This window comes from Enterobacter sp. E20 (assembly GCF_000801755.2).
GTDB classification, from domain to species: domain Bacteria; phylum Pseudomonadota; class Gammaproteobacteria; order Enterobacterales; family Enterobacteriaceae; genus Enterobacter; species Enterobacter asburiae_B.
The window spans coordinates 1,828,456-1,939,086 of record NZ_CP012999.1; the positions used below are offsets into that span (position 1 = coordinate 1,828,456).

Annotated in this window: 123 protein-coding genes and 1 pseudogene (1 of these 124 only partly in view); 79 read left to right on the top strand and 45 right to left on the bottom strand. The window is 53.6% G+C overall.

The genetic code is table 11. The features are described 5' to 3' along the window. Positions 1–21: 21 nt before the first annotated feature. The 9 genes from NI40_RS08610 to NI40_RS24265 all read right to left on the bottom strand — a co-directional run bounded on the left by NI40_RS08610 (position 22) and on the right by NI40_RS24265 (position 8,882). On the bottom strand, positions 22–1,143 hold the full coding sequence (locus tag NI40_RS08610) for a ribosomal protein uL16 3-hydroxylase (RefSeq protein ID WP_039261933.1): 1,122 nt from the start codon (positions 1,141–1,143) through the stop codon (positions 22–24). 91 nt (positions 1,144–1,234) lie between these two features. Then, complete coding sequence (phoQ, locus tag NI40_RS08615) at positions 1,235–2,698, bottom strand: two-component system sensor histidine kinase PhoQ (RefSeq protein ID WP_039261937.1); 1,464 nt, start codon at positions 2,696–2,698, stop codon at positions 1,235–1,237. Then, complete coding sequence (gene phoP, locus NI40_RS08620; RefSeq protein WP_028019015.1) at positions 2,699–3,370, bottom strand: two-component system response regulator PhoP; 672 nt, start codon at positions 3,368–3,370, stop codon at positions 2,699–2,701. A 73-nt stretch (positions 3,371–3,443) separates the two neighbouring features. Then, entirely contained in the window at positions 3,444–4,730 is a 1,287-nt protein-coding gene (locus NI40_RS08625; protein ID WP_039261939.1) for a site-specific integrase, read from the bottom strand. Further along, positions 4,730–4,945 (bottom strand): excisionase family protein, encoded by a 216-nt coding sequence (xisR, locus tag NI40_RS08630; RefSeq protein ID WP_010429804.1) that lies wholly within the window; start codon positions 4,943–4,945, stop codon positions 4,730–4,732. The genes NI40_RS08625 and xisR overlap by 1 nt, the downstream gene beginning before the upstream one ends. Before the next feature lie 61 nt (positions 4,946–5,006). Further along, positions 5,007–5,246: a DUF4060 family protein gene (locus tag NI40_RS08635; protein ID WP_039261940.1), complete on the bottom strand. Its 240-nt coding sequence runs from the start codon at positions 5,244–5,246 to the stop codon at positions 5,007–5,009. Next, positions 5,233–7,137, bottom strand: coding sequence for a hypothetical protein (locus NI40_RS08640; RefSeq protein WP_039261943.1), 1,905 nt, complete (start codon positions 7,135–7,137; stop codon positions 5,233–5,235). Before NI40_RS08640 ends, NI40_RS08635 begins: the two co-directional genes overlap by 14 nt. Before the next feature lie 222 nt (positions 7,138–7,359). Then, complete coding sequence (locus NI40_RS08645) at positions 7,360–7,632, bottom strand: hypothetical protein (RefSeq protein WP_039261944.1); 273 nt, start codon at positions 7,630–7,632, stop codon at positions 7,360–7,362. A gap of 854 nt (positions 7,633–8,486) precedes the next feature. Further along, entirely contained in the window at positions 8,487–8,882 is a 396-nt protein-coding gene (locus tag NI40_RS24265; protein WP_039261945.1) for a hypothetical protein, read from the bottom strand. Positions 8,883–8,976: 94 nt separating this feature from the next. On the opposite strand from NI40_RS24265, the gene NI40_RS08655 reads away from it, so the two are divergent. The 13 genes and pseudogenes from NI40_RS08655 (at position 8,977) to NI40_RS08720 (ending at position 15,824) form a co-directional block, all read left to right on the top strand. Then, positions 8,977–9,234: a transcriptional regulator gene (locus tag NI40_RS08655; RefSeq protein ID WP_047747799.1), complete on the top strand. Its 258-nt coding sequence runs from the start codon at positions 8,977–8,979 to the stop codon at positions 9,232–9,234. Continuing rightward, entirely contained in the window at positions 9,234–9,686 is a 453-nt protein-coding gene (locus NI40_RS08660; RefSeq protein WP_039261946.1) for a toxin YdaT family protein, read from the top strand. Before NI40_RS08655 ends, NI40_RS08660 begins: the two co-directional genes overlap by 1 nt. 22 nt (positions 9,687–9,708) lie before the next feature. Continuing rightward, on the top strand, positions 9,709–10,626 hold the full coding sequence (locus tag NI40_RS22685) for a helix-turn-helix domain-containing protein (protein ID WP_039261947.1): 918 nt from the start codon (positions 9,709–9,711) through the stop codon (positions 10,624–10,626). Positions 10,627–10,628: 2 nt separating this feature from the next. Beyond that, complete coding sequence (locus tag NI40_RS08675) at positions 10,629–11,369, top strand: ATP-binding protein (protein WP_039261948.1); 741 nt, start codon at positions 10,629–10,631, stop codon at positions 11,367–11,369. A 17-nt stretch (positions 11,370–11,386) separates the two neighbouring features. Then, complete coding sequence (locus tag NI40_RS08680) at positions 11,387–12,061, top strand: DUF1627 domain-containing protein (RefSeq protein ID WP_039261950.1); 675 nt, start codon at positions 11,387–11,389, stop codon at positions 12,059–12,061. A 201-nt stretch (positions 12,062–12,262) separates the two neighbouring features. Beyond that, positions 12,263–12,646, top strand: coding sequence for a hypothetical protein (locus NI40_RS24270; protein WP_039261952.1), 384 nt, complete (start codon positions 12,263–12,265; stop codon positions 12,644–12,646). 29 nt (positions 12,647–12,675) lie between these two features. Then, positions 12,676–13,050 carry a hypothetical protein gene (locus tag NI40_RS08690; RefSeq protein WP_139152908.1) on the top strand — a complete coding sequence of 125 codons (375 nt, stop codon included), beginning with the start codon at positions 12,676–12,678 and terminating at the stop codon, positions 13,048–13,050. Then, positions 13,046–13,274, top strand: a pseudogene (locus NI40_RS22695) (DNA polymerase III subunit theta). Before NI40_RS08690 ends, NI40_RS22695 begins: the two are co-directional and overlap by 5 nt. A gap of 20 nt (positions 13,275–13,294) precedes the next feature. Continuing rightward, positions 13,295–13,834: a hypothetical protein gene (locus tag NI40_RS24465; RefSeq protein ID WP_414146685.1), complete on the top strand. Its 540-nt coding sequence runs from the start codon at positions 13,295–13,297 to the stop codon at positions 13,832–13,834. 569 nt (positions 13,835–14,403) lie between these two features. Further along, positions 14,404–14,688 (top strand): hypothetical protein, encoded by a 285-nt coding sequence (locus NI40_RS08705; RefSeq protein WP_236918801.1) that lies wholly within the window; start codon positions 14,404–14,406, stop codon positions 14,686–14,688. A gap of 144 nt (positions 14,689–14,832) precedes the next feature. Next, complete coding sequence (locus NI40_RS08710; RefSeq protein WP_039261958.1) at positions 14,833–15,126, top strand: Ref family recombination enhancement nuclease; 294 nt, start codon at positions 14,833–14,835, stop codon at positions 15,124–15,126. Beyond that, on the top strand, positions 15,119–15,487 hold the full coding sequence (locus tag NI40_RS08715) for a RusA family crossover junction endodeoxyribonuclease (RefSeq protein WP_039261960.1): 369 nt from the start codon (positions 15,119–15,121) through the stop codon (positions 15,485–15,487). The genes NI40_RS08710 and NI40_RS08715 overlap by 8 nt, the downstream gene beginning before the upstream one ends. Then, the gene (locus tag NI40_RS08720) at positions 15,480–15,824 is read left to right on the top strand and encodes an antiterminator Q family protein (protein WP_039261961.1); all 345 of its coding nucleotides are present in this window, start codon (positions 15,480–15,482) and stop codon (positions 15,822–15,824) included. Before NI40_RS08715 ends, NI40_RS08720 begins: the two co-directional genes overlap by 8 nt. Before the next feature lie 12 nt (positions 15,825–15,836). Here the strand turns inward: NI40_RS08720 and NI40_RS08725 are convergent, their stop codons facing one another. Together NI40_RS08725 and NI40_RS24085 are read right to left on the bottom strand one after the other, a co-directional pair. Then, entirely contained in the window at positions 15,837–16,370 is a 534-nt protein-coding gene (locus NI40_RS08725; protein ID WP_039261963.1) for a hypothetical protein, read from the bottom strand. Continuing rightward, positions 16,357–17,283 (bottom strand): hypothetical protein, encoded by a 927-nt coding sequence (locus NI40_RS24085; RefSeq protein WP_039261964.1) that lies wholly within the window; start codon positions 17,281–17,283, stop codon positions 16,357–16,359. Before NI40_RS24085 ends, NI40_RS08725 begins: the two co-directional genes overlap by 14 nt. Before the next feature lie 230 nt (positions 17,284–17,513). On the opposite strand from NI40_RS24085, the gene NI40_RS08735 reads away from it, so the two are divergent. The 25 genes from NI40_RS08735 (at position 17,514) to NI40_RS08850 (ending at position 39,946) form a co-directional block, all read left to right on the top strand. Continuing rightward, positions 17,514–17,816 carry a hypothetical protein gene (locus tag NI40_RS08735; protein ID WP_052206728.1) on the top strand — a complete coding sequence of 101 codons (303 nt, stop codon included), beginning with the start codon at positions 17,514–17,516 and terminating at the stop codon, positions 17,814–17,816. Next, positions 17,816–18,352: a lysozyme gene (locus NI40_RS08740; protein ID WP_039261965.1), complete on the top strand. Its 537-nt coding sequence runs from the start codon at positions 17,816–17,818 to the stop codon at positions 18,350–18,352. The genes NI40_RS08735 and NI40_RS08740 overlap by 1 nt, the downstream gene beginning before the upstream one ends. Beyond that, positions 18,349–18,867, top strand: coding sequence for a hypothetical protein (locus NI40_RS08745; RefSeq protein WP_039261967.1), 519 nt, complete (start codon positions 18,349–18,351; stop codon positions 18,865–18,867). Before NI40_RS08740 ends, NI40_RS08745 begins: the two co-directional genes overlap by 4 nt. A 964-nt stretch (positions 18,868–19,831) precedes the next feature. Then, the gene (locus NI40_RS08750) at positions 19,832–20,056 is read left to right on the top strand and encodes a hypothetical protein (RefSeq protein WP_039261968.1); all 225 of its coding nucleotides are present in this window, start codon (positions 19,832–19,834) and stop codon (positions 20,054–20,056) included. 288 nt (positions 20,057–20,344) lie between these two features. Next, on the top strand, positions 20,345–20,833 hold the full coding sequence (locus tag NI40_RS08755; RefSeq protein ID WP_039261970.1) for a DUF1441 family protein: 489 nt from the start codon (positions 20,345–20,347) through the stop codon (positions 20,831–20,833). Continuing rightward, positions 20,833–22,935 (top strand): phage terminase large subunit family protein, encoded by a 2,103-nt coding sequence (locus NI40_RS08760; RefSeq protein WP_039261972.1) that lies wholly within the window; start codon positions 20,833–20,835, stop codon positions 22,933–22,935. The genes NI40_RS08755 and NI40_RS08760 overlap by 1 nt, the downstream gene beginning before the upstream one ends. Further along, on the top strand, positions 22,932–23,147 hold the full coding sequence (locus tag NI40_RS08765; RefSeq protein ID WP_001704123.1) for a hypothetical protein: 216 nt from the start codon (positions 22,932–22,934) through the stop codon (positions 23,145–23,147). The genes NI40_RS08760 and NI40_RS08765 overlap by 4 nt, the downstream gene beginning before the upstream one ends. Beyond that, positions 23,144–24,643 (top strand): phage portal protein, encoded by a 1,500-nt coding sequence (locus NI40_RS08770; protein WP_039261975.1) that lies wholly within the window; start codon positions 23,144–23,146, stop codon positions 24,641–24,643. Before NI40_RS08765 ends, NI40_RS08770 begins: the two co-directional genes overlap by 4 nt. Beyond that, on the top strand, positions 24,570–26,603 hold the full coding sequence (locus NI40_RS08775) for a ClpP-like prohead protease/major capsid protein fusion protein (protein ID WP_176686747.1): 2,034 nt from the start codon (positions 24,570–24,572) through the stop codon (positions 26,601–26,603). Before NI40_RS08770 ends, NI40_RS08775 begins: the two co-directional genes overlap by 74 nt. Before the next feature lie 82 nt (positions 26,604–26,685). Then, complete coding sequence (locus tag NI40_RS08780; protein WP_010429891.1) at positions 26,686–27,012, top strand: DUF2190 family protein; 327 nt, start codon at positions 26,686–26,688, stop codon at positions 27,010–27,012. 25 nt (positions 27,013–27,037) lie between these two features. Further along, positions 27,038–27,280 carry a DNA breaking-rejoining protein gene (locus tag NI40_RS08785; RefSeq protein ID WP_230852446.1) on the top strand — a complete coding sequence of 81 codons (243 nt, stop codon included), beginning with the start codon at positions 27,038–27,040 and terminating at the stop codon, positions 27,278–27,280. 9 nt (positions 27,281–27,289) lie between these two features. Beyond that, positions 27,290–27,868, top strand: a complete 579-nt coding sequence (locus NI40_RS08790; RefSeq protein ID WP_032623278.1) for a phage tail protein — start codon at positions 27,290–27,292, stop codon at positions 27,866–27,868. Further along, positions 27,865–28,266: a phage minor tail U family protein gene (locus NI40_RS08795; protein WP_001704117.1), complete on the top strand. Its 402-nt coding sequence runs from the start codon at positions 27,865–27,867 to the stop codon at positions 28,264–28,266. Before NI40_RS08790 ends, NI40_RS08795 begins: the two co-directional genes overlap by 4 nt. A gap of 9 nt (positions 28,267–28,275) precedes the next feature. Continuing rightward, positions 28,276–29,019, top strand: a complete 744-nt coding sequence (locus NI40_RS08800) for a phage tail protein (protein ID WP_039261977.1) — start codon at positions 28,276–28,278, stop codon at positions 29,017–29,019. 10 nt (positions 29,020–29,029) lie between these two features. Next, on the top strand, positions 29,030–29,461 hold the full coding sequence (gpG, locus tag NI40_RS08805; RefSeq protein ID WP_039261979.1) for a phage tail assembly chaperone G: 432 nt from the start codon (positions 29,030–29,032) through the stop codon (positions 29,459–29,461). Between the two features lie 50 nt (positions 29,462–29,511). Next, positions 29,512–29,784 (top strand): phage tail assembly protein T, encoded by a 273-nt coding sequence (locus tag NI40_RS08810; protein ID WP_010429901.1) that lies wholly within the window; start codon positions 29,512–29,514, stop codon positions 29,782–29,784. Further along, positions 29,768–32,911 carry a phage tail tape measure protein gene (locus NI40_RS08815; protein WP_039261980.1) on the top strand — a complete coding sequence of 1,048 codons (3,144 nt, stop codon included), beginning with the start codon at positions 29,768–29,770 and terminating at the stop codon, positions 32,909–32,911. The genes NI40_RS08810 and NI40_RS08815 overlap by 17 nt, the downstream gene beginning before the upstream one ends. A gap of 3 nt (positions 32,912–32,914) precedes the next feature. After that, positions 32,915–33,262, top strand: coding sequence for a phage tail protein (locus NI40_RS08820; RefSeq protein ID WP_039262174.1), 348 nt, complete (start codon positions 32,915–32,917; stop codon positions 33,260–33,262). Next, complete coding sequence (locus tag NI40_RS08825; protein WP_039261982.1) at positions 33,259–34,014, top strand: phage minor tail protein L; 756 nt, start codon at positions 33,259–33,261, stop codon at positions 34,012–34,014. Before NI40_RS08820 ends, NI40_RS08825 begins: the two co-directional genes overlap by 4 nt. 1 nt (position 34,015) lies before the next feature. Further along, positions 34,016–34,732: a C40 family peptidase gene (locus tag NI40_RS08830; RefSeq protein WP_039261984.1), complete on the top strand. Its 717-nt coding sequence runs from the start codon at positions 34,016–34,018 to the stop codon at positions 34,730–34,732. An 82-nt stretch (positions 34,733–34,814) separates the two neighbouring features. Next, on the top strand, positions 34,815–35,144 hold the full coding sequence (yecR, locus tag NI40_RS08835) for a YecR family lipoprotein (RefSeq protein WP_225828840.1): 330 nt from the start codon (positions 34,815–34,817) through the stop codon (positions 35,142–35,144). A 42-nt stretch (positions 35,145–35,186) separates the two neighbouring features. After that, the gene (locus NI40_RS08840) at positions 35,187–35,786 is read left to right on the top strand and encodes a tail assembly protein (RefSeq protein WP_039261986.1); all 600 of its coding nucleotides are present in this window, start codon (positions 35,187–35,189) and stop codon (positions 35,784–35,786) included. Positions 35,787–35,838: 52 nt separating this feature from the next. After that, entirely contained in the window at positions 35,839–39,012 is a 3,174-nt protein-coding gene (locus tag NI40_RS08845) for a host specificity protein J (protein ID WP_039261988.1), read from the top strand. Next, a complete protein-coding gene (locus tag NI40_RS22700; protein ID WP_039261990.1) occupies positions 39,006–39,308 on the top strand; it encodes a hypothetical protein in 303 nt (100 codons plus the stop codon). The genes NI40_RS08845 and NI40_RS22700 overlap by 7 nt, the downstream gene beginning before the upstream one ends. Further along, a complete protein-coding gene (locus NI40_RS08850; RefSeq protein ID WP_039261993.1) occupies positions 39,305–39,946 on the top strand; it encodes a hypothetical protein in 642 nt (213 codons plus the stop codon). The genes NI40_RS22700 and NI40_RS08850 overlap by 4 nt, the downstream gene beginning before the upstream one ends. Here NI40_RS08850 and NI40_RS23865 read toward each other — a convergent pair. Further along, a complete protein-coding gene (locus tag NI40_RS23865) occupies positions 39,911–40,279 on the bottom strand; it encodes a hypothetical protein (protein WP_139152909.1) in 369 nt (122 codons plus the stop codon). The genes NI40_RS08850 and NI40_RS23865 overlap by 36 nt on opposite strands. Before the next feature lie 131 nt (positions 40,280–40,410). Between NI40_RS23865 and NI40_RS24275 the strand changes: the two genes are divergently transcribed. Continuing rightward, positions 40,411–41,781: a phage tail fiber protein gene (locus NI40_RS24275; protein WP_052206729.1), complete on the top strand. Its 1,371-nt coding sequence runs from the start codon at positions 40,411–40,413 to the stop codon at positions 41,779–41,781. 4 nt (positions 41,782–41,785) lie between these two features. Here the strand turns inward: NI40_RS24275 and NI40_RS08860 are convergent, their stop codons facing one another. Continuing rightward, positions 41,786–42,343 carry a tail fiber domain-containing protein gene (locus NI40_RS08860; RefSeq protein WP_236918802.1) on the bottom strand — a complete coding sequence of 186 codons (558 nt, stop codon included), beginning with the start codon at positions 42,341–42,343 and terminating at the stop codon, positions 41,786–41,788. A 271-nt stretch (positions 42,344–42,614) separates the two neighbouring features. Between NI40_RS08860 and NI40_RS08865 the strand changes: the two genes are divergently transcribed. Continuing rightward, on the top strand, positions 42,615–43,172 hold the full coding sequence (locus NI40_RS08865; protein ID WP_039262179.1) for a recombinase family protein: 558 nt from the start codon (positions 42,615–42,617) through the stop codon (positions 43,170–43,172). A gap of 105 nt (positions 43,173–43,277) precedes the next feature. On the opposite strand, the gene NI40_RS08870 is transcribed toward NI40_RS08865, so the two are convergent. Both NI40_RS08870 and NI40_RS08875 read right to left on the bottom strand, forming a co-directional pair. Beyond that, positions 43,278–43,769, bottom strand: coding sequence for a hypothetical protein (locus NI40_RS08870; protein ID WP_039261995.1), 492 nt, complete (start codon positions 43,767–43,769; stop codon positions 43,278–43,280). After that, a complete protein-coding gene (locus NI40_RS08875) occupies positions 43,769–44,488 on the bottom strand; it encodes a winged helix-turn-helix domain-containing protein (RefSeq protein ID WP_052206730.1) in 720 nt (239 codons plus the stop codon). The genes NI40_RS08870 and NI40_RS08875 overlap by 1 nt, the downstream gene beginning before the upstream one ends. Before the next feature lie 249 nt (positions 44,489–44,737). Between NI40_RS08875 and NI40_RS08880 the strand changes: the two genes are divergently transcribed. From NI40_RS08880 to NI40_RS23870, 3 genes are all read left to right on the top strand, one after another. Continuing rightward, positions 44,738–45,415: an EAL domain-containing protein gene (locus NI40_RS08880; protein ID WP_039261996.1), complete on the top strand. Its 678-nt coding sequence runs from the start codon at positions 44,738–44,740 to the stop codon at positions 45,413–45,415. A 62-nt stretch (positions 45,416–45,477) separates the two neighbouring features. Further along, positions 45,478–48,000 (top strand): autotransporter outer membrane beta-barrel domain-containing protein, encoded by a 2,523-nt coding sequence (locus NI40_RS23625; protein WP_082454905.1) that lies wholly within the window; start codon positions 45,478–45,480, stop codon positions 47,998–48,000. 57 nt (positions 48,001–48,057) lie between these two features. Next, the gene (locus NI40_RS23870; protein ID WP_139152910.1) at positions 48,058–48,732 is read left to right on the top strand and encodes a hypothetical protein; all 675 of its coding nucleotides are present in this window, start codon (positions 48,058–48,060) and stop codon (positions 48,730–48,732) included. A 470-nt stretch (positions 48,733–49,202) separates the two neighbouring features. On the opposite strand, the gene purB is transcribed toward NI40_RS23870, so the two are convergent. From purB to rluE, 5 genes are read right to left on the bottom strand one after another with little or no spacing between them, the layout of a single operon-like run. Further along, on the bottom strand, positions 49,203–50,573 hold the full coding sequence (purB, locus tag NI40_RS08900; RefSeq protein ID WP_039262003.1) for an adenylosuccinate lyase: 1,371 nt from the start codon (positions 50,571–50,573) through the stop codon (positions 49,203–49,205). 19 nt (positions 50,574–50,592) lie between these two features. Continuing rightward, on the bottom strand, positions 50,593–51,222 hold the full coding sequence (gene hflD, locus NI40_RS08905; protein WP_032657965.1) for a high frequency lysogenization protein HflD: 630 nt from the start codon (positions 51,220–51,222) through the stop codon (positions 50,593–50,595). A 26-nt stretch (positions 51,223–51,248) separates the two neighbouring features. Beyond that, positions 51,249–52,361 carry a tRNA 2-thiouridine(34) synthase MnmA gene (mnmA, locus tag NI40_RS08910; protein ID WP_032657963.1) on the bottom strand — a complete coding sequence of 371 codons (1,113 nt, stop codon included), beginning with the start codon at positions 52,359–52,361 and terminating at the stop codon, positions 51,249–51,251. 40 nt (positions 52,362–52,401) lie between these two features. Continuing rightward, on the bottom strand, positions 52,402–52,875 hold the full coding sequence (locus NI40_RS08915) for an NUDIX hydrolase (protein WP_039262005.1): 474 nt from the start codon (positions 52,873–52,875) through the stop codon (positions 52,402–52,404). Positions 52,876–52,884: 9 nt separating this feature from the next. After that, a complete protein-coding gene (gene rluE, locus NI40_RS08920; RefSeq protein WP_029739848.1) occupies positions 52,885–53,538 on the bottom strand; it encodes a 23S rRNA pseudouridine(2457) synthase RluE in 654 nt (217 codons plus the stop codon). 117 nt (positions 53,539–53,655) lie between these two features. On the opposite strand from rluE, the gene icd reads away from it, so the two are divergent. The 3 genes from icd (at position 53,656) to NI40_RS08935 (ending at position 55,651) form a co-directional block, all read left to right on the top strand. Further along, positions 53,656–54,906 carry an NADP-dependent isocitrate dehydrogenase gene (icd, locus tag NI40_RS08925; RefSeq protein ID WP_032657958.1) on the top strand — a complete coding sequence of 417 codons (1,251 nt, stop codon included), beginning with the start codon at positions 53,656–53,658 and terminating at the stop codon, positions 54,904–54,906. A 77-nt stretch (positions 54,907–54,983) separates the two neighbouring features. Continuing rightward, entirely contained in the window at positions 54,984–55,331 is a 348-nt protein-coding gene (locus NI40_RS08930; protein WP_023311240.1) for a DUF1304 domain-containing protein, read from the top strand. Between the two features lie 74 nt (positions 55,332–55,405). Next, on the top strand, positions 55,406–55,651 hold the full coding sequence (locus NI40_RS08935; protein WP_039262006.1) for a YmjA family protein: 246 nt from the start codon (positions 55,406–55,408) through the stop codon (positions 55,649–55,651). 290 nt (positions 55,652–55,941) lie between these two features. On the opposite strand, the gene NI40_RS08940 is transcribed toward NI40_RS08935, so the two are convergent. Further along, positions 55,942–57,441 carry an EAL domain-containing protein gene (locus NI40_RS08940; RefSeq protein WP_039262007.1) on the bottom strand — a complete coding sequence of 500 codons (1,500 nt, stop codon included), beginning with the start codon at positions 57,439–57,441 and terminating at the stop codon, positions 55,942–55,944. A 205-nt stretch (positions 57,442–57,646) separates the two neighbouring features. On the opposite strand from NI40_RS08940, the gene NI40_RS08945 reads away from it, so the two are divergent. From NI40_RS08945 to NI40_RS08955, 3 genes are all read left to right on the top strand, one after another. Then, the gene (locus tag NI40_RS08945; RefSeq protein WP_236918803.1) at positions 57,647–59,197 is read left to right on the top strand and encodes an EAL domain-containing protein; all 1,551 of its coding nucleotides are present in this window, start codon (positions 57,647–57,649) and stop codon (positions 59,195–59,197) included. A 113-nt stretch (positions 59,198–59,310) separates the two neighbouring features. Then, positions 59,311–60,795 (top strand): sensor domain-containing diguanylate cyclase, encoded by a 1,485-nt coding sequence (locus NI40_RS08950; RefSeq protein WP_414453167.1) that lies wholly within the window; start codon positions 59,311–59,313, stop codon positions 60,793–60,795. Positions 60,796–61,081: 286 nt separating this feature from the next. Next, a complete protein-coding gene (locus NI40_RS08955) occupies positions 61,082–61,330 on the top strand; it encodes a GlsB/YeaQ/YmgE family stress response membrane protein (protein WP_006174788.1) in 249 nt (82 codons plus the stop codon). A gap of 130 nt (positions 61,331–61,460) precedes the next feature. Here NI40_RS08955 and NI40_RS23875 read toward each other — a convergent pair whose 3' ends face one another. Both NI40_RS23875 and NI40_RS08960 read right to left on the bottom strand, forming a co-directional pair. Further along, positions 61,461–61,559, bottom strand: a complete 99-nt coding sequence (locus NI40_RS23875; RefSeq protein WP_029739841.1) for a YoaK family small membrane protein — start codon at positions 61,557–61,559, stop codon at positions 61,461–61,463. 45 nt (positions 61,560–61,604) lie between these two features. After that, positions 61,605–62,633, bottom strand: a complete 1,029-nt coding sequence (locus NI40_RS08960; RefSeq protein WP_039262187.1) for a sensor domain-containing diguanylate cyclase — start codon at positions 62,631–62,633, stop codon at positions 61,605–61,607. A gap of 310 nt (positions 62,634–62,943) precedes the next feature. Here NI40_RS08960 and NI40_RS08965 point away from each other — a divergent pair, with 310 nt between their 5' ends. Further along, positions 62,944–63,198 carry a putative hemolysin gene (locus NI40_RS08965; RefSeq protein ID WP_039262011.1) on the top strand — a complete coding sequence of 85 codons (255 nt, stop codon included), beginning with the start codon at positions 62,944–62,946 and terminating at the stop codon, positions 63,196–63,198. A gap of 80 nt (positions 63,199–63,278) precedes the next feature. Then, positions 63,279–63,584: a periplasmic protein gene (locus tag NI40_RS08970; RefSeq protein ID WP_039262013.1), complete on the top strand. Its 306-nt coding sequence runs from the start codon at positions 63,279–63,281 to the stop codon at positions 63,582–63,584. Here the strand turns inward: NI40_RS08970 and NI40_RS08975 are convergent, their stop codons facing one another. Then, a complete protein-coding gene (locus NI40_RS08975) occupies positions 63,585–63,929 on the bottom strand; it encodes a DUF488 domain-containing protein (protein WP_039262014.1) in 345 nt (114 codons plus the stop codon). A 101-nt stretch (positions 63,930–64,030) separates the two neighbouring features. On the opposite strand from NI40_RS08975, the gene NI40_RS08980 reads away from it, so the two are divergent. Next, on the top strand, positions 64,031–64,738 hold the full coding sequence (locus tag NI40_RS08980; RefSeq protein ID WP_033145239.1) for a CTP synthase C-terminal region-related (seleno)protein: 708 nt from the start codon (positions 64,031–64,033) through the stop codon (positions 64,736–64,738). 32 nt (positions 64,739–64,770) lie between these two features. On the opposite strand, the gene NI40_RS08985 is transcribed toward NI40_RS08980, so the two are convergent. Beyond that, the gene (locus tag NI40_RS08985; RefSeq protein WP_039262016.1) at positions 64,771–65,958 is read right to left on the bottom strand and encodes a CynX/NimT family MFS transporter; all 1,188 of its coding nucleotides are present in this window, start codon (positions 65,956–65,958) and stop codon (positions 64,771–64,773) included. A 99-nt stretch (positions 65,959–66,057) separates the two neighbouring features. Between NI40_RS08985 and NI40_RS08990 the strand changes: the two genes are divergently transcribed. Next, entirely contained in the window at positions 66,058–66,849 is a 792-nt protein-coding gene (locus NI40_RS08990; protein WP_033145241.1) for an AraC family transcriptional regulator, read from the top strand. On the opposite strand, the gene NI40_RS08995 is transcribed toward NI40_RS08990, so the two are convergent. Next, a complete protein-coding gene (locus NI40_RS08995) occupies positions 66,833–67,279 on the bottom strand; it encodes a DUF441 domain-containing protein (protein WP_024908579.1) in 447 nt (148 codons plus the stop codon). The two genes, NI40_RS08990 and NI40_RS08995, sit on opposite strands and share 17 nt — an antisense overlap. 145 nt (positions 67,280–67,424) lie before the next feature. Here NI40_RS08995 and yoaI point away from each other — a divergent pair, with 145 nt between their 5' ends. After that, a complete protein-coding gene (yoaI, locus tag NI40_RS23880) occupies positions 67,425–67,529 on the top strand; it encodes a small membrane protein YoaI (protein ID WP_087822389.1) in 105 nt (34 codons plus the stop codon). A gap of 21 nt (positions 67,530–67,550) precedes the next feature. Here the strand turns inward: yoaI and NI40_RS09000 are convergent, their stop codons facing one another. The 3 genes from NI40_RS09000 to yeaG all read right to left on the bottom strand — a co-directional run bounded on the left by NI40_RS09000 (position 67,551) and on the right by yeaG (position 71,443). Continuing rightward, positions 67,551–68,051 (bottom strand): YbaK/prolyl-tRNA synthetase associated domain-containing protein, encoded by a 501-nt coding sequence (locus NI40_RS09000; RefSeq protein ID WP_039262019.1) that lies wholly within the window; start codon positions 68,049–68,051, stop codon positions 67,551–67,553. A gap of 98 nt (positions 68,052–68,149) precedes the next feature. Then, positions 68,150–69,433, bottom strand: coding sequence for a YeaH/YhbH family protein (locus NI40_RS09005; protein WP_032651499.1), 1,284 nt, complete (start codon positions 69,431–69,433; stop codon positions 68,150–68,152). 75 nt (positions 69,434–69,508) lie between these two features. Continuing rightward, the gene (gene yeaG / locus NI40_RS09010; protein ID WP_008500713.1) at positions 69,509–71,443 is read right to left on the bottom strand and encodes a protein kinase YeaG; all 1,935 of its coding nucleotides are present in this window, start codon (positions 71,441–71,443) and stop codon (positions 69,509–69,511) included. A gap of 431 nt (positions 71,444–71,874) precedes the next feature. Here yeaG and NI40_RS09015 point away from each other — a divergent pair, with 431 nt between their 5' ends. Further along, the gene (locus tag NI40_RS09015; protein WP_032657936.1) at positions 71,875–72,621 is read left to right on the top strand and encodes a MipA/OmpV family protein; all 747 of its coding nucleotides are present in this window, start codon (positions 71,875–71,877) and stop codon (positions 72,619–72,621) included. Between the two features lie 78 nt (positions 72,622–72,699). Here the strand turns inward: NI40_RS09015 and NI40_RS09020 are convergent, their stop codons facing one another. Further along, entirely contained in the window at positions 72,700–73,584 is an 885-nt protein-coding gene (locus NI40_RS09020; RefSeq protein ID WP_039262022.1) for a D-hexose-6-phosphate mutarotase, read from the bottom strand. Positions 73,585–73,658: 74 nt separating this feature from the next. Further along, positions 73,659–74,654 (bottom strand): glyceraldehyde-3-phosphate dehydrogenase, encoded by a 996-nt coding sequence (gene gapA / locus NI40_RS09025; protein ID WP_023311257.1) that lies wholly within the window; start codon positions 74,652–74,654, stop codon positions 73,659–73,661. Positions 74,655–74,993: 339 nt separating this feature from the next. Between gapA and msrB the strand changes: the two genes are divergently transcribed. Continuing rightward, positions 74,994–75,407: a peptide-methionine (R)-S-oxide reductase MsrB gene (msrB, locus tag NI40_RS09030; protein ID WP_029739831.1), complete on the top strand. Its 414-nt coding sequence runs from the start codon at positions 74,994–74,996 to the stop codon at positions 75,405–75,407. A gap of 56 nt (positions 75,408–75,463) precedes the next feature. Next, complete coding sequence (locus tag NI40_RS09035; RefSeq protein WP_249435399.1) at positions 75,464–75,727, top strand: YeaC family protein; 264 nt, start codon at positions 75,464–75,466, stop codon at positions 75,725–75,727. Between the two features lie 45 nt (positions 75,728–75,772). Here NI40_RS09035 and pncA read toward each other — a convergent pair whose 3' ends face one another. The 3 genes from pncA to sppA all read right to left on the bottom strand — a co-directional run bounded on the left by pncA (position 75,773) and on the right by sppA (position 79,360). After that, a complete protein-coding gene (pncA, locus tag NI40_RS09040) occupies positions 75,773–76,414 on the bottom strand; it encodes a bifunctional nicotinamidase/pyrazinamidase (protein ID WP_039262029.1) in 642 nt (213 codons plus the stop codon). A 9-nt stretch (positions 76,415–76,423) separates the two neighbouring features. Continuing rightward, complete coding sequence (gene ansA, locus NI40_RS09045; protein ID WP_008500705.1) at positions 76,424–77,440, bottom strand: asparaginase; 1,017 nt, start codon at positions 77,438–77,440, stop codon at positions 76,424–76,426. A 63-nt stretch (positions 77,441–77,503) separates the two neighbouring features. Next, complete coding sequence (gene sppA / locus NI40_RS09050) at positions 77,504–79,360, bottom strand: signal peptide peptidase SppA (protein WP_039262030.1); 1,857 nt, start codon at positions 79,358–79,360, stop codon at positions 77,504–77,506. A gap of 167 nt (positions 79,361–79,527) precedes the next feature. Between sppA and NI40_RS09055 the strand changes: the two genes are divergently transcribed. From NI40_RS09055 to NI40_RS09065, 3 genes are all read left to right on the top strand, one after another. Continuing rightward, positions 79,528–80,079 (top strand): NAD(P)H nitroreductase, encoded by a 552-nt coding sequence (locus tag NI40_RS09055; RefSeq protein WP_039262031.1) that lies wholly within the window; start codon positions 79,528–79,530, stop codon positions 80,077–80,079. Between the two features lie 115 nt (positions 80,080–80,194). Next, positions 80,195–81,238: a selenide, water dikinase SelD gene (gene selD, locus NI40_RS09060; protein WP_039262032.1), complete on the top strand. Its 1,044-nt coding sequence runs from the start codon at positions 80,195–80,197 to the stop codon at positions 81,236–81,238. Between the two features lie 4 nt (positions 81,239–81,242). Continuing rightward, entirely contained in the window at positions 81,243–83,156 is a 1,914-nt protein-coding gene (locus NI40_RS09065) for a DNA topoisomerase III (RefSeq protein ID WP_039262034.1), read from the top strand. A 128-nt stretch (positions 83,157–83,284) separates the two neighbouring features. Here NI40_RS09065 and gdhA read toward each other — a convergent pair whose 3' ends face one another. Beyond that, a complete protein-coding gene (gene gdhA, locus NI40_RS09070; RefSeq protein WP_039262035.1) occupies positions 83,285–84,628 on the bottom strand; it encodes an NADP-specific glutamate dehydrogenase in 1,344 nt (447 codons plus the stop codon). A gap of 227 nt (positions 84,629–84,855) precedes the next feature. Between gdhA and NI40_RS09075 the strand changes: the two genes are divergently transcribed. After that, positions 84,856–85,134 (top strand): DUF1496 domain-containing protein, encoded by a 279-nt coding sequence (locus NI40_RS09075; protein ID WP_029742006.1) that lies wholly within the window; start codon positions 84,856–84,858, stop codon positions 85,132–85,134. On the opposite strand, the gene NI40_RS09080 is transcribed toward NI40_RS09075, so the two are convergent. Further along, positions 85,094–85,510: a pyrimidine (deoxy)nucleoside triphosphate diphosphatase gene (locus NI40_RS09080; RefSeq protein ID WP_033145251.1), complete on the bottom strand. Its 417-nt coding sequence runs from the start codon at positions 85,508–85,510 to the stop codon at positions 85,094–85,096. The two genes, NI40_RS09075 and NI40_RS09080, sit on opposite strands and share 41 nt — an antisense overlap. Before the next feature lie 75 nt (positions 85,511–85,585). On the opposite strand from NI40_RS09080, the gene NI40_RS09085 reads away from it, so the two are divergent. Together NI40_RS09085 and NI40_RS09090 are read left to right on the top strand one after the other, a co-directional pair. Next, a complete protein-coding gene (locus tag NI40_RS09085) occupies positions 85,586–86,155 on the top strand; it encodes a carboxymuconolactone decarboxylase family protein (RefSeq protein WP_039262037.1) in 570 nt (189 codons plus the stop codon). Further along, positions 86,148–86,765: a CDP-alcohol phosphatidyltransferase family protein gene (locus NI40_RS09090; protein WP_039262038.1), complete on the top strand. Its 618-nt coding sequence runs from the start codon at positions 86,148–86,150 to the stop codon at positions 86,763–86,765. Before NI40_RS09085 ends, NI40_RS09090 begins: the two co-directional genes overlap by 8 nt. On the opposite strand, the gene NI40_RS09095 is transcribed toward NI40_RS09090, so the two are convergent. The 4 genes from NI40_RS09095 to NI40_RS09110 form a co-directional block, all read right to left on the bottom strand. Next, complete coding sequence (locus NI40_RS09095; protein WP_039262040.1) at positions 86,762–88,069, bottom strand: sulfurtransferase; 1,308 nt, start codon at positions 88,067–88,069, stop codon at positions 86,762–86,764. The genes NI40_RS09090 and NI40_RS09095 overlap by 4 nt on opposite strands. Before the next feature lie 73 nt (positions 88,070–88,142). After that, positions 88,143–88,763, bottom strand: coding sequence for an ATP-binding cassette domain-containing protein (locus NI40_RS09100; protein ID WP_039262041.1), 621 nt, complete (start codon positions 88,761–88,763; stop codon positions 88,143–88,145). Then, positions 88,763–90,292 carry a thiamine ABC transporter permease gene (locus tag NI40_RS09105; RefSeq protein WP_039262043.1) on the bottom strand — a complete coding sequence of 510 codons (1,530 nt, stop codon included), beginning with the start codon at positions 90,290–90,292 and terminating at the stop codon, positions 88,763–88,765. Before NI40_RS09105 ends, NI40_RS09100 begins: the two co-directional genes overlap by 1 nt. Next, positions 90,265–91,425 carry an ABC transporter substrate-binding protein gene (locus tag NI40_RS09110; protein ID WP_045143204.1) on the bottom strand — a complete coding sequence of 387 codons (1,161 nt, stop codon included), beginning with the start codon at positions 91,423–91,425 and terminating at the stop codon, positions 90,265–90,267. The genes NI40_RS09105 and NI40_RS09110 overlap by 28 nt, the downstream gene beginning before the upstream one ends. Before the next feature lie 333 nt (positions 91,426–91,758). Here NI40_RS09110 and NI40_RS09115 point away from each other — a divergent pair, with 333 nt between their 5' ends. Continuing rightward, on the top strand, positions 91,759–92,211 hold the full coding sequence (locus NI40_RS09115) for a hypothetical protein (protein WP_039262047.1): 453 nt from the start codon (positions 91,759–91,761) through the stop codon (positions 92,209–92,211). Next, positions 92,192–92,752 (top strand): hypothetical protein, encoded by a 561-nt coding sequence (locus NI40_RS09120; protein ID WP_039262049.1) that lies wholly within the window; start codon positions 92,192–92,194, stop codon positions 92,750–92,752. Before NI40_RS09115 ends, NI40_RS09120 begins: the two co-directional genes overlap by 20 nt. Positions 92,753–92,854: 102 nt before the next feature. Here the strand turns inward: NI40_RS09120 and NI40_RS09125 are convergent, their stop codons facing one another. Continuing rightward, the gene (locus NI40_RS09125) at positions 92,855–93,529 is read right to left on the bottom strand and encodes a TVP38/TMEM64 family protein (protein ID WP_039262051.1); all 675 of its coding nucleotides are present in this window, start codon (positions 93,527–93,529) and stop codon (positions 92,855–92,857) included. A 6-nt stretch (positions 93,530–93,535) separates the two neighbouring features. Next, positions 93,536–94,342, bottom strand: coding sequence for an exodeoxyribonuclease III (xthA, locus tag NI40_RS09130; RefSeq protein WP_023311273.1), 807 nt, complete (start codon positions 94,340–94,342; stop codon positions 93,536–93,538). Positions 94,343–94,775: 433 nt separating this feature from the next. Between xthA and astC the strand changes: the two genes are divergently transcribed. The 7 genes from astC to ves all read left to right on the top strand — a co-directional run bounded on the left by astC (position 94,776) and on the right by ves (position 102,487). Further along, positions 94,776–95,996, top strand: a complete 1,221-nt coding sequence (gene astC, locus NI40_RS09135; RefSeq protein WP_039262052.1) for a succinylornithine/acetylornithine transaminase — start codon at positions 94,776–94,778, stop codon at positions 95,994–95,996. Further along, positions 95,993–97,027 carry an arginine N-succinyltransferase gene (astA, locus tag NI40_RS09140; protein ID WP_032674582.1) on the top strand — a complete coding sequence of 345 codons (1,035 nt, stop codon included), beginning with the start codon at positions 95,993–95,995 and terminating at the stop codon, positions 97,025–97,027. The genes astC and astA overlap by 4 nt, the downstream gene beginning before the upstream one ends. Next, positions 97,024–98,511: a succinylglutamate-semialdehyde dehydrogenase gene (gene astD, locus NI40_RS09145; RefSeq protein WP_039262053.1), complete on the top strand. Its 1,488-nt coding sequence runs from the start codon at positions 97,024–97,026 to the stop codon at positions 98,509–98,511. Before astA ends, astD begins: the two co-directional genes overlap by 4 nt. Next, entirely contained in the window at positions 98,498–99,823 is a 1,326-nt protein-coding gene (gene astB, locus NI40_RS09150; RefSeq protein ID WP_039262054.1) for an N-succinylarginine dihydrolase, read from the top strand. The genes astD and astB overlap by 14 nt, the downstream gene beginning before the upstream one ends. A gap of 10 nt (positions 99,824–99,833) precedes the next feature. Continuing rightward, positions 99,834–100,799 carry a succinylglutamate desuccinylase gene (gene astE / locus NI40_RS09155; protein WP_039262056.1) on the top strand — a complete coding sequence of 322 codons (966 nt, stop codon included), beginning with the start codon at positions 99,834–99,836 and terminating at the stop codon, positions 100,797–100,799. A 338-nt stretch (positions 100,800–101,137) separates the two neighbouring features. After that, positions 101,138–101,632, top strand: a complete 495-nt coding sequence (gene spy, locus NI40_RS09160; protein WP_039262058.1) for an ATP-independent periplasmic protein-refolding chaperone Spy — start codon at positions 101,138–101,140, stop codon at positions 101,630–101,632. Between the two features lie 297 nt (positions 101,633–101,929). Then, a complete protein-coding gene (gene ves, locus NI40_RS09165; protein ID WP_023311280.1) occupies positions 101,930–102,487 on the top strand; it encodes an environmental stress-induced protein Ves in 558 nt (185 codons plus the stop codon). Here ves and cho read toward each other — a convergent pair. Then, positions 102,465–103,343 carry an excinuclease Cho gene (gene cho, locus NI40_RS09170; RefSeq protein WP_072196683.1) on the bottom strand — a complete coding sequence of 293 codons (879 nt, stop codon included), beginning with the start codon at positions 103,341–103,343 and terminating at the stop codon, positions 102,465–102,467. The genes ves and cho overlap by 23 nt on opposite strands. A gap of 178 nt (positions 103,344–103,521) precedes the next feature. Continuing rightward, on the bottom strand, positions 103,522–104,349 hold the full coding sequence (nadE, locus tag NI40_RS09175; protein ID WP_033145265.1) for an ammonia-dependent NAD(+) synthetase: 828 nt from the start codon (positions 104,347–104,349) through the stop codon (positions 103,522–103,524). 232 nt (positions 104,350–104,581) lie between these two features. On the opposite strand from nadE, the gene osmE reads away from it, so the two are divergent. From osmE to chbG, 7 genes are all read left to right on the top strand, one after another. Next, positions 104,582–104,926, top strand: coding sequence for an osmotically-inducible lipoprotein OsmE (gene osmE, locus NI40_RS09180; protein WP_010430142.1), 345 nt, complete (start codon positions 104,582–104,584; stop codon positions 104,924–104,926). A 281-nt stretch (positions 104,927–105,207) separates the two neighbouring features. Next, positions 105,208–105,525: a PTS N,N'-diacetylchitobiose transporter subunit IIB gene (gene chbB, locus NI40_RS09185; protein WP_008500676.1), complete on the top strand. Its 318-nt coding sequence runs from the start codon at positions 105,208–105,210 to the stop codon at positions 105,523–105,525. A 79-nt stretch (positions 105,526–105,604) separates the two neighbouring features. Then, positions 105,605–106,963: a PTS N,N'-diacetylchitobiose transporter subunit IIC gene (chbC, locus tag NI40_RS09190; RefSeq protein WP_023311283.1), complete on the top strand. Its 1,359-nt coding sequence runs from the start codon at positions 105,605–105,607 to the stop codon at positions 106,961–106,963. 47 nt (positions 106,964–107,010) lie between these two features. Continuing rightward, the gene (gene chbA, locus NI40_RS09195) at positions 107,011–107,358 is read left to right on the top strand and encodes a PTS N,N'-diacetylchitobiose transporter subunit IIA (protein ID WP_039262061.1); all 348 of its coding nucleotides are present in this window, start codon (positions 107,011–107,013) and stop codon (positions 107,356–107,358) included. Positions 107,359–107,363: 5 nt separating this feature from the next. After that, entirely contained in the window at positions 107,364–108,206 is an 843-nt protein-coding gene (gene chbR, locus NI40_RS09200; RefSeq protein WP_071884835.1) for a transcriptional regulator ChbR, read from the top strand. Positions 108,207–108,315: 109 nt separating this feature from the next. Further along, the gene (locus NI40_RS09205; protein ID WP_039262063.1) at positions 108,316–109,671 is read left to right on the top strand and encodes a 6-phospho-beta-glucosidase; all 1,356 of its coding nucleotides are present in this window, start codon (positions 108,316–108,318) and stop codon (positions 109,669–109,671) included. A gap of 11 nt (positions 109,672–109,682) precedes the next feature. Further along, positions 109,683–110,432: a chitin disaccharide deacetylase gene (chbG, locus tag NI40_RS09210; protein ID WP_039262064.1), complete on the top strand. Its 750-nt coding sequence runs from the start codon at positions 109,683–109,685 to the stop codon at positions 110,430–110,432. A 129-nt stretch (positions 110,433–110,561) separates the two neighbouring features. On the opposite strand, the gene katE is transcribed toward chbG, so the two are convergent. After that, positions 110,562–110,631: the 3' end of a catalase HPII gene (katE, locus tag NI40_RS09215; protein WP_039262065.1), read on the bottom strand. Its footprint extends 2,180 nt past the window's final position; 70 of the gene's 2,250 nt are visible here — the last part of the coding sequence; its start codon lies off the right edge, out of view — the gene reads right to left on this strand; its stop codon occupies positions 110,562–110,564.

A 110,631-nucleotide genomic window follows, 5' to 3' on the forward strand; every position in this document is an offset into this window, starting at 1 on the left:
GCCACCGGGAATTAAGGCGACTCAGTCCTCAAAGAACCAGTACCCGCTGTTGACCAGCGCGGCGAGCATCGCGAGGAAGGAAGGATCTTCCAGCGCATCGCCAAAGGTGTCGGCAGTCAGCACCAGATGGCTGGCAATGGCTTCCAGCGCCGGACGGTGCGGAGAGTCCAGCCTCTCGCCGTTGACGAACACCTCTTCACCAATGCGCAGCACGCGCAACCCGCCCAGACGCGTCAGCTTGTCGCCCTGCTGAAGCGCATCATAAATTTCGTCAGCCTGATAGGGCGGCTCCGGCGGCGCAACGTCCAGCTCATGACGAGACTGGCTGATAAACTCACCAAACCACTGTTTGAAATGTTCCGGCTCGTTGATCAGATCCAGCATCATGCCGCGCAGCTTATCGAGTTCTTCTGGCAGAATATCCGCCGGATGCTCGCGCGCAGGCACATCAGGGTCGCTGTAACGATAGCTGCCCAGCTCGCGTTGCAGAACGTAGTCGGCAAATCCGCTGATCATCTCGCGGCCGCTTGGCGCGCGGAACCCCACGGAGTAGTTGAGTGAGTTTTCCAGGGAGTACCCTTCGTGAGGGAATCCCGGCGGAATGTAGAGAATATCACCCGGCTCCAGCTCTTCGTCGATAATCCCTTCAAACGGGTCAACCTGCAGCAGGTCCGGATGCGGGCAGTGCTGCTTCATCGGCACTTTTTCGCCCACGCGCCAGCGGCGGCGGCCCGTACCCTGAATGATGAACACGTCGTACTGGTCAAGATGTGGACCTACGCCGCCGCCCGGCACGGAGAAGGAGATCATCAGATCGTCCATGCGCCAGTCGGGCAGGGCGCGGAACGGGCGCATTAATGCGGCAGTGGGCTCGTGCCAGTGGTTGACCGCCTGCACCAGCAGCGACCAGTTGTTTTCACCGAGGTGATCGTAGCTTTTGAAAGGACCGTGGCTAACCTGCCATTTCCCGTCCTGGTGGCTCACCAGACGGCTGTCGACTTCGTTTTCCATGGCCAGACCTGCCAGCTCGTCAGGCGAGATAGGGTCGACAAAATTGCTGAATCCGCGTTTCAGAACCACCGGGCGTTTTTGCCAGTAACGTTCAATAAACTCGGGCCAGTTAAGCGTTAAGTGATAATCCATATTTTTTTATTCCGCAGGCTCTTACTGACTCGGATTATAACGGAAGCTCAGCCCCCCGGCTGCGAGATCCTCGCATTTTTCACATAACGGGTTAACTATCGTTCAATGTGGGCTGCTGGCGACCAAAAATAACCTCCATTCTGGCGCCGCCCAGCAGGCTTTCACTGGTTTCTATTTTCCCGTCGTACTGGTCGACAATCTCACGGGCGACGGCTAACCCGACGCCCTGGCCAGGACGTAGCGTATCGGCGCGCTGACCGCGATCGAACACCACGTCACGCTTATTGCGCGGGATGCCCGGACCATCATCCTCAACGATAATATGCAGTTCGGTTTCCGTCTGACGCGCAGACACTTCCACGAACTCCAGGCAGTATTTGCAGGCGTTATCCAGCAGGTTACCCATCACTTCCATGAAGTCATTTTTTTCACCCACAAAGCTTATCTCTGGCGAGATATCGAGGCTGATGTTCACCCCTTTACGCTGATACACCTTGTTGAGGGCGGACGTGAGGTTATCCAGAAGCGGGGCTACCGGGTGCAGCTCTCGGCTCAGAAGCGCGCTGCCGGAACGCATGCTGGCGCGGTGCAGGTAATAGCCAATTTGCTGTGAAATACGGCTGATCTGTTCCAGCATCACCGGCTCGGCATCATCGACGCTCAGCTTCGAACTGCGCATTGAACGCAGGGTACTTTGCATGACGGCCAGCGGAGTTTTCAGGCTGTGGGTCAGATCGGTAAGGGTGGTACGGTATTTATCGTAGCGTTCGCGTTCACTTTTCAGCAGGCGGTTGAGGTTACGCACCAGGCTGGTGAGCTCACGGGTGGTTTCCGGGTTCAGCTTCTCGCGATGATGTTCTTCCAGCTCACGAACCTCTTTCGCCAGTGATTCAATAGGGCGCAAGCTCCACCACGCCGCCACCCACAGCAGCGGGATCACCAGCAGGAGATTCGCAGCCAGAACGTAGATGAACCAGCTCCAGACCATATAAGAACGCTTCAGCTCGACCGGAATGGTGTCGATCACCACGATGGTCAGCTGCGGCATGTTCAGCGTCGCCGGATAGAGGTTAATCGCGACGGAGTGCGTCATCTCCGTTTCGGCGTTGTCGGCGCGGATCTCGTTCAGCTTTTGCTGCAGGGAGCGATCTTCACGGATCAGCGAGCTGGTGGTGTTGAGATCGGCTTCAATTTCATGAAACCCGTTGGTTTTGAGCCAGTCCGGACGAATGCTTTTAACCAGCCAGGGGATATCACGCTGCGCCCACAGTAATTTCCCTTTTTCGTTATAAATCAGGGCCAGCGTCGGGCTCTGCTGGTTGAGGTTTTCCGGCATTTCGACGGTGATTCGGTTGTTTTCCCACTTCGCCAGGGTATAAAACAGATTGCTTTCGCCGCGCAACAGCCGAAAGGTGGTTTTATCAAAGCTGACGCTGTAGCCCACCAGGGCGACCATGCCGTAGGAGAGCGACAGCACCAGCACGACGGCGGCTGTTGCCAGTAAGAAACGAACCCGCAGCGAGAGGGGCATTATGTGGCGTAAAATCCCTCTCATTTAGCGTAATTCGAACAGGTAGCCCTGGCCACGGACGGTGGTAATCACATCCTGCGGATACTGCGCCTGAATTTTCTTACGTAAACGTCCCATCAGCACGTCAATGGTATGGCTCTCGCGCAGTTCAGCATCAGGATAAAGCTGGAGCATTAAGGAATCTTTGCTCACCACTTTGCCATTGTTACGGATCAGCGTTTCCATGATGGTGTATTCGAAGGCGGTGAGTTTGATCACTTCATCATTGATCGCTAATTCCCGGCGGGAGAGATCGACCTGGAATGGTGGGATGGAAATAACCTGTGAAGCCAGCCCGCTGTTGCGGCGTAACAGCGCCTGCATGCGCGCCGCCACCTCTTCGATATGAAACGGCTTGGTGACGTAATCGTCTGCACCCGCGCTGAGCACTTCGACCTTATCCTGCCAGCCTTCACGGGCGGTCAGAACCAGAACCGGCAGGGAGACATCGTGGCTGCGCCAGCGGCGAATTAACGACAGACCGTCTTCGTCAGGCAACCCTAAATCGACAATGGCGATATCCGGCAGGTGTTCATTGAGATAATAATCGGCTTCTTTTGCATCTTCAGCATCGTCCACCTGATGTCCCATCTCCTGAAGCTGAACCTTCAGGTGATGGCGTAGCAATGCGTTATCCTCAACAACCAGTACGCGCATCATCTCTTCTCCCTAAATAATTGGTATGAATAGTTTAACGCTGATTATGGAGTTTGGAACCAGCGTTATGAAATTAAATGACTTTTTTAATACTTCCAATCCCTTGGGGGCGTCTTGGGGGCAAAGCTGTTGGCATCTGATTGTTCAGCATGTTGACCTGATCCTGGTTCATATCGCCGATCCACTTCGAATAAACCTCATACACCATTCGCGCATCCTCATGGCCCATCTGGCTGGCGATAAAGGAAGGGTTAGCACCGGCCATAAGTGTCCAGCATGCGAATGTGTGTCGGGACTGATAAGGATTTCTCTCACGTATTCCCGAAAGTTTAGTGCCCCGTTTCCATCCATAAGAAATTGAGTTTTTGGAAAAAAAGCTCTCATTCACTTCCGATTTCTTTTCAGGAGAAAACACAAATCGCAGATTTTGTGGCTCGGTTTTGCCGATTTCCCGGTGATGGAAAATGATCTGCTGTCTTGGGTTATTGCCGGTGATTTCGAACTGCTCGAGCAGCGCATCATGAGCAGGCTTAAGCAGCGTGATCGTTCTGATGCCAGCATCTGTTTTTGGCGGCACAAACACCCGCTTGTTCGTCAGGCTCCTTGATACGTGAATCTCACCTTTTCTCAGATCGATATCCTCCCACGCCAGAGCACAAATCTCGCCGGGCCTCATTCCCGTGTGGACGGCTACAATGATGATCAAAGCCAGCTTTCGGGGAAGGGCGGCAATTAGTGCCTGGTACTCATGAAGTAGAAGCGGATCGGGGTCTGCCTTAGATAGCTTGAGCCGGGATACGCCCTCATAAGGAGCGTGTAATATAAACTGACTTCGATTCGCAAGCTTCAGCATTTCTGATAAAACCGCCATCTGTTTATTGACTGTTGAGGGCGCGCGTCCCTTTTTAACCAGGTTAGGCATTGAAGGGTTTAATACGCTGCCAGTCAGCAGCTCTTTGCGATAGTTCAGGATATCGGCGTGCTGAATATCAGCCAGGGGAGTATTTTCTCCCACAACACGTTTCAGTGTGTTAACTGCAGATGTGAGTGAATGCAGCGTAGCCCCCGACACCTCCAGTGCCTTTGTATCAATGAAAAAATCGCTCAGTTCTTTAAATGTCGTGATCCGCTTTGTTGATGAGAATTTTTTAAGAGCCTTCGATTCAGGGAAGCGCGCCGCGTAGTCGAACTGGCCGAACTGGATCTCACTCACGATGACGGCGCGAAGGTTTCCCGCTTTCTTGATATTGCTGCTGTTAACTACCCAGCCACGGAGAACTTCGCGGCAGCGAATGCCTCGATAGGTAAATGTGATCCTGATTTTTCCGTTATGAAGTTCAACGCCGGTTGGAAAGTTCATCATGCTTCCTGAATAAATCTATTAATCAGCGGAAAGTTGTACCAGACCAAAGCGCGTTTGCTTTCTCCACCGGGTACCGCGGGTACTCGCTTAAAATGAACTCCTTCAATCCAGCATCCGAGGCGATAAGCTTTTATTTGCCTGTCATCGAGCCCCGTTTTCTCAGTGAGCTTTCCCGCCACCATCCACTCTTCATCAAAAATGATTTGCGCCATGCTTAACTCCATGACGCCGCCACGATACCGCAGCGGCAGATAGTAATTTGATTGTCAAAAATCACCGACCAAGCCCGGGCAGACATTGGAGGCTCCTGGCGCGGGTCATTGCCGTGGCCACGTAACTACGTGGGCGGTTTACAACCTCAACCGTAATTTTTCTCCCCTGGATCCTGATGGTGTAAAACGTCTGTTTGTCGCTGCGACCATGCTCGCCAAATTTCTCAAAATGGCATTTGAGCGCGGCGGCGCATGCTGGCCCGCCGATGCTGTCTCCCTTGCTACGGTTAATCAGACGCACTGGGACCTTCCTGATGGTTGATCACGCTGCGGGCAAGCCCGGCGGCCATAGCCGGTAATTCCTCATACTGATTGCAATATGCCGGGTTGGAACATAAGCCCTGCAACGCTGCAATGGTCAGCTGTTGCTGGTAGGTAATCGATGAAAGCGGCGTGTTTATCTCAGCTATCGGTTCGGGCTCGGCATCCGGCTTTGCAGTAACTGCCAGCGGATCGAGCACGACAGATTTTGGTGGTTCCGGTCGTCGGTATTCCACGATCGCATCAAGAGCGATTTTCTGACGAACGCTAATTTCATCGGACCAGCTATCCAGCATGGTGGTGGCCACGTCGTGGATCTCCTCGTCGGTGAAATCAGGAGACAAGCAAAATTCTGTGGCGGTGATATCTTCCATCAGTAGCGGGATAACATCGGAAACGAGCTGGCCGGTGCATGCCACCACTCCCTCTGCCTCTTCTTTCCCCATGATGTCGGTGCGGCCAGAAATCAGGTCATTCAGTGCATGCAAAATTGAAATTTCGCGTTCGCCTGGTGCTGGTGGTACTTCCTGTTTTTTGACTTCATTTGAGGGGGTGGCATTTATCAGTGCATCGACAGAGAAGACACCTCCTCCCAGGTTCTCCACCTTCGGCTGGTCCGTGGGCTGATGCACTGGCGCTGAGCTCTGAGCGAATGCCTCAATGAGTTCTTTGTCGAGCTGCGCAGCTTTGGCAGGGCAAACTGCTGGTGGCTGAGTTTCGCCAGGAACAGGCGGTTTGGCTTCATCATTTTCGTTTACCTCAGGGGTGGCGTGGGATTTTGGGCGGCAAGCCGCATCAACCGTTTTCTGATCTGGGTGCGCGTGGTCAAATTCAACCAACTCGCGATTGATGTACTCGCGCAGCGCGACAGGATCTATCCAGAGTTCTTCCGGAGCCGATTTAATCAAGGCGATGATGGCTGCCCGGGAATAATCCAGAATACCGGGGGTGCCGCGCAGTTTTTTCCACCATGCAGTAAAGCGGGGGTCCTGTTCTGCTTCGGCCATGGCTTTCGCCGGAATAAATAATCTATTCGGGATCCCGTAAATATCGATCTCGTCGTACATGCCCAGAATCGCAACAGCAACCTCTATCTTGAGCGTAGACAGGTTGTGTGCCAGATCCGGGCTACGGTCTGTCTTGTTTCCTCCGCCCAGAGTGGAGTCAGTGTCCGTGCGGTTTTCTTCGGTGTTAGTGCTAACAGGCTGAGGTCGCTTATCATTCGGCGTATCGAGCCATTTAGCGATCTGCTTTTTAATGTCCGGCCACTGTGCAGATTCTTTTGTGTTCTCACGTACCCAGGCGAGTAATTGCTCCTGCCGTTCCGGTGCCAGGGCCAGCGATCGTGTTTCTTTGGATAGTGCTTCGGCCAGCTCGCGGGCAAAGCTGGGTTCATCATCATTCTTCAGATCGACGATCTGGCCGTACTGCGCTGAAGTGATTCCAGGGACCGGGCCGAACAATGCCAGACAAGCTGCCCGGGATGCCTGGTCGAGCTGCGCAACGATTTTAATTTCTTCCTGTGCCTTGATGTCGTCCCATTCCGTCTTTTCTTCAGAATGAGGCTGTGGCGCCGCGGCTGGTTCACCTGCGTTCACATTCCAGATAGCCACGGTATCGAAAAATTCAGGTGAGAAAACATCAAGCTCAGGGCACGGCAAACCATCACGGTGCTCCCAGATTTTCACTTTAAAATAATCATCAATATGTTCAGGGTGCTCAGCCGCCAGCTTGCCGAAAATAACGGCTTCAGCGATGGCTTTTGTTGCCGCATTAACTGCGGTTGCAAGCGGTTTTAAATCTGGATGTTTTTTTAATGCTTTATCTTTTGGGAAATAAGCACCACCAAATACTTTTAACTCAACAGACATAATGACCTCGCTTAATATTTGAAAAATGATGTTGAATGAAATGGCTTGCGGATGCCGCGTTTTACCTTTCTTAAAGCGTCACGTTTTTCTCTTTTTTCATTGCATTGCTCACATAAATAAATCGTGCGCTTAAAGGGGTATATGTCTGTTTTCCTTTCGTGCATTGCCGATTTTTTATATTCGCGGCAGCAAACAACGCAATGACAAATGATGTCATCCATATCAGTTAAGTAGTTGGCGTTTGTGATCGTAATAGGACATGCCGCAGACGTTCTGTGCTTCTGCGAACTTCACAGACAGCAAGCTAATGTGCTTAACAGCGCATACTGGACAATGAAACTCTCCCAGCACATAGCCACCATCAAGCACAACGGTAACAGGGCCAGACGATGGCAAATGAACCACGCCTGAAATAATCCCGTTAATGTTAAATGTCGCAATTTCTTTGTTTACTATTGCCAGACCCATTTCAATGGTTGTTACTACTAATTTCATTTCAGACACCTTGTTTAGGTTGAGAGAATTCCTGCCGTTTAAGGGATGGTTTTTAATCGTGTATAATTAAATGACAGTCAGGTTATTGCGTTTTATCGACGCTATTGACCTTCAGAGTTCAGGGTTGCCTTTTTGAGCAAGTAAATAACAAAGTTTTCGAATTTTTATTTCAAACCAATTAAGGCGGACTGCCTGTTGCCGTGATGGTTGACGATTAAAGTCTGTCATAATGAATCCCCTATAAGGTTATTAACAGCCATCTACAATTTCGATTGCCCACAACTGGAAGCACACTCCGCCAGCTAACAAACCAATCCCCATTAGTGAAAGAGTGGAATGCGCTTCCATGTTGTGGACGATTCATCTGCCCTGGTCTGGCGGCGCCACCTCGCCAGGGCAGATTTAAAGGGCAGTTTCGCTGCCAGTCGGCTTATTGGTCTGTGCAGGTATTTCAAGTCCTGCATCGCGGGGTTTGCTCTCCGCTCCAGGTTCTCCCCGCTATGCTTTAGCGCGCAACCTGAGAAAACCGCCTTCAAGCCTTTGGCTTACGCCACATTCAAGAAACTGCCTGGACGAACTCGGTAAAGCTCAGTGCTTCTTCACCCTCCGCCAGACTGTTGAAATACTCTTCGTATGCTTTTTCCATCTCGAACCCCTGTTTGCTGCTTTGCTTGGCTAATCACCCTTATCGCCGGGTAGGCGGAACGTTTACTGATTACTGCGTGTTTTGTTGGTCTAAGTTTATAAACAAATAAACCAAAATGTAAAGTTAATAGTAAACAAAAAGGCGTGAAAATTTGGATGTGGTTGTATTAGGAGGAAAAAAAGACCGCAAGAAGCGGCCTTTGGGGGAGTTAGTCTATCTCTAGGTCTTTCAGGATCTGAAGGATTTCCTGTTTGGACTTACCTTTCAGCCTTGCCTTGAGCTCATTGTCTATTGAGTTTACTTGGGCTCTGAGGTTTACCATGTGCTGCTCTTTTTCCCATTCAGCCAAGCTGTCGAACAGATCAAGCAATTCTTCATGGCGCGCGTCAAATGGTCGCGGAGATCGGGTCTCATCACCCTTAGGCTCTTCATCAAGATAACCAGGAGCCATGCCGTAATCTCTTTCGATGCGGCGCGCTGCTCTCTCGCCGAACGACGCTTTGCCGTTGATCAGCTGTGAAAGGTAGCTCTTCTCTTTCTCAGGCAAGGTTCTGCTAGAAAACCATGCCGCTAGGCGCTTGCGCCTGATTTCTTTTGTGTCCATGCAGCCATTTTGATTAGTAATTTCTAAACAAGCAAAAACTTGACATTAATGTTTAGTTGTTTATAAACTTACAACTCAACACACAGGAGCAATTATGCAACTCAATGACTTTTTGAAAGCCGGTGGGCCAAAGATCCGCAAGGCGCTGGAGCAACACCTTGGGATATCGAAATCTTACCTCTCCCAACTTGCAACGGGGCGGGCTGCTATTTCGCCAAGTCGATGCATCGTTATCGAAACCTTCACTGATGGGAAGGTTTCTCGAGCTGATATGCGCCCAAGCGATTGGGCTGAGATTTGGCCTGATTACAAGCAAAAAAATAACACAACAGCTCAGGAGGATACTGACTGATGGAAATCAAAAAGCTGGCATGCGAGCTGGAGTCCTGGGCGCAGGAAAAGGGCTGGAAGACGGTCACGCAGCTGATAACCCCGCATCACTTTGGCGATCTGCTTCAGTCACTGGATGACGTTTCGGATCCGGACGAGTACGCGCGCCGGCTGCACAACAACAAGCAGATTATTCAGCGTGCGTTCCGCAACGATACGCCTAACTACCTGAAACAGGCTGAAGCCCTGAGCTATGCCATCCGTACCGCCATTGATAACGAACTGGCGCAGAAGGACTGCATGCACTACCGGGCGGCAAGGGTTAACAAAGAGTGTATCGAAGCCACCAATGCGGTGTTCACCGGCAAACCGCAACCGGTAATCCGCCGCGAGACTCTGGAAGCTATCGACGCGCTGGCGCAGATGGTCGGCGTCAAAGTGAAGCTGGTTTCAACTTGTTCAAACGTAGCCTAGTTCAGCTGTATCGAGGTGTTCTATGAGCATGGAACTGATGGTTCAGGCGATGAAGGTCAAGGTAGGAAACCCGCTTCGTAAGCTGGTCCTGCTTAAGCTGGCCGATAACGCAAGTGACCAGGGCGAATGCTGGCCGAGCTATCAGCATATCGCTGATCAGTGTGAGATCAGCCGTCGTTCCGTCATGAATCATGTTGCCGCGCTTTGCGAGTCTGGACTGATGCAAAAAGAGACCAGATCGGGGCCGAAAGGCAATGGCAGCAATTTCTACCGACTAACCCTGAGCGGTGCAAATACCAGGGCGAGGGTAGTGCAGGAGATTCACCAGGATGGTGAACCAAATTCACCAGGGGCTGGTGCAGGAAATTCACCAGATGGTGCAGCACGTTCACCAGGGGATAGTGAAGGAGATTCACCCAGAATCAGTCACTCTTCTGAACCAGTCAAAGAACCAGAAAATAATTCTCGTCCGGATGCTTCGCAGTCCGACGGGAAGATTTCAAAAGCAGAATTTTTAAATCGTCACCCGGAAGCAGTGGTTTGTAGCCCTGCGAAACGCCAGTGGGGTAGCCAGGAAGATTTGACCTGTGCGCAATGGATTTGGAAGCGCGTGCTGAAACTCTACGAGGAGGCCGCAACCTTTGACGGCGAGATCGTTCGTCCGAAAGAGCCGAACTGGACGGTCTGGGCGAATGACGTTCGTCTGATGCGCACCCTTGATGGCCGTAGCCACAAGCAAATTTGTGAAATGTTCAAGCGCGTTCAGAGCGATACGTTTTGGGTTCGCCAGGTGAAATGCCCGGCCAAACTCCGCGAAAAATGGGATGACCTGATTATCCGCCTGTCGGCACCGGGCGCAGGACATCACCAGGCTGGTGGACGGGATATCAATCAGATCTCCCGTCCAGATAACACCGTTCCGCCAGGATTCAGGGGGTAAGCATGCAAAACGCAGGTTCCATTCTCGATCGCCTTCGCCGTGTGATTCCGGCAGGCATTGAACCCAAATTCAAAAGCGCAGCTGAGCTGATGACCTGGCAGCGCGAAGAAGGGCAAAAGCGCGCAGCAGAGATCGACAAGATCAACCAGCAGGCGCGGGCAGAGAAAATTTTCGGGCGATCCGGAATCCAGAACCTGCACCGCAGCTGCAGCTTCGCGAACTACACGGTGGAGGGCGACGGCCAGCGGCATGCTCTGAGTATGGCAAAGAGTTATGCGCAAAATTTTGGAACCGGCTTTGCGAGCTTCGTTTTCACCGGAAAGCCCGGCACGGGGAAAAACCACCTCTCAGCGGCGATTGGAAATTATCTGCTGAAAGAGGGGCGAACGGTTCTGATTGTGACCGTACCGGACCTGACCCTGCGCGCCAGGGCCTGTTATGACGAGGGGCGTTCTGAAGCCGCGCTGCTGGATGACCTCTGCAAAGTGGACCTGCTGGTGCTCGACGAAGTCGGCATTCAGCGGGATAGCCGCGGCGAGAAAGTTTTATTGAACCAGATTATCGATTGCCGCCTGGCCGCAATGCGCCCGGTTGGCGTTCTGACCAACCTGAATTACGACGCGCTGGTAGAAACCCTGGGTGAAAGGGTTGTTGACCGCCTGCGCATGGATAACGGCATTTGGGTGAATTTTGACTGGGAGAGCTATCGCGGAAACGTTAGCCACCTGAGACCTGTTAAGTGAATTTTGAGGAGAAAATTATGGAAACCGTACTGGATGCACTGAAAGCCATGAAAAAAGCGACATATCGCGAGGTTGCTGCCCGTCTGGATATTGAGCCCGTTGAAGCGCTGAACATGCTGCGCGAGCAGAAAGAACAGGGGTTATGTGATTTTTACAATGGCGCATGGTCAATCGGTACAGCTAAAGAGCAGGCCATGCAGCCGATCAAACCTCAGTCAGTGGGACCAGCGCATCAGGCTCCGCGCCTGAAAGGTGATGAACCAGCATCGGTTGATGCTGTGGCCATCCGCCAGCTGCTTGGAAAGAGCGGCGCTATGACCACCACGGCGCTGGCTGCAGCTGTAAATCGCAATGCCCGTGGCATGGTATCTGTCATGCTGTCTTTTGAGCGCCAGGGCGTGGTTATCAAAAATGGGAAGGGGAAGGGCGTGACATGGTCTCTGCCTAGAACCGATGAGGCCGCAGGCGTTACAGCCGAAGCTGCACAGCAAGGAAAAACAACGGCAGAAATCATTGAGACCATCCCGGCATTCGCTTCCCGCCCCGATGACCTGATTATTCCGTCATCCCGTTATATCTCCGGTGAAATTCGCCGCACAAAAGCGAAGCTGTCTAATCTGCAGCGTCTTCAGGGTGCTGTTCGCGAGCTGCGCCGCCACAAGCATCTGCTGCAGGGGCTGGGAAATGACTGATTTACCGAAATGTCCTGTATGCGGCATGGCTCCTTCCCTGAGGGTTCGCAGCCGGGGAATGAACTGGGGTTCGGCAGAGGTACGATGTTCGAACGGTTGTCCTGGCGTACGCGCGGGATTTTCATTCCCGCCTGATGGAGAGGCTGCGGCCCGGCAGTTGCTTCAAGAAAAATGGAAAGAGTTAGTAGAGGCAAGGTGAGCATGTTTGAGCCAACTATCCTGGATATGTGCTGCGGTTCCCGCATGTTCTGGTTCTACAAACGCGATACGCGCACGTTCTTTGCTGATATCCGCAGCGAAGAGCATGAATTATGCGACGGCCGCCTGGTAATCAGTCCTATGCCTGACTATGAATGCGGCGTTATGACGCAGCGTGAGTGCTTCCAGGCAGGGTGGGAAGCGCATCACGCCGCAATGCTTCGGGCGGGTGCTCCGGTGCAGTTTGGATGGTCCAAAGGTCATTTCGGCTACCACACACTTTTCAACGCAATCGGAAAGGCAGTGAACATTCAGGGTGGCGCGCTATCAATTTCGGTGAGTGCGTTCGAAGATGCAATGCTCGCAGCGGCACCTCAGCAGGAGTGATGTATAATCCTCTTCAATATGGAGGGGATATGAAATTAAAGATATGTATTTTGATATCAGCAGCGCTTGTCTCCGTGAGTGCGAGCGCTGCACGCAGTGGCTTGGAATTTACTGTAAACGGGAAAAATTACGCATTCAGGCCTGATTGCATAAAGGAAGTTAATTATACGGTAAAGAATGCTGGCGAAAGTTTATCCATCAACTTTTCCGATGATTGTGCGAAAAGGATGCGATCCATTTCCAAGGAAAATATGGGCGGTATGATGGATGTTTCCTATTCAGGAAACGTTTTATTTAGTGGTCCAATCTTAACCCAGATTAGTAATGGGTTTCGTTTCTCGACAGAGCGCACTTCTAGGGTTGTTTTGGGGCGCATTCTGAATGATTACGAGGTAGTCAATTAGTAATCATAACATTGCGGTAAAAACACAAGAAGACTGCGACCAGGTGAGCGTTGACCTTGTAGCTTCCGGAGTGGCGTACAAAGAGCGTCTGAACATGCTGGTTAGCGCTGAAGTAGTGTTGTGCGAGCAACCTGAGCATCTGCGGGATTACTTCCTGATCGCATGAAGTTGTATCGTGAGAGTTGATAACTTTACCTAAATGTAGCGTTCTGCGTTACATCTAAATAGCAGAGGCTAACCAGAAATGACAATTGTTTTCATCCCCGCATTGATAGCTATCCTGGTTGCAAAAGAACGAGAAACCGGTCGCGTACTTACCCAACAAGAAGTTGAGTCAATTCGTGATGAGGCGACGGCAATTAACCTTCCTGATGATGTAGCAGAAAGCATGGCGTTTGAGCGCGGTTATTCAGATATTGATCCTGAAAATGTTTGGCGAGAGTGGCAAAAATTCAAATCGAGTAATGCTGAGGAAATCATAATGGTAGTCTGCGAATTTTTACTGTTTGGTCATGGGCGAGATGGCGACATTCGTAGTTGGGAATATGATAATAGTGGAAAGCTTGAAATCACTAGCAGAACTCAATTGCTTGCTTCTGGACCAGATGGAGTTAGTAAGTCAAGCTATCAGGCATTAGACAAAACCGATACCTACATAGTAACAGCTTATAAATCCAAAAATGACGGCCTTACGTACTTGATCGGCACTACTGATGGCAATCTTCCACATAGAATTGATGACAGAATTCGCGCCGCTGGGAACCTAAAACCAAGCCCATTCTAATTTTCGATTTTCAAGAATTAGTGGGCCATAATCATGTCATCGGAGCCTGAACAACTCCGGTGACTTCTTCGCATTTAAGGGGACTTAAATGCGACAATACAAAAAAAGTCTTTTATTCAGGATTTTTGTTTCACAGCTATTATGTGTTTTTTGTTCATCCATATTGACATACTTGGTCCTTTTGATTTTTCTTGGGTTGGGTAAAGTTGAAATGAGTGACTTTGCTTTAGGCACATTAGGGAGTGTGGCAGTCGCCCTAATCAACCTTATGGCAGTTACGGTAAAACAGGTTGGGCGTAAAACACTTCGCGAAGACTAAACCTCCTCAGGGAGGTTTTTTTTTGGGCGTTTGGGATGTTTTGTTTTTTATAAATCATTTAAATTCAGACGGATAGCTTGAGCGTTAAACCTTTTCTAGTCATTGGAGATTGACATTTTGTGCTTTTAAAAGGTTGAACATTTCCCCATACGGCATTACTGTATGTATATACAGTCTAGTTTGGTGCGTTAGGGTTCTGTCTATCCGAGTACGACAGGCAGAGAGAACACTCATTTTTTCGGGTTCGTTGATGAACCAGTTAGTAGAGGGCAAAAGGATTTCTCCTCAGGGAAATCCATCAGTTAGGGAAATAACAATGAAATTGAATGAATTTGCCGCCAGTCTCGTGAAAGATGGAATGCTTGTCTTATGTCTGTCTGAGGGTGAGATTACCGATTATCTGGTAACCAGCAATGCGTTACGCACATTGATACGCCGGAATGGTGACAAACTTTCTGCCCAAGTTCTCAGTACTGATGAACGGATAATTAACCTAAACACCCTGCCAAACACACTGAAGGTTCTCAAGCCGTAAGTGTTGATTTATAATAATCAAACGGGCTGAACACCCACTGATTACTGCGCCAACCTGAGGAATCAAAATGGCGCAGAGTTTTACCCCAAATCATTCTCACCGCCCGTCTATGTGCGGTGTTTCTGCTTATGCTGGTGGTCCAGCATGAAGAAAGCAGATAGCCTCCATCTTTCGCGTGTGGCCGCACTGGGCTGCATCGTGTGCAGAAATCAGAACCTGGGCGAAACGCCTGCGGAAATCCACCACATCCGAACCGGGCAGGGCGCAAGCCAGCGCGCTGACCATCGGAAATCAATTCCTCTGTGCCATATGCACCATCGCAACGGCGGTTATGGTGTGGCCATTCATGCTGGCCGTAAGCAATGGGAGAGAAACTTCGGTACCGAGTTGCAGCTGCTGGAGCAGGTCCAGTTAGAGCTGGGAGTATTTTATGCCTAAATACCTCATCACTCCTGTCGGAAAACCACGCATGACCCGCGCTGATAAATGGAAGCAGCGCCCGCCGGTGATGCGCTATCGCATGTTTTGCGATGAGGCCCGCTTGCATGGAATTCGGGTGCCGGAGAACGGCGCACATATCACATTCGTTTTGCCGATGCCGACGAGCTGGACCAAGAAAAAACGCGCAGCTATGGACGGACAACCCCATCAGCAAAAGCCCGACCTGGACAACTTAACAAAATCTCTGTTGGACGCCTTGTTTGAGGATGATTCCCACATTTGGGACGCCCGGACATCAAAAGTATGGGGCGAAACCGGAATGATAATTATCGAAAACATTGGAGAGAAAAATGCGTGACATGTACGAGGTAATGGACCGTTGGGGGGCCTGGGCTGCTGCAGATAGCAGTGGAGTCGATTGGCAACCAATAGCTGCTGGTTTTAAAGGGTTGCTACCGCACGGTAAGAAGTCACGCCTGCAATGTGATGATGATGAAGGGATCATGATTGATGGTTGCGTCACGCGCCTGAGGACGTACAAGTACGAAGAGTATGAACTGATTATTGCTCACTTTGTTATTGGTATATCCTTAAGGGCTATTGCTAAGAAAAGAAAGTGTTCAGATGGTAAGATTAGAAGTGAACTTCAAAATGCACTTGGATTCGTTTCCGGAATATTGTCTATAATTACCTAAGATGCTGCTCCATCAAGATTGATGGAGCATATCCTTAATATTAATTCTTATAAGTACTAATGAGTTTAGCATAAACAAAATGGTGAGGAGCCCTAACCATATGCATGGAATTGCTACAAAGCTATAGGGCGCTAAACCCAAGGTAAACTGTATTATTGCCGTGGAAATTGAAAGCCATATTGATATATTAATAAAGGACGATAATCTATCTAAAGGTTTTAATATGTCTTTCTCTTTGATAGCATCCACTTCTATTTGATTTGCGGTGGCAAATCTTTCACGGTAGTGTGTAGAAGAAAACAGTTTGTCTTTAAGGTTTACAATCACAAAAGTATGAAGGGAAAGTAAAAATGAGCCTACTGAAATAAAACCAGAGAATAGATATCCACGCAGGCTCTTTGCATAAAAATCGTAAAAACCATATTCAAAAGTGCATAGGTTTTTCAAAACAAAAAATAATATAGCTGAAATGAAAATAGAAGCTATAACCAGCCATATAAGCTGGTTTCTAAATGAGGTAGATGTGAAGCGATCAGCTAAATTCATGATGTTTTGCTCCAGTTTCCATTTCAGCCTTAATTATATCAACTATAGGGTTTGTTGAAAAGTTATCATCAGTCAGACCATCAACATGCTCAGCCATATCGTCAAATTCATATTCTATGAAATATGCCGGGGAGTTAATAAGGTCAACAATCCTTTCGTTGCCAGCATGATCAATTGCTTCAATACGACCCTTTGTAATATGTTGAATATTCCTAAATAATTGTCCAATATGATCCGCTATTGGCCTTACCCTCGTTCTATCATTTTCATCAATATTAAAAGTCACTTCAGTACTTCTTGTGAATTGTTCTACCCCCCGTAGTTCAGGTGAGGTAAAATCGATATTCTCAAAGCGGAATCCTGCAGATTTTATAGAACTAAATGCTGAAAGAGTATCGACTATATCAGCACGATCAACTAGTATATTAAAATTCACTCGTTGTGAGTATTTTGTGTCAATCGCTTCTTTTTGATCTTCTGTAGCATTTCTTCCTAAAGCTTTTTTCTCTGTAGAAATGGTTTTTCTAATAAATCTGTTTGATTGCGATTGGAATTTGCTAAATAAGTTATTTAGCGAGCATGAGCCACGATAATAAAGGTACAGTCCTTTTAAGGATGTTTTATTGATGCAGAAAAAATTGAAGTTAACTATTTTATCTTCACCTTGAAGATCTTCAACTTTTATTGTAAATCTTCCGTTGTCGATTCTTGATAAACAGTTCTTTCTTTGATTTTTGAATGTAAGTACTAATCCAATAAAATAGTTTTGTTCTTCACTGATCAAAATTTTTCTTGAGTAGTCAGAATAATTAACAACTTGGGTGTTGTAAGTCATGAAGTTTCTGATTATATCAAGTAAATTGATGTTGCCATTGTCGGTACTAATGGAAAAGCCATTACCTTTGATTCGCATTCTAATTATTTCCCTTTGAGATTTTTTGCTGTGTGGAATTGATTCTATCAAACCAAAAAACTAACGCGTACGCAAAAACTATCGTAATCTGTTAAGAGTGGTTACTTTGTCATACCGCTTAATCATCGAAATCCTACCTAAATTGGTGGGGTTTATCTTTTTAAGGCTGCCTGCGGGCGGCCTTTTTTATTTCCCTCACACAGCACCCGCACACAGCGAGGTGAGAGACGATGAAAATGAACGATTCAGGGAACATCTTCACGCAGTTCTTCGCGTGGGTAGCAGCTCTGGCGTCAGCCATTGGATTTACCACTCAGGATCTGGTGTTCATGTTCTTTGGCGCTGCTGGTCTGCTTATCTCGCTAGCCTCGTACATTAACGGGCGGGTAGATGCAAACCGCAGGCGCAGAGAGGATGAGAAGCGAACAAAAATGGTCAATGACTACCTGAAAGGCGTTGGTGATAAACCCATTCACGAACGTCCCGCAGCAGCAAGCGTGGTCGTTGAGGCATTACAAAAGGAAGGTGACTGATGGGGACCAGAGCTAAACTGAGTGCTGCTATTCTGGGGCTGGTACTCGCTGGTGCGCCAGCATCCCTCATTCTCGATCAGTTCCTGAATGAGAAGGAGGGTAACAGCCTCACGGCGTACAAAGATGGCAGTGGTATCTGGACTATTTGCCGTGGCGCCACGATGGTTGATGGTAAACCGGTTGTGCAGGGCATGAAATTGACTCAGGCCAAATGCAATCAGGTGAATACTATCGAACGAAATAAGGCTCTGGCGTGGGTTGACCGCAATATTACGGTACCGCTTACCGAGCCGCAGAAAGCCGGGATCGCATCTTTCTGCCCTTACAACATCGGGCCGGGTAAATGCTTCCCGTCCACGTTCTATAAGCGCATCAATGCTGGTGACCGGAAGGGGGCCTGTGAAGCTATTCGCTGGTGGATTAAAGACGGTGGACGTGATTGCCGACTAACCAAAGGCCAGAAGAATGGCTGCTATGGGCAGGTCGAGCGGCGTGATCAAGAAAGTGCGCTGGCATGCTGGGGGCTGGACCAATGAAAATTAATCCGGGTCTAATCGGCGTTGTCGTTATTGCTGTTCTTTCGGTCGCCCTCGTTAAGAGTTGCTCGGACGTCAGTAACCTTCAGAGCGATAACGACGTTCTGCGAAGTGACAACTCTTTGCAGGGGCAGGTGATCGCCACCCAGGCATTAAACTTCAATCGGTTCAATCAGGTTGCAGAACATGCCAATAAGCTTAACTCCCTGATCGACACCAACACCGAAGAAACCGTAATCGAATACCGGGAGATTCTCCGCCGTGAAAAAACCTGTGATCTGCCTGTTCCTGCTGATGTCGCTGGTGGGCTGCTCAAATACGCGCACCGTTTACGTGCCAGCGCCATGCACACCGATACCAGCAGACCTGACGCAGCCTATGATAGTACCGCTGCCGCCGGCTCAATAACATACTGCCAGGCTGTGCTCTGGATTAAGCCGCTGTTGGCCGTGATTGAGAAGGGCAACAATAACCTGGCTGGCATAAGGCAGATCGAGTTGGAAAGAAAGCACTAGGGATGGCTCGTCCTTGAGCACACGGGTATTCCTGAACGACGGCTTTACCTGACATAGCAAAGCACTATTAAATTGTAGAAAAGACTCAATATTTAACAAGCGAAGCGCTGCATTGTAAAAAAAAGCCCCCGCATGGAGGGCTACCAGAGTCTCAGTTTCACTTGCTCTTTTTATAGATGCTTCCCTGGAGTGGCAAACTCCGCATCAGAGTCTTGTACAGCATGGCAGTCATTAAGTAATCAACAAGCGTAAGCGGTACTTATTGAGAATTTCTTTAGGGTGAGAAGCGGTAGGAACCTCGCATCCGATTGAACATGAACACTTGCTATATACTTGAACTGTACGATACTAACGTAACTACCAGATTTTAAAATGATAAAGTTCATGGATTGAATTCTGTGAGTGACTAAAGAGGCAATTTCCGTTAAAGTTAATATGGACGAAGACGATAATTGCAGTTAAAGCTATTCGAAGGTGTCAAGAATATGATTATTCAAAGTGAAGAAATTAATACATTCTTTCTTTTTTTCAGTCTCACACTTGCCACTTTGTTTCTGAGCTTAACATTAATTTCTTATGGTCTACAGATGAAAGGATTAACGATTTTATGTCTTTCACTGTTTATTGTTTCAGGTGTGTCTACGGTAGTGTTTTTTTGAGAAGGTTCGTTCCTTAAAAGGAAAGGTAAGTTGGTACAAGTTCTAAATCATTCGACATTAACAACTTTTTTTCTGGGGCTGTCTCCGATCCTATGCTTAATACTAGTTGCTGAGTCATTTTATATGTTTAAACTGGGCTATAGGAAATTGGCTATAGTTTTTATTGTATTCACTTTATTGCTAGGTATACCGGCTTTGATATTAACATATTTATTATATGTGTGAGTTTAAGACGGTTCAATTGTAGGTGTTCACCAAAAACCTGTGATAAGGTCATTGTCTATGAAAATAGCGGAGTGGTTTTTATGAGAAAACTCATCGTTTTTTTTAATGGCAATGATCCCTACCTCATCGAAGTTGGAGAACATCTTGATTCGCTTCGTCTTGAGTACCCAGACACTACCAACATAGACCTTCAAATAATGTCTTTTTTATATCCCGGTAGAGATATCATTGAGGAGTGTTTCTTTGCATCTGATCGTCAGCTAGATGAACGTGAAATTATTCAGGCCAGAGAGATGCTGTACTAACTCCCCACTTTGAGTAGTACTTCGGCCCTGCGATAGCGGGGTTGTTTTTATGTTCCTCTCATAAACTCCTTCAGCAACTAGCATGGGTAAACTGTCAACTTTCGAGGTTATTAATCCTGCATTTTCTCATGGGTCCTCCCAGTGAGGTGGCCTGCCACGGGGCGGCGCGCTCGCGGGAAACGGCTAGTTTTTCGGATCTAGGGTCATCATCATCATGTGCGCAGGTCTTTGATTTAATTAGAGGCCATTTTCGCAAGATGTCGAATCGTTCAAAAAGTGTTCACCATCATGGACCAGGAAATTGCCACTTTAAAACTCAATATCAACCAGCTGGCAGGGATAACCGGCGTACACCGTCAGACGGTTGCCGCGAGACTGAAAAATGTTGAACCTGCTCCAGGCAGCAACAGCAAGTTAAAGCTCTATCTGGTGACCGACATTCTGACCGAACTGATGATCCCTACCGTTTCGGCCAACATCGATGATATGCCCCCCTCTGACAGGCTGTCCCACTGGAAAGCAGAGAATGAGAGGCTGAAGTTCGAACAGGATACGGGGCAGTTAATACCCGCAGATGAAGTGGCGCGAGAATTCTCATTGATGGCGAAAGCCGTCGTCATGGTACTTGAAACCCTCCCGGATGTGCTCGAGCGCGACTGTGCTTTAACGCCTGCTGCGGTAGTTCGTGTGCAAAGCGTTATTGATGATCTGCGCGACCAGATGGCGGAGAGGGTGCAGGAAGCTGAAAAAGAGGAGGAAGAGCCTGAGGAGGACTGATGGCAAAGCGGGCATCCGCCAGGGACATCCGCCGCGATGTCTCCGGTATTTTACGAGCCCCGCGTCGTATGCCGGTGGCCGATGCGGTCAGTACTTATATGCGCGTGCCAATGGGGGCGGGAAACTCAGTTCCATGGGATCCGGATCTGGCACCCTATGTGATTGAGCCGATGAACTGCCTGGCATCGCGTGAATACGATGCGGTGGTGTTTGTGGGCCCGGCGCGAACGGGTAAAACCATCGGGCTGATTGACGGCTGGATTGTTTATAACATTGTCTGCGATCCGGCAGATATGCTTGTGATTCAGGTATCAGAGGAAAAAGCGCGCGAGCATTCCAAAAAACGCCTGGACCGTACTTTTCGCTGTAGCCCTGAAGTTAAAACCCGGCTAAGCCCAAGACGTAACGATAACAACGTCTACGACCGTACATTCCGCGCCGGTAACTATCTGAAGCTTGGCTGGCCATCCGTCAATATCATGTCGTCCTCGGACTATAAGAGTGTGGCGCTGACGGATTATGACCGCTTTCCGGAAGATATCGACGGGGAGGGGGATGCTTTTTCACTGGCATCGAAGCGTACCACGACATTCATGTCCTCCGGGATGACGCTGGTTGAAAGCTCGCCCGGGAGGGATATCAGAGACACAAAATGGCGGCGTTCCACGCCCCATGAAGCCCCTCCGACCACCGGAATTTTATCGCTCTATAACCGTGGTGACCGCCGTCGTCTTTACTGGCCATGCCCGCATTGCGGCGAATATTTCCAGCCGGAAATGGACAATATGACCGGGTACCGCGACAGCAGCGATCCTGTGCTTGCCAGCGAAGCGGCTTTTCTACAGTGCCCGGCCTGTAAAGGCAGGATCACACCGGACATGAAGCGTGCGCTGAACATGAAATGTGTCTGGCTCCGGGACGGGCAAACCATCGACAGGAAAGGCCAGGTTAGCGGTGATGGCCGTCGTTCCCGTATTGCCTCCTTCTGGATGGAAGGTCCGGCAGCTGCTTACCAGACCTGGGCGCAGCTTATTTATAAGTTCCTGACCGCCGAGCAGGAATATGAATCCACGCGCAGCGAAGAAACCCTGAAGACGGTGATCAACACCGATTTCGGCAGGCCCTATTTGCCGCGGGCCAGCATGGAGCAGCGTAAAAGTGAATTGCTCGAGCAGCGTGCAGAAGAAGTCCCAAAACGTTCGGTACCCGATGGCGTGCAGTTTCTCACTGCGACCGTGGACGTGCAGGCCGGGCGCAACCGGCGCTTTGTTGTGCAGATTACGGGTTATGGAAGTATGGGTGAGCGCTGGATAGTTGACCGTTACAACATCCGGCATTCGCTGCGCTGTGACGGCAACGGGGAAAGCATTCAGGTGGATCCGGCGAGCTATCCGGAGGACTGGGATCTTTTACTCACCGACGTCTTTGATAAAACGTGGCCACTCGCAGCTGACCCGTCAAAGGGCATGCGGCTGATGTCGATGGCCGTGGACTCAGGGGGCGAAGATGGCGTGACGGATAATGCCTACAAGTTCTGGCGCAGATGTCGCCGTGAGGGGCTGGGTAAGCGTATCTATCTCTTCAAGGGGGACAGCGTCAGGCGCAGCAAACTTATCCAGCGAACGTTTCCCGACAACACGGGCAGATCAACGCGCCGCGCACAGGCGACGGGTGATGTGCCTCTTTATCTTCTCCAGACCGATGCCCTTAAAGACCGGGTGAATAATGCGCTGTGGCGTGATTCACCCGGCCCTGGCTATGTGCATTTCCCCGCCTGGCTGGGCAGCTGGTTCTATGACGAACTGACGTATGAGGAACGCTCGAATGAAGGGAAATGGAGTAAGCCCGGCCGGGGCGCAAACGAAGCATTTGACCTGCTCGTTTATGCCGACGCGCTCGCCATCCTTAGTGGTTACGAAAAAATCAAATGGCCGTCTGCTCCTGAGTGGGCACGGCGGGAAACGTGGATCGAGGACACGCAGACGGAAGCTGGCGAAATGCCATCCCCGCCGCCTGCGCCGAAATCTAAATCAAAACCAAAACGTGAGAAGCCCGTAACCGAGCAGGCTAATCCGTGGTCTTCGTCAGGAGGTTGGGTGTGAATCCAGCAGATATTCAAAACATGATCGACCGCTACGCTGCAGCCGAGCTGTCTGTTCTGGAGGGGAAATCAATCACTTTCAACGGGCAGCAGATGACGCTCGAAAACCTGTCGGAAATCAGAAAAGGCCGTCAGGAATGGGAGCGACGACTGGCAACGCTCAATAACAAACGCCGCGGGCGACCCGGCTACAGGCTGGCGAGGTTTGGATGAGTTTTTTAGATGATGCGATTGGCCTGTTTTCACCAGGCTGGAAAGCCTCACGCCTGCGCGCCCGCGCGGTTATTAAGGCGTATGAGGCGGTAAAGCAAACGCGTACCCACAAAGCCCAGAAGGAAAATCGTTCAGCCGATCAGCTCAGCCAGATGGGGGCGGTTTCACTGAGGCAGCAGGCGCGCTGGCTGGACAACAACCACGATCTGGTGATTGGCGTTTTCGACAAGCTGGAAGAAAGGGTGGTGGGTGCGAAGGGCATCATAGTTGAACCGCATCCGATGCTGAGTAACGGGAAGATCGCTAAAAAGCTGGCCACTGATATCCGCAGAAAGTGGGGCGAATGGTCCGTAAGACCCGATGTTACAACCCAGTTTACCCGCCCCATGCTGGAGCGGCTGATGCTTCGAACGTGGCTCCGGGACGGTGAGGTATTTGCTCAGCTGGTTCGCGGTACCGGAAATGGTCTTCAGCCGGTTGCTGGCGTGCCGTTCTGGCTGGAAGCGCTGGAGCCGGACTTCGTGCCGATGAACAGCGATGCCGCCACCCAGCTCAATCAGGGCGTTTTTGTCGATAACTGGGGGCGCCCGAAAAAATATCAGGTCTATAAAAGCCTGCCAGTATCCGGGCGTCAGTTCGATACCAAAGAGATAGATGCAGAAAACATGCTTCATCTCAAATTCACACGACGCCTGCACCAGACCCGCGGAACGTCTCTTTTATCAGGTGTTCTGATGCGTCTGAGCGCGCTGAAAGAGTACGAGGACTCGGAGCTTACCGCTGCCAGAATTGCTGCGGCACTCGGCATGTATATCAAAAAAGGCGACGGACAGAGCTTCGATTCTGATTCCGGCAGCGATGACCGCGAGCTGATGATCCAGCCCGGTATGCTCTATGACGAACTGCAGGCCGGGGAAGAAATCGGGATGATTAAATCCGATCGCCCGAACCCTAACCTCGAGTCGTTTCGTAACGGACAGCTGCGTGCCGTGTCCGCCGGCAGTCGCCTTAGCTTTTCCAGCACATCCAGAAACTACAACGGAACGTACAGTGCCCAGCGGCAGGAGCTTGTCGAGTCAACCGACGGATATCTGATTCTTCAGGACTGGTTCATCGGTTCAGTGACCCGGCCCATGTACCGGGCCTGGCTGAAGATGGCTATTGCTGCCGGAGAAATCAAGCTGCCGAGAGGCATCGATATGGACTCGCTTTATAACGCGGTTTATTCGGGCCCCGTTATGCCGTGGATTGATCCCGTTAAAGAAGCGAATGCCTGGAAAACGCAGATCCGTGGCGGTGCTGCTACTGAATCCGACTGGATACGTGCCAGCGGTCGCAACCCGGATGATGTTAAGTCACGCCGTAAAGCGGAGGTTGACGAGAACCGTGAACAGGGCCTGGTGTTTGACACCGACCCCGCCAATGATAAAGGAGGCACCAGTGCCGAAGCCAAAGAACCGGGCGCGCCACCGTCCGAAAGCCAGCGCAAAAAGTAATTCGTGGTTCCGCATGCAGGCCAGCAATAACAGCGAGGCCGACATTTTTATTTATGACGAAATCGGGTACTGGGGCGTAACGGCGAAACAGTTCGTCAATGATCTCCGGGCACTTGGGGACGTCACCCACATCAATCTTTATATCAACTCGCCCGGTGGTGATGTCTTCGACGGTATTGCTATTTATAACGCGCTGAAGCACCACGGCGCGGCGATTACCGTGCATATCGACGGTCTGGCGGCCTCCATGGCCTCGGTGATTGCGATGGTAGGCAATCCGGTCATCATGCCTGAAAACACGATGATGATGATCCATAAGCCCTGGGGGTTTGCTGGTGGTGACGCGAGCGATATGCGCGACTATGCGGATCTGCTCGACAAAGTTGAATCCGTTCTTATCCCGGCTTATGCGCAGAAAACCGGAAAATCCACCGAAGAAATTGCGGCAATGCTGGAGGACGAAACCTGGATGAACGGCAGCGAGTGCCTTGAACTGGGTTTTGCCGACCAGGTGACACCATCCCTTCAGGCTATGGCCTGTATTCATTCAAAACGTATTGAGGAATTTGAAAAAATGCCAAAAAGCATTCGCAACATGATCACCCCGCCGCGCAACACTACCCAGCGTGACCCGGTTATTACCCAGCCTCAGGCACCGCAGGCAAAAACTGACCCGGCACCGGATGAAAATGCGATCCGCGCGCAGGTGTTGGCTGAGCAGAAAGCCCGTGTTAACGCTATCGGCGATCTCTTTGCCATGTTCGGCAATAAGCACATGGAACTGCAGAATCAGTGTGTGGCCGACCCTGATTGTTCCGTCGATAAGGCGAAAGATTTGCTGCTGGCAGAACTCGGTAAAACGGCCACGCCGTCCAATAAAACCACCCAGCCGCATATTCATGCGGGCAACGGTAACTTCGTCGCGGATGGTATTCGCCAGGCATTGATGGCGCGTGCCGGGTTCGAAGGTCAGGAGCGGGATAACGTTTTTAACGGTATGACGCTGCGCGAGTATGCGCGTATGGCCCTGACTGAAAAAGGTATCGGCGTGGCCAGCTACAACCCGATGCAGATGGTTGGCCTGGCGCTGACCCACAGCACCTCTGACTTTGGCAACATTCTGCTTGATGTTGCGAACAAAGCGCTGATTCAGGGCTGGGACGAGGCGCAGGAAACCTTCGAGCAGTGGACCAAAAAAGGCCAGCTGTCGGACTTCAAAACGGCGCATCGTGTCGGTATGGGTGGTTTCCCTTCTCTGCGAAAAGTTCGCGAAGGGGCTGAGTACAAGTACATCACTACCAGTGACAAAGGCGAAACCATCGCGCTTGCCACGTATGGTGAAATCTTCTCAGTAACCCGCCAGGCGATCATCAACGACGATCTGAACCAGCTTACCGACGTACCGATGAAGATGGGGCGCGCTGCGAAAGCAACGATTGGCGATCTGGTTTACGCCATTCTGACTAAAAACCCGAAACTCTCAGACGGAAAGGCGCTGTTCCATGCCGATCACAAGAACCTGAGCGCGGGCGCAATTTCTGTGGCCAGCCTGGACGAATCGCGCAAGCTGATGCGTCTGCAGAAGGAGGGGGAGCGAACCCTGAATATCCGTCCGGCCTACATGCTGGTGCCCGTCGCCCTGGAAACTCTGGCAAATCAGACCATCAAGTCGGCCAGTGTTAAAGGTGCAGACATCAATGCCGGGATCGTTAACCCTATCCAGAACTTTGCAGAGGTCATTGCCGAACCACGCCTGGATGAAGCTGATGCGAAAGCCTGGTATCTGGCTGCCGCGAAGGGCACCGACACTATTGAAGTCGCTTATCTCAACGGCGTCGACACGCCGTACATCGATCAGCAGGAAGGCTTCACCACTGATGGTATCGCCACGAAAGTGCGCATTGATGCCGGTGTTGCACCGCTGGACTATCGCGGCATGACCAAATCCACTGGTCAGTAAAAAACAGTCCTGACAAACAGACGCCCGTAAGGGCTTTTTTTATACCTGAAACCAGCCCCGCAAGGGGCTGAATGGAGAAATTATGGCTAAGAACTATGCGCAGGACGGGAAGACGATCCCTCTGGTAAACGGTGGTGCAACCGATGTTCACAGCGGCGACCCGGTTGTTGTTGGAAAACTTATCGCGGTGGCAATTACCGATATCCCGGCTGGCGATACCGGGGACGGTTTTACTGAGGGGGTTTTCCTCCTGCCAAAAGTTTCCGCAGATGCGGTTACTGCCGGGGCGCAGGTGTATCTGAAGGACGGCAAAATCACGATCGAAGAAACGGACGCCGTTGCCGCGGGCATCGCCTGGGAAGATGCAGGGGCAAACACCACCGTTGTTGAAGTTAAGATCAATGCCTAACCCCTTTGACCGGATGGCGGCGCGCATGGACGCGGCCACCATAAAAAAGATGGGAAAGACAGCGATCATCAATGGCAGCAGCTATGACGTTGTTCCCGCCGAGCAGCTCGAGGAAATGGGGCCATTGTCGGGAACGGGTACTTCGCTGGTGGTTTTCTCTGAGCTTTACCAGCCACGCCGAAACGACAGTGTCGATTACGACGGTAAGAACCTGACCGTTACCCGCTATGACATGTTCAACGGAAAACCCCGCATCCATCTAGAATGAGGAGGCGCTATGTCTGTGAAAGGACTGGAAAGGGCTATTCAGAACCTGAACAGCCTCAGCCGGTTAATCGTTCCTGAGGCAACCGCAAAAGCACTTAACCGGGTGGCCAGCAGAACGATAAGCCAGGGGAGCAAAGCTGTAGCGAAAGAAGCAACAGTTGATGATAACCGGAAAAAGGGGCTTCCGGTTCGTCTGGTCCGCCAGCGTTCCCGTCTGCGCAAGGCCCGTCACGATCGCCCGGTCGCGTCGATAAAAATCAACCGCGGTAATCTTCCTGCGATAAAGCTAGGCACGGCGCGCGTCCGGCTCTCGCGTAAAAAAGGGGCCAGAAACGGAGCGGGCAGCGTCCTAAAAATCGGGCCCTATACCTTTCGTAACGCTTTTATCCAACAGCTTTCGAACGGGCGCTGGCAGGTCATGCGGCGCGTAGGTCAGGCCCGTTATCCGATTGATGTGGTCAAAGTTCCTCTTGAGACACCGCTCACCGTGGCCTTCACCGCTATTTCAAAGCGCCTTATTGAAAGCGATATGCCTAAAGAACTTTCCGCAGCCCTGAAAAACCAACTGAGGATCCACCTGAAGCGATGAACAGACACAGCGCAATTCGTGCAGCCATTCTGGCAAAACTGAAAGCCGAGATCACCGACACGGTCACCTGGTTTGACGGTCGCCCTGTTTTTCTTGAAGAGCAGGATCTCCCTGCAGTGGCTGTATACCTTTCTGACGCGGAGTACACCGGCGATTCGCTTGACGAAGATTCGTGGCAGGCGGTTGTTCACATCGAGGTATTTCTTAAAGCCTCCAGCCCCGACAGCGCGCTTGATTCCTGGATGGAAGAGAAAGTGTATCCGGCAATGGCCTTCATCCCGGGTCTGACCGAACTGGTCGAGACGTTCACCCCGCAGGGTTATGACTATCAGCGGGATGATGAAATGGCCACCTGGGGTTCAGTCGATTTCACGTACTTAATCACCTATTCAATTTAAGAGGTACTTATGCCTACTCCAAACCCGCTGGCCCCCGTGAAAGGTGCCGGTACCACCCTCTGGCTTTACACCGGAACGGGCAACGCTTTCGCTAACCCGCTCTCGGATATCGACTGGAACCGCCTGGCGAAAATTAAAGAGCTGACGCCGGGCGAAATGACCGCCGAATCGTATGACGACACTTACCTCGACGACGAGGATGCCGACTGGAACGCGACGGCCCAGGGGGCAAAATCTGCTGGTGATACCTCGTTCACCCTCGCCTGGAAGCCGGGCGAAGAAGGGCAAAAAGACCTTGTCGCATGGTTTATTGATGGCTCAGTACGCTATTACAAAATCAAATACCCGAACGGTACCGTCGACGTTTTCCGCGGCTGGTGCAGCAGCCTGGGTAAAGCCATTCCGGCAAAAGAGGTCATTACCCGTACAGCGAAAATCACCAATACCGGGAAGCCGGAACTGGCAGAAGAAAGCGGGACCCCGAATATCCCCGTGACCGGCGTTACGCTCGATAAAGCCACGGCAAGTGTGGCCGTCGGCGCAACCACAACGCTCAGTGTGACGGTTAACCCTGCCAGTGCCTCAGATACCTCGTTCCGCGTGGCAACCTCCGACGGGGCAAAAGCAACGGTCACCGTTAGCGGCAACGCGATCACCGTCACCGGCGTGGCGGCAGGCTCCGCTGACGTTATTGTTATGACCAGCGACGGTAATTTCGTTGCGGTCTGCAAAGTCACCGTAACTGCAGCGTAAGGAAGGACGCATGTTTCTGAAAAAAGAGAAGTTCACCTGGCAAACAGAATCCCTGACCATCTTCGAGCTGTCGGCGCTGCAGCGTATTGAGTACATCACGTTTATGGCCGCAGAGGAAAAGGCCGTCAGCGCTGACAGCGATGGCATCAGCGATCAGGAAATGACGGCCAGGCTGATAGGCTCAAATATTCGCTGCGGTGCGCGTTTGATCGCGATGTCTTTGTGGCATAACGATCCGGCTGGCACGGATGTGGAAACGCTTTATCAGCAGGTGCTTAGCGGCTGGCCGCCGGAGGCGATCGGTAAAGCAGAAATGGAAATAAAGCTGCTCTCCGGCATGCTCGTTCCGGTTGAGGATGACAACGTTGCCGATCCGGATTCCTCAGCGGAGGCCGAAAGCGCTGAACCCGTTACGGCGGAAAAGCCCTTGCCAGCGAGCTGACGTTTGTCCTGAATCTGGCGCGCGAGTTCGGGCGACCCGACTGGCGCGCCATGCTGGCTGGAATGACTTCCAGTGAGCTGGGCGACTGGCACCAGTTCTACCGGGAGCATTATTTTCAGGACGCGCAGCTCGATGCGCATTTCTCAGAGCTGCTTTATTCCATCTCCACTCTTTTCTTCCGCGACCCGGAACTTACCCCCGCACATTTCAGCCTGCTTTCTCCTTCCGGTATCGTCATCAGCGATGACGAGCCGGATGATGATGCGCTGATGGCCGCAGCTGAGGGGATAACAGGAGGTATCCGATATGGCCCAGCAGATTAGCGATCTGGTCATCAACCTTGACGTCGACAGCGCCACGTTTAGTGAGCAGGTTGCCCGCATAAAGGGCCAGCTAACCGGGATGGCTGAGGACTCTGAAAAAGTCCAGACGCGAATGCAGCGCGCTTCCGAGCGGCAGGCGGCTGCGTTTAAAACCGTTGGCGACGCTGGCGCGGCGGCTGCCGCAGATATGAAATCCCGCCAGTCGGCCGCAACGGAAGGGCTGACCAAAGACTGGCAGAACGTTTCAAAGTCCGTTGATGAGACTCACCGCCGCGTGACCGAGCTTAATCAGCGCATGCGTGAGAATGACGGGCAGGCCGCAGCGCTTGCCCGTCGACAGGATGAACTGGCGGCATCATTTTTCCGCCAGATTGACGGCGTTCGCCAGCTCAATGGTGAGACACAGTCGCTTGCGAACGTGCAGGCGCGCTTTCGCGCAGCGAGGGCACAGGGCAACATAACCCAGCAGGATTATCTCGCCCTTATTTCCCGCACCACTGCCCGTCAAAAAGAACTGCAGATCGTGGAGGAAAAATCGGCCGCCGCGCGCACGCGATTCCTCAGCCAACTGAAGCAACAGGTTGCAGAGCAAAAGCTCTCCGGTACCGAGCTGCTGCGCATGAAGGCGGCGCAGGTCGGTGCCAGCGATGCTGCTGAGGTCTATATCCGCAAGCTTGAAGCTGCCAAAGTGGCCACGCACGGTCTGGGGCTGCAAAGTGCTGCTGCCCGGCAGGAGCTGGGGGTACTTATCGGCGAGGTCATGCGCGGTAACTTCGGTGCGCTGCGCGGCTCCGGGATCACGCTGGCGAACCGGGCAGGATGGATAGACCAGCTGCTGTCGCTGCGCGGCCTGGGGATCGCCGGCCTGGTTGGTGGGATTGCCGCGGCGGTATTCGGGCTGGGTAAGGCCTGGTATGACGGCAGCAAAGAGTCTGAGGAATTTAACAGGCAGCTGATCCTGACCGGGAACTACGCGGGGAAAACGTCAGGGCAGCTTCAGGCGCTGGCGCGCTCGCTGGCCGGTAATGGCATCACGCAGCATGCCGCTGCAGGCGTGCTGGCGCAGGTCGTTGGAAGCGGCACGTTCAGCGGGAATGACGTCAGCATGGTCAGCAATGTTGCCGCCAGGCTGCAGCAGGCTACCGGGCAGGCCGTTGACGAAACCATAAATCAGTTTAAACGCCTGAAGGATGATCCGGTTAACGCGGTCGCTACGCTCAACGATTCCCTTCACTTTCTGACTGCCACCCAGTATGAACAGATAGCTTCTGCTCAGGCGTTGGGGGATTCGCAGAAAGCTGCCGAGCTGGCCATGCGGGCATATTCCGACGCGGTCATTCAGCGCGCCGGGGCGGTCGAGGATAATCTTGGCTCCCTCGAAAAAGCCTGGAACTGGGTGAAGAATGCCGCCTCCGGCGCATGGGATGCGATGCTTGGCATAGGGCGTAATCCTGACTCCCCGATGAAGCGCCAGGACTCTTTTGCTGAATGGCAGGCAGCAGAGAAAGAGTACCGCGCGCTGTCCAGCAATCTTAAGGTCGACCCGGATTATGCCGGTAACAACGTTCTGCAGAAAGCAGATGCGGAAAGGCTGAGAAACGCGCGCCAGCAGGTGGAGCTGAAAAAGCAGGCTTACGATCTTGCCGATCAGCAATACGCCCAAGAAGGGCTGGCAGCCGCGCGGGAAAAAATGCGAACGGACCAGCAGGCTCAGGCAATCCGCAGCCAGCAGCAGTTTAACCAGCTGGTGGAGTCCGGCGCGACGGCGGCAGAAAAGCGGGCTTCAGCTGAGAAAAAGCTCAGTCAGCTTATTGAGAAAAACCGCCAGGATGCGAAAGACGGTGTCGCCACGCTGTGGACTGAAAAGGACATTGCCGCGGCCCGCGCCGGGATTGAAAAGCAGTGGAAGGATCCAAAAACGCCGAAAGGCAAAAGCTACTCAACGCCCGCCGGGGACAAAGCCGAGGAAAAGGCGCAGGCCGAACTTCTCACCCTTCAGGCCCAGCTTAAAACGCTTGAGCAGCATACCAGCGTGAACGACGTCATAAGTAAACAGCGTCAGGATCTCTGGCAGACTGAAAATCAGTTCACCGTTCTGCAGGAGGCCGCGGGGCGTCGTCAGCTTACGGCGCAGGAAAAATCCCTGCTGGCGCACAAGGAAGAAACGCTCGAGTACAAGCGGCAGCTGGCCGACCTGGGTGATAAGGTTGCCAGCCAGCAAAAGCTCAACCAGTTGGCCGATCAAGCCGTGAAGTTTGAGCAGCAGCAAAAAGCCGCCAGGGCGGGCCTGCAGGCTCAGTCTGAGGGGGTATCCACCCGGGAAGCCGGGCGACAAACTACGCTGCAGCGTCTCAGCGAAAGCTATTCGTACAACCCTCAGGCGCAGCAAAAGGTTCTGGAAGAGCAAAGGGCGACGTTCGAGGCTGAAGATGCTCTGCGCGCAAACTGGCTGGCCGGGGCTAAACAGGGCTGGGCCGAATATCAGGATTCTGCGACAAACGTTTTCAGCTCTGTTCAGCAGATTTCGCAGGCAACGTTCAGCGGGCTGGCGGGTCAGCTTACCAGCCTGACGACAACCGGGAAGGCGAGCTTCAGGGACTTCACCAGCTCGATCCTTAAAATGATTGTCTCCGTTATCAACCAGCTGCTGGTGGCCTACACCATCCAGAGCGCAATGGGCTGGGTGAGTGGCGGTACCAATACAGTATCTGCAGGTCAGTCATTTTCGGTACCGTCTTTCCGCCCTGCGGGCTTTGACGCAGGCGGCTTTACCGGGCACGGCGGCAAGTACGAGCCAGCCGGTATCGTTCACCGCGGGGAGTTCGTCTTCACCAAAGAGTCAACCAGCCGCATCGGCGTGGCCAATCTTTATCGGCTGATGCGAGGGTATGCCTCCGGTGGTCTGGTCGGCGGGGGGAGCGCAGCAGCTTCTGGTATCGGTGGGATTAACGTTTACGCACCCGTTTCAGTGACTACAGCGCAGTCTAACGATACGAAGCAGCAACAGAGTGGCGATGGTGCACTTGCTCAGGCTTATCAGAAAGTGGTTGATCGTTCGGTCCGCGAGGGCATCGCGCGCGAAACAAGGCCTGGGGGAATCATCTGGAATGCCACTAAACAGAGGTAAATGATGGCCATAGAGCATTTTGCATGGAAGATTCAGGCAGCAAGCCAGCCCACTCTGAGCAGCAAAGATACAGTCAGAACGGCGCAGTTCGGTGATGGGTACAAGCAGGTAAGTGGTTCTGGCCTGAACGATGAGGTTCTAAATTATGCCTTTTCTTTTACTGGCGATCCGGTAATAGCCAGAGAGATTCATTCATTTCTGCGGAGGCATAAAACCAAGTCTTTCACATTCACTCCACCTGGTGGTGATTTAGCCCTCTGGCGTGTTGAGGCTGACAGCCTTCAGCGAGTCACCCTGAATAAAAAAGTGGAAACCGTAACCGCAACGTTTGAACAGGCATTTACACCATGAGCCTTAATGCTGATTATCAAAAACTCGAGCCGGGCAATGAAGTCCGGCTTTTTTCTGTCGATGGTACGGCCTTCGGAATGTCAGATGTGCTTTTCTTCCATGCGCATAATATCGCGCATACACCAGAAGAGATTGATGCTGCTGGTGGGGATGAAAGTAAACTGCCTGCGAAATCCATCTGGTGGCAGGGGCAGGAATATAAAGCGTGGCCCTGTCAGATTGAGGGGATTGAGGTTTCCACCAGTGGGAGCAGCGCGCAGCCTAAATTATCGGTTGCTAACCTCGACAGCTCTATCACTGCGCTCTGTCTAGCCTATGATGATCTGCTGCAGGCGAAGGTCACGATCCATGATACGTTGGCCAGCTACCTTGATGCCCGAAATTTTCCAGGCGGGAACCCCACGGCAGACCCTACGCAGGAAAAGGTGAAAGTATTTTACATCGATGCCAAAAGCGCAGAGACAAACGAGGCCGTGGAATTCACACTTTCAAGTCCGATGGACCTGCAGGGACTGATGATTCCGACGCGTCAGCTGCATTCGCTCTGTACCTGGTGCATCCGGAACAAGTATCGCACCGGCGACGGCTGCGACTATGCCGGGACCAACTATTTCGACAAAAACAATAACCCGGTCAGCGATCCGTCCCAGGATGAATGCAGCGGCACTCTGACGGCCTGCAAACTTCGGTTCGGCGAAAATAACGAACTCTCGTTTGGTGGCTTCCCGGGGACGTCTTTGATCAGGAGCTGATATGCGTCAGAAAACCATTGATGCCATTATGGCGCATGCTGCAGCTGAATATCCTCGTGAGTGCTGTGGCGTCGTGGCGCAGAAAAGCCGCGTTGAACGTTATTTTCCGTGCCGTAATCTTGCAGCGGCGCCAGAGGACAATTTTGTCCTTTGTCCGGAAGATTACGCAGCAGCTGAAGACTGGGGAACTGTGATCGCCATCGCTCACAGTCACCCTGATGCCACGACGCAACCAAGCGAACTGGATAAAGCGCAATGCGATGCATCACTTTTACCCTGGCACATCGTGAGCTGGCCGGAGGGGGATTTACGTACCATCCAGCCGCGCGGAGAACTGCCGCTGCTGGAGCGTCCGTTTGTGCTTGGACACTATGACTGCTGGGGGCTGGTCATGAGTTATTTCCGGCAAACCCACGGTATCGAGCTACACGACTATCGGGTGGACTATCCCTGGTGGGAAAAGGGCTATCCGTACAACTTCTATCAGGATTGTTGGTACGAGTGCGGTTTCAGAGAGTTCGACGGACCACCGAGGCCAGGCGATATGGTGATCATGCAGGTCCAGGCCGATAAGTGGAATCACGCGGGAATTTTGCTGGAGGGCAATATGCTGTTGCATCACCTGTACGGACACATAAGCCAGCGTGTGCCGTACGGCGGCTACTGGCAGGAACGAACAGTTAAGTTATTGCGCTATAAGGATTTATTTGTCTATTAAATTATGTCATCAAAAATAATTCTTATATTGCAGCCAGATTGAATGGTGTTAAGATATTTCCGATTGTAATTAAGGGAAATAAATGATGAAGAAAATAGTCCTGATAGTTTTAACTACCATGATTTTATCTGGTTGTGCGGTTCGAAAGGAAATGGTCCCTATGGGGGGAAGCAAGGCCGATGGTACTGTGAGAATGGGTTATACAGTCGGTCAATTTGAAAAGCCTGTTGTTGACCTTAATCAAGCCGCATCTTTAGCCGCCCAAAAATGTAAAACCTGGGGATATGAAGGTGCAGAACCTTTTGGCGGACAAACTAGCCAGTGTGGACAGATGGATGGTTTTGGGAGTTGTATTATGTCCAACGTATCTGTCGAATATCAGTGTACCGGCGGTAAAGCTGCACAAAATTGATATTTAAACCGCTTCGGCGGTTTTTTTATGTGTGGAAATTGTATGAAAGAGGTTATGAGTCGAATTGAACTTGGCGGAGTTCTTGGTAAAACGTTTGGAAAAGTTCACCATCGCCTGATTTCACGTGTGAGCGAGGCCGGTGTCGCACTCGCGAAGACCATTCCTGGATTTGAGAAGTTTATGATTTCCAGCCAGCGTCGCGGGCTCACATACTCTGTGTTTAAGGGTAAAAGAAACATTGGTGAGGATGATCTTGGCTTTCCGGTTACCGGTGACGTTATCCGTATTGTTCCAGTTATTATAGGCAGTAAAAAAGCAGGGATATTACAAACAATCCTTGGTGCAGTGCTGGTTGTTGTCGGGGTGGCTGTTGGCTATTTTTCAGCAGGTACGTTATCTGCAGCCGGGTATGGTGTCGCACAATTTGGTGCGGCGATGATGGTCGGCGGGGTTGTGCAAATGCTTTCTCCTCAGCCAACGGGATTGGCCAGCAAACAAAGCTCGGATAATCGCGCCTCATACGCATTCGGTGGAGTGACAAACACTGCAGCTCAGGGCTACCCGGTACCGCTACTTTATGGTCGCCGGCGAATCGGCGGAGCGATTATTTCAGCCGGAATTTATGTCGAAGATCAGCAGTAGATAACAAACCTTTTTTCAGGCCACCTTCGGGTGGCTTTTTTATGGGCGCAATATGGCTACAGAAAAAGTGTTAAAGGGCCGCAAGGGCGGCAGCTCCAGTTCCCGAACTCCTACCGAACAGCCAGATGATCTGCAGTCAGTAGCCAAGGCGAAAATCCTTCTCGCGCTGGGAGAGGGGGAGTTTGCTGGTGGCCTCACTGCGCGTGATATTTATCTCGATGGCACCGCACTTGAGAACGCAGATGGTTCACAGAACTTCAGCGGTGTGGCGTGGGAGTTTCGCGCGGGAACTCAGGCACAAAATTACATTCAGGGCATTCCCGGTACCGAAAACGAAATCAGCGTGGGTACTGAAGTTTCCAGTGTTACCGCATGGACACGCACTTTCACTAACACCCAGCTATCGGCAGTACGCCTGCGTCTGAAATGGCCGTCTCTGTTTAAACAGGAAGATGACGGGGATTTGGTCGGCTATTCGATCAACTATGCGATTGACCTGCAGACTGACGGCGGAACATGGCAGACGGTACTCAATACCAGCGTGACCGGGAAAACAACCTCTGGTTACGAGCGTAGCCACCGAATTGATTTACCTCAGGCTGGCAGTACCTGGACCATCAGACTGCGTAAAATTACAGCCGATGCTAACAGCGCGAAGACTGGCGACACGATGACACTGCAGAGCTTCACTGAGGTGATCGACGCCAAGTTGCGCTATCCGAACACCGCGCTGCTGTACATTGAATTCGACTCCAGCCAGTTTAACGGCTCAATCCCGCAGATCTCCTGTGAGCCCCGCGGACGTGTTATCCGCGTTCCTGATACTTATGACCCTGAAACCCGAACCTATAGCGGTACATGGACCGGGGCGTTTAAATGGGCATGGACGGATAACCCGGCGTGGATTTTTTACGATCTGGTGGTTACCGATCGTTTCGGTCTTGGTAACCGGCTTACTGCGGCTAACATCGATAAATGGACGTTGTACCAGGTGGCTCAGTATTGCGATCAGCAGGTACCGGACGGCAAAGGCGGAAGCGGTACCGAACCACGGTATACCTGCAACGTCTATATCCAGGACCGTAACGACGCTTACACTGTGTTGCGTGATTTTGCCGCTATCTTCCGCGGCATGACTTACTGGGGCGGGGATCAGATCGTTGCCCTGGCTGACATGCCACGTGATGTTGATTACAGCTATACGCGCGCGAACGTTATTGACGGTCGCTTCACCTATTCGAGCAGCACCGCGAAAACCCGATACACCACAGCGCTGGTATCCTGGTCCGATCCGGATAACGCCTACGCTGACGCGATGGAGCCCGTATTTGAGCAGGCGCTGGTGGCACGTTACGGCTTTAATCAACTGGAGATGACGGCTATCGGATGCACCCGGCAATCAGAAGCAAACCGAAAAGGCCGCTGGGGCATCCTCACCAACAATAAAGACCGTGTTGTTTCGTTCGATGTCGGCCTGGATGGAAACATACCACAGCCGGGCTACATCATCGCCGTTGCAGACGAACTGCTTTCCGGAAAGGTTATGGGCGGCCGCATCAGCGCCGTTAACGGTCGCGTTATCAAACTTGACCGTGTGGCAGATGCGGCAGCAGGTGATCGCCTAATTCTCAACCTACCTTCCGGAGCGTCGCAGAGCAGGACCATTCAGGCCGTGAACGGTGAATCAGTCACAGTCACCACGGCATACAGTGAGACGCCACAGGCCGAAGCTGTTTGGGTGGTGGAATCTGACGAGCTTTACGCTCAGCAGTACCGCGTTGTCAGCGTAAGCGATAACGATAATGGCACCTTCTCGATCACCGCTGCATGGCATGATCCGGATAAATATGCCCGTATCGATACTGGCGCAATTATCGACCAGCGGCCAATAAGTGTAATACCTCCTGGTAATCAGTCACCGCCAGCTAACATCGTGATCAGCTCGTTTTCTGTGGTTCAGCAGAATATCAGCGTCGAAACGATGCGCGTCAGCTGGGACCAGGCGCAGAACGCTATCGCCTATGAGGGGCAGTGGCGCCGCAATGACGGAAACTGGGTGAACATACCGCGCAGCTCCACCACGTCATTTGACGTCCCGGGGATTTATTCCGGGCGCTACCTGGTGCGCGTGCGCGCAATTAATGCCGCTGAAATTTCCTCAGGATGGGGATATTCAGAAGAGAAGACCCTGACCGGCAAAGTAGGTAATCCGCCTAAGCCAGTAGGATTCACGGCCACGGGCATTAACTGGGGGATCCGTCTGAACTGGGGTTTTCCGGCAAACACCGGCGATACGCTAAAAACGGAAATTCAGTACACTGCCAACAGTGACTTTTCAGATCCACTCTTGCTCTCAGATGTGCCTTATCCATCTGCGGAATACACCCAGCTCGGCCTTAAAGCAGGTCAGGAGTTCTGGTACCGCGCGCAACTGGTAGACAGAACGGGTAACGAGTCCGGTTATACCGACTGGATCAGGGGGATGTCTAACGATAACGCCGATGATTATCTGGGTGATATTGCAGACGATTTCCTTACCTCTGCTGATGGGGAGCGCCTCACTGGTGACATCGATACCAACATTGAAGGAATTCTTCAGAACGCCCTGGCTAACCACGGAACAGTCGAGCATCAGTGGGCACAATACGGGGAAGTGCGTGCCGATATCCTTGTTGTTAAAACGACGATTGCTGAGGTGGATAAGGCAATGGCCGAACTATCAACGCAGGTACAGGCGCAGATAGAGGACGTAACTGCAGCGCTGGAGGATAAGCTTACCGCCGTCGTCGATGCCTCCGGCGCTTCGGCGATCTATACCCTCAAAGCAGGCGTCAGGATAAACGGCATCATGTATAACGCCGGGATGTCGATTGCCGTTCTGGCGCAGGCAGGGCAGCCGATCGTTACCCGCGTTGGTTTCAACGCTAACCAGTTCGTGCTGATGAGTGGCAGTGGTGATACCCAGTATTCACCGTTCGCGGTGATAAATGGCCAGGTATTTATCAGCTCAGCGTTTATTCAGGATGGCACGATCACCAATGCCAAAATCGGCAATTTCATCCAGTCAAATAATTATGTTGCAGGGTCGCAGGGATGGCGAATTGATAAAAACGGGACGTTCGAAATTAACGGCGTAGCTGGAGGGGGGAGAATGCTGATAACCAGCACTCTTATTCAGATTTACGACAGCAACAACGTGCTGCGCGTCAGAATGGGGTTATGGTAATGCCGCAGGGTTTACAATGCTGGGATAGTGCAGGGCGTATTGCTGTAGATCTAACTGATTATGCAATCAGATATATAGGGAGCACATCTGTAACTTTTGCTGCTGGAGAAACGGTAAAAGATGTTTATTTTTCGGGTATAACTCAGGATGGCTCATTTATAACGATTGTAACATCGGGGGTAACTGCGAATGAATATTACTGCCGCGCTTTTAATGGCGGCTTTACTGCATTCTATTTACCGATCACTGGCAGTCCTGCATTCACTTTCACAGTTGAGGTTTATAACTTTCAATGAGCGGTTTCGAAGTTTACAACAGTGACGGAAAGTTGCTTGTTGACTCTCAAAACAGGTCCACCCTTTTTTATGATCAACGCTCGCTGGGTGCTGTTATCGATAAAGGGTTTTACCGCGTGGATAGCCCGTTCGGTGACGGAAGTACGCTGGGTTTCACCCAGCAACAATTCTGGAATGACGGAACCTTGCGGTGGCTTAAACTGGACGTAAACAAGTACGGTTTACCCGGAGCTGAGCTTCTTGAAGACAATGCAGGCAGCATGATCCGCACGACGAGAAACATCGGAATGCAGAGCGGTTACCTGGATGTTTTCGATAGTGCCGGAAACCTTATCTGGAGTGCTACATCAGCATCGAAAATGCCAAGGGTTGTTGGCTTCTTTGACGTGCCGGCGAACTATGACCTGCAGAACAATACCTTTGTGTTAAACCTCAGCTTTACCCCGTGGATTCTGGTGAATAACTGCCCCGGAAACCTCAGTGATGATGGAGGGGTAACGGGTTACTCAGGCATTGCTCTGAAGTGGACTGGCTCGCAGCTGCAGGGCCGATACATCTCAAAAAATCAGCGTAGCTGGAGCCAGACACTCCAGGGGCGTGGGTTACGAATCCCCATCGCTCAGTTTGTCGGCATTTGATGCAGGTGGAACGCGGGGATAATGCGTAGCGATCATGTTTTGCCTAACCCCCTTTGCTGGCTCGAACCTGTACACAACATCAAAATTATCTTCTTTCTTATAGCAAATATTACTCAGTCGCTTATTAACATGACGGCTAAAAATACCATTGCTGCTATCTGAAATAACGTTAACTTTCCTTTTTACACAGTCGATGTTGACGTGAATATCACCACCAAGTGATAAGCGCGCTGCATCTACTGGGTAATCCATTTTGAAACTATATTCTTTTTCATGGTCGGAGCAGCCAAACATAAAAAATGTAATGGCTGTGAGTAAAAAACGAGTTTTCATGTAATTCCCTTTTGTTGTTATGGGTGAATTTTAATCTAATGATGTGTATTTTCTCAAACACAAAAGGGTTTTTATCCTCAAAAATTTCACCTCGCTCCGGCGGGGTTTTTTATTGCCCGAAAGGAGCGCATATGTCTGCAGGAACTATCACCCTGACAAACGGGTCCGCTATTGTTGGCGGTTCAGGAACCTCATTCGCAACCGAACTTGCCGCAGGTGACTTTATTGTCTCAACTGTGGGTGGTGTACCTTATACGCTGCCGGTGAAATCGGTCGAGAGCAATACCCAGCTGACGCTGGTCAGCAACTTTACCGGGCCAACGCAATCCGGTGCGGCCTGGTCAGCAGTTCCCCGCGTGGCGCTGAACATGGTAACTGCCGCGCTGGTGGCGCAAAGTGCTGAAGCGCTGCGTGGACTGAACTACGACAAACAGAACTGGCAGCAGGTTTACAGCGCCGCCGGAAACATCACAGTGAAGCTGCCAGACGGCACTACCTTCACCGGCCCGTCATGGAAATATCTGTCTGACAATATGGCGACTAAGAGCGGCGGGGCCGTACCTGTTAATCAGGGCGGTACCGGATCGACAACCGCATCAGGCGCTCGCACAAACCTCGGTTTAGGCACATTCGTTACCCAGGAAGATCAGAGCATCGTCTATGGCCCGTCGCAGGATCATGCGCTTGTCGTACGAAAAGACGAATGGGGCGTCGTTGTTTCGGATAATGGTAATCCGGTACCACTCGGAACCCGTTATGGTGGAACGGGTGCAACCACCGGAGATTACTGGGGAGCCTGTACTAACATTGGAGCCATAAGACAAAAGACAGCACGGTTTGCGCCTGGTGATACACCGACGAACATTTACTGGAAAAACAGTACCGGTTTCATTACTGGCCAGGTTGAAGGTGGAGCCGTAGGGGCATGGATTGATATTACCTCTGCCGATGAAGCCGCCCGAATGCAGCTAATAGGTTTTTATGGCGACAATAATGGTAAACGTGGGTTCGGTTATAAGGTTTATAACCCCAACTCTCAGTCCTGGTACAATCTCGCCGTAGTGCGTGATACAAGCAACACAACCGTAGATAGCAACGGGTTTATCAAAATCGCGTCACCAATCGTGAAGATTTACGGTGACGGACGATATGAAACTAACGATGAATCAGAAGGCGTTACGGTCACTCGTCTAGATGTAGGCCAATATCTCATTGATGGGTGTGAAGCGCTCAATTCAGACGCTGCCTGGGGCGGTATCGATGGAGGTTTTGAGATTCCCACCGACAGGAACAAGCAACCTCTTATATGGCTGGATTATAAGGTTAATTCTGACGGTTCCGTGCTGGTTAAAACCTACCACCGTTCCTACCCGTCGGCACCTGAATTTGCCAGAAATGAGCGGGCGGGGTTAGCTGATGGAGATCCGGTTGATATACCGTCTGACCAGTTTGTAAGCGTTCGAGTGGAAATGCCTGCTGATTCTTTGCAGGCCGATAGCTAAATAATTACTTGGCCAGTAAAAAATTATCTACCTGTGTTTTAAGGCTATCAATCTTGACCATGAGAGCAAGGATCGCTTCATGGTGAAGAGCTGCCGCCACGCCGAACGTATCAACAGATTTTACACCCTCGATTTCTGAGCCATCTCTTAAGGTTGTTTTTCCATATGATTTCACTGCGTCAGGGAAAACCTTCTCAACTTCCTGGGCTATGAACCCATACCCGTGCGCAGGGGTATCGAGGCGGTCCCATTCGACGCCTCGAAGTTGCTGCATTTTCATTAGCGGATCAGCGATTACCGTAACATTTTCTTTGATACGTTCATCAGATGCTGTTACCCAATTGCCTGTGGCAGCGCCATTGGAATGGAAAACCCAAGTGACCATCCCTTCCTGATTCGACCCTTTCAGGTTTAGTGTGACATTATCAAAATTAGCCCCGCCACCACGGGCTCCCCCGAAAGACCATTCTCCTGTATACCAGGTGCCTTTGATGAGGTTGACGTAATTACCTGTATTTGGGTTATAGCCACTGGCCACCACCAGGCTGATGCCGTTATTCATCAATCCACCGCCACCATTATCCCCGGAATTGATGGCAAATCCGGGGTTACCGTTAATCCCTGGCTGGACTGTAATTGGGCTCGTAATTTTCCCACCCACTTTCTGATCGACAGAATTAAGCCGTGAATCATCGCCGGCGGCGACCGTTCCCGCCGCTGCGCCAACGTCTCTCGTAGCGCTGTTTCCTAAACCGACGTTTTATAGATTGCACTCGAGCGGCCTGGCCGATAACGTCACCTGATTTTTTTGCAGAAATAACTGGGTGAAAAACATGCAAATTGGCTATGTAAGGGTGTCAACAAATGACCAAAATACAGCTCTTCAGCGACAAGCGCTTGAACGCGCAGGATGTGAGCAGATTTTCGAAGAAAAAATGAGCGGAACAGTGGCAAACCGGCCAGCACTCAAGAAACTTCTCAAGGCATTAAATGAGGGGGATACGCTGGTAGTCTGGAAGCTGGATCGCCTTGGGCGCAGCATGCGTAATCTTGTGCTGCTGGTTGACGAACTCCGCCAACGCGGTATCGACTTTAAGAGCCTCACTGACAGTATCGATACCTCCAGCCCGATGGGGCGCTTCATCTTTCATATCATGTCAGCCCTGGCGGAAATGGAAAGGGAGTTGATTGTGGAACGCACCCGGGCAGGTCTGGCTGCAGCTCGTGAGAAAGGGCGAATCGGCGGCAGGCGTCCGAAGCTTACCCAGGAACAATGGGACCAGGCGGGCCGACTGGTTGCGAACGGTCTGGACAGGAAGCAGGTAGCGATAATTTATGACGTAGCCGTCTGCACACTTTATAAAAAATTCCCTGCTTCAAAACAGGTTTAAATCTGTTCACATAGAGTTACGGGCATGAAATTTACAAAGCCCATAATGCGAAGCGACATAGAAACTTAGAAACGAAACGGCGAAGCCAATCTCAGCCTCTTAAATTTAATGCACCGCGCAGATCAGAAAAGGGCCTACGTTATTAGCGACAACCATGTCCCCACTCGGCAACTGACGTATGCCGACGATCCTGCTTGCCCCCTGCTGCAGCGGCGCAAGCTCCGTTTTCGCCAGACTAACCGGCACATCGTCATTACCGGCTAAAATCGAATCGGTTACCTGCAGGTAATAATTGCTGCCGCCGAGATGTACATAGTCGTAAAAGACACTGCGGTTCATCCTGTAGGTTACTCCCTCTGGAGTGTGGAGTTCACCAGCGATGAAGACGGTGGCTTTTCCCAGGTAGTTGAAGTTCAGCGTCTGAGTGAAATTCAGAGAAGCCGCATTACTGTTATTACCGTTATTACCGTAAAAGGATACGGTTGAAGACGAACAGGTAAAACTGAGATTATGCCGGGAAAACCAGTATCCGGTCGTGATAAATATCACCAGGAGTACAGCGGCGGCAGTATAGATAAAACGGTGTCTTTTATTCATCAGCGTATCCAGTCGTAATAATAAATATTCTGGCAGGTATCCCGGGAATCATCCCATTCAATACAGCGACTGAACATCACTCTCGCCGGTTTATGTAAGTGCAGAGCTTCTTGGGCAAACATATAAAACGCGGTAGTTTGAGTGCAGATTTGATTATTTTTTTCGAGTACTTCTTTCGCCACCGCAAAACTGGAGGCATCGGCAACGTCGCTTTTCACTCCGGAAATATCATAAACCGGACAGCCTTTTATCTCACCAATCTTCCGGGGGGCAATTTTCTCCGGTTGTGTGGTAAATAAAAAAGAACCCGTAACAATAGCCCCCAAGGCAAATATTGTTGCAATATATTTTGGCAGATGCGAAAACCGCTGATGCCGATGAGTATGCACTGAAATACTTATTTCTTTACTCAGGTAATATCCGGCTCGCGGGACCGTGACGATAATATCCTGACGCTCAAGATATCCGGCAAGAGTTTTCCGCAACAGGCTGATGTACTGATTGAGGGTATTGGACGAAGAGGCAATCCCCGCCTTTTCCCACACCTCATCAAACAGCGTTTCCCGTGTTACCAGTTCACCATGATGCATCACCAGATGGTGAAGAATTTTATTGGCAATAGCCGTCAGGTGCGTGGCGTCAACCACCTTTTCATCGTGACGACGCAGATTGGCGTTCACAGGATCGTAGATTACCTTGCCATCAAGGGTATACAGCATTGCTCATCTCCTTATGCCGAGCATTGCTACATGATAGACCTTTCCATCCACAACTGTACGGCAAGGTGATCCTAATACCTTTATTTAGAATATAGTTCTGTATTTTAGTTATAATTCGGTATTGATTGCTATAAAAAAGCATGTCAGTAAATTATAATATTGTTAAGGCATGGAATTATCTGAATACTGAGCCCATCAAAACGGGCGGCGTTCTGTCGCACCGGACCGTTAAAGGAAAAGGGCACAGATATGAATAACATCATCAGTAACACCGGGGCGAAGCCGTACCCCGATATTAAACACTACCGGCTCGAGCCATTAATTGATTTAGCGGCCAGTCACATTATTGGCTATGAGGTCCTTAGCCAGTTGCGCGAAGGTTTGAATTCGGAACAGTGGTTTTCCCGGCTGTCAGGCCGTCAGCAGATTACGTTGTTACGCCAGCAAATAAATCGCGTCAGTGCAAAAGTCAACGCCGCCTGTTTTTATAATCTGACTGTGGCGGGTTTTATCGCACTTAATCATTTTGATATTGAAGACATCGCGGCGTATTCGCATGTGTCTCTTGAAGTGGCCGATGCTTCAGCGCTGAAATATCTAAATGATAAAGAACAATATTTCTTTTTTAAAAATATTGACCGCCTGCGTTTTTCTGGCGTGAACGTGTGGATAGATGATTTTTCCGCGAACGATTTAATCACGCTGCCGGACTATAAAGACCATGTTGATGGTGTCAAAATCGATAAAAAAGAAATCCACACCCGTCATCTGAAAGACCTTGTTTGGTTCATTAAAAAGGTGATGGGCGATGTCCCGGTATTGATCGAGGGTGTCGAATCCGAACGAGAGTTCAATAATGGAATAGCCTCTGGCGCAGATATTGCTCAGGGTTATTATTGGCGTCATAAATCAATGATTGCGGCCTGATCCTCCATTAACTTAATTTGAATTTGTCATCTAGAAATAGCTTTGTATATAAGGTTACTGTCATGCATTACTTTAAATTTAGTCCTGTTTATATTTTGGTTGCATCCTCGATTGCTTTTTCAACTGTATCTAATGCCATCGAGATCCAAGCTGGCGAAACTGTAGATATTAAGTCTGGTGCACTAACAGGAGAGATCATTGTTCACGAAGGAGGGGTGCTAACTGTATATGATGGAGCCTCTACTGAAGGCACGGTAATTAAAGGCACGGAGAATATTAATAAAGGTGCAGTTTCTTATAATGCCGATATTCAGAGCCGCGGAATTCAGCATGTATTCGGTTCAGCCATTAATGCCACTGTCGGTAACGGAGGCAGGCAACTTGTGGGTAACGGGGGTGAGGCTACCGGAACCGTTCTGCAGAGTAATTCAATGCAGGATGTGTATGACGGCGGCTATGCTGAAGGAACAGTTATTTATGAAGGTGGCGATCAATATGTTTTTTCGGGAGGCGTGGCAAATAACACGACTGTTGAAGGCGGTGGAATGGGACTTTTTGGAGGCAGTGCTGATAATACGACAGTGAATGCAGGGGGGGTATATGTATATGAGGAGGGTAAAGCAAGTAATACAACCGTAAACGGAATCGGGAGGATCGAAACTTCAGGCACTAGTGATAATACCGTATTAAATGATAAGAGTTATTTTCTAGTAAATGAGTACGGCATCGCTACCAATACGGTCATCAATGATTCTGCAACAATGTTGGTATATGACGGGGCCACTGTCAGTGGAACCACCATAAATGGAGGTAAACAGGAAATAATCGGCTCTACGGTTATTGACACAATTATTAATGGCGGGACGCAGGTTATCGGAAGCAAAGGGGCTGCTGTCAATACCACTCAGGAAAGTGGTCAGCAGACAGTCTACGGCACCATCACCGATACTACCCTGAACGGTGGTCAGTCACTGCTATTCAGCGGCGCGAGGGCTGAGGGCTATACAGCGATAAATAACGACGCAAAAATGGTTATTTATACCAGTGCATTGGCAGAGGACGTCACTATCAGAGGCGGAACACTGCAGGTGGCGGCATTATCCGACAGTTCGGTGGAGCAGGCACCTGCCCGCGTTGAAAAACTTACTATGGATGGAGGGGATGTGCTGTTCAGTACCGGCTACACCTACGGTTATGCGCAGCTGAATATTGGAGAGCTCAACGGCAGCGGTAACATCAGCTTCAACACGTCGCTGGCCGATAAAGCCGGTAACTTCGTCACCATCGGCCAAGGAAGCGGAACCTTCGGAGTCCTCGTGCAGGACTCTGGTAAAGAGATTGCCGACCACACCGACCTTACCGTAAACCTCATCAACGATCAGGGCGGAGACATTGATTTTACCCTGCAGTCAATTCGTGGTGCCAATATCCGTGCTGTTGATGGCGGAACCTACATGTACGTACTGAAGCAGGAAACCGGCAAGGACGGCATGGATGGCAACGTGTGGTACCTCGGAGCCGACACAGAGGACGGCGGCGACGGTGGAGATAACGGAAATGGTGGTGACGGCGGAGATAATGGCAACGGCGGCGATAACGGAAATGGTGGTGACGGCGGAGATAATGGCAATGGTGGTAACGGTGGTAATGTCGGCGGCTCGCTGGCAGTGACGCCTTCAACGGATGCTGTCCTAAGCATGGCCAATGCTGGTCTCAACATTATGCGCGGCGAAATGGAGGGCCTGCGTGTATATCGTCAGGGACGCAGCGGCGAAGTCAAGCACGGTGAAGGCAGTGTCTGGGGTCACTATCTGGGCAAGAAAAGCGCAGCAGAAACCAGCAACGGGGCTGCCTATAAGATGTACCAGAACGGCATGGAACTCGGAGGTGACATCGTAACCGGGTTTGACCGCGGCATCCTGGTCACCGGCGGCTTCATCTCCCTGACCGGTAACAACGTCAGGCATGCTCGCGGTGGTACCAGCACCGTGGACAGCTATGGCCTCGGTGCGTACTTGACCTGGTATGACAATAGCGGCTTCTACCTTGATGGCACGTTGAAGGCCAATCGTCTGGAGAGCAAGCTCAGTGCCAGCATGACCAACGGCGATATGACCAGCGGCAAATGGCATCAGTACGCCCTAAGTACAGCGCTGGAAGCTGGATACACCTTTATGCCGATGGACAGCCTGAGCGTGGAACCATTTGCACGCATGACCGGGACCACCATCAATGACGCGAGTGTGAAGCTCAGTAACGGCATGACTGCCAAAACCGGGAAAGCCCGCTCCCTGACCGCTGAAGCCGGAACCCGCGTGGCCACCGATTTCTTGATGGGCAGCACCACGTTCCGCCCGTACCTGAGTGTCGGCATCGAGCAGGAGCTGGTGCGGTCGAATGAAGTGGTGATTAACGAAGTGAACCGCTTCAGGAATAACCAGAACGGCACTGCCGGTAAGTACGGTGCGGGTATCACCGTGAGCCCTGCTAAAGATGTGACGCTATACGGCGAACTGAACTACCGCCAGAGCGGTTATGTGGATGAACCGATGCAAGGCATGGCCGGTATTCGCTTCAGCTTCTAATCCCCCGTGAACAGGAAGAGGACTGCGTGCCTCTTCCTGGTGTGATGGAACATAAACGTGACCTATCGTATTGAAACCCGTAATCATTATCTGCGTGTTGCCGTTAAGGTATTGTTTGCTCATATCCAGCTAGCGCAGCATACCTGCATCATTGATCTAAGTTCCTATCATTCACTGCAGGAGATTCTGCAGTGCATCAGGCGAAACAATGATGTGGACCGGTTTATTTTTATTGGCGACCGCGGGATGCATTCCCGGATCCTGCGTTCCCTGATTTCGATTGATAGCCATGCCCCTCTGCTGCATTACTATGAGACGCTCCGTCACTGTCCTGGCGTCAGTTACCATAGTGCAACGGAAGTGCTACAGAAACACCGTAGCATGAGCGATTACTCCCATCAGGACAAAACGACCGTGTACAGTCTGCTGATGCGGGATTCAATGCAGGGCGCTGCGCGACTTATTGGGATCTCTTGTAAACTGTTGTACCAGCGTGTGGACAGGCTGACCAAAAAGCTCTTTCTGCGGAGTGGCCTGCAAGCACACCAGTTCTTTCGCCAGGAATTTCATCCCGATTATGTCCGTGCCAGAATTGATGATCAGCTTCGTGCATCGCTGCGCCGTGAACGTAGTACAGGAATGGAACCCGATGATTTGGCGATACATCATCTTAAAGAACCATGGGGTGTAAGCAGATCCATACCAGGGCGTATTCAGAAAATGGATATTTAAAAGAGGGACCGACAAGGCCAGATACTCTTCACGGGTTTGGGCTTTTGCAAAACGTCCGCACATAGAAACCTTCAGTCAGACTGAAAGTATAGGGTAGAGAGAAAAGTAGCGCGTGCCGGTTAAGTCTTACAAACGGATTCGTGTCGATTATGTATGGTGATCGAGAAGAAACGCGTAAAGCGCTAAGGTTTGAAACTGGAAGGAGCTACGCAAAATAGGTTTTTTTGGGGCAAATTTGGGGGCAAAATCGTGCTGGGGGCATGATTTGGGGTGATAAAATGACCATTATTGTCTGATAATGTCCGCACTGCAAATATCATAAATCACTGATTAGTAAATAAGTTATTGTTTTGGTGTTGGTTGTGTTTTTTGCTAAGCAGTCTAACGCTGATTATGTTGTTGTGGGGATAAACATTGAGTAAACCGGGGAAAAGCATCCCCCTTTTCGGGCGAAAAGGGGGAGAGGGGCGTTACTTCAGCTCGTCGACCATGGTGATGGCGCGGCCAATGTAGTTCGCCGGGGTCATCGCCTTCAGGCGCGTTTTCTCTTCTTCCGGCAGCGCCAGACCGTCGATAAACTGCTTCATGCCTTCGGCGTCAACGCGTTTGCCGCGGGTCAGCTCTTTCAGCTTCTCGTACGGTTTTTCGATACCGTAACGGCGCATCACGGTCTGGATTGGCTCCGCCAGCACTTCCCAGTTGTGGTCCAGCTCGTCCAGCAGACGGTCACGGTTCACTTCCAGCTTGCTCACGCCTTTCAGGGTGGACTGGTACGCGATCAGCGCGTAGCCAATGCCCACGCCCAGGTTACGCAGTACGGTGGAGTCGGTCAGGTCGCGCTGCCAGCGGGATACCGGCAGTTTGCTTGCCATATGCTGCAGCACGGCGTTCGCCAGGCCCAGGTTGCCTTCGGAGTTTTCGAAGTCGATTGGGTTCACTTTGTGCGGCATGGTGGAAGAGCCGATTTCACCGGCGATGGTTTTCTGCTTGAAGTGGTTCAGGGCGATGTAGCCCCACACGTCGCGATCGAAGTCGATCAGGATGGTGTTGAAGCGCGCGATGCAGTCAAACAGTTCGGCGATATAGTCGTGCGGCTCAATCTGCGTGGTGTACGGGTTCCACTGAATGCCCAGAGAGGTCACGAACTCTTCGCTGAACTGGTGCCAGTCCACTTCCGGGTAAGCGGCGATGTGGGCGTTATAGTTACCGACCGCGCCGTTGATTTTGCCGAGGATCTCAACCTGCTCCAGCTGACGGTACTGGCGCTCCATGCGGTACGCGACGTTCGCCATCTCTTTCCCCATCGTGGATGGGGTGGCCGGCTGGCCGTGGGTACGGGAGAGCAGCGGAATGTCGCGGTATTCCACGGACAGCGCTTTAACCGCGTCGATGATTTTACGCCAGTAAGGCAGCACCACCTCTTTACGCGCGGTGGAGAGCATCAGCGCGTGAGAGAGGTTGTTGATGTCTTCAGAGGTACAGGCGAAGTGAATGAACTCAGACACGGCATGCAGCGCAGGGACGCTTTCCACTTTCTCTTTCAGGAAGTACTCAACCGCTTTCACGTCGTGGTTGGTGGTGCGTTCAATGGTTTTAATGCGCGCGGCGTCTTGTTCGCTAAACGCGGCAACGATTTTATCAAGGTAATCGTTTGCCTTTTCGTCAAAAGCAGGAACTTCCTTGATTGCTGCCTGGGCGGCCAGCTTTTGCAGCCAGCGTACTTCAACCTGAACACGGAACTTCAGCAAACCATATTCGCTGAAGATCCCGCGCAGCGCGCTGACTTTATCGCCGTAGCGTCCATCGACAGGGGATACGGCGGTCAGTGAGGATAATTCCATAATTCGCAACTCCGGGAGGTTAACAATGAGCAAGAATTTGTTTTGCCTGAGTGGTCAGGCGATTACGAGAAAACATTAACTGCAGGCGGCCACCGCCCACCTGGTGCCACAGCACGGCGGCGCGGATACCTGCCAGCAGGGACGCGCGCACTTTTGCCTGTACCTGCGGACTTTGCAGCACGGCAGGGGATCCGGTGACCTGAATACGCGGGCCCAGCGGGCTGATGACGTCAACATAAATGCCAGCCATAGCGCTCAGCAGCGTTTCGGACTGCAGATCAAAATGATCGAGCTGACGCTGCAGCCCGGCAATGCGATCGCCCAGCGTATTCATTGCGCCTTTTGCGGCGCTCAGCTTACGCTCCAGCACCATCAGGCTCAGCGTGTAGCGGGTCAGCTCCGCGTTTAATCCCTGACGGCTGCTGGCGTTAAGCACGCCGAGCAGGGTTTCAAGACCGAGACGAAGATTAGTTTCACTGCCGCCGAACACGCCCAGGGTCGAGCCGGGGTTGAGATCGATAACGCTGTTCAGTGAAACGTGCAGGGCATCTGCGTCGCAATGACCCTGATGCGCCAGCTGTTGCACCAGACGGGCTGACTGGCAAATTCCCGCCAGCGCCAGGGTGATGTCATAGTAGTTCTTCGCCACACGCTCTCCTTTATGTGTGAATCGTATTAAACAGCAGGCAGCGGCAGGCGCTGTTCGATGATCCCGCCGCCCAGACAGATTTCGCCGCTGTAGAAGACAGCAGACTGACCCGGGGTGACGGCGGCGACCGGCTCGTCGAAACGCACGTCAATGCGATCGTCATCGAGCGCGGTAATGGTGCAGGGAATATCGGTCTGACGGTAGCGTGTTTTCACCGTGCAGCGCAGGGTGCCTTTCAGCGGCTCACGATCGACCCAGTGCAGCTGCTGTGCAATAAGGCCAACGGACATCAGACGCGGATGATCGTGGCCCTGGGCAACAACCAGAATATTGTTTTCGACGTCTTTGTCGACAACATACCACGGATCTTCGCTACCTTCTTTGGTCCCGCCAATACCCAGGCCTTTACGCTGGCCGAGCGTGTGGTACATCAGCCCCTGATGCTGGCCAATCTCTTCCCCGTCGACGGTCACAATTTTACCCGGCTGAGCAGGCAGGTAACGTCCCAGGAAATCGCGGAATTTGCGCTCGCCGATGAAGCAAATGCCGGTAGAGTCTTTTTTCTTCGCGGTGATGAGGTCCAGCTCTTCGGCGATTTTACGCACCTGCGGCTTTTCCAGCTCGCCGACCGGGAACAGGCTCTGGGCGATTTGCTCGTGGCTCAGCGTATAGAGGAAGTAGCTTTGATCTTTGTTGCCGTCCAGACCGCGCAGCAGCTGGCTTTTGCCATTGACGTCTGCGCGACGCACGTAGTGACCGGTCGCGATGTAGTCAGCGCCCAGATCTTCCGCGGCGAATTCCAGGAAGGCCTTAAATTTGATCTCTTTGTTGCACAGAATATCCGGGTTCGGCGTGCGGCCCGCTTTGTACTCTTCCAGGAACAGTTCAAAAACGTTGTCCCAGTATTCTGCGGCAAAGTTAACGGTGTGCAGTTCAATGCCGAGCTTATCGCATACGGCCTGCGCGTCGGCGAGATCCGCAGCGGCGGTGCAGTATTCCTCGCCATCATCTTCCTCCCAGTTCTTCATGAACAGGCCCTCCACCTTATAGCCCTGTTGCTGTAACAGGTAGGCGGAAACGGAGGAATCGACACCGCCGGACATGCCGACGATCACTTTTTTCTGGCTGTTATCTGACATGGAATACTCACGACATTGAACTTCAAGGCGGCGTATTCTATCACGCCCCCCCACCATTGACACCCTCTGTAAACGGCCAGTTAAATGCGCCGATGACATCCAGCGGTAAGCGGCCAGCAGACTGCCAGCAGCGAATGCTTTCCGCAACCAGCGGCGAGCGCAGGTTTGGCGCGTTCAGGATCTCGTCGGCGGTAACCCACAGACAGCGATCGATATCGTCATCCTGCGGCTCTGTGGGGCACGTTTCGCTAAGCTCAACGGCGAATAAAAAGCGCAGAAACGGGGTGTGATCCGGCGCGATCCACTGGTGCATACGGATGAAGTGCTGCGGCTCAGCGTGAATGCCGGTCTCTTCCCACAGCTCGCGTTTCGCTGCCTGCAGCAGGGTTTCATTGGCTTCAAGGTGTCCGGCAGGCTGGTTCCACAGCGCTTTGCCGTTAATGCTCTCTTCGACAACAAGGAATTTACCCCTGGCGTGGACCACGCAGGCAACCGTGACATGAGGTTTAAACATAGTGACTCCTTAAGGGGTGATGTCGCGCCATTCGCCGTTTGCCAGCGTTTCCAGGGTGTAGCTGCCCATGGCGTAGCGAATCAGACGCAGGGTAGGGAAGCCGACGTGTGCGGTCATGCGCCGAACCTGGCGGTTGCGGCCTTCATAAAGGGTGATTTTGAGCCAGCTTGTTGGGATGGATTTGCGTTCGCGAATCGGCGGGTTGCGCGGCCACAGCCACTCTGGTTCATTTACGCGTTCAATACCCGCGGGCAGGGTTGGGCCATCGTTCAACGTCACGCCGCTGCGTAGTGCTGCCAGCGTCGCGTCATCCGGCTCGCCTTCCACCTGGACGAAGTAAATTTTGCCGGTGCGTTTGCCCGGCTGCGTGAGCTTCGCCTGCAACGCGCCGTCGTTGGTTAAGACCAGAAGGCCTTCGCTGTCGCGGTCCAGGCGCCCGGCCGCGTAGACGCCCTGAACAGGAATGTAGTCCTTCAGCGTGCTGCGCCCGGCTTCATCGGTAAACTGCGGCAAAACATCGTAGGGTTTATTGAACAAAATCACCCGCTTCGGCTGGGTTTCCTGCGGTCTTCTGGCGGCTTGTCGCGAGCTGAATCGCTCAACCCGGTGTTTTGTAAAAGAAGTTTTCTTCATGGTATTTTCAGGCGTTATCAATTGCCGCATTATAGCCTAATAACGAAGACCTTTCATGGCGCAGGACAATCAGGTACTATCGAAGGGCTCATTACAATTTATTAACATAAGATCAGTAACAACCAGAAGCGCTCGAAGGAGAGGTTAATGGAAAGCAAAGTAGTTGTTCCGGCGGAAGGTAAAAAGATCACCCTGCAAAACGGCAAGATTAACGTTCCTCACAATCCGATTATCCCGTTCATCGAAGGTGACGGTATCGGTGTAGACGTTACCCCGGCGATGCTGAAAGTGGTTGATGCCGCTGTTGAGAAAGCCTACAAAGGCGAGCGTAAAATTTCCTGGATGGAAATTTACACCGGTGAGAAATCTACTCAAGTTTATGGCCAGGACGTCTGGCTGCCAGCAGAAACGCTGGACCTGATCCGCGACTACCGCGTTGCTATTAAAGGCCCACTGACGACGCCAGTTGGCGGCGGTATCCGTTCCCTGAACGTGGCACTGCGTCAGGAGCTGGACCTGTACGTGTGTCTGCGTCCGGTTCGTTACTATCAGGGCACCCCAAGCCCGGTTAAGCACCCTGAACTGACCGATATGGTTATCTTCCGCGAAAACTCAGAAGACATCTACGCGGGTATCGAATGGAAAGCGGACTCTGCTGATGCAGAAAAAGTGATTAAATTCCTGCGCGAAGAGATGGGCGTGAAGAAAATTCGCTTCCCTGAGCATTGCGGTATCGGCATCAAGCCATGCTCTGAAGACGGTACTAAACGTCTGGTGCGTGCGGCCATCGAATACGCGATCACCAACGACCGTGACTCTGTGACCCTGGTTCACAAAGGCAACATCATGAAGTTCACCGAAGGCGCGTTCAAAGACTGGGGTTACCAGTTGGCGAAAGAAGAGTTCGGCGGTGAGCTGATCGACGGTGGCCCATGGCAGAAGATTAAGAACCCGAACACCGGCAAAGAGATCATCATTAAAGATGTGATCGCCGATGCGTTCCTGCAGCAGATCCTGCTGCGTCCTGCAGAATACGACGTGATTGCCTGTATGAACCTGAACGGTGACTACATCTCTGACGCCCTGGCTGCTCAGGTTGGCGGTATCGGTATCGCCCCTGGCGCGAACATCGGTGACGAGTGCGCCCTGTTCGAAGCGACCCACGGTACTGCACCTAAATACGCGGGCCAGGACAAAGTGAACCCGGGCTCTATCATCCTGTCCGCAGAGATGATGCTGCGTCATATGGAATGGTTCGAAGCCGCAGACCTGATCGTTAAAGGTATGGAAGGCGCGATCAACGCGAAAACCGTAACTTACGATTTCGAACGTCTGATGGAAGGCGCTAAGCTGCTGAAATGCTCAGAGTTTGGCGACGCGATTATCGCGAACATGTAATCCAGATTCTGGGTTAAACAAGAGCGGGGGCCTGAGGGTTCCCGTTTTTTTTGCCTCTGCCTGCGGGAGACAACACGATGTTAGCCACCGTCCTTATCGCTGTCGTTGCTTTCATTCATCTCTACATTCTTGTGCTGGAAATGTTCCTGTGGAATACCAAAACAGGGCATAAGGCCTTTAATCTGCGTCCTGATTTTGCGCGCGAGACCCGCGTGCTGGCCGCGAATCAGGGGCTGTATAACGGTTTTCTGGCGGCCGGTCTGCTCTGGAGCCTCTGGCTCGGGGAAAAGGGGATTCAGGTGGCCATCTTCTTCCTGACCTGCGTGCTGATCGCCGGGCTCTTTGGCGCAGCCACCGCCAGCCGAAAAATTTTGTATGTACAGGCCGCGCCCGCTCTCGCAGCGCTGCTTGCGTTACTCATCTGAAGCAATGCTTTGGTTGAGATAAGGCGTCCGATATACTGATGGCTTTACCCGTAAAGATTAGCGACGAGACTGTTATGAACAACGATATCCCACTGAAATATTATGACATTGCCGATGAGTACGCGACGGAAGCCGCTGAGCCGGTCGCTGAGTCAGAGCGTGACGCGCTGGCACATTACTTCCAGCTGCTGCTCACCCGTTTATCGAATAATGAGGAGATTAGCGAGGAAGCCCAGCAGGAGATGGCCACTGAGGCCGGGATCCGTGCGGGTCGCGTTGATGATATTGCGAACTTCCTCAATCAGTGGGGAAATGAATAGTCTGCTTCAAAAACCGTTATGCTGATGCTTTGCGATACAGCTCAGCATCACGCTATCGGACCACATGCATTTTTTCCGCAGAATATGCGAAGCGGGGGCGTCGATAAACAGCGCGAAAATAACGGTCAGACAAAAGAGTACTACTGGGAATAGTAAGGATAATTTCACGTTTTTAACCAAAATATGAGTGTGCTTCAGGGTAATCTACCGTCTGAATGTGACGACTATATGTTTTTGCGTAAAAAATAGAAATGCCCGACTGGAAAAAAACGGACGCGCAAGGCTTCGGGTTACGGTGCGACCCCGGTGAGTCGCTTCGCCAGCTCGCTTCGGGTGAGTGCTTTTGAAAAATACCATCCCTGAATCAGCGCATCGGGATATCTGCTTGCAATAAAGCGATATTGAATTTCATTTTCCACGCCCTCGAAAACAAGCGTTTTATTCAATCTTGCAAGGGCATCGCTGAAGATAGCAAAGATGTTTTGCTTATAATGCTCGCTGATGCCGTCCACCAGCGACTTATCAATTTTGATTTCATCATATTCAAGCAGCGAAAGGCGGGCGAGGTTCGAGTTCTGCACGCCAAAATCATCTATTGATATTTTAACGCCGAGCGATTTCAGCTCCTGACAGAATCCCTCGAGGATATCTGCCGTGGAAACGGCTTTCTCGGAGAGTTCGACCTTCATCAGGGAAAGGGGAAGGTGATTGGCAAAACACGCACGACGCAAAATGGTAATGAACTGTCCATCTTCAATTTCCTTGTGCCCAACGTTTATTGAGACTATCAGCTGGTGTTTTATCGCCAGAGGGGCAATTTCGGAAAGGGATTTTTCGATAATATTACTGTAATATTTTTTATACAGACCGATCTTCTTAATTAATGGGATAAACAGCTCCGGAGAGACGTCCCCGTGCTTTTGGTCGCGCCATCTCGACAGAACTTCTACACCCACGATTTTTTGATCGTGAATGCGAATAATAGGCTGATAGTTAACGCTGATGGTATTCGTGAGGACGGCTTTTATCAGCGTACGTTCCAGCGAAAAACGGTCTTCATAGATACGGAAGATAAATAACGTTATCGCAATCCAGATAAAACAGAGAATGACCGCAAGAAGCGCAAAGATAAACGGAGGTAACGAGGCCAGCCCGGCGTCGTGATGCTTCACGATGACGCACAGGTCCCAGAAGGCGCTGCACTGTGTCAGGGTCAGGGTAAACAACGTCGAATGCAGCCAGCTCTGCTGATTTAGCACCGTGGCGGCCGAAAAAAAGACTCTGCCGAAGTCTTTGGTGGTAGCACTGAGCGAATAGCTTGCGGTAACCGGGGTGAATTTATCGTAAGCATAGCGGGAGGTGAAGATAATAATATTATTATAAATTGCCGCATTACCCGTGAAAAAGTCTTTTCTCGAAAACTGGGCCAGGAGAAAGCCCCTCGGCGTTTTATGCAGTTCTGCAGGAAGTGCAACGGGCGTCGCGAGTTTCCCCCAAAAAGCGGTACAGACTATTTTTCCCTTCTCAATAAAGCCGATATCGGCAAAATAAAGATTATTAAGCTTAATTTGTCTGTAGCGATCGAGGCTGGTTTTATCGCATCCCTGCGTCGTGATGCTTTTGAGACCCAGCGCCACGCTTTGGGACACGTCTTCTGAATAATGTAAAAGGGTACGGGATATTTCACGCTGTTTGCTCTTCTGCTGACCAATGATTACAGCATTGACCGCATAAAGAGACAGGAAGACCAGAAGCGATGAAACAATAGCAACGGCAATGAGCTTTTTCATTTTCCAGTTATCCAGTCCGCTCCCTGATTTCACAAATCTTAACACAGCCAGGGCAAGGAACAAGCCTGATAGTCACGTCATGTGAGTAAATGCCGGCAGATGAACTCATACGAAAGTATCAGTTTTTTAAGACAATTCTCAGCTAAGCTATTTTCATTGTTATAAGCAATACCGGGTTAGCACAGGCTCTTCAACCAGAACATCCATGCTTGATTTTTCTATTAAGGAAAACATCGTGCGCAACGTGATGATCCCTATTCTTAGCGCTCTGTTTCTTTTTCTGAGCGGCATTTTGATTATTAACTGGCAGCTAAGGCAGATGGCGAAGCTGAGTAATAGTCATACCGCCACGGCCAGCACCCAAAAAATAGAAAACATTCTGGCTGAAGCCGTCAGTGCGGCCAGCACGGCAAAGCGCGTTGCGGCCGAAGGGTGTACCAGTAGCGGACAGCTGGCGCTGGGGACAGAGGCAGCGCTAAAACCGCATCTGCGCGCCATCATGATCGAGCTGCAGGGTAAAATCATCTGTACTTCCCTTCCCGGGAATGGCGTGTTGATTATTCATCCTGAGACGTTACCTGCCGAAAAATTGATGCTGTTACCCGGCAATCGACTGGTGAACGGCGTTCCGGTGCTTGTCTTTCAGATGCCCATCGCGGGAGGGCGCGTCATTGTCAGCATCAGTGACGCGCATTTGCAGGACGTCATTGCAAGCGCATCGAACAGCCTGGATCTGGGGCTGGTTGTCGGCGAAAGCATGCTTGTTCGCAACGGCGATGTGAGGGGCTGGAAAGCGGCCTCCTGGACGGGGTCGCTTACGGCATCAACGCAATTTCCCTTTAGCCTGGCCTGGCAACCTCCTGCCTTTTTCAGCCTGACGCGGCTTTTGCAGCAGGGATGGAGCCTGATACTGCTTATTCTCGCGCTATCGGTGGCGGTGGGCATTTTGATCCGCCGATACAAGGGGAAAAGCACCTCATTTGAAGACGACTTGCGTAAGGCCATTTTGCAGGGGGAGATCGAGCCTTATTACCAGCCGATCGTGAACGGCGATACCGGCGGGCTGTACGGCGTTGAGGTCCTGGCAAGATGGAAGCATCCAAAGTCAGGCTTTATCCCGCCGGATGTCTTTATTCCGATTGCCGAACGTAGCGGGTTGATTATACCGCTGACCAAAGGATTGATGGCGAAAGTGGTGACCCAGCTTAAGCCGCTTTTGCCTAAGCTACCGGACGGGTTTCATATCGGGGTGAACATCAGCGCCAGGCATATTAATGCGCCTTCATTCATCGGTCACTGTCGCGTTTTCGGGAAAGGGTTTCAGGGTAAAGAGGTTAAACTGGTTCTCGAAGTCACCGAGCGTGAACCGCTGGTCGATAATCCTCACCTCGTGGAAAACCTTAACATGCTGCATAACGCCGGCTTTGTTATTGCCCTGGATGATTTTGGTACGGGTTATTCCGGGCTGTCATGCCTTAATGCGCTGGCCATTGATTATATTAAAATTGATAAAAGCTTTGTGAACCGGGTTTCAGAGGAAAAGGACTCAACGATCCTGCTGGACTGCGTCATTGACCTGGCGAAAAAACTCTCTTTGCGCATTGTCGCTGAAGGCGTAGAAACAAAAGAGCAACTGGAGTATCTCAACCGTAATGATATAACCCTGTTACAGGGATATTATTTTGGTAAGCCCGTCTCCTATATCGATTTTATTAAGGTCATTTTATCTAAACCCAGGGAGGCCGTTAGTTTGTAAAACGAAATAAAGACGAGCTTCTGTTGTATGCTTAAGTGCAATTCATTTTCCTCTTATCCCGAGCTTTGTTACAGTGACAAGAGTTGTCAGCCAGGGATGTCAGGCGTGATAAGGTGGAAAAGCTCGTGCATGTGAAAAATACTTTTTACACAACAACCATTACCGTCATCATTGTCTCATTGATCATCTCGCTGTCGCTTGCCGTCCAAATTGCCACGTCCAGACAGCAGTCAATTAAGCAAATTAATACCAGCGTTGCTAACCTGAGCCATACCCTTGATGTCTACACCGAGGGGATCATGCGGCAAAGCGAAATGTTAATTACTACCGTTTCCGACATAATCGAAATTTATGGCATGACGCCGCAACAGGCGACCAATATTCAGCGGATGATAAATAATCAGGATAATCTTCTTACCCAGATTAATAATGTGGTTGTTTACGACGCTCAGGGCGATATCTTTACCGCGCTGCACGAAACTTTTACAGGCCCACGCAAAGGATCGGACAGGTCATTCTTTATCTATCACAAGGAAAATAAAAATCAGCAGATTTTTATTGGTGAGCCCGTGGTAAGCAGAACCAATGGTAAATGGGTCATTACCATTAGTCGTCGCCTTGAAACCCACACCGGGGCATTTAACGGTGTCGTGGTGGTGACGCTGGGTATCGAGAATTTTCTCGCGCTTTACGGGCAGATTAATATTGGTCACCTGGGCGTCATTGGCTTAACGACGCAATCCGGCGTGCTGCTGGTCCGTCACCCCTTTAAAAATACCTACGTCGGCACGATTTTTTCTGATTCACCCCTCTTCAGGAAATACCTAAAGGTACAAAATACCGGGATAGCCAGTTCCGTTTCGCGGTTTGATAAAATCGAACGCATTTACGCCTATGAGAAAAACCGACGCTACGGGCTGGTGACCACCGTGGCCGTCAGCATTGATGAAGCCCTCGCTCCGTGGCGCAAGCAGGCTATTCAGCTGGCGCTGCTCATTTTCGTTTTCACTGCGATACTTATCGTCGCGTCATACTTCCTGTATTCCGACTTATCCAGAAAAACCAGAGATAATAAGGCGCTGAAGATTATCGCTTCCGAGGATGCGTTGACCGGGCTGTACAACCGTCGCATTTTTGATGAAAGAATCCTCTCGGAAATCGCGACGTGTGCCGCGCATGACGCAGCAATTTCGATACTGATTGTGGACGTGGACTACTTCAAAAAATACAACGATAACTACGGCCATCCGGAAGGAGACCGGTGTCTGACGCTGTTGGGAAACAGTCTCAGGGAGAGCCTTACCCGTGATAATCAGATTGTAGCGCGCTACGGTGGAGAGGAGTTTGCGCTGATATTGCCTGATACGGATATTCAGGAGGCGCTTCGACTGGCGCAGACGATTATTCGCAACGTGTTCTCCCTGCAAATCGCGCATGATTTTAGCCCCTTCGGACGGGTGACGGTAAGCGTCGGGATTTCCACCGCGCGTGCGGTCGACATCGCGGGCAGCCAGCAGAATATCATTATTGCCGCTGACCAGGCGCTCTATCAGGCAAAGCGCGCAGGACGTAACCGGTACGCGTTTGTTGGGGTATGAACAGAAAAAAAAAGCCCACTCAGGAGTGGGCAAGAAATACTGGAAGCAATGTGAGCAATGTCGTACTGAATACCTGAGTGTTACGCTCAACTATTCAGTGTTGAGAAAGATAATCTTTCTCAACAAAAGATGCAACCCCACAGTTTATGCGGCTGGACCTTTTTGTTGATGAATAATTGCGCACTCTCTCATTGTGATGCCTATCACAAATTTCCTTTCTGAAATCCTGTGCTATTCTTTTTTGTGTCGTTGATTTAATGACAAAAACCATACAGAGAGGAAAGTTATGGGAATTTTATCCTGGATTATCTTTGGGCTTATTGCGGGTATTCTGGCGAAGTGGATCATGCCGGGCAAAGATGGCGGTGGGTTTATCGTCACCGTAATACTGGGTATTATCGGCGCGGTAGTCGGCGGCTGGATCAGTACGCTGTTCGGTTTTGGCAAAGTCGATGGCTTTAACTTCGGCAGTTTCGCCGTCGCGGTGATTGGTGCGCTGGTTGTTCTGTTTATCTACAGAAAAATCAAAAGCTAAGGCTTACAAGCGTGAAAAAAGGCTGCCAGATGGCGGCCTTTTTACGTAGTGGCGTTTACCACCAGCCAAGCTGCGTGCCGGCAAATGCCGCGATGGCAACGATCAGCATAACGAGGGTCGTTTTTCTCATTTATGCCCCAGGCGCCGCGTAACCACCGACAAAAAACCATGCTAAAAAAATCACCGCCGTTATAAAAATAACGACCGGGAAGAGGATCCCTATTCTCATATCATCACCTGTTTCGGTTTTTGTAACGCCGTAGAGTGTACGGGGTTAATCCATAGTGAGAAAGCGTGTTTTGCTTTTTCCTTTCTTATCCTGATACATCGCGACATCTGCGTCGCGTAATGCGCTGTCCGGATCGGTTATCTGAGGGTCCACTTCGATAACGCCAACGCTGGCTCCGGGGTAAATGAGGTTGACGCTACCCAGCCAGTATTCACCGGCAATAGAGGCGCTGAGACGCGTTTTGAGCAGCGTGACCTGCGCGTTATCTCCTTCGCTGTGGGATGTGCTCAACGACGCCACCAGAAACTCATCGCCGCCCAGCCGGCCAATGATATCGTCCTGCTGTTTTTCTTCCGTCAGACGCTTGCCCACTTCAATCAGGAACTGGTCGCCAGCCTCGTGGCCGTAGCGATCGTTAATCAGCTTGAAATCATCCAGATCGATGAACGCGATGACGGTGTTACGCTTAAGGTGCCGCGCCAGGGAAAACAGCGTGGTCAGATCTTCAAAAATGGCGCGACGGTTGGGTAAACCGGTAAGGGCATCCGTGTAAGAGTGCGCGATGAGGGCCGCATTGGCTTCGCGAAGCTGGGTTACCAGCGACTCTTTCTGAATGGACTGGGCAATCAGCCCGGCGAATAACTTCAGAACCTGTTCACCGCGCTCGCTAAGCGGCTTTCTGGCCGTGCTGGTGGCACAAAGCGTTCCGTAGAGTGAACCATCCGCAAGATGGACAGGAATACTCATGTAGGTCGTAATGCCGAGCGCTTTCGCCGCCTCGCACTCCGGCCAGCGTTCGGGAACGTCGTTGCTGAATACGGTGTCGCTATCCAGCGCGCGCTTGCACAGTGTTTCATCCCATGGGACGCTCAGCCCCTCAGGAATTGTCATCTGCTTGCTGTTGCGGGCGTAGAGGATATGCTGCAGTCGGGCTTCGATATCTACCTTGGTGAGGTAAGTCGACTCCATGTCAGTCACAATCTCCAGCATCTCCAGCAGCTGGCGAACGAGACCTTCAAGGGATTGTTCAGTGGCGAGGGTTTCTGAAACACGGGCAAGGATAATATCCGACATGACGTAGAATGACTCCCAGGCAGAAGACGTCTGCATCTGCATGTTATGCTGAATTTTTAGACTTCAGGCATAGTAAAACATGAATATAAAAAATTTAATATATGCAGGGAGAGGGCAGCAGCAGAGAAAAAAAGGCCCCGTTGTTGAGACCGGGGCAAAGACATCTTGATTACGGAATGATGTTCTCTGGTCATATCGAGAACATGCCACACTATAGTGTTGAAAAGTGCAGTTAAAATGGAGAAATCATGGAGAAAGGGGCGATGACCCGTTAACCTTAGATTGTCATGATGTCACAAGGATCAATGAGATGAGATTTCTGCTTCTGGCGCTGGCGCTTCCCCTGGCTGCCTGCACCGCGAAAACAACCCCACCCGATGCCCCGAAACCACCGCACGCTATCGGTATGGCGAACCCGGCCTCCGTGTACTGCCTGGAGAAAGGCGGGGAACAGATCCCGGTTCAAAGCCCGCAGGGCGTACGCACGGAGTGCAAACTACCGGGGGGCGAAGTGATTGATGAATGGACGCTCTACCGTCGCGATCGTCCGCAACCCGCCAGGTGACAGACGTATATTGCCTGCGATACACTTCTCTTTAGGATTATTCTTAGCCAGTTCCTGGCTACCGTTACCGTGAGAGAAGTATGTTTCAGCTTAAACCGGGCAGCATGGCGATGATCATCGGTGCCCGCACGGCGTCAGGCCGTCGCAATATTGGTAAATCTGTTGAGCTGTTTGGCCTGTGTCAGCCCGGCCTGCGTTTCGTTAACCCGGTCAACGGCGTGATGACGCAATTACCCGCTACCGCCGATCGCGCCCTTTGGCTGGTGACTGGCGATGTTTACGCCTTTGACAATCAGCACGGCTTTGCCTTTGTCCGCGCCGAACATCTGATGCCGCTCACTCCCGATGAAGCGCCGCAAATCCTCGATGAGCTGGCGATCGGCTGATCAGAGATGGCGCAGCCAGTCGGCTAATACCAGGGCGTGATTTTGCTTCGTGTCTTTGGCAGCAAAGAGCAGGGTGACGGTCTGCCTGTTCGCCAGCGTCGCCAGACGCATTCCCTCGTCAGCATGCTGCGCCAGCTCTTCCCGATAGGCTTTGCTGAAGGCGGCGAAATCAATGGTTTCGCTATGAAAGGCCTTGCGTAATTCATTCGAGGGCGTGAGCGTTTTACACCATTCATCATACGCGAGGTCCGTCTTTTTAACCCCGCGCGGCCACAGTTTGTCCACCAGCACCCGATAGCCGTCGTCCGGGCCAGCCTGCTCGTATACGCGTTTGCATTGAATCATAATTCCACCCTCCCAATTTAAGGTATTGTGATAATTGCAGAAGATCGGTAGTCTGAGGTTCCTTATGTTATCTGATAATACTCTGGCATAAGGAACCTTTCATGGAACACCTCCCGGTTAAAACGACGCTGCGCATTGCGCTGGTTGGCGATTACAATCCCAGTGTTATTGCGCATCAGGCGATCCCGCTGGCGATTGACGACGCCGCCGCAGTCCTTGACCTCACCGCCGATTACGACTGGCTTGCCACCACGGAGCTGACGAGCCCTGAAGATCTGGTGGGCTACGATGCCATCTGGCTGGTGCCTGCCAGCCCCTATAAAAACACTGAGGCCGCCTTTATCGCCGCGCGCTACGCGCGTGAAAACGGCGTACCGTTCCTTGGCACCTGCGGCGGATTCCAGCACGCGCTGATTGAGTATGCTCGTAATGTGTTGGGCTGGGCCGATGCGGCACATGCCGAGACGGATACCGAAGGCACCATGGTGATTGCGCCGCTGACCTGCTCGCTGGTGGAAAAAACCGATGCCATTGAGCTGCGCAAAAATACGCTGATCGCGAAAGCGTACGGCAAGCCGGAAATTGAAGAGGGCTATCACTGTAACTATGGCGTGTCGCCGGCGTTTGCACAGGCGCTGGAAAGCGGTGACATGCATGTTACGGGCTGGGACGAACAGGGGGAAATTCGCGCCGCAGAACTGGTCACGCACCCGTTCTTCGTGATCACCTTATTCCAGCATGAGCGTGCCGCGCTGGAAGGCCGTCCGGTCGTGCTGGTGCAGGCGATGCTGCGCGCGGCTCGCGGGTAGGAAAAGGCAGACCCGATGGTCTGCCACAGTCTTTAACGGGGCGAGATCTCGCGGTCTCGCCCGGCAAGCACGCCGCAGAGTGCCATTATCACGGCGGCCAGAGCGCAGCCCAGAAGCGGGATTTGCCAGTCTCCCGCGCTATCGTGAATTTTCCCCATCAGCGGAGGGCCGCAGGCGGCGAGCAGATAGCCAATCGACTGCGCCATGCCGGACAGAGCCGCAGCCTGGTGCGCGGAGCTGGCGCGCAGACCGATGAACGTCAGGCCGAGGATCATCGTTGCTCCAGAGCCAAAGCCAAACACCAGCGTCCACATCACCGCCATGTCAGGCATAAACCATAGCCCCGCCGCGCTTACCGCGCACATCAGCGCCACCGCGCCGGCGATCCCCCGCTGGTCTTTCAGACGGTGGAGGATCAGCGGAACGGCAAGCCCCGGCACGGCCGTGGCCAGCTGCAACAGTCCGTGCACCGAGCCGGCCTGCGCTTCGCTGTAGCCGTGGCTGAGCAATATCGCCGGCAGCCAGCCGATGATGACGTAGTAAATCAGCGAGTTAATCCCCAAAAAGAGCGTGACCTGCCAGGCGAGGGCCGAGCGCCAGATGGCGCGGTTATGCAGAGCGCCAGCGCCCGTTACCGTCGCAACGTGTTTCAGGCGCCACTGCGGCAGCCAGAGCAGCAGCGCGACCAGCGGAAACGCCATTAGCATCAGCAGCGCGCCATGCCAGCCTGCGCTACCCTGCGCCAGGGGAACAATCATCGCTGAGCCAAACGCCGCCGAGACGCCCATCGTCAGGGAATAGGCCCCGGTGAGTCGGGCTACCTGGCCCGGGAAGTCACGCTTAATTAATCCGGGTAACAGCACGTTCCCGAGCGCAATTCCGCAGCCGATGACCGCGGTTCCGATGAAAAGCAGCGCGGCGGAAGGCAGCGAGCGAAGTGCAATTCCGGCGCAAATCAGCAGCAGGGCGACAAACAGGCTGCGCTCCATGCCAATACGTCGGGCAACGCCTGCGGCAAGCGGTGAGACAAGGGCGAAAGCCAGCAGGGGCAGGGTGGTCAGCAGACCGGTTTGCGCCGTGCTTAAGCCATAATCAAGACGAATAGTGTCGAGCAGCGGGGCTGCGCCGGTAAAGGTGACGCGAAGCGTAGTGGCAATCATCAGGATGCCTGCAATCAACAGCGCGCCGTGTTTTCCTGAGGTGCGAATAGCAGTAGTCATTATGTTCTCATACGTTCAAGCGAGCGCACACAATACCGATTTTCCCGGCGGTTTAAATCAGGCTAAAATGACAGTTTATCGCTAAAATCGGACAAACTGATGATTGGTCTGGGACTGGACGGCTATGATCCCGATAGCCAGCACGATGCGGCCGTCGCATTTCGCATCCGCGTGGTGGCGGAGGAACAGTATATTCCCCGGCATCATCACCGTAAGGGGCAGCTGATTCTGGCCCTCGGCGGCGCGATCACCTGCGAAGTGGAAAATGCCATGCTGATGGTTCCGCCCCAGTACGCCGTCTGGATCCCCGGCCAGATGCCGCACAGCAACAGGGCCACCCCGGGCGCGCAGCTCTGCTTTTTGTTCATTGAGCCGGGGGCGGCAAGCTTGCCCGACCGCTGCTGCACCCTGAAAATCTCCCCTCTGGTGCGGGAGCTGATTTTATCCCTGGCGGAAAAATCGCGTGAACAACTCTCTCTTGCGGCCACGTCGCGCCTGGTAGACGTTCTGTTTGACGAGCTGCCGCTCCAGCGTCAGGAGCATCTGCAGCTGCCCGTCTCGCCCCATCCTAAAATTCGGCTGATGAGCGAGAAAATGGCGGAAGAGCCCGCCGCCTGGCAGACGCTGACGCAGTGGGCGAGCCACTTTGCCATGAGCGAACGCAACCTGGCGCGGCTGGTGGTGAAAGAGACCGGTTTAAGCTTTCGCCGCTGGCGTCACCAGCTGCAGCTGATCGTGGCGTTACAGCATTTGATCGGTGGGAAATCGGTACAGCAGGTGGCACAGACACTCGGCTATGACTCTACCACCGCGTTTATCACCATGTTCAGAAAGGGACTGGGCCAGACGCCGGCGCGTTATATGGCCAGCCTGACTACGACTTCCCAATAAACAGAGAGACAAGGCCTGCCGCAATCAGCGGCCCCACCGGAACGCCGCGAAAGAGCGCCACGCCCAGCACGGTGCCCACCAGCAGACCCGCCACCAGCGAGGGCTGGCTGCTCATCAGCGTAACGCCGCGCCCGCCCAGCCACGAAACAAAAATCCCCACCGCGATCGCCACCAGCGATTTCCAGTTTACAAACGAGTGCAGCAGGGTTGAAGCGGGAAGCGTGCCGCTGGCGATGGGCGCCATTACTCCGATGGTTAAAATGATGATCCCGATGGTGAGGCCTTGTTTTTCTATCCACGGGAAGAAGGTATTTAACGGGGTCACGCGAACAATAATCAGCACCAGAATCGAGATGGCGACGGTGGTGTTATGGCTGACAAAGCCGAGCGCGGCGAGTGCCAGAAGAATGAGCAGAGTAGGGTCAAACATAGGGAATCCTTGCCAAAATAATCAACTTGCTTACTGTACGCGCAAACGCGTCGGAGGACAGTTTTAAAAAGATTATATTGCTGTCATAACCTTGTCATTTACGCGGATTAAAACGAAGGCAGATATCGCAAAAGGGGTCGCCATCATGAACGATCACATGTTTGTTGAAACGCTGATTATCTCCTCATCGTTTTTCGCTATTGCCATTATTCTCGTCGCCTCCGTGCTGTTTCTGGAAAGAAAAGGCTGACAGGGGCGTCAGCCATCGCGGTTACGCTTTGTGGAAGGTCACCAGCTCAGGACGGGCGATGCGCAGGTAATCCTGGGTATCCATAATCACGGATTTCTCCAGTAAACCGGCGTTAAAGGCGATTTCGTCAAAGCGCTCGAACAGCAGCGGGTCGGCAACCAGCGCCAAATCAGGATGGAAGCTAAAGGGCGGGATAGCGCCGAAAACGCAGGCGGTCAGGGTATCGACCTCAGCCGGGCTGGCGAGGGAGGCCTTCAGCCCGCCAAAATGGCTGGCAAGCTGGCTCAGGTCGGCCTGCAGATCGGCGGCGAGGATCGCCAGAACGTGTTTTTTTACGCCGTTTCCCTTCACCTTGCAGACCAGGGCTTTGGCGCCTTGCCGCAGATCGGTCCCGCGAATTTCACTTACCGCTTCACATTTCCCGACCGCCGCATGCTCCATAACGCGAAACCGCGCGCCCTGTTCGGTGAGTAAGGTAATCAGCTGCTGGTGGGTTCCTGCCCCAATAACGTCGTCAGTCATAACGATTTCCCGGTGATAATCCATTTTGCAGGGTTCTACATTAGCACGGGATGAACGAGGTCGAAAGAAAACAGCCAGCGGGTTCGCTGGCTGTTGGATTATGCGTTGCTGGTAGCAGATTGCTTGTGGAACAGCTCCCTGAACACCGGATAAATATCATCCTGGTCACGGATATGCTGCATGGCAAAATTATCGAACATTGCTTGCAGATGTTCATACTCCCGCCACAGGGTCTGGTGCGCGCGACGGGTAATTTCGATATAGCTGTAGTAACGCACCACCGGCAGAATTTTCTTCGCCAGAATCTCGTGACACAGCGGTGAGTCATCGGCCCAGTTGTCGCCATCGGACGCCTGCGCGGCATAAATGTTCCACTGCGCCGGGTCGTAACGCTCTTTCACCACTTCATCCATCAGCTTCAGGGCGCTTGATACGATGGTCCCGCCGGTCTCCTGCGAGTAGAAGAACTCATGTTCATCCACCTCTTTCGCCTGAGTGTGGTGACGAATATAAACCACCTCCACGTTCTTATAGGTTCTGCTCAGGAACAGGTAGAGCAGAATATAAAAACGCTTCGCCATATCCTTCGTGGCCTGGTCCATCGAGCCGGAAACGTCCATCAGACAGAACATTACCGCCTGGCTGGAGGGCTCAGGGCGTTTTTCGTAATTCTTGTAGCGCAGGTCGAAGGTGTCTATAAACGGTACCCGTTCGATCTTCGCTCTTAGTTCCGCAATCTCTTTACGCAGACGCTCCTCTTCCAGCAGTTGCGCCGGTTCCGTGTTTTCCACGACCTTCAGGCTGCTCTCCAGCTCGCGCAGTTCGCGCCGTTTGCCCGCCGTCATGGCCGTTCGTCGCGCCAGCGAATTCTGCAACGAACGCACGACGCTGATATTGGCGGGCACGCCGTTGGCGGTATAGCCCGCGCGATGGGTTTTGTATTCATTAAGCTGACGATGCTGATTCTTTTTCAGATTCGGCAGCGCCAGGTCTTCAAACAGCAGGTCGAGATATTCGTCTTTCGAAATCTGGAAGACAAATTCGTCCTGACCTTCACCGTCCTGGCTGGCCTGTCCCTGACCGCTTCCTGAACCACCGCCGCCGCCCTGAGGACGCTCAATTCTGTCGTTCTGAACGAAGTGGTCATTACCTGGGTGTACGCGATGGCGCAGGCCGCCTCGCCCCTGATGAAACATCGGTTCGCTGATGTCATCGGTGGGGATGGAGACAGACTCGCCGCTGTCGACGTCGGTCACCGAGCGTTTGTTGATGGCCTCGGAGATAGACTGTTTAATTTGCGCTTTATAACGACGCAAGAAGCGCTGGCGGTTCACCGTGCTCTTGTTTTTGCCGTTAAGACGCCGGTCAATAAACCAGGTCATATACCCCCCGTACTGCATTTGCCAACTTGCATTTTGTAGGCCCGGTCAGCGCTAACCGCCACCGGGCACTTGTTTTTAAGACGATTTACGCACGCGCAGATACCATTCACAGAGCAGGCGGACCTGCTTGCGGGTGTAGCCTTTTTCCATCATACGGTCGACAAAGTCGTCGTGTTTTTTCTGCTCATCGGTTGAGGTTTTGGCGTTAAACGAGATCACCGGCAGCAGCTCTTCGGTATTGGAGAACATTTTCTTCTCAATGACCGTGCGCAGCTTCTCGTAGCTGGTCCAGTTCGGATTGCGCCCGTTGTTATGCGCTCTGGCGCGCAGGACAAAGTTGACAATCTCGTTACGGAAGTCTTTCGGGTTGCTGATCCCGGCAGGCTTCTCGATTTTTTCCAGCTCCGCGTTCAGGGATTCACGGTCAAACAGCTGGCCGGTATCCGGGTCGCGGTACTCCTGATCCTGGATCCAGAAGTCAGCATAGGTGACATAACGGTCGAAAATGTTCTGCCCGTATTCTGAATAGGATTCCAGGTAGGCCGTCTGGATCTCTTTGCCAATGAACTCGGCGTATTTCGGGATCAGGTAACCTTTGAGGAACTCAAGGTAGCGTTCAGCCTGCTCCTGCGGGAACTGCTCGCGTTCGATTTGCTGCTCCAGCACGTAGAACAGATGAACCGGGTTGGCCGCCACTTCCGCATGGTCGAAGTTAAAGACGCGGGAGAGGATCTTAAACGCGAAGCGCGTGGACAGACCGTTCATCCCCTCATCAACCCCGGCATAGTCGCGGTATTCCTGATACGACTTCGCTTTCGGGTCGGTATCTTTCAGGCTTTCACCGTCATAGACGCGCATTTTCGAATAGATGCTGGAGTTTTCCGGCTCTTTCAGACGCGAAAGGATGGAGAAGCGCGACAGCGTTTCCAGCGTGCCGGGCGCGCAGGGGGCATGCACCAGCTCGCTGTGGTTAAGCAGTTTCTCGTAAATTTTGATCTCTTCGGAGATCCGCAGGCAATAAGGCACCTTGACGATGTACACGCGGTCAAGGAAGGCCTCATTGTTTTTGTTATTACGGAAGGTCACCCATTCAGATTCGTTCGAGTGGGCGAGGATAATCCCGTTAAACGGCAGGGCGGAGATACCTTCCGTCCCGTTGTAGTTGCCTTCCTGGGTAGCCGTCAGCAGAGGATGCAGCACTTTAATCGGTGCTTTAAACATCTCGACGAATTCCATAATCCCCTGGTTCGCACGGCACAGCGCGCCTGAGTAACCGTAGGCATCCGGATCGTTTTGCGCGAAGTTTTCCAGCTTACGGATATCGACTTTACCCACCAGCGCCGAGATATCCTGGTTGTTCTCATCACCGGGTTCTGTTTTGGCGATGGCGATCTGCTCAAGGATAGACGGCCAGACCTTCACCACGCGGAATTTGGTGATGTCGCCACCAAACTCGTGCAGGCGTTTTGCCGCCCACGGCGACATGATGGTGCCGAGGTAGCGACGCGGGATGCCATACTCTTTATCCAGAATCTGCGCGTCTTCCTGCGGATTGAACAGGCACAGCGGATGGTCGTTCACCGGGCTGCGTTCACCGTTGGCGCTCAGCACATAAATAGGAACGCGCTGCATCAGCGACTTCAGGCGTTCAGCCAGCGAGGATTTACCGCCCCCCACCGGGCCGAGTAAATAGAGGATCTGTTTCTTCTCTTCCAGACCCTGGGCGGCATGCTTCAGATAGGAGACAATCTGTTCGATGGCATCTTCCATACCATAGAACTCTTCAAACGCCGGGTATCGGGCGACCACCCGATTCGAAAAGAGACGGGAAAGCCGAGGCTCCAGGGCAGTGTCAACCATGTTTGGCTCACCAATAGCCATCAATAGCCGTTCTGCCGCATTGGCATAGGCACTGCGATCTTGCCGACAGATGGTAAGAAACTCCTGCAGTGTGAACTCTTCGTCCTTGGCAGCTTCATAGCGCTGGCGATAGTGATCGAATATATTCATGGCATGCCGTCCTTTCGTTTTTTAGCACAGGATAAGAGCCGTTCGTATGAGTAGTGGAGGCTCCCGGAAGAGAATCTCTCGCACCTTACTGCCAGAGCAGCAACCTGTGTGCCAGGTCAGACGCTAAGAACCGCAGGGTGTTCAGGAAAACTCTTCTTAAATTAAAGCGTAGATGGCATTTGCAAAACTTGCATGCCCAGAAAATCTACTTTCAATGACATATCAATAACTCATCCAAAAATTTCCACTGTCGTTATAAGACAAATGCACGTTTTTCATTCAGTGGTCATATAAATGAAAGCGTGTTGTCATCTGAAAAGTTAAAAATAACGGGTTAATCAGACTGATTAGCAGGCAAAAAATTTTGGGATGTACGGGAATGGCGGTTACACTTCATCCGCTGATTATTTGACTACAGGAAAGAATGGATTGTGACCAAACTCAAACTTCTGGCATTAGGCATCCTTGCCGCGACCGCAGTGAACACCGCGCAGGCGGAAAGTCAGTGGACGGTTGGCGCGGGTGTTGGCGTCATTAACAGCCCGTATAAACAGTATGACCGTGATGTTTATCCTGTTCCCGTTATCACCTATGAAGGCGACAACGTCTGGTTCCGCGGGCTCGGCGGCGGCTACTATCTCTGGAACGATAAGGCCGATAAGCTCTCCATCATGGCCTACTACGACCCAACGCACTTCAAGCCGGGTGACAGCGACAGCCATGCGCTTCGCCAGCTCGACAAGCGTAAAAGCACCATGATGGCCGGGCTCTCGTATGTACATAACACCGAGTATGGCTTCCTGCGTACGGCCCTGGCGGGTGACACGCTGGATAACAGCAACGGCTTTATCTGGGATCTGGCGTGGTTGTACCGCTACACCAACGGTGGGCTCACCCTGACGCCGGGTATCGGTGTGCAGTACAACAGCGAGAACTACAACGATTACTACTACGGCGTCTCTAAAAACGAGTCCCGCCGCAGTGGTCTGAAAAGCTACAGTGCAGATGACGGCTGGGATCCTTACCTGGAGCTGACCGCGAGCTACAACTTCCTTGGCGACTGGAGCGTGTACGGTACCGGCCGCTATGAGCGTCTGAGCGACGAAGTGAAGGATAGCCCGATGGTCGATAAGTCCTGGGCAGGCATCTTCTCTGTGGGTGTGAGCTACAAGTTCTGATTGCGCATTAATTCAGTGCAATCTTTGCATCAAAACGGGGCGCTTGCGCCCCGTTTGCTTTAGCGTGGTGCAGTGAATTTATCGCTTAACAATGCGAATCGTCTGCCCTAAACGGGACGGTTTTTCCTCACTCGCTTTTTGCGGGTTGCTCACGCAAGCGGTTTCCACGCAGACAAACGTTTTGTAGCCTTCATCCGTCATATCGGCCATGCTGACGGACAGCGCAGGGCCCGGGTTCCAGCCCACCACGTCGCTGTGATGATGATGGACCACTTCAATGCCGCGGTTCAGGGCGCCGTCGTGGATCACGCTGCACGCTTCCGGGTGCAGGTAAACGCGGTCGGTACGGTCAGGGAATGCCTGAACGCCGTCGCTCAGTTTGCCTTCTTTCGCGTTATCCACTTTGTCGATATAGGTATCGCCCAGGCCGCTCACCTTCACGGCGCTGATATCACCCACGTTGAAATAGGTGTGCAGGGCAGAGGTGGTTTCGAACTCGCCGTGAGCTTCCAGTTCGATTTCACAGGTTTTACCCAGCTTGAAGCGGGCATACAGGGTGAAATCGTGCGGCCAGAGGGCGCGGGTTTCATCATTAGCCTGCAGCTCAAAGGTCAGCACTGCGCCGTTGTCATCTTCGTTATGCGCTTTCAGCGTCCATTGCTGGTTGCGGGCAAAACCGTGAGACGGCAAACCCGGCTGTGCGGACGGGCCGAACCACGGCCAGCAGATCGGTACGCCACCGCGGATTGCGGCCCCTTTTTTGAAGGAGGTCGCATCGCTCAGCCATAAGCCTTCTGCTTCGCCTTCCGGTTTCCAGGAGAGCAGGTGGGCGCCGTTGAGCGCTACGGAGGCTTTAACGCGTGGGTGGTCAACGACGATGATATCAGCACCGTCAATCTGACGGCGGGAGAGCACAGGGGTAAGTTGTTCGACTACCGGAAGTGCAAAAATTTTATGAGTCATTAAGCAATCCTCTGTCTAAAAACAATAAAAAAGGCGACCGAAGTCGCCTTTTTGGATCAAACACTCATCTCAACTTATTTGGAGATGTGAGCGATCAGGTCCAGTACTTTGTTAGAGTAGCCGGTTTCGTTGTCGTACCAGGAAACCAGTTTCACGAAGTTGTCGTTCAGTGCGATACCTGCTTTAGCATCGAATACTGAAGTGCAGATTTCGCCGTTGAAATCGGTAGATACAACGTCGTCTTCGGTATAGCCCAGAACGCCTTTCATTGCGCCTTCGGAAGCAGCTTTGATTGCTTTCTTAATTTCTTCATAAGAAGCAGCTTTTTCCAGACGAACGGTCAGGTCAACAACGGATACGTTAGGAGTTGGAACGCGGAACGCCATACCAGTCAGTTTGCCATTCAGTTCTGGCAGTACTTTACCTACAGCTTTAGCAGCACCGGTAGAGGATGGGATGATGTTCTGAGCCGCGCCACGACCGCCGCGCCAGTCTTTGTGAGACGGGCCATCAACGGTTTTCTGAGTAGCGGTAGTCGCGTGAACGGTAGTCATCAGACCTTCGATGATGCCGAAGTTGTCGTTAATAACTTTAGCCAGTGGTGCCAGGCAGTTGGTGGTGCAGGATGCGTTAGACACGATATCCTGGCCAGCGTAAGTTTCGAAGTTTGCACCACGAACGAACATTGGGGTGTTGTCTTTGGAAGGACCAGTCAGAACAACTTTCTTCGCACCAGCGGTGATGTGTTTACGCGCAGTTTCGTCGGTCAGGAAGATGCCGGTTGCTTCAGCAACAACGTCAACACCGATTTCGTTCCATTTCAGGTTAGCTGGGTCTTTTTCAGCAGTAACGCGGATGGTTTTGCCATTAACAACCAGGTGGCCGTCTTTCACTTCAACGGTGCCGTCGAAACGACCGTGAGTTGAGTCGTACTTCAGCATGTACGCCATGTATTCAGCGTCCAGGAGATCGTTGATACCAACGATTTCGATGTCAGAACGTTTCTGAGCAGCACGGAAAACAATACGGCCGATACGGCCAAAACCGTTGATACCTACTTTGATAGTCATATATTCCACCAGCTATTTGTTAGTGAATAAAAGGTTGCCTGTAAAATTACAAAAACCTTACGCAGCGTCAAGCGGAATCGTGTCAATCATTGCGACAAATCAATCCTGTGACTAACGTTTGTGCGACTGACTCGCCTCACTTTCCCTTTGAGCTTGCACCCATATGGGGGCTGAGCCGGGATTTTAAAGTCCTCGCAGGATAAAAATGTGAACGTGATCACAATTGCCTGACCGCTTATTCGCGACACATAAGTTTAGATCAAAAGTGCACGCAAGGGTGTTAATGTTTTGTTAGAATCCGGGTTAAAGATGTCTGTTTCTACAGCGAGATGTAAGCATATGTCGAACCAACGTAACCCTGACGATTTGAAAAAAAACCTCACAGAAATGCAGTTTTACGTGACGCAGAATCACGGAACGGAACCGCCGTTCACCGGGCGTTTACTGCACAATAAGCGAGACGGCGTCTACCACTGCCTGGTCTGTGATGCGCCCCTGTTCAATTCACAAACGAAATTTGATTCTGGCTGCGGCTGGCCGAGTTTCTACGAGCCGGTGAGCGATGAGGCCATCCGCTACCTGACCGACTCGTCGCACGGCATGGTGCGTACGGAAATTCGCTGCGGCAACTGCGATGCGCACCTTGGGCACGTCTTCCCGGATGGCCCCCAGCCTACGGGCGAGCGTTTCTGCGTAAATTCGGCCTCAATGAGCTTCACTGACGACGAAAACGGCGACCAGGTGAAGGGTTGAAAAAACGATTCAGCAAATTATTCCTTTGAAAGGGCGCGAGAGTGAATATTGATGACATGATTAGCGGCATGACGCCGGAGATTTATCAGCGTCTGGTGACCGCCGTAGAACTGGGAAAATGGCCCGACGGCGTTGCGCTGACGCCGGAGCAAAAAGAGAACAGTCTTCAGCTGGTGATGCTGTGGCAGGCGCGCAATAACACCGACGCGCAGCACATGACGATCGACATCAAAGGCCAGATGGTCATGAAGAGCAAGCGCGAGCTGAAAGAAGACTTTGGCATCACGCCGAAGCCGATTGCGACGATGAAAATGCAATAACGGTGCAGGTTGATACCCTCTCCCACAGGGAGAGGGCGTAAAAGACTACGCCTGCGTTTCCAGCCAGTCTTCGAGCGTATACAGCGTTGCGCCTTCCGCAGCCATATCCATAAACGCCTGAGCGCTGTCCTGCGGGTGAATGTTCACCCCGCGGCAGCCGTCGGTGATGACGTTGACGGTATACCCCAACTGGAGCGCGTCCAGCACGGTAAACTTCACGCAGTAATCCGTCGCCAGGCCCAGCACGATCAGCTCCGTGATTTCATGGTGGCGTAACCACGCGTCCAGCGCCGTTTTCTGGCGATGCCCGTTATCAAAAAACGCGCTATAGCTGTCGATAGCCGGGTTTTCACCTTTATGGAACACCGCGTCGATGGCTTTCTGGTTCAGGAGCGGATGCAGCTCCGCGCCTTCCGTCTGCTGTACGCAGTGATCCGGCCAGAAGGTTTGCGCCAGCCCGTCGAGTTCCCCCTGAGTGAAAGGCTCGACGTCGTGCTGGCTGGCAAAGCTGCCGTGGTTCGCCGGATGCCAGTCCTGGCTTGCGACAACCGCTTCACCGCGGGCTTTGCACCAGTCAATCAGCGTGTTTGCCACGTCAACGGTACTGTCACCTTCGGCGACGGCCAGCGCACCGCCCGCGCAGAAATCATTTTGCAAATCGACCAGTAGCAGGGCGCGTTGCTTCATGAGCACTCCTTATTCGTCCGGGGTCAGCTCGCCGCGCAGGTTTTGCATCATCGCGCTGCGAATAGACTGAATGTCCAGATCCTGACTCAGTAAATAGTGAAGTTTAGTCAGCGTTGCCTCAACGGTCATATCGAACCCGCTGATAACTCCGGCGTGCGCCAGCGCGTTGCCGGTGGCATAGCCGCCCATGTTGACCTTTCCGGACATACACTGGGTCAGGTTCACGACCACAATTCCGCGCTCGCTGGCTTCCTGAAGCTCTTTCAGGAATTCGCCGTTCTGCGGTGCGTTGCCGACGCCATAGGAGCGCAGAATCAGCGCTTTCACCGGCTGGCGCAGGAAGTTACGCACCACGTCGGCGGAGATACCCGGGTAGATAGTGACCACGCCAATCGGTTGCGGAGTGATCGGATGCACGATCAGCTCGCCGGCGGTGTTCGGTGCAGGCGGCGTGCCCAGACGACGGATATGAATCCCGGCCTCCAGCAGCGGCTGTAGGTTAGGGGAGGCGAAGGCGTCAAAACCGTCGGCATGGGCTTTGGTGGTACGGTTGCCGCGATACAGACGGTTATTGAAGAACAGCGACACTTCGTTAATCGGGTAATTCGCCGCCACATACAGGGAGTTAAGCAGGTTGATCTGCCCGTCCGAGCGCAGCTCCGCCAGGGGGATTTGCGACCCGGTGACGATAACCGGCTTGCTCAGGTTCTCCAGCATGAAGGAGAGCGCCGAGGCGGTAAACGCCATGGTGTCGGTGCCGTGCAGGATCACGAAGCCGTCGTACTGGTCGTAATGGGCTTTAATGTCATCCGCGATATGCTGCCAGTCTTCCGGCGTCATGTCGGAGGAGTCCATCAGCGGCTCGTATTCGTGGATGGTGAAGTCAGGCATCTCCGGACGGTGGAATTCTGGCATCAGCGCAAGCTGACGCTGAAGGTGGCCGGAGACAGGGATATAGCCGTTTTCAGAGCGCTGCATACCGATGGTACCGCCAGTGTAGGCTACATAAATCGATTTCTTCTGCATGGTAGTGAGTTCTTGTTCTTCAAAAGAAAAAAATCCCCTCTTCGCGGGAAGAGGGGACGGTTTTTAACGGACGTTAGCGCAGGTCAGGCAAAACGCGTAACGACTCTGTGGATCGTTAAAGGCCGCGAGCTTATCGCTTTCCGCCTTCATCGCTTTCGCCGCCGTGGCGACCGGCGCAGGCAGGTAAGCCTGCATCGCCTCCGGCAGCATGGCGCGTACCGAGCCGGACATGCTGTCCATGACCATATCGAAGAACGACGGCTCGTCCTGGTAATACTCGATATGCCACTGCTTGAGCTTCGCCAGCTCGGCGGCTTTCTTCACCGCGTCATCGAAGTCGCCCAGACTGTCCACCAGACCGTTGCTCTTCGCATCCTGGCCGGTCCAGACGTGGCCTTGCGCAATCTGGTCGATCTGCTCTGGCGTCTTTTTACGCGAGTCCGCCACCAGGGTGATAAAGCGCTTATAGCCGTTCTCAATGCTGAGCTGCATCATCTCAGAGACTTCCGGCGGCAGGGATTTGGTCACCGACACATCCGCCAGCGGAGAGGTGGCCACGCCATCGGTATGCACGCCCAGAGAATCCAGGCTGTTCTCCACGGTGTTGATCACCCCGAAGATGCCAATCGAACCGGTCAGCGTGCTTGGGTTGGCCACGATGTAGTTGGCTGGGGTTGAGATCCAGTAACCCCCGGAGGCGGCCATTCCGCCCATGGATACGACGACCGGCTTGCCGGCGGCACGCGCCGCGGCCAGTTCAGCGCGGATCACCTCGGAGGCGCTGACGCTGCCGCCAGGGCTGTTCACCCGCAGGACAATTGCTTTCACTTTTGGATCCAGGCGAGCATCGCGGATTTGTGACGCGGTAGTATCGCCGCCCACGTTCCCCGGCGTCTCCTGGCCGTCCATGATGGCGCCGTTGGCAAACACCACCGCGACGCTGTCACCGCTGTCATCCGGCTTTTTCGCCGAGTAATCATACATGCTGATGGCGCTGTAATTTTTGTCCTCTTTGCTCCAGCCAAACTGCTTGCTCAGGGATTTTTCAATCTCGGCGCTGGTGCCCAGGGCATCCACCAGTTTGTTATCCAGCGCATATTTCGCGGTATCACCGTCAACCTTACGCAGGCCATCCAGCACGCCCTGCGCGCCGGGGAACGCCTGCTCAGGCGTAATCTGGCGGTTAGCAGCAACGGTGCCGAGATAGTTCTGCCACAGCTCGCCAATCCAGCGGCTGTCCGCTTCACGGGCGGCAGGAGACATGTCGTCGCGGATAAACGGCTCGACGGCTGATTTATACGTGCCGACGCGGAAGACGTGGGTGGTAACCTTCAGCTTGTCGAGCAGGGATTTGTAGTACAGGCCGTTGGTGGCAAAACCGTGCAGATCCACCGTCCCCTGCGGGGAGAGCCAGATTTTATTGGCGAAGCTCGCCAGATAATATTGCCCCTGGCTGTAGCTGTCGCCCACGGCAATCACCGGCTTGCCGCTGTCGCGGAATTCGCGCAGCGCTTTACCGATGTACTGCATTGAAGGCTGATCGCCTCCGGCGAAATCTTTCAGATCCAGCACGATCCCGGTGATGTTACGGTCGTCTTTGGCCTGGCGGATGGTGTCGACGATATCGAACAGGGAATTTTCCTGCAGACGGTCTGATGTCGCGCCAAACAGCTGGCGGCTGATTGCCCCCAGACGGTTGCTGGCGGACGGTTTATCAACGATAACGCCGGTGATATCGAGTAACAGGGCCCCGCGAGTCGAATGCTGCGCCTGATTCGCGTTGCTGATATGCATCCAGATGCCCGCGCAAACCAGAACCAGCAGGATGAAGAAGATGTTCATCACCAGGTTGCGGACGAAGTTGAGCAGTCGCCACGTCCATTTAAAGAAACCGGCAATGATTCGCCAAAGGGTTCGCATGTATTCTCCCTAACCAGAAAATGACTGTTTCCGTCGCCACTGGACGGTAATGTTGGGTTATCGTAATGACCCAACCGCCACTTGTCAGCAGGAATCGCCTGCCAGGCTGTAACAAAATCTGCCGTCGTGTTAATTTTGTGAGTAAATTTCAAGAAAGGAGTTAACCAATGGACGCACTCGAACTGCTTGTTAACCGCCGTAGCGCTTCCCGTCTGGCCGAACCTGCCCCGGCAGGCGAGCAGCTGGAGAACATTCTGCGTGCCGGCATGCGTGCCCCCGATCACGGCACGCTGCAGCCGTGGCACTTCTTTGTGATAGAAGGCGAAGGCCGCGATCGTTTCAGCCAGCTGCTGGAGCAGGGCGCGGTTGCCGCCGGTCAGGATGAGAAAGGTATCGACAAGGCGCGCAATGCCCCGTTCCGCGCCCCGATGATTATCGCCGTCGTGGCGAAATGCCAGGCTGACCATAAGGTGCCGGTCTGGGAGCAGGAAATGTCCGCAGGCTGCGCGGTGATGGCGATGCAAATGGCCGCTGTCGCGCAGGGCTTTAACGGTATCTGGCGTACCGGTGCGCTGACCGAAAGCCCGGCGGTCCGTGACGGTTTTGACTGCGGTGAGCATGACAAAATTGTCGGTTTCCTCTATCTCGGCACCCCGCAGCTTAAAGCCTCCAGCACCATCAGCATTCCGGACACCACGCCTTTCGTCAGCCATTTCTGATAACGCACCTAAACTGTCTGGATTCTGAGCATCTGCCGCAGAATTCAGACAGTCATACTTACCTCTTTATGGAATGAGCGCTACCATAGCGCGATTGAGATGACAGGAGACGTCCATGAGCGAGCAAACCATTCGTTTAACGCAGTACAGCCACGGAGCCGGTTGCGGTTGTAAAATTTCCCCGAAAGTGCTGGAGACCATCCTGCACAGTGAACAGGCGAAGTTTGTCGACCCGAACCTGCTTGTCGGCAATGAAACGCGTGACGATGCTGCAGTTTATGACTTAGGTAACGGCACCAGCATTATCAGTACTACCGACTTCTTTATGCCGATTGTCGACAACCCGTTCGACTTCGGGCGAATTGCGGCCACCAACGCCATCAGCGATATCTTCGCGATGGGCGGTAAGCCGATCATGGCGATTGCCATTCTGGGCTGGCCGATCAACACCATCCCGCCGGAAGTGGCACGCGAGGTGATTGATGGCGGACGCTTTGCCTGCCAGCAGGCGGGGATTGCCCTGGCCGGCGGTCACTCTATTGATGCGCCGGAGCCTATCTTTGGCCTGGCCGTTACCGGCGTAGTGCCGACCGAACGCGTGAAGCGCAACAGCACCGCGCAGGCGGGCTGCAAACTGTTCCTCACCAAGCCGCTGGGCATTGGCGTGCTGACCACCGCCGAGAAAAAATCCCTGCTGAAACCGGAGCACAAAGGCCTGGCAACGGAAGTCATGTGCCAGATGAACCTCGCCGGTGCGGCGTTTGCCAATATCGACGGCGTGAAGGCGATGACCGACGTCACCGGTTTTGGCCTGCTGGGGCACCTCTCTGAAGTGTGTCAGGGCGCGGGCGTGCAGGCGCAGGTCTGGTATCAGGACGTGCCGAAGCTGCCGGGCGTGGAGGAGTATATTGCTCAGGGCGCGGTCCCGGGCGGTACCCAGCGCAACTTCGCCAGCTACGGTCACCTGATGGGCGAAATGCCTGAGGAGTGGCGCAGCCTGCTGTGCGATCCGCAAACCTCCGGCGGCCTGCTGCTGGCGGTCACGCCGGAATCCGAAGCCGAGGTTCAGGCCACTGCCGCCGAGTTCGGCATCACCCTGACGGCGATCGGCGAGCTGGTGACCGCGCGCGGTGGCCGACCGATGATTGAGATCCGTTAATTCGATGCGGTTGTTTATTGCCGAAAAGCCGAGCCTGGCCCGTGCCATTGCCGATGTGCTGCCTAAACCGCATCGCAAAGGCGACGGCTTTATCGAATGCGGTAACGGGCAGGTGGTCACCTGGTGTATTGGTCACCTGCTTGAGCAGGCGCAGCCGGATGTCTACGACAGCCGCTACGCCCGCTGGAATTTAAACGATCTGCCCATCGTGCCGGAAAAATGGCGCCTGCAGCCCCGGCCTTCGGTCACCAAACAGCTCAACGTGATCAAGCGTTTCCTGCATGAAGCGGCTGAAATCGTGCACGCGGGTGACCCGGACAGGGAAGGGCAGCTGCTGGTGGATGAGGTGCTGGACTATCTTGAGCTGGCACCGGAAAAGCGCCAGCAGGTGCAGCGCTGCCTGATAAACGACCTCAACCCGCAGGCCGTCGAGCGGGCGATCTCTCGCCTGCGCGCCAACAGCGAGTTTATTCCGCTGTGCGTCTCGGCTTTAGCCCGCGCCCGCGCCGACTGGCTGTACGGCATCAACATGACCCGCGCCTACACAATTCTTGGGCGCAACGCGGGCTATCAGGGCGTGCTCTCCGTGGGGCGCGTGCAGACGCCGGTGCTGGGGCTGGTCGTGCGTCGTGACGAAGAGATTGAGAACTTCGTCGCCAAAGATTTCTTTGAGGTGAAAGCGCATATCGTCACGCCTAAGGACGAGCGCTTTACCGCCGTCTGGCAGCCGAGCGATGCCTGTGAATCGTATCAGGATGAAGAGGGGCGACTGCTCCATCGTCCGCTGGCGGATCACGTGGTTAACCGCATTACCGGCCAGCCGGCTATCGTTACCAGCTATAACGATAAACGGGAATCAGAACCCGCGCCGCTGCCGTTCTCGCTTTCTGCACTTCAGATTGAGGCGGCCAAAAAGTTTGGCTTGAGCGCGCAGAACGTGCTGGACATCTGCCAGAAGCTCTACGAAACCCACAAGCTCATCACCTACCCGCGTTCGGACAGCCGCTATCTGCCGGAAGAGCACTTTGCCGGTCGCCACTCGGTGATGAACGCCATTAGCGTGCACGCGCCGGATCTGCTCCCGCAGCCGGCGGTGAATCCGGACACCCATAACCGCTGCTGGGACGACAAAAAAGTCGATGCCCACCACGCGATTATCCCGACGGCCCGCGCCAGCAACGTCAACCTGACCGAGAACGAAGCGAAGGTCTATAACCTGATCGCCCGTCAGTACCTGATGCAGTTCTGCCCGGACGCGGTATTCCGTAAGTGCGTGATTGAGCTTGAGATTGCCAAAGGCAAGTTTATCGCCAAAGCGCGTTTCCTTGCGGAAGCGGGCTGGCGCACGCTGCTCGGTAACAAAGAGCGCGACGAAGAGAACGACGGCACGCCGCTGCCGGTGATCGCTAAAGATGACGAACTGCTGTGCGAGAAGGGCGAAGTGGTTGAACGTCAGACCCAGCCGCCGCGCCATTTCACCGATGCGACGCTGCTGTCGGCGATGACCGGGATCGCCCGGTTTGTGCAGGATAAAGATCTGAAGAAGATCCTGCGCGCCACCGACGGTCTGGGGACGGAAGCGACGCGAGCGGGGATCATCGAGCTGCTCTTTAAGCGTGGCTTCCTGGAGAAAAAGGGACGCTACATCCACTCAACGGAACCGGGCCGGGCGCTGATTCATTCTCTGCCGGAGCTGGCCGCGAGGCCGGACATGACCGCGCACTGGGAATCGGTGCTGACGCAGATCAGCGAGAAGCAGTGCCGCTATCAGGACTTTATGCAGCCGCTGGTCGGGACGCTTTATCAGCTGATCGATCAGGCGCGCAGCACGCCGGTGAAAACGTTCAGAGGGATGGTTGCGCCCGGTGGCGGCGCGAAGAAACCGTTCAAAAAGAAAAAGAGCGCGGCAGCCTCTTAAACTGTAGGTCGGGTAAGGCGCAGCCGCTACCCGGCGAAAAGCAGCTCTGCGGCCTGATACGCCCGGTTTTCTCCCTCTCCCTGCGGGAGAGGGCCGGGGTGAGGGCTCCCGGCCGCACGCGATAAACCTTAAATCACGCCCTGACCAATCATCGCATCCGCCACCTTCACGAACCCGGCGATATTCGCCCCGCGCACGTAGTTGGTTTGCGATGCCTCGCCGCCGTACTCCACGCAGGCATGGTGAATATCCAGCATGATGTGGTGCAGGCGCGCATCCACTTTCTCCGCCTTCCAGCCGAGACGCGCGGCGTTTTGCGCCATCTCGAGGCCGGAGGTCGCCACGCCGCCCGCGTTAGCGGCCTTGCCCGGCGCAAACAGCACGCCCGCTTCCAGGAACAGGTCCGTCGCGTCGATGGTGGTCGGCATATTCGCCCCTTCGGCCACCGCTTTTACGCCGTTGCTAATCAGGGTACGCGCGGCGTCCGCATCCAGCTCGTTCTGCGTTGCGCACGGCAGGGCGATATCCACCGGAACGCCCCACGGCTGTTTCCCTTCCAGGTAGGTCAGGCCAAGCTCCCGGGCATAATCCGCCACGCGACCGTCGCGGCTGGCTTTGATTTCACACAGGCGCGCCAGCTTCTCTGCCGTAAAGCCCGCTTCATCCACTACCGTGCCGCTGGAGTCAGAGGCGGTCACCACGCGAGCGCCAAGCTGCATCGCTTTCTCAATAGCGTACTGCGCCACGTTACCGGAGCCGGACACCGCGACGCGCATGCCTTCAAAGCCTAAACCGTGACGCTTGAGCATCGCCTCGGTGAAGTAAACCAGGCCGTATCCTGTCGCCTCCGGGCGGATCAGGCTGCCGCCAAACGACAGTCCCTTGCCGGTAAAGACGCAGGCGCTGTTGTTGGAGAGCTTTTTCATCATCCCGGCCATAAAGCCCACTTCACGTCCGCCCACGCCGATATCACCGGCAGGAACGTCGGTATCCGGGCCGAGGTGGCGGTAGAGTTCGGTCATCAGCGCCTGGCAGAAGCGCATGACTTCGCCTTCGCTTTTGCCTTTCGGGTCGAAATCGCTGCCGCCTTTCCCGCCGCCCATCGGTAGCGTGGTGAGGGCGTTTTTAAAGGTCTGCTCGAAGCCGAGGAATTTCAGAATCGACAGGTTCACGGACGGATGAAAACGCATGCCGCCCTTAAACGGGCCAATGGCCGAGTTAAACTGAACGCGCCACGCGCGGTTAACCTGTACCTGGTTGCGATCGTCAACCCACGTCACGCGGAACTGGATCACGCGCTCTGGCTCGACAAGGCGTTCAAGCAAAGACATCTGGCGATAACGCGGGTTTTGTTCAAGGAAGGGCCACAGGGTGGTCATAACTTCACGCACGGCCTGCGCGAACTCGCTTTGGTGCGGGTCGCGCTGCTGAACATGGGCAAGGAAACTTTCCAGAGAGCGTGTCTGATCCATAGATATAAGAACCTCTTATCGTATTTTATGTTTATTACTTATGCGATTTGTGTTGTTTTTTGACTATACCACCCGTACCGCTTTGTGAGGCAAGCAGAAATTTATGACGAAAGGGAAATTAATGAGAGGGCGGGCGTCATAACGAAAAGCGATGAAGAGATAAATTAAAGGTTCCGCTCTGGTTTACCGTTATAGTCATTATCAAGGAACTACTGGAAGATGTGTCTATGAAACGTTATCTACTCACCGCGTTATGTCTGATCTTTACCGCAGGCGTGCAGGCCAACCCCATTCTCCCGGACGTGGAGGTGAATGTGCCGCCGGAAGTGTTTAGCTCCAGCGGCCAGAATCAAACGGTGCAGCCCTGTAATCAGTGCTGTATCTATCAGAATCAGAACTACTCGGAAGGGGCCGTTGTGAAAGCGGACGGCATTCTGCTGCAGTGCCAGCGCGACGAGCGCGCCATCAGCACGAACCCGCTGGTCTGGCGTCGCGTAAAACAATAAAGGCTTCCAGCAGCGGAATATCCGCGGGGGCTAAGGCGTAGCCAAACGCCTCTTCCGGCGTACACCACGCGAGCGCGCTGTGGTAGTGCGCCGTGAGCTCGCCGCGAAAAGCAGGAACGTGCCAGGCATGCAGGTTAATCAACCGCTGGGAGACTTCCCGCTGGTGGCTTGCCACGTATTGCCCCGGCAGGGCGTCAATGCCCAACTCTTCACGCAGCTCGCGGATAAGCGCTTCTGGCTGGGTTTCTCCGGCCTCGACTTTACCGCCTGCAAATTCCCACATTCCCGGCTGGTCGGCGTGGACAGGGCGCTGCGCCAGTAAAATGTTGCCGTCTTTTTCGATGATGGCGGCAACGACATCGAGTGTTTTCAGCATGGTCGTCAATAATTGATAGCGAAAAAAGACATATTATCGTGCCCTTTCTCAGAGTCCAGTAAACAGGAGAATCAGGTGAAAGAGTCCACCGCCTGGGTTGCCCCCCTCGAATCCCTTCCCGCCAGCCTTAAACCGATTGCCGCCATGCAGAAAAAGCATTTTGGCGCGATGCTGAATCCCACCCGCTGGTGGGGGCGAATGCCGCGTCTGTTCTGGCTGGTGGCGCTGTTTGTCGGCTTTCTGGAGCGTCGTCACGCGCGCCTGACGCCCGCGCTGCGTTCGCTGCTCATGACGCGGGTATCCCAGCTCTGTCACTGCGCTTTCTGTATTGATGCCAACAGCCTGCGGCTGGCCGAGCGCTGCGGCGCGCTGGATAAGGTTCAGGCCGTGAGCGACTGGCAGGATTCCGCCTTGTTTACCGAGCAAGAGCGCGCGGCGCTGGCCTACGCCGAGGCGATGACCGCCACGCCGCCCCGGGCGGATGAGGCAGTCAGAACTGCGCTGAAGCGCAACTTCACGGATGATGCCATCACCGAGATGACGGCGCTGATTGCGTTTCAGAATCTCTCCGCCCGCTTTAATGCCGCGCTGGATATTCCGGCGCAGGGGCTGTGCGCCACGTTTAACGAGACTCCCCATGCTTGACCGCCATCTTCATCCGCGGGTAAAGCCCGCTCTGAATCGTCTGGTTTCCGTGCTGGATAGGCCGGGCATCACGCCCGACGGATTGACCCTGACCGGGTTTGCCATCGGCGTGCTGGCGCTGCCGTTTCTGGCCCTCGGCTGGTATCCGGCCGCGCTGGCCGCCATCGTGCTTAACCGCCTGCTGGATGGTCTGGACGGCGCGCTGGCGCGCCGGAGAGGGCTGACCGATGCGGGGGGATTTCTCGACATCGCGCTCGATTTTCTGTTCTACGCCCTGGTGCCGTTTGGCTTTGCGCTCGCGGCTCCGGCAGAGAATGCGCTCGCGGCCGCCTGGCTGCTGTTTGCGTTTATCGGTACCGGCAGCAGCTTTCTGGCGTTTGCGGCGCTGGCCGCAAAGCACGACATCGACAACCCCGGCTATGCGCACAAGTCGTTTTATTACATCGGTGGGTTAACGGAAGGGACGGAGACCATCGCGCTGTTCGTGCTGTGCTGCCTCTTCCCGGCGCACTTTACGCTGTTCGCGTGGGTATTCGGCGCGCTGTGCTGGCTGACCACCACAACGCGCGTCTGGAGCGGCTATGTAACGCTGAAGTCACTCACCCGTTAGAGAGCGCTCTCCGGCCCGCGCTCTCCGGTGGTGACCGGGTTCTGCGGGTGACTGCTCCATTCGTACCAGCCGCCGTCATAGATGGCGACATTCTTCCAGCCCATCGCCCGGGCGTACATAAAGGTTTCTGACGCGCGCCACCCGGTGCCGCAGTAAAACGCGACGTGCTGTTCCGGCAGAATATTCCAGCGCTTCCACTGGGCGGCGATATCGTCCGCGCTGCGCATGGTGCCATCCGGGTTATGGAAATCTTCCATATGGGTCGCGTCGCTGCCCGCATGACCCCAGCGGGCACCGGCTATTTCACCTTTTGGCTTGATGTAGCTGTAGCCGCTGGTTTCGCCGATGAACTCCGGCCACGAACGAATGCTGACCAGGGAGGCATCCTGACGGTGCAGCATCCCCCGTGCCTGTTCCATATCAACCATCAGCTGCGGCTGGCCGGGGATCGGCGCGCCAAAATCGGGGGCTGGCGTCACTTTCGCGGGCGTGCCGCGCTCAACCGGGAGGCCAGCATCCGACCACGCCTTCCAGCCGCCGTCGAGAATACGCACATCCTTCACGCCGGCATACAGCATGATCTGCGCCACGCGCGCGGCGGCGTAAACGTCACGGCCATACAAAATGACGGTGGTGTCGTGACGGATACCGTGCTTCGCCAGCATCGCTTTCAGCGCGTCGTCGGAGACTTTATTCCACAGCGGCTCGCTCTCCACCTCGTTGGTGTCGATGTAGCCTGCGCCGGGAATGTGGTTCAGCAGGTAAAACTTCGGTGCGCCCCAGGCGGCTTCAATCACTTTCCAGTCACCCGCCGGCGCGGCGGTCACGGGTTTACCCTGCTGGAGGCGGTGGATCCACTGCGGGTAAACCAGCTGTTCAAAGTGAGGCAGGCGCTGAAGGCGGTCGGGCGTCTGCAGAGCGTCGCTGAGCAGCGAGACGTGGCGGTATCCGGCTTTCTCCAGGCGGGATTTCACCGCCAGGTTATCGTTCTCGTCGCCGTAGAGGGCGATGGCCGTCGCGGGCGTAAGCTGATGCTGTTTTGCCCAGCTCGCAATCTGCTCGTCGCTCATTGCGCCCAGCCAAGCGGCAGCAAGGTTGAGTGCGGCGGGTTCATGCCCGGAGGGGCCGCTGAGGGTCTGCGGCCAGCCGTTGTAAAACGCGCTGGGACGGGTGTCGACAGGCGTGCCGTGCTGCGCCTGAAGCTGGGAGAGCGTCATCGCGTTGGGCATATCAGCCGCCAGAGAGGAAAAGGACGCGAGGCCGCAGAGCAGGGCCAGCGCGGTCAGTTGAGAAACACGTTTCATCGAATAACCTGACGTCAGTAAAAGAGGGGGGCATTGTCGTCTCTCCCGAAACGGAAAACATTGCGTTAGCACATTATTGCCAGCGAGAAATCTCAATCAGCTTGCCGCCGGGCGGAATATCGTCCTCATCGTGCGTGACCAGCACCACCGGGATATTGCGCGCGCGGACGGCGTCAAAAACCCATTCCCGAAACGCTATGCGCAGCGTTTTATCGAGGCGGCTGAACGGTTCATCCAGCAGCAGCGCCTGCGGCTCTGCGAGCAGGGCGCGCAGCAGGCTGACCCGGGCACGCTCCCCGCCGGAAAGGGTGGCCGGATCGCTGGCGTAATGACCGCTCAGCCCGGCGGAATCCAGCGCCTGCTCGACCGCTTCCCGACGCGCGCGTCCGACGATCCGCTCAGGCAAGGCCAGCAGCAAATTTTGCCCGACGCTGAACGGTTCAAACAGCAGCGCGTCCTGAAAGAGAATGCCCAGCCCGCGGGATTCGACGGGAAGGCCGTCGCAGCGACGCGCGTCGAGCCACAGTTCGCCCCGCGCCTGGAAATCGTCTGACAGCGCGCCGACCATCCACGCAAAAAGGGTCGATTTGCCGCTGCCGGACGGCCCCATCAGGGTAACGATCTCCCCGCGGGGAACGCAAAAATTGACCTCGCGGAAAAGCGGTTCGATGGTGAGATCTTTTACCTTCAGCATTAACGTAATCCTTGACGGTAGCGGCCCACGAGCCGGGATATCAGGGCGGCAAGACCGAACACCGTGCCCGTGACCAGCAGTAATCCCAGCGCCCGGTTAGCGAGAATCGGGATGCTGCCCCCGCTGCTGAGCGCGACGGTTTCGGTGGTCAGCGTGGTGAAACGCCCCGCGCCAAGCCAGAGCGTCGGCATGTATTGCGCCATGCTGACGGAGAAACCAATGGCAAAGGCCAGCAGCGCCGGGCGCACCAGCAGGGGGCATTTCAGCAGTAAGAATATTTTTGCCCGTCGCCAGCCGAGCGTTCTGGCGGTAAGGATAAGCCGGGGATCGATTCGCCGCCAGGCGGGCTGCAGAACCAGCAGCATCCAGGGTAATACCCACAGCAGATGGCTCCAGAGCACGGCGGCATAGTGCCCGTCGAGCCCCAGACGCAATGCAATAAAGTATTGCCCGGTGACGAGCGGCAGCGCCGGAAGGGCGAGCGGTGACCACACCCACGCTGCGCCGCGCTGCGGTCCCCATTCCAGCCAGAGAAAAATGACGATGAGGGCGATCAGGCTCGACAGCAGGCCGAAGGAAAGGCTGGTCCCCACGGGGCCTGCGTCGTCCCCTTGCGCCAGCATCAGCAGTACCGCAGCGCACAGGATGCCGCACGCGGGCAGTACCCCGCTGAATGCCCGCTCAGGCAGGGCGCGCTGAGACCTTCGGCGCGTCCCCGCGAGTTGCGGAATTGTGCGACGCCATGCCTTCCAGAGGCCGTATCCGAGGGCGGCCAGCGCGGCCAGCAGCAGAAGGAGAAGCAGGCACAGCAGCATTCCTTTTGCCTGCTGCTGCGCGTCGCCCTGGCTTAGCCACTGAAAGGCCAGCACGGCCAGGGTGGGCGGGTTGCCGGGCCCGAGAACGATCGCCACGTCCACGACCGAGAGCGACCATGCCAGCACCGCCAGCATCACCGCGCCGAGGACAGGCGCGATCGCCGGGAGGATCAGCCAGCTGAGCGTCTGATAACGCCCGTAGCCAAAGGTTTGCAGGACGATCTTCTGCTGTGCGAGCCGTTGTTCCGGCAGTACGGCATAAATGGCCCACAGCAGGAACGCGCTCTCTTTGACCGCGAGCGTCAGGCCCAGCCCGACGCCGTAGCGGTCAAACGGAGCCGTACAGACGGTACAGACCTGATAAAACAGACCGCCCTCGGCAAACAGCAGCAACGCGCTGGTGGCGAACGCCACATGGGGGATCGCCAGTAGCCACGGCAGGCGGGTCGTGAGGCGTCGCCAGCGTTGACCGGGCCACAAAAGGCAGACGAAGAAAAGGGCAATCAGCAACGCCCCCAGCGTGGCGATGAGCGTTGAGACCAGCGTGGCGACGGTCGCCTGCGACAGCTGCGGATCGTTCAGCAGACGTTGCCAGTTTGTCGCAGAAAGCGCCGGTGCGAACAGCATCACGCCTGCGGGCAGGATCGGCAGATAAATCACCGCCATCGCCAGCCAGACAAGCCCGCTCAGCGGGTGCCGTAACGACGCAGCCATTCCTGCTCCAGCGCGTTCACCCAGGCGGACTGCGGCTCTGCAAGCACCTGCGGCAGCCCCTGAGGCGTATGGGCCAGCAGCTGTTTCGCTTCCTCTTCGGGCAGCGCTTTCGCATCCAGGACGCTCGGGTCTCCCCAGATGGCCGGGTCGGCCTTGCGGATTTGCGCCTGCGGTGACAGCAGGAAATTAGCGACCACCTTTGCACCCGCGCTCGCGCTGGCATTGGCCGGGATAGCCACAAAATGGACGTTGCCGAGCATCCCGCTCTGGAAACCAAAGCTGTAGCTGTCGGCGGGCAGTTCGCCGCTCGCCACTTTCTGCTGCGCATGGGACGGGTTAAAGGTCAGCGACAGGTTCAGACTGCCGCTGGCAAGCAGGGCATCCATTCGGGCAGGTGAGGGAGGGAAATCTTTTCCTTCGCGCCACAGCAGCGGGTGCAGCTTATCGAGGTAGGCCCAGAGCGGTGCCGTAACCTCAGCAAACGTTGCATCGGGCGCTTTTTGTAACGCCTCAGGGCGATCGGTGAACGTCAGCAGCAGCTGCTCCAGAAAGGCCGTGCCGGTAAAATCGGGCGGGCGAGGATAGCTGACCTTGCCCGGATGCTGCTGCGCGTACGCCAGCAGCGCCTGCGGATCCGCAGGCGGCGTCGGCATGCTGGCTTTGCGGGCGATAAAGGTCAGCTGCGCGCCGCCCCACGGGGATTCCGCACCGTCGGTTGGAATCGCAAAATCTTCCGTAACGGGTTTGCGGGTATCGACATAGCGCCAGTCTGGCAACGTCTGCGCCCATCCGGTTTGCAGCAGGTTCGCCTCTTTTAACGTGCGGAAGTTTTCGCCGTTGACCCACAGCAGGTCAACCGAGCCGTTGGCCTTACGCCCTGCAGCGGCTTCGGTCTGGATCCGTTTTACCGCATCGGCGGCGTCCGCCAGCGGGACGATTTTTAGGGTAATGGCGTAGTGCGTTTGCATCTCACCGCTGACCCACTCAAGGTAGCGGTTGACCGCCGGATCGCCGCCCCAGGCGTTAAACCAGACGGTCTGGCCTTTGGCCTGCTGTTGGATAGCGTGCCAGCTTTCGGCGGCACAGAGGGGGGCTGCCAGCAGCAGACCGGTCAGAAACGCGCAAAAACGCACACGGCGCATAATGCCTCCTTAAATATGCTTAAGTTGAAATATATCATAATAAATTATATTTTTAATATCTTATCTTACATACGGAAAACGCGATTAAGAAAAGGAATAGACTTCGTACATTTCCGTTTTTGCTTTCTTTGTTTACTTAGTTTTATTCTTAATGAAACCCATGACTTCAAGGGATTATAAGAATATATAGCTTTAATAAATTAATAATATGCAACATTAAGATGTTTGAATAAAAAGATTGGCTAGTCATAAAGTAATGTGTTAAAATTTATGAAGGTAGTGATTTGATTTGTTGTTACTAACTTGCATTATGGATTGATTTCAATGAATGAATTTGTTTTGGATGCTAAAAACACGCTAGAGAAAATTTCATCTTTCAAATGTGCTTCTTTTAAAAAATTGAGTGATGGTTCTTTAATTTTTCAACTAGATTTTGAGGGAGACCAGTTTTTTGGAATGTTCAAGCATTTTCTTGATGAATATTTGCTTATTAATATTACCAATCCTATAACTTATATTGATGATGAAGAAGCAATAGTCAATTTTGAAATAGCAAATGATTTCAATAAAAAAGCAATCGGAGTTAAAGGTGTAATTGCTGATCTTGAAAAGAAACAGGTCATGTTTTCTAGGGAAGAGATTGTCCGTATTAAAGATAGGTTCAATAAGGATTTAATTGATGAACGTATTAAGTTTTCAATCTCTTTACTTCATAAGTCATTGGATATTTTTTCTTTAAGCATGGATGAATTTGAAAATGGCCGAGAAGAGAAGTGATACTGGACTATTCATTATTGGCTGGATCGCGACGGCGCTTGCTGTTGGATTACCACTTATATTTTTGCTATGCATTCAGAAGTATTATCCTGAAGCCTACCGTCAGTACGGTGATAAAATTGCAATAATAGCTTACTTGATTGCATCTTTTTTCAGTGGACTCTATACTTCGTACAGAGTTTCATGTAAAGCAGATGAAAAAGATCTGATTATCAGCGGTCTCAGAAATGAAATTGATGAGTCTAAAAAAGCTTATCAAAGCCTTTCGCCAAAAGAAAAAATAATTTCATTGCTTCATGAGATACATACTAAGTCTGGTGGTTTGAATAAAACAGCAATTCAGAAATTATTAATAGATAAAATTGGTGAGATAAACAATGATTCATCCTTCAATACACGCTATGATGGCGCATTGTGTGTAAGTGACGAGCAATTTAAAGCTAGAACAAAAGTGCCAACCAATTTAAATTCGGCTTACAAGTCTGAAAATTTGGATGAATATAAACAAGTTGATATAAAATTTTCTTCCAAACGGAGATGATTAATTTTAGACGCTCATTATATTATTAATCAATATAATGGGTGTTTTTTATTTGGATTGTTATCGGCATTAAATATTGTATTAGATATGGCGGATGTTAATTTATTTCAGTCGATATTTATTGAACAGCCGGCGCGTCGCCAGCGGCAATAACCCCAGTAGTGTAAAGGCGATTAGCATGCCCGGCGACACAATATCGCGCAGCGACGCCACTTTCCCCAGCTCGCGCCCGGCGTTCAGAAAGACCACCGTCGCGGGCAGCATGGCGACCTGGCTGACCCACCAGTAGCGGCAGACTCCAATGCGGGTCAGCCCCATCAGCAAATTCACCAGGAAAAACGGGAACAGCGGCATCAGGCGCAGGGCAAAAAGATAGTCCGCGCCGTCATGCGCCATACCGGCGTTCACCGTTTTCATCTGCTGAGCAAACCGCCGCTGGACCCCGTCGCGCAGCAGATAACGGCTGGCGAGCATCGCAAGCGTGGCTCCGAGCGTGGAGGCAAACGAGACCAGCACGGTGCCTTCCCACAGGGGAAATAACGCCCCGCCCAGCAGGGTGAGGATCGCCGCGCCGGGGATCGACAGGGCGGAGACCGCCACATAGAGCGCAAAAAAGATCAGCGCGCTTCGCAGCGGCGCGTGGTCAACATGGGAGAGGAGTGCCTGCTGGTGGGTTTTAATCCCTTCCAGGGAGAGTGTGCCTGGGGGAAGCATGACAAACGTCAGAATAAATGCGCCCAGAAGGGCGCACAGGAAAGCGAGTTTTCGAATGTTCACGCGTCATTACAGCTTGAATTTAGCCCACACCGGCGCGTGGTCAGACGGTTTTTCCATGCTGCGGATCTCATAGTCGATCCCGGTTTCGATGCAGCGCTCTGCCAGCGGCGAACTGGCGAGCAGCAGGTCGATACGCAGGCCACGGTTGTCGTCAAAGCCTTTTGAGCGGTAGTCAAACCACGAGAAGCGATCCTGCGTGTCCGGGTTGGCGGTACGGAAGGTATCCACCAGCCCCCAGTCCAGCAGGCGCTGCATCCACTCGCGCTCTTCCGGCAGGAAGGAGCATTTGCCGGTACGCAGCCAGCGTTTGCGGCTGTCTTCACCGATGCCAATATCCAGATCGGTCGGGCTGATATTCACATCACCCATGATCAGCACCGGATTGTCTTTATTGAGTTCGGTTGTCAGGTAGTTCTGCAGATCCTGATAAAACTTGGCCTTAGCCGGGAATTTGGTCGGATGGTCGCGGCTCTCGCCCTGGGGAAAGTAACCATTAATCACGGTGATGTTCCCCAGCGGGGAAGGCAGTTCCGCCATGATGATGCGGCGCTGTGCTTCTTCGTCATCGCCGGGAAACCCACGGCGGACGGAAACTGGCGTCTCTTTGGTCAACAGCGCAACGCCGTAATGGCCTTTCTGCCCATGATAGAAGACGTTGTAGCCGAGCTTTGCCACCTCTTCGAGGGGGAACATGTCGTCGTGAACCTTGGTCTCCTGCAGACCGATCACATCTGGCTGATGTTGTTCAACGATAGCTTCAAGCTGATGGGGGCGGGCGCGCAGGCCGTTGATATTAAAAGAGACAAATTTCATAGTCGCTGCCAGTGCAAGGTGAATAGTGCATGGATGGTAGCAGAATTTGCGTCAACTGTTACCGGGTTCGGCCAATAACTGCGACAGATAATGCCGGTGGTGCAATATTTGCACCATTCTGACGCACATCGCCCTCAAAGAGGGCGTAAATGACCGATAAATTTCGCGAGCGATCACAATTCCAGAATTATATTTGGCCCTTGCATACTCTTTCTGATTTTCATGCGGCAAAGCGCCGCTTGCCGTAAAAATATTCACTTTTTATGCACTAACAGTGAATAACTCCATATTGTAACTTGTTGATATTCTGTTACCTCAACCCGTTTATGCAATTTTATCGCTGGCTGGCACGAAGGCTGCAATCTACATTCACAGTGCAAACACCCAATTATTTAACATTCAAATAACTTTTTATTTACCGGATGAGGTCGCTATGTCTCTGTCAATTACGCGTGAAAATTTCGATGAATGGATGATGCCGGTTTACGCTCCGGCGGCTTTTATTCCGGTTCGTGGGGAAGGCTCGCGCCTGTGGGATCAGCAGGGTAAAGAGTATATCGACTTTGCAGGCGGGATTGCGGTCAACGCGCTGGGTCACGCGCACCCTGCGCTGCGTCAGGCGCTGAATGACCAGGCGGCGAAGTTCTGGCATACCGGCAACGGCTTTACTAACGAGCCCGCGCTGCGCCTGGCCAAAAAACTGATCGACGCGACGTTTGCCGAAAAGGTCTTTTTCTGTAACTCGGGGGCGGAAGCCAACGAAGCGGCGCTGAAGCTGGCGCGCAAATATGCGCACGATAAATTTGGTACCCACAAGAGCGGCATCGTGGCGTTTAAAAATGCCTTCCACGGGCGCACGCTCTTTACCGTCAGCGCGGGCGGCCAGCCTTCCTACTCGCAGGATTTCGCACCGCTGCCGCCGGATATCCGTCACGGTGTTTATAACGATCTGCAGTCCGCCAGCGAGCTGATTAACGACACCACCTGCGCGGTGATCGTCGAACCGATGCAGGGCGAGGGCGGCGTGCTTCCGGCGCAAAAAGCCTTCCTGCAGGGGCTGCGCGAGCTGTGCGATCGCCACAACGCGGTCCTGATTTTCGACGAAGTCCAGACCGGCGTGGGCCGCACCGGCGAGCTGTATGCCTATATGCACTATGGCGTAACGCCGGACGTGCTGTCGACCGCCAAAGCGCTGGGCGGCGGCTTCCCGATTGGCGCGACGCTGACCACCGATAAATTCGCCAGCGTAATGACCGTAGGTACCCATGGCACCACCTACGGCGGCAACCCGCTGGCAACCGCCGTCGCCGGGCAGGTTCTGGACATCATTAACACGCCTGAGGTGCTGAAAGGCGTTAAGCAGCGTCACGACTGGTTTGTTGAACGTCTGAACGCCATCAACGGCAAAACGGGGCTGTTTAAAGAAATTCGCGGTCTGGGGCTGTTAATCGGCTGCGAGCTCACCGCCGAGTTTGCCGGAAAAGCTAAACTTATTTCACAGGAAGCGGCAAAAGTGGGCGTGATGGTGCTGATTGCCGGAGCCAACGTGGTGCGTTTTGCGCCGGCGCTGATCGTCAGCGAGGAAGAGGTGCAAACCGGTCTGGACCGTTTTGCGCTGGCGTGTGAAAAAGTGAAATCCGGGGTGTCATCATGATGGTCATCCGTCCCGTTGAGCGCGGCGATCTCGCCGGGCTCATGCAGCTTGCCGGTAAGACGGGAGGCGGGCTGACCTCGCTTCCTGCCGATGAAAAAACGCTGTCGGCGCGCATTGAGCGCGCCCTGCAAACCTGGCAGGGGACGTTGCCAAAAAGCGAACAGGGGTATGTGTTCGTGCTGGAAGACACCGACACGGGGACCGTGGCCGGGATCTGCGCCATTGAAGTGGCCGTCGGGCTTAACGACCCGTGGTACAACTACCGCGTCGGCACCATGGTTCACGCCTCGAAAGAGCTGAACGTCTATAACGCGCTGCCCACGCTGTTCCTCTGTAATGACCACACGGGCGCCAGCGAGCTGTGCACGCTGTTCCTCGACCCGGCGTGGCGCAAAGAGGGCAACGGCTATCTGCTCTCCAAATCGCGCTTTATGTTTATGGCCGCCTTCCGCGATCGCTTTAACGAAAAAGTGGTCGCAGAGATGCGCGGCGTGATCGACGACACCGGCTACTCGCCGTTCTGGGAGAGCCTGGGCGAGCGCTTCTTCTCGATGGAGTTCAGCCGGGCGGACTATCTCTGCGGCACCGGCCAGAAAGCCTTTATTGCCGAACTGATGCCGAAGCATCCTATCTATACCCATTTCCTCAGCCCGGAAGCGCAGGCGGTGATTGGCGAAGTCCATCCGCAAACCGCGCCCGCGCGCGCGGTGCTGGAAAAAGAAGGGTTCCGCTACCGGAACTATGTCGACATCTTTGACGGCGGGCCTACGCTTGAGTGCGACATCGACCGCGTGCGCGCGATCCGTAAAAGCCGTCTGGTTGAGGTCTCTGAAGGCCAGCCCGCGCCGGGTGACTGGCCCGCCTGCCTGGTGGCGAACGAAAATTACGCCAACTTCCGCGCCATGCTGGTGCGTACCAACCCGAAATGTGAACGTCTGGTGCTGACGGCTGCAGAACTGGATGCCCTGAAATGTAACGCCGGCGATACGGTTCGCCTGGTGCGTCTCTGCCCTGAGGAGAAAACAGCATGACATTATGGATTAACGGTGACTGGGTCACGGGCGAAGGCAAAGAGCGCGTAAAGACCAATCCGGTTGGAAAAGAGGTGCTCTGGAAGGGGCATGACGCCAGCGCCGCGCAGGTGGAACAAGCCTGCCGTGCCGCGCGCCGCGCGTTTCCGGCGTGGGCAAAACAGCCTTTCGCCGTGCGCCAGGAAATTGTCGAAAAGTTTGCCGGGCTGCTGGAGGCAAACAAGGCCGAACTGACGCGCATTATCGCGTCTGAAACCAGCAAGCCGCGCTGGGAAGCGACAACCGAAGTGACGGCGATGATCAACAAAATCGCCATTTCGGTGAAGGCGTACCACACCCGCACCGGCGAACAGCACACCGACATGCCGGACGGCGCGGCCACGCTGCGCCACCGTCCCCATGGCGTGCTGGCGGTGTTTGGCCCGTATAATTTCCCGGGGCATCTGCCGAATGGCCACATTGTGCCTGCGCTGCTGGCGGGCAATACCGTCATCTTCAAACCGAGCGAGCTCACGCCATTCACCGGCGAGGCGGTGGTTAAGCTGTGGGAACAGGCCGGCCTGCCGCCGGGCGTGCTGAACCTGGTGCAGGGCGGGCGGGAAACCGGTCAGGCGCTGAGCGCGCTGAGCGATATCGACGGCCTGCTGTTTACCGGCAGCGCCGGTACGGGCTATCAGCTGCACCGCCAGCTGGCAGGGCAGCCGGAGAAAATCCTGGCGCTGGAGATGGGTGGCAACAACCCGCTGATTGTGGAAGACCCTGACGATATCGACGCCGCGGTGCACCTGGCGATTCAGTCCGCCTTTATTACCGCCGGACAGCGCTGCACCTGTGCCCGTCGCCTGCTGGTGAAACGGGGCGCGCAGGGGGATGCCTTACTGAAACGTCTGGTTGAAGTGAGCGCGCGTCTGGTGCCTGCCGCGTGGGATGCCGACCCGCAGCCGTTTATCGGCGGGCTGATTTCCGAACAGGCCGCGCTAAACGTGCTGAAGGCCTGGCAGGACCACGTCGCGCGCGGCGCGAAAACCCTGCTGGAGCCGAAGCAGGTTCAGCCGGGTAGCTCGCTGCTGACGCCGGGCATTGTAGAGATGAGCGGCGCGAGCAACGTGCCGGATGAAGAGGTCTTTGGCCCGCTGCTGTGCATCTGGCGTTACGACGATTTCGATGCGGCCATTGCGATGGCGAACAACACCCGCTACGGCCTGTCGAGCGGGCTGATTTCGCCGCATCGCGAGAAGTTTGAACAACTGCTGCTGGAAGCGCGCGCCGGGATTGTGAACTGGAATAAACCGCTGACCGGGGCCGCGAGCACCGCGCCGTTCGGCGGCGTGGGCGCGTCGGGCAACCATCGCGCCAGCGCGTGGTATGCCGCCGATTACTGCGCGTGGCCGATGGCGAGCCTGGAAACCCCGGCGCTGACGCTGCCGGAGACGCTTAATCCGGGGCTGGATTTTACCGGAGGGGATCGCCATGAAAGCGCGTGAGGTTAACTTTGACGGGCTGGTGGGGCTGACGCACCACTATGCCGGTCTCTCTTTTGGTAATGAAGCCTCGACGAAGCACCGTTTTCAGGTGTCGAACCCGAAGCTGGCGGCGAAGCAGGGGCTGCTGAAGATGAAGGCGCTGGCGGATGCCGGTTTCCCGCAGGCGGTGATCCCGCCGCAGGAACGCCCGAACGTGGCTGTCCTTCGTCAGCTCGGCTTTAGCGGTACCGATGAGCAGGTCGTCGAAAAAGCGGGTACGCAGACCCCGCACCTGCTCTCGGCGGCAAGCTCTGCCTCCTCTATGTGGGTGGCAAACGCCGCGACCGTCGCGCCGTCAGCCGACACGCTGGATGGCAAAGTTCATCTGACGGTGGCGAACCTGAACAATAAATTCCACCGCGCCACCGAAGCAGAAACCACCGAGCGCGTGCTGCGCGCCATTTTCAACCATGACGCCCATTTTGAGGTGCATCAGGCTCTGCCGCAGGTGACGATGTTTGGCGACGAAGGCGCGGCCAACCATAACCGCCTGGGGGGCGACTATGGCGACCCGGGCCTGCAGCTGTTTATCTACGGGCGAGAAGAGGGGGGCCACGCCGCGCCAACCCGTTATCCTGCTCGTCAGACGCTGGCGGCCAGCCAGGCGGTTGCCCGACTGAACCAGGTCAATCCTTCCCAGGTGGTTTTTGCCCAGCAAAACCCGCATGTGATTGACCAGGGCGTGTTCCATAACGACGTGATTGCCGTTTCTAACCGCCAGGTGCTGTTCTGCCACGAGCAGGCGTTTGCCCATCAGGAGAAGCTGCTCGCCACGCTGCATGAGCGCGTGCGCGGCTTCACGCCAGTCCAGGTGCCCACGGAGGCGGTGAGCGTGCAGGACGCGGTAGAAACCTATCTGTTCAATAGCCAGCTGCTGAGCCGTGACGATGGCAGCATGATGCTGGTCCTGCCGCAGGAGTCCCGGGATCATAAAGGCGTGTGGCGCTACCTGACGGAGCTGGTCAAGGCCGATAACCCGATTGACGAACTGCGCGTGTTTGACCTGCGCGAAAGCATGGCCAACGGCGGTGGTCCAGCCTGTTTGCGTCTGCGCGTGGTCCTGACCCAGGACGAAATGCAGGCGGTAAACCCGGCGGTCATGATGAACGATACGCTCTTTACGCGGCTGAATGACTGGGTCGATCGCTACTATCGCGATCGTCTGACGCAGGCGGATCTGGTTGACCCGCAGCTTCTGCGTGAAGGACGCGAGGCGCTGGACGCGTTATCGACAATCCTGCAGCTGGGATCGGTTTACCCGTTCCAGCGCTAAAGGAGTGGATATGGAAAATTTACTGGCGCTGACCCTGGCCGACGAGACGCCGGAACTGAAAGAGGGGGACGGCCCCTCATTTCGCTGGCGGTGGCTGGGGCGCGGGGTGCTTGAACTGACGCCGACCGTAAAAAGCGATCTCTCGCTGCTGCTTTCAACGGGTATCCACGGGAATGAAACCGCGCCCGTCGAGATTGTTGATCTGCTGCTGCGTGCGCTGTATCGCAATGAGATCGAACTAAAGTGCCGCGTGCTGGTGGTGCTCGGCAATCCTCCTGCGCTGGCGCAAAACAAACGGTATCTGGTGAGCGACATTAACCGCATGTTCGGCGGCCGCTGGTCGCAGTTTCCGCAGAGCGATGAAACGGCGCGGGCTGAGTGGCTGGAGAACGTCGTGACCGCGTTTTTTGCCGCCGCGGGGCCGGGGCGCTGGCATCTGGATCTGCATACGGCAATCCGCGCGTCTTACCACGTTCGCTTCGGCGTTCTGCCGCAGCGCAGTCAGCCGTGGGATGAAGCGTTCCTGAGCTGGCTGGGTGACGCCGGGCTGGAGGCGCTGGTATTTCATCAGTCGCCGGGCGGAACGTTTACCCATTTCACCTGTGAACGTTTCGCTGCGCTGTCCTGCACGCTGGAACTGGGAAAAGCGCTGCCGTTCGGCCAGAACGATCTGAGCCGCTTTGCGCCTACGCATCTCGCCCTTCGGGCGCTGCTGGGAGGAACGGCTCCCGAGCACGCGCGTCAGCCCGTTGAGCGGTATCGGGTCGTACAGCAGATCACGCGCCGCAGCGATGCCTTCCAGCTCCATATGGCCGCACACACCCTGAACTTCACCCCGTTTCGCAAAGGGGCGCTGCTGGCTGAGGATGGCGAGGAACGTTACGAGGTGCAGAACACCACCGAGTATGTATTATTCCCTAACCCCACCGTCGCGTTTGGCCTGCGGGCCGGGCTGATGCTGGAAAAAATATCCTGAACCTTTCCCCTCTCATCATCCGGGAGGGGGAAGTAAAAAACTTTTCTTAACGATTAAAGCGCTTGCGCTTGTTTTGCAGAATATTCCTGGTGAATTGCTTTATTATTGATCTTCACTTCGCTATACTTCTGCTTAATCTCTTTAAAATCATCCTGTTAAATATTTTTTGTTGCAACTCTCCACGCTTTATCCTTATTTCCTCCACATTTGGCGAAAATTTGTTTTTTACACTTTCATTGTTTTACCGTTGCTCTGACTAATTGACGATAAACCCCGTAAAGTTAATCTCGTCAACACGGCATAGCGCCGAAGAATAACTGAAAGAAAGGAAATAAATTATGCGTAAGTTTACTGCACTGTTTGTTGCTTCTACCCTGGCTCTGGGCGCTACCAGCATGGCGTTCGCCGCAGATACTGCGACCACTGCACCTACCGCGCCTGCTGAAGGCAAAATGATGATGCATCATAAAGGTCCGGGTATGCACAACGAGATGATGATGTTTAAGGATCTCAACCTGACGGATGCCCAGAAGCAGCAGATCCGCGACATCAGAAAAGGCGAACGCGACCAGATGAAACGTCCTCCGCTTGAAGAGCGCCGTGCGATGCATGACATCATCGCCAGCGACAGCTTCGATAAGGCGAAAGCCGAAGCGCAGATCGACAAAATGGCCGAGCAGCACAAAGCCCGCATGCTGGCTCACATGGAAACCCAGAACAAGATCTACAACATTCTGACCCCGGAACAGAAAAAACAATTTAATGCGAATTTTGAGAAGCGTCTGACAGAACGTCCGGCGATGGAAGGTAAAATGCCAGCACCAACCGAATAATCGGTTCACACTCTTAAGACCGCCGGGATCCTGTCCACAAAAGCGCAACCGCTGTGGGCAGGACCGGCGGTTTTTCTTTCCTGCCCTCTTGCCTGCCGCCGCCAGCGCGGTATCCTCCTGTAGTCGCTTCAGAGAATGTTTGCAGAGTCATGGCGTTAGAATTTTTATTAACGTTCAGCTAAGGCCTGCCCGCTCTGCTGCCGATACTGTTTCTGTGAATACCCAACGATAACAAACAAGACAGCAACGATAGCGATATCCTTGCCCTGGCACGGGTTGTGCCATTCAGGAGTGGTGATGGAGTTCTTTGATATCCGTAAGATGCCGGTCAGCCTCTGGCGCAATGGTGCTGGCGAAACGCGTGAGATTTGCTGCTTCCCTCCCGCGACGCGCGATTTTCACTGGCGCGCCAGTATCGCGACGATTGCCAGCAACGGCGAATTCTCCTCGTTTCCCGGTGTTGACCGGGTGATTACCTTGCTGGAAGGGGGAGAGGTGACGCTGGATGCGGGTCAGGCTTTCTCCCATACCCTCAAGCATCATCAGCCCTACAGTTTTGCCGGCGATCTGCCGGTGAAAGCGCTGCTTTCAGATGGGCGGATGGCGATGGACTTTAACATCATGACCCGGCGCGACTGCTGCCGGGCGAAGGTGCGCGTTGCTGACCGAACCTTCACCACCTTTGGCTCACGCGGGGGCGTGGTGTTCGTGCTAAGCGGGGCGTGGCAGCTGGGCGATAAATTGCTGACGGCCGATCAGGGTGCCAGCTGGGAGGAGGGGACCCATACACTGCGTCTGCTGGAGGCTCAGGGCACCTTATTGTTCAGCGAAATCACGTGGCTGCCGGGTCATTGAGCACAATGATCTCAAACTTTCCTGCCAGGACCGGTTTACAGAGAATTTTGTAGCCATCGTGGTCAAATCCGGCGGGCGTGCGCAGCAGGGTTGCCGCGTCGTTGATGTCGTCGACGGCGCCCAGCCAGAGCCAGTTGTTGACGATGTGATACTGGGTCATGGCCTCGCCCACTTCTTTTAGCGCAACGGCGCTTTCCCAGGGCCAGCAGTTCACGCTGATGGCCGCCAGACCGGTGAGAAGCCGGGCGTGATGCGCCTCAACGCTCTCTTTCCCGCAGCACGCACCGGCGCAGCGCTTCAGCGCGGATCGAAAACAGGCGCGTCCCCGGGTGGTTGCCTCCAGACCTAAAAGGCTGTAGCAAAGCTGTAAATCGTCCGCCAGCGTCTGCAGCGCCTGGAGCGCGGCGCGTTTATTGGCGAATAGCCCATAGAGATTCGGGGCATGAGAAAAATCGACGTCGCGCGCGTAGACGACCTGCGGCCTGCCATCGTTTATCTGCAGCGAGCAGAGCTGACGGTTGCGGCGCAGGCGCTTATTGAACAACGGCTGTTGTTCTTTTATCAACCGCGCCTCCAGCAACAGCGCGCCCATTTCTCCCGCAGTCTGGAACCAGGAAATGCGTCGCGACTGGCGCAGCATGGCGGCCTCGTCAGGCGTACGGAGATGGGATAACACCCGACTGCGAATGTTAACGCTCTTGCCGATATAGAGCGGCAGGGTGTCGCTTTCACCGTGAAAGATGTACACGCCCGGCTGTTTAGGCAGCGCCTCAAGCCAGGGGCGAAGGTGCTCGGGATATTCGTAGATAGCCGCCGCTTCAAATTCAAGACGCGGGGCGGATTGACGCCTGCTCACATACTGCTCCATATACTGTTCAGGCATACAGTGTAACAGGAGTGTGATGGTTAAAAAAGAGCCGGGTGGCGGCTAAGCCTTACCCGGCCAGGACGTGCGGCTTGATGCCCTCACCTCAACCCTCTCCCACGGGAGAGGGCGCAAACATTAAAAGCGGTAACCTGGTTACCGCTTTGCTTTATTTTTTCCAGAAGTCGTCAAACACCGTAATTGGCGTGTGGCGCTTGTGCTCGGTTTTCAGATACCAGCCTTCGATGATTTTCGCGGTCCGTTCATCCAGCTTTTTGCCTTCCAGATAATCATCGATGTTGTCATAGGTGACGCCAAGGGCCGCTTCATCCGGCAGGGAAGGGCGATCGTCTTCAAGGTCCGCTGTCGGCGCTTTCTTATACAGATGCTCAGGACAGCCCAGCGCGGCCAGCAGCTGCTTACCCTGACGCTTGTTGAGACGGAAGATCGGGTTAATGTCGGTGCCGCCGTCGCCGTATTTGGTGAAGAAACCGGTGATCGCTTCTGCCGCATGGTCGGTGCCGACCACAACGCCTTTGGTCATCCCGGCGATGCTGTACTGCGCTTTCATGCGCTCGCGGGCCTTCTCGTTGCCGCGAACAAAATCGCTCAGCTCAATGCCCGCTTCGCGAAGCGCCTGCTCGCTTGCCAGCACCGAGCCCTTAATATTTACGGTCAGCACGCGGTCAGGCTGAATGAAGGCAATGGCATCCTGGCAATCCTGCTCGTCCGCCTGTACGCCATAAGGAAGACGCACCGCGATAAACTGCAGTTTCTCATCGCCCGTCTCTTCGCGAAGCTCTGAAATCGCCATCTGGCAGAGTTTACCGGTCAGGGTAGAGTCCTGGCCGCCGCTGATGCCCAGCACCAGGGATTTCAGGAAAGCGTTCTTTTTTAAGTACGATTTTAAAAAATCCACGCTGCGGCGGATCTCTTCATGTGCATCTACCGTAGGCTTCGCGCCCAGTGCCTGAATAATCTCTTGTTGCAGAGCCATCACGCCCTCCATATGCAGTACATAAACAGAATGTGTTAGCTGTTAAAACTAACCCTTTGGGCGAGAAACGACAAGGATCACAGTTTCGAGTGCGCTAATTTGCGCCGATTTAGCAGGTTATCGTTGTTTTATTAGAATTTTCCGAAATTCGTCTGGCGTAACTCACAAAGTTGAACAATAGTACTTTTTATCCCATGCTTAGATAACACGCTGATAAACAAGAGGACGGAATATGAACAAGAACGTAGCAGGAATTCTTAGCGCAGCGGCGGTACTGACTATGCTGGCAGGGTGTACGGCTTACGATCGCACTAAGGATCAGTTTACGCAGCCCGTAGTAAAAGACGTTAAAAAAGGGATGACCCGTTCGCAGGTGGCTGCGATTGCCGGTAAACCTTCTTCTGAAGTGACCATGATTCATGCGAAAGGGACCTGCCAGACCTATATCCTGGGTCAACGTGATGGTAAGGCAGAAACCTACTTCGTCGCCCTGGATGATACCGGTCATGTGATCAACTCCGGCTATCAGACCTGTGCTGAATACGACACCGATCCGCAGGCACCTAAGGCGCAGTAACCCTGCTTGCCTGAGGATGTTAACAAACCGGCCCATGGGCCGGTTTTTTTATGCATCAGAAAATCTTATTTCTTTGCGCGAATTATTTGCCCGAAATGTGAAGGGAGTCAACAAGCCAGGTCAATGAGAGACAATTTGAGTCTATCCAGAATTATCCCCTGTCTGTACCATTGCGTATACTCACTCCAACGATAAACAACAGTACGCAAGCTACCTGTCTGCCGGGACAGCGAGTCGAGTGATAGCGCGATGGCAGGTAGTCATACAAGAGGGAAATCACGATGGAAAAGAAACATATCTACCTGTTCTGCTCAGCGGGCATGTCAACGTCGCTTCTGGTGTCAAAGATGCGTGCGCAGGCTGAAAAGTATGAAGTCCCTGTGGTGATTGAAGCGTTTCCAGAGACGCTGGCGGGCGAAAAAGGCCAGACAGCCGATGTTGTTTTACTGGGGCCGCAAATTGCCTATATGTTGCCCGAAATTCAACGACTGTTACCGAATAAACCGGTCGAAGTGATCGACTCGGGGCTGTACGGCAAAATTGATGGTTTAGGTGTTCTTAAAGCTGCTGTGGCAGCCATTAAAAAAGCTGCTAATTAATTTTTATTTTTCCCGTCAAAGAGTTATTTCACACACAATACGCCGTAACATGCGTTACGGCATTTAAGGGTATTTTCCTATGAGTAAAGTCATCGCTTCACTTGAAAAGGTACTCCTTCCTTTTGCTGTTAAAATAGGAAAGCAGCCTCACGTTAATGCCATCAAAAACGGCTTTATTAAATTAATGCCGTTGACGCTGGCCGGGGCCATGTTCGTTTTAATTAACAACGTTTTTCTGAGCTTTGGTGAAGGTTCCTTCTTTTATTCATTAGGAATTCGGTTAGACGCTTCCACTATTGAAACCCTTAATGGTTTTAAAGCCATTGGCGGCAACGTCTATAACGGTACGTTAGGGATTATGTCGCTGATGGCGCCTTTCTTTATTGGGATGGCACTGGCAGAAGAGCGTAAAGTGGATCCGCTGGCTGCCGGGTTATTATCCGTTGCCGCCTTTATGACCGTAACGCCTTATAGCGTGGGTGAAGCCTATGCCGTTGGCGCCAACTGGCTGGGCGGGGCCAACATCATCTCCGGTATTGTTATCGGTCTGGTGGTGGCAGAAATGTTCACCTTTATTATCCGCCGCAACTGGGTTATCCGCCTGCCGGATAGCGTACCGGCTTCCGTTTCTCGTTCATTTTCCGCGTTGATTCCAGGCTTCATTATTCTCTCCATCATGGGGATTATCGCCTGGGCGCTCTCCCACTGGGGCACTAACTTCCACCAGATCATTATGGACTCTATCTCTACGCCGCTGGCGTCGATGGGTGGCGTGGTCGGTTGGGCTTATGTGATTTTCACTTCTCTGCTGTGGTTCTTTGGCGTGCATGGTTCACTGGCACTGGCCGCGCTGGACAGCGGGATTATGACCCCCTGGGCACTGGAAAACGTTGCGCTTTACCAGCAGTACGGCTCCGTTGACGCGGCGCTGGCAGCGGGTAAAACCTTCCATGTGTGGGCGAAGCCGATGCTTGACTCCTATATCTTCCTGGGCGGTACCGGGGCGACCTTGGGTCTGATCATCGCGGTCTTTATTGTCTCTCGTCGTGCTGACTACCGTCAGGTCGCGAAGCTGGCGCTGCCATCAGGCATCTTCCAGATTAACGAACCGATTCTGTTCGGTCTGCCAATCATCATGAACCCGGTAATGTTCATTCCGTTCATCCTGATTCAGCCGCTGCTGGCCGCGATCACCCTGACGGCGTATTACATGGGCATCATTCCACCGGTCACCAACATTGCGCCGTGGACCATGCCGGCGGGCCTGGGCGCCTTCTTTAACACCAACGGTAGCGTCGCGGCCTTCCTGCTGGCGATATTCAACCTCGGGATTGCCACCCTGCTGTACATGCCGTTCGTGGCGATTGCCAACAAAGCCGCCACCATTATTGATGAAGAAGAGAGCGAAGAGGATATTGCCCTCTCACTGAAATTCTAAGATTGACCGGCGCGGGGAAACCCGCGCCAGCCACAAGGAGCTTAAACATGTTAGATTTGGATAGTATTGTCGCAGACGAAGCCGTCGAGAACGATCTCGAAGAAGTGGTGATGGGGCTTATCATCAACTCCGGACAGGCCCGCAGCCTGGCCTATGCCGCACTGAAGCAGGCCAAGCAGGGAGATTTCTCCGCCGCGAAAACCATGATGGACCAGTCCCGCACGGCGCTGAACGAAGCGCACCTGGTGCAGACAAAGCTGATTGAAGGCGATCAGGGCGAAGGGAAGATGAAGGTCAGCCTGGTGCTGGTCCACGCGCAGGATCACCTGATGACCTCGATGCTGGCGCGTGAGCTGGTGGCGGAGCTTATCGAGCTTCACGAGAAAATGCACTGAGTCGGATTTCGCAGCAGGAGGTCAGCACGATGGAAATTAAAACCGCACTTGAACAGCAGCTGTTTAACGGCAAAAATTTTCACGTGGTTATCTACAACAAGACGGAGAGCGCCAGCGGTCTGCACCAGCATGACTACTACGAATTCACGATTGTTCTGACCGGCCGCTACTACCAGGAGATCAACGGTAAGCGCGTCCTGCTTGAGCGAGGGGATTTTGTCTTCCTGCCGATGGGGTCTTATCACCAGAGCTTTTACGAATTTGGTGCCACCCGTATTCTGAATGTGGGCGTCAGCAGACGCTTCTTTGAGAAGCACTATCTGCCGTTGGTGCCGTTCTGCTTTGTGGCCTCCCAGGTCTATCGGGTCAAAAACGAGTTCATGACCTGGATTGAAACGGTTATCGCCTCGCTTAACTTCCGCGACAATGAATTTGATGAGTTTATTGAAACGGTGACCTTCTACGTGATGAACCGGCTGCGCCATCATCGTGAAGAGCAGCAGGTGACGGATGATATTCCACAGTGGCTGCGCAGCACCGTTGAGCTGATGCACGATAAAGGCCAGTTCAGCGAAAATGCGCTGGAAAATATGGTGTCACTGTCGGGAAAATCCCAGGAATATCTGACCCGCGCGACGCAGCGCTATTATCGTAAAACACCCGTGCAAATTATTAATGAAATCCGCATTAATTTTGCCAGGAAACAGCTGGAAATTACCAACTACTCTGTCACCGATATTGCGTACGAGTCAGGATACAGTAGTCCCAGCTTGTTTATTAAGACCTTTAAGAAATTGACTTCATTCACACCGAACAGTTACCGGAAGAATTTAACGGTAATTAATTAACTTTCGGCGGATTACCCGCCACAAATATTGCTTTAATGGCTTGCCCAAATAGCGGGAAGAGTACGCTATACCTTGCAGGCGATTAACCTGATACGCTAAGGGAGATATTATGCAGAAGAAATTAAAAGTCGTAACCATTGGTGGCGGCAGCAGCTATACCCCGGAATTACTTGAAGGTTTTCTGAAACGTTACCATGAATTACCGGTCAGCGAATTATGGCTGGTTGACGTTGAGGAAGGTCAGGAAAAGCTGAATATTATTTTCGACCTGTGCAAGCGCATGGTGGAGAAAGCGGGCGTGCCTCTGACCGTGCATAAAACTCTCGATCGCCGTCTGGCGCTGAAAGATGCGGATTTCGTGACTACCCAGCTGCGCGTCGGCCAGCTGAAGGCGCGCGAGCTGGACGAGCGTATTCCGCTGAGCCACGGCTATCTCGGGCAGGAGACCAACGGCGCGGGCGGTCTGTTCAAAGGCCTGCGTACCATCCCGGTCATTTTCGACATCGTCAAAGACGTGCAGGATATCTGCCCGAACGCGTGGGTTATTAACTTCACCAACCCGGCCGGGATGGTGACCGAGGCGGTCTATCGTCATACCGGTTTCAAACGCTTTATCGGCGTCTGTAATATTCCGATTGGTATGAAGATGTTTATCCGCGACGTGCTGGCGCTGAACGACAGCGACGATCTCTCCATCGACCTGTTCGGCCTGAACCACATGGTGTTCATTAAAGACGTGATCGTGAACGGAAAATCGCGCTTTGCCGAGCTGCTCGACGGCGTAGCTTCCGGTCGCCTGACGGCGGCATCGGTGAAAAACATCTTTGACCTGCCGTTCAGCGAAGGGCTGATCCGCTCGCTGAACCTGCTGCCGTGCTCGTACCTGCTTTACTACTTCAAGCAGAAAGAGATGCTGGCCATCGAAATGGGCGAGTACTATAAGGGCGGCGCGCGCGCGCAGATTGTTCAGAAAGTTGAGAAGCAGCTGTTCGATTTGTATAAAGATCCGAACCTGAACGTTAAACCGAAAGAGCTGGAGCAGCGCGGCGGGGCCTACTACTCCGATGCGGCGTGCGAGGTGATTAACGCCATCTACAATGACAAGCAGGCGGAACACTACGTTAACGTGCCGCACCACGGCCATATCGACAATATCCCGGCGGACTGGGCGGTCGAGATGACCTGCATCCTGGGACGCGAAGGCGCTAAACCGCATCCACGCATCACCCACTTCGATGATAAGGTCATGGGCCTGATCCACACCATCAAAGGCTTTGAAGTGGCGGCAAGCAACGCGGCGCTGAGCGGCGAGCTCAATGACGTGCTTCTGGCGCTGAACCTCAGCCCGCTGGTGCATTCCGACCGCGATGCGGAGCAGCTGGCCAGCGAGATGATCCTGGCGCATGAAAAATGGTTGCCGAACTTTGCCGCCACGATCGAGAAGCTCAAGTTCAAACACCACTGAGAGGACGCACAATGGAAAACCTGCTGATCGTTAATGCTGATGATTTTGGCCTCTCGAAAGGCCAGAACTACGGCATTATTGAAGCCTGTCGCCGGGGTGTTGTGACCTCGACCACGGCACTGGTGAATGGTGAGGCGGTTGAACACGCGGCGCAGCTGAGCCGCGAGGTGCCGGAGCTGGGCGTTGGCATGCATTTTGTGCTGACGCTCGGGATGCCGCTTTCGCCCATGCTGGGCCTGACGCGCGATGGCCAGCTGGGCAAATGGATTTGGGAACTGGCGGAACAGGGCGTTCTGCCTCTCGAAGAGATTGCCCGCGAGCTGGAGTGTCAGTTCAACCGCTTTGTTGACGCCTTTGGTAAGGCACCGACGCACATCGACAGCCATCACCACGTGCATATGATCCCGGCGATTTTCCCGATTGTCGCGGAGTTTGCGCAGCGTAAAGGCGTGGCGATGCGCGTGGATCGGGAGGCGCGCGGCGTGCCCGACTGCGACGTGACCACCACAGAGGGGTTCAGCAGCGCATTTTACGGCGACGAGATCGACGAAGCGCTGTTCCTGAAGGTGCTGGATGATTCCAGCGCGCGGGGGGAACGGTCGCTGGAGGTCATGGCGCATCCTGCTTTTGTCGATAACACCGTGCGGAAAAGCGCTTACTGCTGGCCGCGCCTGGCGGAGCTGGACGTGCTCACATCGGCGTCGCTGAAGTATGCGATTGCCGAGCGTGGGTATCGGTTGGGAACGTTCGGGGATTTGTGAGAAATTCCCCCTCACCCTAACCCTCTCCCCAAAAGGGAGAGGGGACTGGGCCGTGCGGTCTGTAATGCGAACACAGGTCTGCATTTCACCCTCTCCCTTTCAGGGAGAGGGCCGGGGTGAGGGTATTTTTTACGCCGGGATCTGATCAATCTTGCTGCTGCGCGACCACACTCTGTGCGCGGCGAGCAAATCAAACAGC

Bases quoted from the DNA above. Each gene is read 5' to 3' on its own strand.
- NI40_RS08610 (WP_039261933.1), bottom strand. From the start codon at position 1,143: ATGGATTATCACTTAACGCTTAACTGGCCCGAGTTTATTGAACGTTAC.
- phoQ (WP_039261937.1), bottom strand. From the start codon at position 2,698: ATGAGAGGGATTTTACGCCACATAATGCCCCTCTCGCTGCGGGTTCGT.
- phoP (WP_028019015.1), bottom strand. From the start codon at position 3,370: ATGCGCGTACTGGTTGTTGAGGATAACGCATTGCTACGCCATCACCTG.
- NI40_RS08625 (WP_039261939.1), bottom strand. From the start codon at position 4,730: ATGAACTTTCCAACCGGCGTTGAACTTCATAACGGAAAAATCAGGATC.
- xisR (WP_010429804.1), bottom strand. From the start codon at position 4,945: ATGGCGCAAATCATTTTTGATGAAGAGTGGATGGTGGCGGGAAAGCTC.
- NI40_RS08640 (WP_039261943.1), bottom strand. From the start codon at position 7,137: ATGTCTGTTGAGTTAAAAGTATTTGGTGGTGCTTATTTCCCAAAAGAT.
- NI40_RS08645 (WP_039261944.1), bottom strand. From the start codon at position 7,632: ATGAAATTAGTAGTAACAACCATTGAAATGGGTCTGGCAATAGTAAAC.
- NI40_RS24265 (WP_039261945.1), bottom strand. From the start codon at position 8,882: ATGGACACAAAAGAAATCAGGCGCAAGCGCCTAGCGGCATGGTTTTCT.
- NI40_RS08655 (WP_047747799.1), top strand. From the start codon at position 8,977: ATGCAACTCAATGACTTTTTGAAAGCCGGTGGGCCAAAGATCCGCAAG.
- NI40_RS08660 (WP_039261946.1), top strand. From the start codon at position 9,234: ATGGAAATCAAAAAGCTGGCATGCGAGCTGGAGTCCTGGGCGCAGGAA.
- NI40_RS22685 (WP_039261947.1), top strand. From the start codon at position 9,709: ATGAGCATGGAACTGATGGTTCAGGCGATGAAGGTCAAGGTAGGAAAC.
- NI40_RS08675 (WP_039261948.1), top strand. From the start codon at position 10,629: ATGCAAAACGCAGGTTCCATTCTCGATCGCCTTCGCCGTGTGATTCCG.
- NI40_RS08680 (WP_039261950.1), top strand. From the start codon at position 11,387: ATGGAAACCGTACTGGATGCACTGAAAGCCATGAAAAAAGCGACATAT.
- NI40_RS24270 (WP_039261952.1), top strand. From the start codon at position 12,263: ATGTTTGAGCCAACTATCCTGGATATGTGCTGCGGTTCCCGCATGTTC.
- NI40_RS08690 (WP_139152908.1), top strand. From the start codon at position 12,676: ATGAAATTAAAGATATGTATTTTGATATCAGCAGCGCTTGTCTCCGTG.
- NI40_RS24465 (WP_414146685.1), top strand. From the start codon at position 13,295: ATGACAATTGTTTTCATCCCCGCATTGATAGCTATCCTGGTTGCAAAA.
- NI40_RS08705 (WP_236918801.1), top strand. From the start codon at position 14,404: ATGAACCAGTTAGTAGAGGGCAAAAGGATTTCTCCTCAGGGAAATCCA.
- NI40_RS08710 (WP_039261958.1), top strand. From the start codon at position 14,833: ATGAAGAAAGCAGATAGCCTCCATCTTTCGCGTGTGGCCGCACTGGGC.
- NI40_RS08715 (WP_039261960.1), top strand. From the start codon at position 15,119: ATGCCTAAATACCTCATCACTCCTGTCGGAAAACCACGCATGACCCGC.
- NI40_RS08720 (WP_039261961.1), top strand. From the start codon at position 15,480: ATGCGTGACATGTACGAGGTAATGGACCGTTGGGGGGCCTGGGCTGCT.
- NI40_RS08725 (WP_039261963.1), bottom strand. From the start codon at position 16,370: ATGAATTTAGCTGATCGCTTCACATCTACCTCATTTAGAAACCAGCTT.
- NI40_RS24085 (WP_039261964.1), bottom strand. From the start codon at position 17,283: ATGCGAATCAAAGGTAATGGCTTTTCCATTAGTACCGACAATGGCAAC.
- NI40_RS08735 (WP_052206728.1), top strand. From the start codon at position 17,514: ATGAAAATGAACGATTCAGGGAACATCTTCACGCAGTTCTTCGCGTGG.
- NI40_RS08740 (WP_039261965.1), top strand. From the start codon at position 17,816: ATGGGGACCAGAGCTAAACTGAGTGCTGCTATTCTGGGGCTGGTACTC.
- NI40_RS08745 (WP_039261967.1), top strand. From the start codon at position 18,349: ATGAAAATTAATCCGGGTCTAATCGGCGTTGTCGTTATTGCTGTTCTT.
- NI40_RS08750 (WP_039261968.1), top strand. From the start codon at position 19,832: ATGAGAAAACTCATCGTTTTTTTTAATGGCAATGATCCCTACCTCATC.
- NI40_RS08755 (WP_039261970.1), top strand. From the start codon at position 20,345: ATGGACCAGGAAATTGCCACTTTAAAACTCAATATCAACCAGCTGGCA.
- NI40_RS08760 (WP_039261972.1), top strand. From the start codon at position 20,833: ATGGCAAAGCGGGCATCCGCCAGGGACATCCGCCGCGATGTCTCCGGT.
- NI40_RS08770 (WP_039261975.1), top strand. From the start codon at position 23,144: ATGAGTTTTTTAGATGATGCGATTGGCCTGTTTTCACCAGGCTGGAAA.
- NI40_RS08775 (WP_176686747.1), top strand. From the start codon at position 24,570: ATGATAAAGGAGGCACCAGTGCCGAAGCCAAAGAACCGGGCGCGCCAC.
- NI40_RS08780 (WP_010429891.1), top strand. From the start codon at position 26,686: ATGGCTAAGAACTATGCGCAGGACGGGAAGACGATCCCTCTGGTAAAC.
- NI40_RS08785 (WP_230852446.1), top strand. From the start codon at position 27,038: ATGGACGCGGCCACCATAAAAAAGATGGGAAAGACAGCGATCATCAAT.
- NI40_RS08790 (WP_032623278.1), top strand. From the start codon at position 27,290: ATGTCTGTGAAAGGACTGGAAAGGGCTATTCAGAACCTGAACAGCCTC.
- NI40_RS08795 (WP_001704117.1), top strand. From the start codon at position 27,865: ATGAACAGACACAGCGCAATTCGTGCAGCCATTCTGGCAAAACTGAAA.
- NI40_RS08800 (WP_039261977.1), top strand. From the start codon at position 28,276: ATGCCTACTCCAAACCCGCTGGCCCCCGTGAAAGGTGCCGGTACCACC.
- gpG (WP_039261979.1), top strand. From the start codon at position 29,030: ATGTTTCTGAAAAAAGAGAAGTTCACCTGGCAAACAGAATCCCTGACC.
- NI40_RS08810 (WP_010429901.1), top strand. From the start codon at position 29,512: ATGCTGGCTGGAATGACTTCCAGTGAGCTGGGCGACTGGCACCAGTTC.
- NI40_RS08815 (WP_039261980.1), top strand. From the start codon at position 29,768: ATGGCCCAGCAGATTAGCGATCTGGTCATCAACCTTGACGTCGACAGC.
- NI40_RS08820 (WP_039262174.1), top strand. From the start codon at position 32,915: ATGGCCATAGAGCATTTTGCATGGAAGATTCAGGCAGCAAGCCAGCCC.
- NI40_RS08825 (WP_039261982.1), top strand. From the start codon at position 33,259: ATGAGCCTTAATGCTGATTATCAAAAACTCGAGCCGGGCAATGAAGTC.
- NI40_RS08830 (WP_039261984.1), top strand. From the start codon at position 34,016: ATGCGTCAGAAAACCATTGATGCCATTATGGCGCATGCTGCAGCTGAA.
- yecR (WP_225828840.1), top strand. From the start codon at position 34,815: ATGATGAAGAAAATAGTCCTGATAGTTTTAACTACCATGATTTTATCT.
- NI40_RS08840 (WP_039261986.1), top strand. From the start codon at position 35,187: ATGAAAGAGGTTATGAGTCGAATTGAACTTGGCGGAGTTCTTGGTAAA.
- NI40_RS08845 (WP_039261988.1), top strand. From the start codon at position 35,839: ATGGCTACAGAAAAAGTGTTAAAGGGCCGCAAGGGCGGCAGCTCCAGT.
- NI40_RS22700 (WP_039261990.1), top strand. From the start codon at position 39,006: ATGGTAATGCCGCAGGGTTTACAATGCTGGGATAGTGCAGGGCGTATT.
- NI40_RS08850 (WP_039261993.1), top strand. From the start codon at position 39,305: ATGAGCGGTTTCGAAGTTTACAACAGTGACGGAAAGTTGCTTGTTGAC.
- NI40_RS23865 (WP_139152909.1), bottom strand. From the start codon at position 40,279: ATGAAAACTCGTTTTTTACTCACAGCCATTACATTTTTTATGTTTGGC.
- NI40_RS24275 (WP_052206729.1), top strand. From the start codon at position 40,411: ATGTCTGCAGGAACTATCACCCTGACAAACGGGTCCGCTATTGTTGGC.
- NI40_RS08860 (WP_236918802.1), bottom strand. From the start codon at position 42,343: ATGAATAACGGCATCAGCCTGGTGGTGGCCAGTGGCTATAACCCAAAT.
- NI40_RS08865 (WP_039262179.1), top strand. From the start codon at position 42,615: ATGCAAATTGGCTATGTAAGGGTGTCAACAAATGACCAAAATACAGCT.
- NI40_RS08870 (WP_039261995.1), bottom strand. From the start codon at position 43,769: ATGAATAAAAGACACCGTTTTATCTATACTGCCGCCGCTGTACTCCTG.
- NI40_RS08875 (WP_052206730.1), bottom strand. From the start codon at position 44,488: ATGCTGTATACCCTTGATGGCAAGGTAATCTACGATCCTGTGAACGCC.
- NI40_RS08880 (WP_039261996.1), top strand. From the start codon at position 44,738: ATGAATAACATCATCAGTAACACCGGGGCGAAGCCGTACCCCGATATT.
- NI40_RS23625 (WP_082454905.1), top strand. From the start codon at position 45,478: ATGCATTACTTTAAATTTAGTCCTGTTTATATTTTGGTTGCATCCTCG.
- purB (WP_039262003.1), bottom strand. From the start codon at position 50,573: ATGGAATTATCCTCACTGACCGCCGTATCCCCTGTCGATGGACGCTAC.
- mnmA (WP_032657963.1), bottom strand. From the start codon at position 52,361: ATGTCAGATAACAGCCAGAAAAAAGTGATCGTCGGCATGTCCGGCGGT.
- NI40_RS08915 (WP_039262005.1), bottom strand. From the start codon at position 52,875: ATGTTTAAACCTCATGTCACGGTTGCCTGCGTGGTCCACGCCAGGGGT.
- rluE (WP_029739848.1), bottom strand. From the start codon at position 53,538: ATGCGGCAATTGATAACGCCTGAAAATACCATGAAGAAAACTTCTTTT.
- icd (WP_032657958.1), top strand. From the start codon at position 53,656: ATGGAAAGCAAAGTAGTTGTTCCGGCGGAAGGTAAAAAGATCACCCTG.
- NI40_RS08930 (WP_023311240.1), top strand. From the start codon at position 54,984: ATGTTAGCCACCGTCCTTATCGCTGTCGTTGCTTTCATTCATCTCTAC.
- NI40_RS08935 (WP_039262006.1), top strand. From the start codon at position 55,406: ATGAACAACGATATCCCACTGAAATATTATGACATTGCCGATGAGTAC.
- NI40_RS08940 (WP_039262007.1), bottom strand. From the start codon at position 57,441: ATGAAAAAGCTCATTGCCGTTGCTATTGTTTCATCGCTTCTGGTCTTC.
- NI40_RS08945 (WP_236918803.1), top strand. From the start codon at position 57,647: ATGCTTGATTTTTCTATTAAGGAAAACATCGTGCGCAACGTGATGATC.
- NI40_RS08955 (WP_006174788.1), top strand. From the start codon at position 61,082: ATGGGAATTTTATCCTGGATTATCTTTGGGCTTATTGCGGGTATTCTG.
- NI40_RS23875 (WP_029739841.1), bottom strand. From the start codon at position 61,559: ATGAGAATAGGGATCCTCTTCCCGGTCGTTATTTTTATAACGGCGGTG.
- NI40_RS08960 (WP_039262187.1), bottom strand. From the start codon at position 62,633: ATGTCGGATATTATCCTTGCCCGTGTTTCAGAAACCCTCGCCACTGAA.
- NI40_RS08965 (WP_039262011.1), top strand. From the start codon at position 62,944: ATGAGATTTCTGCTTCTGGCGCTGGCGCTTCCCCTGGCTGCCTGCACC.
- NI40_RS08970 (WP_039262013.1), top strand. From the start codon at position 63,279: ATGTTTCAGCTTAAACCGGGCAGCATGGCGATGATCATCGGTGCCCGC.
- NI40_RS08975 (WP_039262014.1), bottom strand. From the start codon at position 63,929: ATGATTCAATGCAAACGCGTATACGAGCAGGCTGGCCCGGACGACGGC.
- NI40_RS08980 (WP_033145239.1), top strand. From the start codon at position 64,031: ATGGAACACCTCCCGGTTAAAACGACGCTGCGCATTGCGCTGGTTGGC.
- NI40_RS08985 (WP_039262016.1), bottom strand. From the start codon at position 65,958: ATGACTACTGCTATTCGCACCTCAGGAAAACACGGCGCGCTGTTGATT.
- NI40_RS08990 (WP_033145241.1), top strand. From the start codon at position 66,058: ATGATTGGTCTGGGACTGGACGGCTATGATCCCGATAGCCAGCACGAT.
- NI40_RS08995 (WP_024908579.1), bottom strand. From the start codon at position 67,279: ATGTTTGACCCTACTCTGCTCATTCTTCTGGCACTCGCCGCGCTCGGC.
- yoaI (WP_087822389.1), top strand. From the start codon at position 67,425: ATGAACGATCACATGTTTGTTGAAACGCTGATTATCTCCTCATCGTTT.
- NI40_RS09000 (WP_039262019.1), bottom strand. From the start codon at position 68,051: ATGACTGACGACGTTATTGGGGCAGGAACCCACCAGCAGCTGATTACC.
- NI40_RS09005 (WP_032651499.1), bottom strand. From the start codon at position 69,433: ATGACCTGGTTTATTGACCGGCGTCTTAACGGCAAAAACAAGAGCACG.
- yeaG (WP_008500713.1), bottom strand. From the start codon at position 71,443: ATGAATATATTCGATCACTATCGCCAGCGCTATGAAGCTGCCAAGGAC.
- NI40_RS09020 (WP_039262022.1), bottom strand. From the start codon at position 73,584: ATGACTCATAAAATTTTTGCACTTCCGGTAGTCGAACAACTTACCCCT.
- gapA (WP_023311257.1), bottom strand. From the start codon at position 74,654: ATGACTATCAAAGTAGGTATCAACGGTTTTGGCCGTATCGGCCGTATT.
- msrB (WP_029739831.1), top strand. From the start codon at position 74,994: ATGTCGAACCAACGTAACCCTGACGATTTGAAAAAAAACCTCACAGAA.
- NI40_RS09035 (WP_249435399.1), top strand. From the start codon at position 75,464: ATGATTAGCGGCATGACGCCGGAGATTTATCAGCGTCTGGTGACCGCC.
- pncA (WP_039262029.1), bottom strand. From the start codon at position 76,414: ATGAAGCAACGCGCCCTGCTACTGGTCGATTTGCAAAATGATTTCTGC.
- ansA (WP_008500705.1), bottom strand. From the start codon at position 77,440: ATGCAGAAGAAATCGATTTATGTAGCCTACACTGGCGGTACCATCGGT.
- sppA (WP_039262030.1), bottom strand. From the start codon at position 79,360: ATGCGAACCCTTTGGCGAATCATTGCCGGTTTCTTTAAATGGACGTGG.
- NI40_RS09055 (WP_039262031.1), top strand. From the start codon at position 79,528: ATGGACGCACTCGAACTGCTTGTTAACCGCCGTAGCGCTTCCCGTCTG.
- selD (WP_039262032.1), top strand. From the start codon at position 80,195: ATGAGCGAGCAAACCATTCGTTTAACGCAGTACAGCCACGGAGCCGGT.
- NI40_RS09065 (WP_039262034.1), top strand. From the start codon at position 81,243: ATGCGGTTGTTTATTGCCGAAAAGCCGAGCCTGGCCCGTGCCATTGCC.
- gdhA (WP_039262035.1), bottom strand. From the start codon at position 84,628: ATGGATCAGACACGCTCTCTGGAAAGTTTCCTTGCCCATGTTCAGCAG.
- NI40_RS09075 (WP_029742006.1), top strand. From the start codon at position 84,856: ATGAAACGTTATCTACTCACCGCGTTATGTCTGATCTTTACCGCAGGC.
- NI40_RS09080 (WP_033145251.1), bottom strand. From the start codon at position 85,510: ATGCTGAAAACACTCGATGTCGTTGCCGCCATCATCGAAAAAGACGGC.
- NI40_RS09090 (WP_039262038.1), top strand. From the start codon at position 86,148: ATGCTTGACCGCCATCTTCATCCGCGGGTAAAGCCCGCTCTGAATCGT.
- NI40_RS09095 (WP_039262040.1), bottom strand. From the start codon at position 88,069: ATGAAACGTGTTTCTCAACTGACCGCGCTGGCCCTGCTCTGCGGCCTC.
- NI40_RS09100 (WP_039262041.1), bottom strand. From the start codon at position 88,763: ATGCTGAAGGTAAAAGATCTCACCATCGAACCGCTTTTCCGCGAGGTC.
- NI40_RS09105 (WP_039262043.1), bottom strand. From the start codon at position 90,292: ATGGCTGCGTCGTTACGGCACCCGCTGAGCGGGCTTGTCTGGCTGGCG.
- NI40_RS09115 (WP_039262047.1), top strand. From the start codon at position 91,759: ATGAATGAATTTGTTTTGGATGCTAAAAACACGCTAGAGAAAATTTCA.
- NI40_RS09120 (WP_039262049.1), top strand. From the start codon at position 92,192: ATGGCCGAGAAGAGAAGTGATACTGGACTATTCATTATTGGCTGGATC.
- xthA (WP_023311273.1), bottom strand. From the start codon at position 94,342: ATGAAATTTGTCTCTTTTAATATCAACGGCCTGCGCGCCCGCCCCCAT.
- astC (WP_039262052.1), top strand. From the start codon at position 94,776: ATGTCTCTGTCAATTACGCGTGAAAATTTCGATGAATGGATGATGCCG.
- astA (WP_032674582.1), top strand. From the start codon at position 95,993: ATGATGGTCATCCGTCCCGTTGAGCGCGGCGATCTCGCCGGGCTCATG.
- astD (WP_039262053.1), top strand. From the start codon at position 97,024: ATGACATTATGGATTAACGGTGACTGGGTCACGGGCGAAGGCAAAGAG.
- astB (WP_039262054.1), top strand. From the start codon at position 98,498: ATGAAAGCGCGTGAGGTTAACTTTGACGGGCTGGTGGGGCTGACGCAC.
- astE (WP_039262056.1), top strand. From the start codon at position 99,834: ATGGAAAATTTACTGGCGCTGACCCTGGCCGACGAGACGCCGGAACTG.
- spy (WP_039262058.1), top strand. From the start codon at position 101,138: ATGCGTAAGTTTACTGCACTGTTTGTTGCTTCTACCCTGGCTCTGGGC.
- ves (WP_023311280.1), top strand. From the start codon at position 101,930: ATGGAGTTCTTTGATATCCGTAAGATGCCGGTCAGCCTCTGGCGCAAT.
- nadE (WP_033145265.1), bottom strand. From the start codon at position 104,349: ATGGCTCTGCAACAAGAGATTATTCAGGCACTGGGCGCGAAGCCTACG.
- osmE (WP_010430142.1), top strand. From the start codon at position 104,582: ATGAACAAGAACGTAGCAGGAATTCTTAGCGCAGCGGCGGTACTGACT.
- chbB (WP_008500676.1), top strand. From the start codon at position 105,208: ATGGAAAAGAAACATATCTACCTGTTCTGCTCAGCGGGCATGTCAACG.
- chbC (WP_023311283.1), top strand. From the start codon at position 105,605: ATGAGTAAAGTCATCGCTTCACTTGAAAAGGTACTCCTTCCTTTTGCT.
- chbA (WP_039262061.1), top strand. From the start codon at position 107,011: ATGTTAGATTTGGATAGTATTGTCGCAGACGAAGCCGTCGAGAACGAT.
- NI40_RS09205 (WP_039262063.1), top strand. From the start codon at position 108,316: ATGCAGAAGAAATTAAAAGTCGTAACCATTGGTGGCGGCAGCAGCTAT.
- chbG (WP_039262064.1), top strand. From the start codon at position 109,683: ATGGAAAACCTGCTGATCGTTAATGCTGATGATTTTGGCCTCTCGAAA.